Source organism: Vibrio sp. LB10LO1 (genome assembly GCF_010092875.1).
Lineage (GTDB): Bacteria > Pseudomonadota > Gammaproteobacteria > Enterobacterales > Vibrionaceae > Vibrio > Vibrio campbellii.
Window position 1 is genome coordinate 1 of the sequence record NZ_JAADJW010000014.1, and the last position, 115343, is coordinate 115343.

Genomic DNA, 115343 nt, shown 5'->3' on the forward strand with positions numbered 1-115343 from the left:
AGGACGGGTAGAGCTTCAATAAAGGTGCTTTGGGAAGGATGGTTTAAACTACAAACCATCCTTGAGGGCTACGAACTCGCAATGTCTCTTGATCACTAGACTTGTGATCAAGAGACAGGCGGGGTGCAGGCTTGTATTAGGAGAGTCCAATTTAACTTACTTGTGAGAGGCTAACGACTTTCTGTTGCAGCTTCTCTTGTAGATATTCTGCCAGTGCGATTTTCTCCTCTTCGTTCATGTATAAACCAAGTTTTGTACGACGCCATAAGATGTCTTCATCGGTTAGCGCCATTTCGTGATTCATCAAGTAATCAATTTCACGTTGATATACGCCGCTTGCTTGCTCTGAGAAGCAATGACCAAGACCTTCTATGCTGTTAGTGCCTTCCATCAGGTCCCAAGTTTGGGTACCAAACTGAGTCACATAGCGCAGCAACATCGCTTCTGCCGCCCATGAGTATTTCGCATGAATCATCTTCACTAGCTGCTCACGGCTACAACTAAAGTTACCGCCAGGAAGCGTTTGGTTTGCCGTCCAGTCTTTACCCATTTCAGGTAGGAAAGGAGCAAGTTTATTGAGGGCTGCCTCACCAAGCTTACGGTAAGTCGTGAGTTTACCGCCAAATACAGAAAGTAACGGTGCTTGATCGTATTCTGCGTCCAGTTCAAGTGTGTAATCGCGTGTGATGGCTTGTGGTGAGTCAGACTCATCATCACACAGCGGACGCACACCGCTGAACGACCACACAACATCATCCTTGTTTAATTGCTGGACGAAATGCTGATTGACGACATCGATTAGATAATCGACTTCTTCCTCTGAAATAGATACTTTGCGAGGATCGCCTTTGTACTCCACATCCGTTGTACCAATGATCGAGAACTTATCTAAGTAAGGAATCATAAATACGATGCGGTTATCTTTGTTTTGTAGGATGTAGGCTTGCGGCTCGTTGTGGATACGAGGAACAACGATGTGCGAGCCTTTGATCAAACGAATGTTACGAGGAGAAGTTTGATCCAATCCTTCATCAAAGAATTGCTTCACCCATGGACCAGCGGCGTTCACTAGGGCCTTCGCTCTGCGTTCGAAACGTTGGTCTGTGGTGACGTCATGAATAGTGACATGCCAAATACCGCCTTCACGGTATGCTTTTTCTACGCGGCAGTAGTTGCGAACTTCTGCGTTATTCTCTTTAGCCGCTAGAACGTTCAACAACACTAAGCGTGCGTCATCTACCCAACAATCTGAGTATTCGAAACCGGTTTTCATTTCAGGTTTCAAAAGGCCTGATTTTGCAAGGTTGACAGTTTTACTGCCTGGAAGAGTGGTTCGTTTACCCAAGTTATCGTAAAGGAACAAACCACAGCGGATCATCCAAGCTGGGCGTAAAAATGGGCGATGAGGTAAACGGAAACGCATAGGCCATGCGATATGTGGTGCTTTACGTAAGATCACTTCACGTTCAGCGAGCGCTTCCGAAACCAAACGAAATTCATAGTGTTCAAGGTAACGTAATCCACCGTGGATCAGTTTTGAACTTGCAGAAGAGGTTGCCGATGCGAAGTCGTTAGCTTCGTACAAACCGACGCTTAAACCACGGCCAGCAGCATCAGCAGCAATACCAGCCCCGTTAATGCCGCCGCCGATCACGATCATATCTAGAGTAGGGGATGAATTCGTCGTGGAAGCATTTTGTTGGATACTCATAAATTTGACCTCTTGGTGAGCGAACGAGCATTTTGGAACATAAGTTTATCCTAGCTTAGGTTTCGTTTTTGGTCATTATTTATTTTCGTTTATGAGCGTTTTGTGTGATTTGGGCACAAAAAAACCTCTGCCTAATTAAGACAGAGGTCATTTATGCGCGTAAATAGTGAGTGAAAACGCTATTCGGCTGCGACTCTTTCTATTTGTGTATCAACTACTTCGAGCGGAACTGCGGCTTCTTTTAGAATCGCGAGAATCTCTTCTGGTGGTTGTTTGTTTGTGAATACCATGTTCAATTGCGCGATATTGCCCAGTTTCACCATCGCATTACGACCAAACTTCGAATGGTCAACGGCAAGGAATACACTACGACTGTTATCAATAATGGCTTGTTTTACGCGAACTTCGTGGTAATCAAAGTCCAGCAGTGAGCCATCAAAATCGATCCCACTGATGCCCAAAATACCGAAATCGAGACGGAATTGTTTGACGAAATCGAGCGTCGCTTCACCGACAATGCCGCCGTCACGGTTGCGAACTTCGCCGCCCGCCAAAATCACTTTGATTTCTGGGTTCGGTAAAAGAATGGTGGCAACATTAATGTTATTGGTCACCACGCGAAGCTGTTTGTGGTTTTTATTCAGTGCTCGAGCGACGGCTTCTGGGGTCGTGCCAATATCAATAAACAAGGTGGCGCCATCTGGAATGTGTTTTACGAGTTCTTCCGCAATGACATCTTTTTCATTGAAGTTAAGCGCTTTACGCGTGTTGTATGAGGTGTTCTCTGAACTGAGAGGAATGGTTGCACCACCGTGGTAGCGACGAATTTTGTTTTCATCTGCGAGGTCATTTAGGTCGCGGCGAATAGTCTGAGGACTAACATTAAATTTTTCTACCAGCTCATCCGTGCTGACATAGCCTTGTTTTTTCACCAACTCAACAATCTGTTGGTGTCTTGGTATTTGCTTCACTTAGCACTCCCCTGTGCACTGGTAATCGCCAATGCTTCAAAATCGAAAATAGAAACTTGCTCTATTGTGCTCGAATTAGCGCATTGTGAGAAGCTGTGGGAGTGTGGAATCCGCGATCGAACGCAAAAAAAGAGCGCCAACTCGGCGCTCTTTACGATTAATCAGGGGGAAACTAATCGTTTATCAGAAATTAATCGTCTTCGTCGTGAAGCTCAGACCAGGTTTGAGCACACTTAACTGCGCGCTTCCAACCTTTGTAACGACGGTTACGTTTTTCTTCATCATCGTGTGGTTCGAATGTGCGATCGAGCACCGCTTTGTCTTGCAGCTCATCAATGCTATTCCAGAAACCAACCGCTAGACCAGCTAGGTATGCTGCACCCAAAGCGGTCACTTCGGTCACTTGAGGACGATGAACTTCGGTATTAAGAACATCAGATTGGAACTGCATCAGGAAGTTGTTCGCCACTGCGCCGCCATCCACACGAAGATTCGCGAGTTTAATGCCCGAGTCTGCTTGCATTGCATCTAGCACATCACGAGTTTGGTAAGCGATGCCTTCCAAAGTTGCACGGATAATGTGGTTAGAGTTTACGCCACGAGTTAGACCGACAATCGTACCGCGAGCGTAAGCATCCCAATATGGTGCGCCCAGACCAGTAAATGCAGGAACAACGTAAACACCATTTGAAGTATCTACTTTGGTCGCAAAGTATTCTGAATCTTCAGCGCCAGCCAGTATCTTCATTTCATCACGTAGCCATTGAATTGAAGCGCCACCCATGAATACCGCACCTTCAAGAGCGTAAGCTGGCTCGCCTTTTGGACCACATGCTAGGGTAGTCAGTAGACCATTTTTCGAGGTTACTTTCTCTTTACCCGTGTTCATCAACAAGAAACAACCTGTGCCGTAGGTGTTCTTCGCTTGACCTGCTTCTACACACATCTGACCGTAAAGCGCTGCTTGTTGGTCACCTGCAATACCAGCGATTGGGATACGAGTACCGCCTTTACCACCAATGTTGGTTTGACCGTAGATTTCTGATGAGCGTTTTACTTCAGGCATCATCGACGCTGGGATACCCATTTCATCCAGCATTTTCTGATCCCAGCATAGGTCGTTGATGTTGAACAGCATGGTACGCGAAGCGTTAGTGTAATCCGTTACGTGAACACGACCTTGTGTCATCTTCCAAACCAACCAAGTATCAACGGTACCGAATAACAGTTTGCCTGCTTCAGCATCTTCACGCGCACCTTCAACGTTATCTAGAATCCATTTCACCTTTGTGCCAGAGAAGTAAGGGTCTAGAACCAGACCTGTATTGTCGCGAACGTAATCTTCTAGTCCGCGTGCTTTTAATTCTTCACAAATATCGGCAGTACGGCGACATTGCCACACGATCGCGTTGTAAACCGGCTTGCCTGTTTCCTTGTTCCATACAATTGTGGTTTCACGTTGGTTGGTAATACCGATACCAACAAGTTGGTCGCTACGGATACCGGTTTTTGCAAGTGCTTCAACCAAAGTAGAGCTTTGAGTTGCCCAGATTTCCATTGGGTCATGTTCAACCCAACCAGCCTCTGGATAAATCTGAGTAAATTCTCGCTGAGCGACGCTTACGATATTCGCGTCATGATCCAGAATGACAGCACGAGAGCTTGTCGTGCCTTGGTCTAGGGCAACAATGTATTTTTGCTCAGTCATGGTAAGAATCCTTTTGTTTCGTTATTTATATTTTAGTAAATGTTCGAATGAGTTGGTTTTAAGCTTGAGCTTGTTCTGCTTCTTCGGTCTCGCACTGGTTAGGGATAGTACAGCCATGACCTTGTTGTGGCAGATATGCAGCAATCGCTTTCGGGTACAACCAACCACCGAAGCAAGCACCTGCGATAGGAGCAAGAATTGGAACAATAAAGTATGGGATCTCACGAGCACCAGTCAGTGCGTAATCCCAGCCTGCAAAGTAAGCAAACAGTTTAGGGCCGAAGTCACGAGCAGGGTTCATCGCAAAGCCAGTCAATGGACCTAAAGAACCACCGATAACCGCAATGAGAATACCGATAAGTAATGGGTTCATCGCGCCGCGAGGTGCGCCGTTGTTCTCATCACCAAGAGCAAGAATGGCAAACATCAGCACTGCAGTAATCACGAATTCCACAGCAAAAGCGCCAAAGAAAGAGAGAGAAGCGTGTGGGTAAGTCGAGAAAATGCCTGCTGTGGCGAGAGCCTCTTTGCTGCTACGAACGAAATTGTGTGCGATTTCGTAATCCGTAAACAGGTTACTGTACAAACTGTAAACCAAAGCGGCAGAGCAAAATGCACCGAGCATTTGCGCAATGATATAAGGCACTACTTTCGCCTTATCAAATCCATGGAACATCGCCAGTGCGATAGTTACGGCAGGGTTGATGTGTGCACCGGATACGCCCGCAGTACAGTAAATAGCGATAGCGACGCCAAAGCCCCATACAATACTGATTTCCCATTGACCAAATTGAGCTCCGGTCAACACAAGTGCAGCAACACAGCCTACGCCAAAAAAGATAAGTAATCCTGTACCGATAAACTCGGCCAAACATTCTCCGAGCAGTGAGGGGTGTTTGTTCGTTGTCATGTTAAGAGTCCTTTAATATTTATGCTTATCTAGCACGGTTCTATTGTGCATATATAAACGTTTGCGAAAACAAACGAGCGTTAAAAATGAGCGTTTGAGCATAAATTTGTTAATCAAACTCTTCGTTTTTGTTAATTGACGCATCTTTTGCTCAAAAAGGAAACTCGATAAAACGATTTAGAAGCTTCGACTTCGACTTTTCGGCTTAAAACTACCGATGTGAAAATCAATGCACAAACTGGTAAGAGGAGTTTTGTGAAGCTGCTTCGTGAATGGTGGTAAATTGCTCAGATTATTGGTTGAAAACTAACCCTAAAGAGCTAGCTAACACTAATAATGATAAGGGATTGCTGATATTTATTGACTCGATACTCTGCTTTCATACACGGCTAAGAGAAGGGAGCCTTCCTTAGGGCTGGTGAGTGAGCTTTTACTTCGAAAACATGTCTCATGAGCTTTAGTGAGTGGGAGAGCGATATCAACCTCAGTTGTTAATGGAATGACATTGTGGCAACACCACGTATTTAGCCTTGATGACTGGTGGTTAGCGTGTCCAAGTTGTTCAAACTCAATCTTTTATCCTAATTCTGTGGTTGTTTGAGTGCTTGGTTTGCCTAAAACTGCGGTTAATTTGTTCGTTTGCGCATTTAATGTTGTATGTGAACAGTAACGAAATTTGGGGAAAGTGGAAGCGCAGTCTAATTTAAAGTCTCTAATTTTCTGTATTTACTGAAATTTAATTCTTATGCAACATTTATCACAGAAATAAAAATCGAATTTCATAAAATGCATCCACTTTCGAACGAAACTCCTTTTTGCTCGTTCGCGATTTAAGACTCCTTACCATCGCTCAATATAATTATGAGGTTCCTATGTTTGGAATATTCAAACCCAAGGCGCACATTGATCGCTTGTCGTCCGACAAGATCGATAGCACCTATTCTCGCTTACGTTGGCAACTCTTTATCGGCATTTTTGTTGGTTATGCAGGCTACTATCTGGTCCGCAAAAACTTCAGCTTGGCGATGCCTTACCTTATTGAACAAGGTTTTAGCCGTGGTGACCTAGGTGTTGCTTTAGCCGCCGTTTCTATTGCTTACGGTTTATCAAAATTCTTAATGGGCAGTGTTTCTGACCGCTCAAACCCTCGTTACTTCTTAAGTGGCGGTCTGTTAATGTCTGCGCTTGTGATGTTCTGCTTCGGCTTCATGCCTTGGGCTACGGGCAGCATTACCGCGATGTTTATTCTATTGTTCCTAAACGGTTGGTTCCAAGGTATGGGGTGGCCTGCCTGTGGTAGAACCATGGTTCACTGGTGGTCGCGCAAAGAACGCGGCGAGATAGTGTCGGTTTGGAACGTGGCACATAACGTAGGTGGCGGTTTGATCGGCCCTATGTTCATTCTTGGCCTTTGGGCATTTAACGACGATTGGCGCACCGCTTTCTATGTTCCTGCATTTTTTGCCACGCTCGTTGCTGTCTTTATTTGGTTCACGGTAAGAGATACACCGCAGTCTTGTGGTCTTCCACCAATTGAAGAGTACAAAGACGATTACCCTGACGATTACGACAAGTCACACGAAAAAGAAATGACGGCGAAGGAAATCTTCTTCAAGTATGTCTTTTCTAATAAGTTGTTGTGGTCAATCGCGATTGCGAACGCGTTTGTTTACCTGATCCGCTACGGTGTGTTGGACTGGGCGCCGGTATACCTAAAAGAAGCGAAGGATTTCTCGGTTGATAAATCTTCTTGGGCTTACTTCCTATACGAGTGGGCGGGTATCCCAGGTACGCTATTGTGTGGTTGGATTTCAGACAAACTGTTTAAAGGTCGTCGTGCTCCAGCCGGTATTCTATTTATGGCGTTAGTCACCGTCGCTGTGTTGGTTTACTGGTTCAACCCTGCAGGTAATCCAGCAGTCGATATGATGGCGCTGGTTGCAATCGGCTTCTTGATTTACGGTCCGGTAATGTTGATTGGTCTATACGCATTGGAGCTTGCTCCGAAGAAAGCGGCAGGTACGGCTGCGGGTCTAACGGGTCTATTTGGTTACTTAGGCGGTGCAGTTGCGGCAAACGCGATTCTTGGCTATACCGTAGACCACTTTGGTTGGGATGGCGGCTTTATCATCCTTATCGGTTCATGCATCACGTCCATCGTTTGTTTGACTTACGCATTTCTTGGCGAGCGTGCTCACCACGAACAAAAAGCGCGTGAGAAAGAAGCATTGGCGTCATAAAACCTTAAAGGGGCAGTGGAATACTGCCCCTTCAAATAAGTTAAGGAAATAACAATGAAAATAAAGTCAGTATGCATTACTTTTTTGGCGTGTAGCCTATCTGCCGGAGCTATTGCCCAGCCCCTTGTTATCGCTCACCGTGGCGCATCCGGTTACTTACCCGAACATACATTGGAAGCCAAAGCCCTTGCGTACGCAATGAAACCAGATTACATCGAGCAAGATGTGGTGATGACTAAAGACGAACAATTGGTCGTGCTGCATGATCATTACCTCGACCGCGTGACCGATGTAGCTGAGCGATTCCCGGATCGTGCTCGTAAAGATGGCCGTTACTACGCGATTGATTTCACGTTGGCAGAAATCAAATCATTGCGAGTCACAGAAGGCTTTAACATCGACGAGAAAGGGAACAAGGTAGCTGGTTACCCGACTCGATTCCCAATGTGGAAATCAGACTTCACCGTCCCTACCTTTGCTGAAGAGATTGAGCTGATCCAAGGCTTAAACAAAACACTGGGCTATGACATCGGTATTTATCCTGAGATCAAGGCGCCGTGGTTCCATCGCCATGAAGGTAAAGACATCTCAAAAGCAGTACTTAAAGTTTTAAAGCAGTACGGCTACGACTCACAAGACGACAAAGTGTACCTTCAGTGTTTTGATGCCAATGAACTTCAGCGCATCAACAGTGAGCTCATGCCTGCAATGGACATGGATTTAAAGCTCGTTCAGCTCATGGCTTACACCGACTGGAACGAGACCATGGAGTACAAAGGCGACAAGGCAACACCATACAGTTATGACTGGATGTTTGAAGCCAATGGAATGAAGAAGGTTGCACAATACGCGGAAGGGATCGGTCCTTGGAAGCCAATGTTGGTGGATGACAAATCCACCAAGGATAACATCATCATCAAACCTTTGATGAAAGCGGCAAAAGACGCGGGCTTGCAAGTGCACCCTTATACTTTCCGAGCGGACCCTGGACGTATTCCTGCTTACACCGACAGCTTCGATGGCATGATGGATATCTTCTACAATCAGGTGAAAGTGGATGGTTTGTTTACTGACTTCCCTGATAAAGCGGTGAACTTTTTGAACAAGTAAAGTTCTAAAAACTGAGTGTTTGAAACGCTCAGTATTACGTCACACGCCATGTCGTAACAATGTGCTCTTTATGGAGCCTATAAAAATCCCCTAGCAATATTTGTTAGGGGATTTTTTGTATCAATACTGATAAGAGTGCGCCATATCATACGACTATGCTTCATTTTGTATGCATATCCATTGTTCTTGATTTGCAGATGCTAAATATTCCTACCACCTACATGGTTACTATATGGACGTATTGTAAAATTGGTGCCCTTTGCTAAAGCCATTGTGGAGAAGACTGTGTTCCAGTGGCTTGGTTTACCCTTTCAGCTTGCCGCTTAAGTTTTGCTTCACACGTCGGTTCGTAGCTCCAAATTCTTAGGCGGCTTTTTCTTTTGAACTTAATGTTATCGACGGCAATCTCTATCGCTGATAGGCCGAGCATCAGTGCGCAATGCGATCATGAATAATAAAATACTAAACAGGAAATGACATGAGATTAGTACTTGCCATTTTAATTCCTTGGCTTCAATTTTTTACGATTGGTCGTTACTGGGCCGGCATTATTTGTTTGATACTACAGGTGACTCTAATTGGTTGGTTACCTGCCGCTATTTGGTCTGTCTATGCACTTATGAATTATGAAACGGATAAGAAAATCGAGAAGCTGGCAGCTGAGAAAGATGGTCCTGAGACGTTCTCAAACTATGCTCGAAAAGCGCCAGCATCGTCTGATCAAGATGGTGGTGGAGACGAGTAAGTGTTTTCGTCGAATATGAGTAAGCCTTACTTCTCTTGGTGCTTACTTTTGAGTTGTTTTGGGTTTGCTTCTGGCGCGCAAGCTGAGCTCACGATTCAAGAGGCGGTGGATTTATGGATATTAGATGGAGCAGAGTTCCGTCAGATGGTGAAATGCTCTCCGCAAGCGCATTTAAATAATGGTGTACAGCAAATTTACTACGATACGTCTTCCTGTATTTTGAGCGAGCTAGCGACTTACGCTTTGGCTAAAGAGTGTTTTGGTGATGCAAAGGCTCAGCGCGTCAATATTCTGGATGCCGCGGATAAATCGAAAGTAATGTCTTTTGATATCAACGCTGCCAGCTGTTCATTATTAGAGAAAAAAGCGGTTCAGAAGAAATCAAAACCAGCGCCTCCGCCAAAACCATCTCAACCATCGACATCAAATTCTAAGGCTTACGTTGTGCAACTTTATTCTGGTGCTAAGCCACCGAACAAGGTATTTGCACAGTGTGCGACTGTACCTTTATACGAGCACCACATTCATGGTTCGTACTATTTGTTCAGTGATGTTTACTTCAATTATTCAGAAGCCAAACAATTGATGGAGCACTTGCAGTCCGAATGCCCTGACTTATCGATGTGGATTCGTCCGATAAAGCGCTAGTTAAGACTGCTAATTAAAAAATCCCCCAACAGTTTCCTGCTGGGGGATTTTTCGTAGGGCTAATTCACGAATGAATTAGTTGTTTTTATGCAGTTCGCTGTTCAGTTCAACCGCGCTCTTGTTTGCAAGACACTCGATTTGACCTGTTACAGAGTTACGACGGAATAGTAGGTCAGAAACACCAGCAAGGTCGCGTGCTTTCACTACTTCTACCTCTTGGCCAGCAGAATCTAGCATGCGTACTTTAGAACCAGCAGTTACGTATAGACCTGATTCGATAGTACAACGGTCACCCATTGGGAAACCAAGACCTGCGTTTGCGCCCAGTAGAGAGTTTTCACCGATAGAAACCACAACTTTACCACCGCCAGATAGCGTACCCATGATAGATGCGCCGCCGCCGATGTCAGAGCCGTTACCAACCACTACGCCAGCAGAGATACGACCTTCAACCATGCTCACGCCAGTTGTACCCGCGTTGAAGTTGATGAAGCCTTCGTGCATTACCGTTGTGCCTTCGCCAACGTGTGCGCCAAGACGTACGCGAGAAGTGTCAGCGATACGAACGCCAGTTGGTACCACGTAGTCCACCATTTTAGGGAACTTGTCTACGCAATCTACGCTTAGTGCACGACCCGCTAGGCGAGCTTCGATTTGACGCTCTGCTAGTTCAGGTAGGTCGATTGGACCTTCGTTAGTCCATGCGATGTTGTGCAGTAGACCGAAGATGCCGTCTAGTACCGTGCCGTGTGGTTGAACTAGGCGGTTAGAGATAAGTTGAAGCTTTAGGAAGCCTTCAGCAACGCTTTGTGGCTGCTCGTCAGTTGCAAGGATAACCAGTACAAGTGGTTGTGCTGATTCTGCTGCTTTTGCTGCGAAAGATGCGTTTGCTGCATCGCCGTTTGCTTCAAATGCTGCTGCCAGTTCTGCGCTTTGTGCTGCAGAGATCTCGATAGCTTGGTTGCCTTGCTCGTAACCTGCTACTGCTGCTAGTGCGTTAACAAGCGCTTCGCTTGGGTTAAGAACTGGGTTTGGGAAAAACGCTTCGATGATTTTGCCGTCGCGGTTTTTAGTTGCCGTACCAAAGGCTAGAGAGAAGAAAGCCATAGTTGATCTCCATGTGTTGAGTCTTGTGTCTCGTCTGTTCACTGACAAGAAATAATTAAGTTGTCAGTCATCATAAAGAGAGTATTGGGGAGTTTAAAGAGGGGAAATGGAGAAAGTCCGTAGATGGATACCTTTTGTCTTTTTAGAGATATGTTTGTCTGATGAGAAATGTGTCGCAAAAGCCTTATCAGACCGATTTTGGACAGAGACACAGTGAAGTTGGAGAAGGGGGCATCGCAAAAAATAAGGGGAGGACCGAAGTCACTCCCCCTACACTGGGTTTGTTGGATTTACTGGCTTTAGATAGTAAAGCGATAAATCGACTTAGAGACTTAGTTCACCGACCTCCACTGCAAGTGCAACAGTTGCACCTACCATTGGATTGTTGCCCATACCGATAAAGCCCATCATCGCTACGTGTGCTGGTACAGAAGAGCTACCCGCGAACTGAGCATCAGCGTGCATGCGACCCATGGTATCGGTCATACCGTAAGAAGCAGGACCAGCCGCCACGTTATCTGGGTGTAGAGTACGACCAGTACCACCACCTGATGCAACTGAGAAGTAAGGCATGCCTTCACGGTTACGTTCTGTTTTGTAGATGCCTGCTACAGGGTGTTGGAAGCGAGTCGGGTTGGTTGAGTTACCAGTGATGCTCACATCCACTTGTTCTTTGTGCATGATAGCTACGCCTTCACGTACATCATCTGCACCGTAACAAAGGATCTCACCACGTGGACCTTGGGAGAATCGGCGACGTTCTACTTCCACTAACTCACCAGTTTGGTAGTTGTATTGAGTGCGTACGTAAGTAAAACCATTGATGCGTGAGATTAGGTAAGCGGCGTCTTTACCCAAGCCATTTAGGATCACTTTCAACGGATTTTTGCGTGATTTGTTCACGTTCAATGCGATTTTGATTGCGCCTTCTGCCGCTGCGAATGACTCATGACCAGCAAGGAAAGCAAAACAGCCACTTTCTTCATTCAGTAGGCGAGCCGCCAATGCGCCGTGACCGATACCCACTTGGCGTTGCTCTGCCACGCTGCCGGGTTTAGTGCACGCCTGAAGACCTTCACCGATGATGTTTGCAGCTTCTTCTGCTGTTTTTGCTCCGCGGAAAATCGCCAAAGCCGTACCCAGTGTGTAGGCATCGGCCGCGCTTTCGAACGCGATAGGTTGAGTGTCCATCACTAGTGCTTTAGGGTCGATACCACGATCCATACAGTATTGGTAAGCCTCTTCCAGAGAAGAAAGTTGCATTTCGTCTAATGTGCGACGTACAGATTCAGTAATTGGAGCGTTCATAATCTCTTTCCTCTTGGTGGCAATTATTGTTGGCGTGGGTTGATTGTCGTTACGGCTTCGTCAAAACGACCGTAAGTCCCTGTTGCTTTGTCTGCCGCTTTTGCAGCAGGAACGCCTTCGTTGATGGCTTTCATCATCTTGCCGAGGTTGAGATATTGGTAACCAATCACTTCTTTGTTTTCGTCTAGCGCGAGTTTTGTTACGTAGCCTTCAGCCAGCTCCATGTAACGCACGCCTTTTGCTTTAGTTGAGTAGCTAGTACCCACTTGGCTGCGTTGAGTTTGACCAAGATCTTCCAGTGCCGCACCAATTTCTAAGCCGCCTTCAGAGAAAGCAGATTGAGTACGACCGTAAACAAATTGAAGGAAGATTTCGCGCATCGCGACGTTGATAGCATCACATACCAAGTCGGTATTCAGTGCCTCAAGAATGGTTTTGCCAGTTAGGATTTCTGCGGCCATTGCGGCTGATTGAGTCATACCTGAACAGCCGATCGTCTCGATCAAAGCTTCTTCGATGATGCCGTTTTTAACGTTGAGGGTCAGTTTTGCTGCACCTTGTTGAGGAGCGCAAGCACCAACGCCGTGGCTAAGACCAGAAATCGCGATAACGTCTTTTGGATTGATCATTGCGCCTTCAACAGGGATCGGTGCTGATGCATGAAGATCGCCGCGTTGAATCGGGCACATTGATTGGATTTCGTGTGAATATTGCATAATGTTTTCCCAGTGTATTTTTATGTCTTGAGAAAACAGGAGCGGGGTTGGAGGAGAGTTGATTTGCTCACTACAGAACTCTTACTTTTACGCTGGAGGCAAAAGCATTTCCAACAGGGCTTACCTGTTCTCGTTTCTGTAGGAGTCATCAGCCGTAAAAGCGGTTTGAATCTTTCGATTCCGGTGGCACCCCATCACCGTGTGCATTTAGAGTAGATCTAAGTCACACTTATCTGCAACATGAAATTTAGAGTAATTTGGGATATTAAATCGGTTCTTTATATTGCTAGAGATATATGGCGATAGATGAATGGCATAAAAAAACGCCGCATAATGCGACGTTTTTTCGAAACAAATGAGAGGCTTATGCAGCGTCTTCTTGTTCGCTATCTTCTTCAACAGCTTCAAGCTTCTTTGCTTTTTTTGGTGCAGGTTTACGTTTTGCACCCAGAGCGTAAAGCACTTCTTCTTTGTTTTGCGCAAGGTACATTGCAAGATCTTCTTGCTTACCTTCGTCTTCTAGAAGTTCACTCTTACCTAGCAGTGAGAATAACTCGTCCGCCATATCCAGCATTTTGTCGTATGCGTCAGCTTCCGCTTTAGAGGTAAAAGTCATTTTCTCTTCTCCATTGCGTTCTACCACGTACTTGACGATTACAGCCATGGTTGGTCCTCTAAGTTAATTTGTTAAATTTTATACTGGCTTTTTATACAGTTTTTGACCAATTAAGTCTAGCGACAAGCCTCAGAATGAGAGCCGTGTACAACTAAGTGACCAGCATTTGAACTATCTGCCTTGAACTATCTCCCGTGAACGACCCATCTCGAACTAGCCATCTTTAAGGTGTGGGTTCTCTGGTCGCTCCCAATCTTGGCAGAATTCAATGAATGTACGCAGGAGCGGGTTTTGATACTTCTCTTTGTGGATCAAAAGCCAGAAGCGACGCTTCATATCCAGTGGCATGTTGAGCATTTTCACCCGACCATCGCGAATTGCAGGTTCAGCAGATAGGCGTGATAAACAACCTAGGCCAAGTCCGGCAGATACCGAATTGATCAGCGCTTCGGTGGTGTTGAGCTGAAAAGCCTCATGCCAGTGTTCTAGACGCGGAGCGATGGCGCGCATAAAGAACTCTCGAGAACCAGAACCCGCCTCACGCAGAATCCACTCTGTGTCTTCGAGCTCGTTTAGGCTGATAGGCCCTTCATCGAAGTTAGGGTAGTCCGGCGGACAAATCACGCACATTTCATCTTCGCTGAATTGCGTTGATCCCAGTTCTGGGTGTATGGTCTTGCCCTCGATGAGCGCGATGTCGAGTTCGTAAGCGATCAACATGTCACAAATCTGGGCAGAGTTGGAGATGAACAAACTCTGCGATTGGTGATTCGTTTCATCACGAAAATCACTTAACAGGTAAGGTGCGACTTGGTTGCCAATGGTGTCGCTGGCACCAATGCGTAGCAAGCCTGATAAAGTTTGGTCGCCATCGAACACACTCTCAATATCCCGAGCTCGGTTGAGAAGTTCATCCGCGAGGGGCAAAAGTTTTTGTCCTTCTTGGTTGAGAATTAAGCGGTTGTTCACCCGGTCAAATAGGTGATGACCAATTTGTTTCTCTAACTCAGACAGCGCCATACTCACGGCCGCCTTAGAAAGAAACAGGCTTTCCGAAGCCGCAGTTAGCGTCTTGTGCTGAGTGATCGTAGTAAAAACTTTCAGTTGTTTAAGAGAGATATGACTAGGCATGATATTCCGTTAAGTTTATCTGAACGTTAGTTTTAAATAATTAGATATATTGGAACGAAGTGCAAGAGTAATATACACCCCATAGAAAGTTAGCCTAGATTTTGAGGTCGTAATGATTCAAAGAACAAAAGCAAAAGTAATGGGAGCACCAACCCCAATGGCGGGTCTGGCTCTTGGTATTGCGAGCTTAGGTTGGAGTTGGGAAAACTTCGCCGAATTACATGGCTATGGACAGTGGATTAGCGCAGGTATTGCAAGCGTACTGCTAGCAATCTTGGCGACTAAATTTCTTTTTCACAATCATTTGTTGAGACAAGATCTTGCGCACCCTGTGGTAGGTAGTGTCGTTCCGACTTTCGCGATGGGAACCATGGTGGTTTCAAACTCATTAGGGCACTTTTTCCCTGTTGCAGGTGACGTGCTTTGGTTAGTGGCGGTAGCTCTACATATCGTGTTCCTAGTGAGCTTCTTATACCACCGCGCGAAAGACTTCGAACTACACCACATGGTGCCAAGCTGGTTCGTACCACCAGTGGGTATTATCGTTGCAGACGTGTCTTTTTCTGGTAACCCAGTGCTTGCACCAATTGCACACGGTGCGTTGGTCTTCGGTATGGTGGCTTACGCGGTGATGTTGCCAATGATGATCTACCGTTTCATGTTCACCCATGAAATCCCAGATGCAGCAAAACCAACTATGGCAATCATGGCGGCACCAGCAAGCCTATCTTTAGCGGGTTACTTAACGGTAACGGCAACACCTTCACCAGTGATTATTGCTCTGTTGTTTGGTATCGCGGTATTGATGACAGCCATCATCTACTTAGCCTTCTTTAAATTGCTAAGACTGCCATTTAGTCCAGGCTACGCAGCGTTTACCTTTCCAATGGTGATTGGTGCAACGGCTCTGTTCAAAACAGCAAATTGGATGGAAGCAAATGGTCTAGCAGCGCACTATGTACAACAAGTTCGCGGTCTAGCTGGTATCGAATTGATTGTGGCAACGATTGTGGTGACTTACGTAGGTTTGCAATACATCAATAACTTACTGATTCAACCGCGTTTAGTGACAACACATCACGCATAAGTCTTACTCGTAAAGCAAAGTCTCTTGGTCTCTCTCGCCAAGAGGCTTTTCTTGTATCGGTAGGGAGGGTTCTAAAGCCTATCTGAAGAAAAAAATGCCACCCAAATAGGGTGGCGGAAAATTAGATACAATTTTAATACATCAAACTTTAGTAACCGCAGACATTGTAACCAGAGTGGCTCCGTAGAAGATGGCAATTCGAAATTTACTCTCCTCTGGTATGCCTACTTGTCTGATAGGCGCGCGTTCTTCTTATCCTTTTTTATAGAAACGTGACATTTCATCGAGAGAATCTTGAATCACGTTCACTGGTACTTGATGTTCCTTATCCACTTTCAGTTGATTATTGACTTGTTGAGAGTGCCCGCCAGGGTTTACCACTAACATGGTTTCTTTCCCTACCAGCGCATAGTTGTAATAGCTGCCCGCAATAAACCAATCACGCGGAACACCATTCTCAAATAGGTCTTGTCCCACGCTATACGGTTGGGTGTCGCCTTTAACGTCGAATAGCTCGTTCATTAGGGTTGGTACAATGTCATAGTGTGTGGTGCGGTAGTTGATCAGTTCTGGCTGATGATCCGGAAGATAAAGGTACAGCGGGACATGCACTTGAGTGTCACTGTAGTTACCCGTGTGACCCCAGTAGTTCATCTTATGATCGTTAAATTCCTCGCCATGGTCGGAAGTGATCACCACAATGGTGTTCTCCAAGTCGACATTTTTGAGCACTTTTGCAATCAAGCTGTCGATGAAATACAACGAGTTTTTATAGCGATTATGGTAAAGCGAGGCGTCAAAATCGTTGTTCAGAAGAATATGATCGACGCGCTCCCAATAAGGTTTGAACTTAGCGAATTCAGGTTCTGGAAAACTAGTGCCATGAGCAGAATCGTAAAACAAGAAGCTAAAGTATGGCTTGTCGCTATCTTGTCTTTGAAACTCGAGAAATTCATCGGTGATTTCTCTGTCTCGCTCTATCTGGCCTTTACCTTCTCGTTTGATGGTTAAATCCTCTACCTTTTTGAACACTGTGCGTGATAGTGGAGGACTCGTTAAGGAAGCCGAACCAAAAATACCCATTCGATAGCCTTGGCTTTGCAAGGTATCCATGAATACAGGGGATTTCTGGCTCGCATAAAAGCTGTCCCAGTAAGTTGCAGGTAAGCTGTAGAACAAGCTAAAAATGCCCGCTTGAGTAGAGTTGCCACCGCTCATGTGTTGAGAGAAGTTGACCGTTTTTTCGGTGAACTTGCTGACATTTGGCATGATCTCTGGTGTTGAATCGCTGTAGCGCCACGCATCAATCAAAATGAATAACACATTCGGTTGCTTGTCTTTCGCTTCTACATTTATAGGGGCGAGTGGGTAGTTCAGTGAACTGCTTTCAATATTCTTTAGCTCCACTCGGTTTTGTGAAGCCATACTTTCATCCACTAAGTGATGGCGATAGATAAACTTACGTGCCGTTAACGGGTAGTAAAGAGGCCAGTTATTAGAGAACTGGCTGACTTCGTCGTCATAGAGCGCGTTCTTATAGGCGTGGATAACCTGAGTACTCAGCAACAAGCCAAACCAAACTGCCACGATCACGAACTTTGCTCGGCTCTGAGCCAGTTTATTGGCTAACCAAACAGTGAATGCCAAACCAATGGCGAGCAGTGCAATGTCGCTAATAAAAACTAGCCAACTCATCCAAGATATTTCAAATACGTCGCGACCGCCTTCGAAGAACATGCGGATCAGTAGACCATTGATGTGCAGTTTGTATTGCTGGAAAACGAGGATATCGACTTTCAGCATGATCAAGATTGCGATTGCAATGGCGATCACAACGACTCTGAACATGTGCGTCGGCAAAAAGGACAGCAATAAACAACCCAACATCAGCGGAAGAGCAATTAAACCCAACCAGCCAAATTGTGTGGCAAGTAAATAATATTCTTGCAGAAAGGTGAGCGGTTCTGCTTGGTTGTTTGACAGCAAAAATGGGTAACAAGCGATCGACAGATAAAGCGCAAAGCAAGCAAAAAATGCAATCAGCCAAGCGCCATTTGAAGAAAATTTGCGCAACATAGTTTTGGTATTCCAGTGCTTTTCTCATCCCTATCAAATCAGAACAAAGTGTGGTTTAGCGTGACATCAAAACGATTTGACCCCCGCAGTTCTTCGCTTTCCACTCAATATTCAATTTGATGGGTATTGTTGTAAATATTTGTGTTAATTATAAAACGGTGTTTTTTATCATGAAATAGTTGTGACTGATGTCACGCTTTGTATTTGCGTGTAAGACGTGACTTACAAATGTTAGTTGCTGGTTATTTGCGCAGAGTTCGGGTGTTCTCTAACCTTTTGTTATTTAAGCTATCGAGATCGCTCTAGGAATATATGCGGCTGTGCTAAGCTTGCTAGCAGTTTCCATTGGCGCTCGGTGCACTTACTTTGTTTACTGTCTATCACTCCAATCAGGTCGATGTTCTCAAATCACTTCTTGTTGAACTGATTCGCATCAATCCATTAGAAAATCCATTCGAAAAAGAGCAAATTCTGGTTCAAAGCCCGGGTATGTCTCAGTGGTTAAAAATGGAATTGGCGAAAGAGTTTGGTGTTGCGGCAAACTTAGAATTTCCGCTGCCAGCGACTTTTATTTGGGACATGTTCACCCAAGTATTGGCTGATGTGCCTAAACGCAGTGCCTTCAACAAAGAAGCCATGACGTGGAAGTTGATGCACTTGCTTCCGGGCTTGCTCAACGAAGCGTCATTCGAACCTTTGGCTCGTTATCTTCAAGATGACACTGACAACTCCAAGCTGTATCAGTTGGCAGAGAAAATTGCTGATATCTTCGATGGCTATTTGGTGTATCGCCCAGAATGGATTGCAAGCTGGGAAGCAGGACAAACGGTGCCTGAACTTGAGGATGAGCATCCATGGCAACCGGTTTTGTGGCAGGCGTTGTACGACCACACAGTTACCCTTGGGCAATCGCCTTATCATCGTGCCAATTTGTACGAACACTTCATTGATACGCTCGAAAACTTCAACGGTAACTTTGACCATCTGCCGAAGCGTCTGTTTGTGTTTGGTATCTCTTCACTGCCGCCACGTTACATGGATGCGCTCAAAGCCATTGGTGAACATATTGATGTGCACTTGATGTTTACCAACCCTTGTCGTTATTACTGGGGTGAGGTACGCGACCGTAAATTCCTAGCTCGCTTGGCAGCAAAACATCGCCAGCACGTGGTTTGGCAAGAAGACCATTCTGAAGTGCAAGGTGAGACTGAGCAGTTAAAAGGTTCACTAGAAGAAAACGTGTTGGATGAGCTGCACACCGATGTGGTGGGTAACAGTTTGTTGGCTTCGATGGGCAAACTTGGACGCGATAACATGTATCTGTTGTCGCAGCTTGAATCCCATGAGATAGAAGCTTTTGTTGATGTCGAGCGCGACAGTCTGCTCCATCAACTTCAAGCAGATATTCTTAATCTAGAAGAGCACCAAGACGACGAGCAAATCGACAGCAGTCAGCACAAACAAGTGGTGAGTTTGGGTGATAAATCTCTGAGCTTGCACTCTTGCCACAGCCCAATGCGAGAAGTGGAAGTGCTACACGATCAGCTTCTGGCGATGTTCGATGCCGATCCGACACTGAAACCGCGCGATATTATTGTCATGGTGGCAGACATCAATGCCTACAGCCCTGCGATTCAGGCGGTATTTGGCAATGCGCCGGGTGAGCGATTTATTCCTTACTCGATTTCAGACCGGACGGCCGATCAAGAGAGTCCAATTTTGGCGGCTTTCATGCAACTTGTTAATTTACCGAATACACGTTGTTTGGCTTCTGAATTACTTGAGTTGTTAGAAACGCCGGCGATTTTGAAGCGATTCGACTTAAGCGAAGATAATTTCCTTCAAGCCAAACTATGGGTGGAAGAATCTGGTATTCGCTGGGGGCTAGATAGCCATACGGGCAGCGAATTTGAACTGCCAGAAACACGCCAAAACACATGGCAATTTGGTATCCAGCGTATGTTATTAGGTTACGCGATGCCAGAGTCTGCTGGTTTGTTTGAAGCGCAAGAGGGTAGCCTCTCGCCATACAATGAAGTGCAAGGTATGGGCGCAGAACTGGCCGGTAAGTTAGCTCACTTTATTCAACAAATTAGCCAATATCGCCGCAAACTTTCCCATGTTCAGTCGATTGATGCATGGCGTGAAACCTTGGTGGCGATGTTGGATGACTTCTTCTCTGTTGAGCTAGAAGGGGAAATGGCGCTTAAGTCGATTCGAGATACCTTAAGCCAGCTGAAAGAGCAGCTAACCGATGCGGCATTTGATGATGCCTTGTCGCCTTCTATTGTTAGCCAGTATCTACAAAACAAGCTGTCAGGAACACGGGTCAGCCAGCGCTTCCTTGCCGGACAAGTGAACTTCTGTACTCTGATGCCGATGCGTTCGATCCCATTTAGAACCGTGTGTCTACTCGGTATGAATGATGGTGTTTACCCGCGCTCAATGCCACCAGAAGGTTTTGACTTAATGACAGGGCGCACTAAACGGGGCGACCGTTCACGTCGAGACGATGACCGTTACCTATTCTTAGAAGCCGTGCTGTCTGCACAGCAAAGTTTGTACATCAGTTACGTTGGACGTTCTATCCAAGACAACACTGAGCGCGTGCCGTCTGTTCTGGTGTCGGAGTTGATGGAATATTGCCATCAGAACTACTGCCTAGATGGCGATCAAGACCTGCCAGTCGATGACTCCGGCGATACGCTACTTAATGAGTTAGTGAATGTGCATGCCATGGTGCCATTCAGCCCAAGCGCATTCCAAGGTTCTCATTCAAGCTATGCCAAAGAGTGGATTCCAGCTGCGTTGACCCAAAGCAATCAATCGCAAGGTCATGCGCGTGGCGAGTTTAACCGTGCGTTGGATGATTACTTACTTGGCGCGACTTTCCCAATCGAGTTGGACTTGGTGGAATTACAACGCTTCTGGCGTTTGCCGGTACAGTATTTCTTTAACCGTCGTTTGAAAGTGATGTTCGAACCACCATTGCCCGTGATGGAAGATGATGAGCCATTCGTTTTAGATGGTTTAGAAAGTTATCAAATGCGCGATGAGTTACTGGAAACCTTGCTCGAAACCGCCATTACTCAACCATCGGCAAAAGCAGACGTGCTCAAGCACTTTATGAGTGAGCAACGCGCGCAAGGCAAATTACCGGTTGGTGCATTTGGTGATATCGAGTTTGAGACCAACCGCGTGCAAGCGGAAGAGTTGGTGGATAAGTTGGCGTTTTTATCTGGTGCTCCGCAAGACGATTTAGAAATCGATCTTACCTTCGATGTGCTTGGTGAAGGAAAAAACATCCGTCTAACTGGTTGGCTAACTCAATGTTATCAGTCTGGGTTGATTCGCTACCGCAGCGGTAAAATTCGTGCGCAAGATTACCTTGCTGCATGGATTGATCATCTTGCTATGTCTGCCTCTGGTCAGGCTAGAAAGACTCACGTTATCGGCTATGACCGCAAGGAAGGCGCGGTACATTTAGTTTACCCAGCAATGGCAGACGCTGCGCAAGCGAAACAGCTGCTTGCTGAATTAGTACGTCTGTTTTTTGAAGGCATGACCAAGCCATTACCATACTTCCCGAAAACAGCATTGGCGTGTGTCGAGGCGGGCTTTAGTCGTGGCCACTGGGCTGATGACGAAGAGAAATCGCTAAAGAAAATGGCGGATGCATTCAATGATGGTTACATGAGCCCAGGAGAAGGAAATAACGCGTATATTTCGCGTATTTGGTCTGCTTGGAATGACGAGCTTGCAGCAGAAGTTCGTATGCTGACCGCATTGGTTCTTCAAGGCGCAAGACTGGCGGCGATGGATGCCGATGATGAAAAGTAAGTTGGATTATTTAGATGAAGAAGAGAGTAGGGTGGCCGCCAGAAAATCATTATTTTTTGTAGGGCGTTCGCTGTACGGCCACAAGGTCAGAGGGACCATGATTCGTTTGAGTGTTTAGCCTGATCATTTATCAATACGTTAAAGTGATTGATCTGTTATCAGTGCTCATCTCGTGACGCGCATACTAGCGGTTGAAGATCAGGATAACCGTGAGTGAGATCCCACTAACCTTTAAATATTCCAACTTGTTAGACATATAAATAGAATTTTTAACGACAGATCACAGTTCGGTCAGTCGATAATCCGGAGAGATTCAGCGTTATGGCGCAAATGTCAGTTCCAACTCCACTGCAAACCATGACTTTTCCACTGCATGGTGCAAGATTAATTGAAGCATCGGCAGGTACGGGTAAAACCTTTACCATCGCGGGTTTGTATCTGCGACTCCTACTAGGGCATGGCACTGCCGATACGAAGCACTGCGTGCCGTTGACTGTGGATCAAATTCTGGTCGTGACCTTTACCGAAGCTGCAACAGCGGAGCTGCGTGATCGTATTCGTGCGCGTATTCACGACGCGAGGATCGCATTCGCTCGCGGACAAAGCTCAGATCCTGTGATTCAACCTTTATTGGAAGAAATTGAGGATCATAAGCAAGCCGCCGAGATCCTTTTGCAAGCGGAACGCCAAATGGATGAAGCCGCGGTGTACACCATTCACGGTTTCTGCCAACGCATGCTGACGCAAAACGCATTCGAATCCGGTAGTCGCTTCAATAATGAGTTTGTGACAGACGAAAGCCACCTAAAAGCGCAAGTGGTTGCCGATTACTGGCGTCGTAACTTCTACCCTCTGCCATTCGCTTTGGCAGGAGAAGTGCGCCAACTATGGGGCTCGCCATCGGATCTACTGTATGACATCAGCAACTACCTCACGGGTGCGCCGTTAAGTCTCTCTGTTCCTGCAATGCAAGGTAGCCTTGCCGATTTGCATGAGCAAAACTTAAAGCAAATTGATGCTTTGAAAGCCCAATGGCGTGATAGCCAAGATGACTTCCTCGCGTTGATTTCTGATTCCGATGTCAACAAACGCAGCTACACCAAAAAGTCTTTGCCCACGTGGTTAGAAGCGGTCAATACATGGGCAGCGACAGAAACCACGGGCTATGACTATCCAGATAAGCTGGAGAAGTTCGCGCAGAATGTGTTATTCGAGAAAACTCCGAAAGGCACTGCGCCACAGCACTCGGTGTTTGAGGCGATAGAAGCCTTCCTTGCCAACCCAATCAGCTTAAAAGCACCATTATTAGCTCATGCGATTGAGCATTGTCGCGTGATGCTGGCAAAAGCAAAAAATCAGAAGCAATGGTTGTCATTTGATGACTTGCTGACTCAGCTTTCTGCTTCGATTGATACCGATGAAACCGCCTTACTGACAGAGCGCATTCGCACGCTTTATCCGGTTGCGATGATCGATGAATTCCAAGATACCGACCCACTGCAATACAGCATTTTCAGTCGCATTTATTTAGATAATCCAGAGTGCGGTTTGTTTATGATCGGTGACCCGAAACAGGCGATTTACGGTTTCCGTGGAGCGGACATCTTCACCTACATCAAGGCTCGTAACCAAGTTAGTGCTCACTACACGCTTGGCACCAACTGGCGCTCAAGTGCCGATATGGTATTGGCAGTGAACCAGATTTTTGCTCTGCCAGATAGCCCGTTTATTTATGACTCCGACATTCCATTCCACCCTGTGGATTACAGCCCAAGCGCTGACAAACGCGTTTGGACCATGGGTGGTCAAAAGCAACCTGCACTGACTTATTGGCTGCAAGAAGCGGAAGATAAACCATTGCCAAAAGGTGAATACCTCACCGCCATGGCAGAGGCGGCAGCGAGCCAAATTCAAACCATTTTGACCGCAGCGCAACAAGGCCAAGCGTGTTTGGTTAATGGCGAAAAGCAGAAGCCAGTTAAAGCGGGCGACATTGCAGTATTGGTGCGAACGGGTAGCGAAGGTCGCATGGTCAAACAGGCGTTAGCAGACCAAGGCATTGCCAGCGTATACCTTTCTAACCGCGATAGCGTGTTTACCAGTTCTGTCGCACAAGACTTACAGCGTTTGCTGCAAGCGGTGTTAACGCCAGAAAATGACAGAGCACTGCGTGCCAGCCTAGCATCAGAATTATTTGCTCTAGATGCAGCCAGCTTAGACGCCCTCAACAACGATGAAACCGTGTGGGAAAACGCGGTTAACGAGTTCAAAGAATACCGTAAGCTTTGGGTGCAACGTGGTGTGCTTCCTATGCTGCGAGCAGTGATCAGTAAGCGTCATATTGCTGAGCGTTTGCTAGAAGAAGGGGCGAGCTTGCAAAGTGAGAACGGTGAGCGAGTACTTACCGATTTGATGCACATTGGTGAGCTATTGCAGCAAGCGAGTAACGAATTAGACAGCGATCACGGCTTGCTGCGTTGGTTAGCACAATCTATCAGCGATGCAGAGCACGGGTTGGGTGGAAGCGATGACCAAATTCAACGTCTGGAATCAGAGCGTAACTTGGTGCAAATCGTCACCATTCACAAATCCAAAGGTCTGGAATATGACTTAGTCTTCTTGCCATTTGTGTTTGGTTACCGAGAAGCAAGTGAAGCCAAATACTACGACGCTGAGAACGATCGCACCGTGCTTGATATCACGGGTAACGATGCGTCGTTAAAACAGGCAGATAAAGAGCGCCTTGCTGAAGACTTGCGCCTTATCTATGTAGCGCTAACGCGTGCCGTGTATGCCTGCTTTATTGGTGCTTCACCACTACGCAATGGCCGCTCAACCAAAGAGCCAACTGGCGTGCATCACAGTGCGATTGGTTATTTGGTGCAAAATGGTCAAGAGGGCGGCATTAACGATTTGTTTGTTGGGTTGAAGAAGCAGCAAGAGAATCTCGATAACGTGGTGATTTGTGACCCTCCAAAGCAGCACGATGGGATGTATGTTGTGGAGCAAACTGAGTTAGAAGCGTTGACAGCTAAAGAGCTACAAAACCCAATTGATAGAAACTGGCGAATCACCAGTTACTCGGGCTTAGTTAAACAAGGTTCTCATCATGCTGAACATGACGCGACGATTGAAATCACCGGCTTTGATATCGACTCTTCAGAAGAGCAAGATGAAGCGGAATTGGTTGAGCCAGAACGCTCTATCTTCAACTTCCCACGTGGCGCACGCCCGGGTACCTTCCTGCACAGCTTATTTGAGGAAATTGAGTTTACTCAACCTGCGACGACGGAAGAGAACACCCAAATCATCCTCGGTTTAATGGAAAGTGAGCAGCTTGATGAAGAGTGGTTGCCAATCCTGCAACAGTTGATTGATACCGTGCTGGCAACGCCTTTGGATAGCAAAGCACTACTGCTCAATCAAAAAGGTCCGGCGCAACGTTTGGTTGAGATGGAATTCTTACTGCCGATTGAAGTGCTATCTGCACCAGCATTGAACCGTGTGATTCAACGTCATGATCCGCTGTCTGCTAAAGCTGGCGATCTGGGTTTCCAAACCGTGCAAGGCATGTTGAAAGGCTTTATTGACTTGGTATTTGAGCACCAAGGCAAATACTACGTCCTCGACTGGAAATCGAACCACTTAGGTGATGATGTATTCCATTACCATGGCGATGCGTTGAAGTCGGCGATGGCGGATCATCGCTACGATCTGCAATACCAAATCTACGCTTTGGCGCTGCATCGTTTCTTGCGTAGCAGATTGCCAAATTATGATTATGGACAGCACTTTGGCGGCGTTTATTACCTGTTCTTGCGTGGGATGGATGGGCAAAGTGATCACGGTATTTTTTCTGCCAAGCCAACCTTTGAATTTTTACAAGAGATGGATCATTTGATTGATGGTCAAGCACCTGACACACGATCCAGTGAATCGGGTCAGATGGAGTTAATTTGATGAAAACCAATGATCTTCTTTCTGAGCAAAACAGCCTTGTGGCAACACGAGATCTATTGGCAACTTTAGAATCGTTGGCAAACAAAGGAGCGATTCGCCAATTGGATTTCCAGTTCGCGCGCTTTATCTATTCGCAAGTTGAGCAACAAGCGAACAGCCAAGAACTGGCATTTATTGCTGGCGTGATCAGTAGTGAATTAGGCAAAGGACACATCTGCTTGCCTCTGTTTGACAGCCAAGGGCAGCCAACAGACCTTGCCAGTAAGCTCGGTCTGTTTGGGGAGTCTGCGTTAGCGCTTAATACTCAGCTGCAAGGCGTTAATTGGGTTGAGCTTCTACAAGCGTCGCCTTTGGTTGGCACTCAAGGTGAAGCTTTGCCAATGATGTTTGATGGCGAGCGTCTCTACTTGCATCGTTACTGGCACTATGAAGTGACGTTGGCGGACAAGCTCAATCAACTCAGTGCGGCTGTAAACCTTCAGCCTCAAGAGTTCACACGTTTGTCTGAGTTGCTCCATCATTTATTTGCTCGTCAGTATCACTTTCTGTTCAATGCACTAGCCAAAGCGGCAGATGCAGGAATCAGCAATCAAGTGTTACGCCAGCAGCTAGTCTGTGACCATTTGGATGTGGTTACCGTAGACAGTCTCGATTGGGCAGCCATTGATGCGGCAGTCTGCCAAGCGAAACAAGTTCACGATCTGCAAGTGCTGGACAAGCTTGTGCCGTTGTCAGCTTGTGTTAACTGGCAGAAGGTCGCCGCTGCTGTGGCACTGACGCGTCGTTTTGCGGTGATTTCAGGTGGTCCGGGTACGGGTAAAACCACCACGGTAACCAAACTGCTTGCCGCATTGATTGAGCAAGCAGGACAAGAGAAAAACCTCACCATCAAGCTGGTGGCGCCAACAGGTAAAGCGGCAGCGCGTTTGACGGAGTCTATTGGTAAAGCGATTCAAGAGTTGCCAGTGGAGCCTCAGCTTAAAGCGAAAATTCCAACCGAATCGAGCACTTTGCATCGCCTATTGGGCGCGATCCCAAACAGTGCAGAGTTTCGTCACAACAAACAAAATCCGCTGCACCTCGATATTTTAGTGGTGGATGAAGCCTCCATGGTCGATCTGCCGATGATGTACAAAGTTGTGGATGCACTGCCAAAGCATGCGCGTTTGATTCTTCTCGGAGATAAAGACCAGTTGGCATCGGTAGAAGCTGGTGCGGTGCTAGGTGATATCTGTTCGTTCCATGCATTTGGCTTTGGCAAAGAGCAGGCGTCTGCAGTCGCGAAGCTAACAGGTTTTGACACTTTGGCGTACAGCACCAACAGTAATGCTTCGATTGCCGATAGCCTATGCATGCTGCAAAAGAGTTACCGATTCGACGCCCGCTCTGGTATCGGCCAGCTAGCAAAAGCGGTCAACGCTGGCTCAGCTGCAAAAGTAGATGACGTTTGGAGTCGTGATTTTGCTGATATCGAGCATTTCGCACTGAGTAGCCAAAACTACAATCAGATGATGCAGACTTTGGTCTCTGAATATGGTCGTTACCTGAAACGCATCGGACAGCAAGAGATTGACCAAAAGACAGGGGAACCAGAAACGCTGACCCGCAAAGCCAAAGCCGTGTTGGATACCTTTAATCAATGCCGATTATTGTGTGCCATCCGTGAAGGTGACTTTGGTGTGACCGGTTTAAACCAACGCATTGAAAAAGCACTAGCGGCACGTAAGTTGATTCAAACCCAAGACGAGCTTTGGTATCACGGCAGACCTGTAATGGTCACGCGTAACGATCATGGCTTGGGGTTGTATAACGGTGATATCGGCATTTGCATGCGAGACGACAGCGAAGGCGAACCGCGTCTTAAAGTGTTCTTTGAACTGCCGGATGGCAGCGTAAAGTCGGTACTGCCAAGCCGAGTGCCTGAGCATGAAACCGCATATGCGATGACCATTCATAAATCACAGGGCAGTGAGTTTGAATACACGCTGATGATTTTGCCGCCAGATTTCAGTCCAATCCTCACTCGCGAGCTGATCTACACTGGCATTACTCGCGCCAAGAAACGCCTTGCGATGTACGCTGAGATGAATGTTCTCAAACGCGGTATTAAGGTGAAAACTACTCGAGCGAGTGGGTTGGTTGAGCGACTTAGAAATTGAGTCTACTCATTCAAAAGTGAGAAGTTTTCATGAACTGAATATGTTTTTATGTGGCGGGTCGTAATCCCGCCATTTTTATGTCTGCAATTCTTTTTCAAAATTGAAGTGTTGGAATTCTTGGCGATATTATCTTATGCACTTTAGTGCACTTAAGGCTTTCCATGAACACAACTCACTTCAATAGCGTTAATCGATATACTTCGATCTATAGCGTAAAACCAGGCGATACCTTATCAAAAATAATACTCAAGTTTTATCAAGTCAGATATGGAAGTAATGAATATAAAGCTGCACTTCAGCAAATTACCTCAGATAACCCTCAAGTCAATGACCCCGATAAGATAAAGATTGGACAATCGCTCATTCTTAGAAAGTTAAACACTCCGACTGGTGTTGAAAGTCGACCAATTAGTGCAAATGCCCAAACTATCTCTGAAGCAGACCAAAAACAGTTTGATTCTACAGTTAAAGCATTATCTATACCTGAGCGAGAAGCTTTTTGGGCGCTGTCTTGGTTAGATGATAACTGGGGACCTGCAAGTGCTGGAATAGGTGCTAGTTTTGCTTCAATGGGATTTTTGTTAGGGAGTGAATCCAAAGGGAACATATCAGAACTCAAAAAGCTCGATGGACTTTATCAAGACTATAAAGCCGGTAGATTAACAAAAGGTCAGTATGACTATCGCAGAAGAAAGCTGTTGGAGACGGTCGCAAAAAATCTAGGTCCCACAGAAAAGCTCTTCTTTAACGGTCAGAAAGCGCGTGAATCAATGAGGATTTCAAGGAAGGGTGGAGTTCCAGCAACATCTGCTATAAAGAAAAATACAGACAAACTTGCTAAGTTGTCAAAAGCGGTAGCAAAAGGAGGAACGGTTCTAACCGCTGTGAATCTTGGGTTGGCTTGTGACCAAATTGCACGTGCTAAAACTGATGTAGAGAGGAGTTCGATTATCGTAGAAACCGCGGCGAGTACAGCCGTTGGCACTCTCGCAGGCGCAGCGATAGCTCTAGTTGTTCTTGCAACGCCTGTTGGCTGGGTCAGTGCACTAGTGCTGGGTACAGTGTCTTCTTTTGGGAGTTACACTATAGGTAAAATGGCCGCAAGAACTTATAAGGAACATTATTCGGATATTAATATTGCTGCAAATACAGGAATTGGTGACGTATGCAGTTATTAGATATTGCGTTTGTTACCTTTTTTGTCTCGGGGGGGGCGTTATTTGCCTGGTTTGTGGTGTTAGGTGCTTTTCTCGTCTTTTTTACACCCAAAAATATAAAGCAATACGCTTTCAATGAGCGACATTTTTCTGAAGTTGAGCTAGCCATCAGTTCCGGTTTTCATTTTGGCTCTCTTATCTATGGAGTTGGTTTGATCGCTAGCGTATGTTTCCCCCTGTTGGGAAGAAAGCGAGGACTGGCAGATATTCGGAGTGTGTGCGGACGAGGATTTATTTATGTGTGTGTGTTTTATACAACGGTAATGTTGCTTCTGATGTTTACAGTCATTATTTCAATGATTACATGGCTATCCATCTCTTAATTATCAAAGGTAGTTGGACTTAACATGTCTTTGGTAGATCTATCGTTTGTCGTATTTTTTATAGCTGGTGGTCTGCTCATTTTTTGGTATCTGATTGTCGGTATAATTCTGACATGTGCCACTCCTGAAGAGATTAAGCAATACGCTTATACACGGGAGCATTATACTGAGGTTGAGCTGGCTTTGGTTTCTGGCTTCCATTTTGGAGCCTTGATACATGGCCTTGCATTGTTGGCTGCCATCGCGTTTCCTCGACTTGGTCGAAAAAGAGGACTGAGCGATGTACGCAGCATAAGTCCTCAATGGCTGATTAAGGTTAGCTTGGTTGATACTGCTAATCATTCTATTCGTTATATTCTCGACGTTATTAATTATGGTCTTTCACTGAGCATACGTACAAAAAGACCGAGCGCGATGCTCGGTCTTTTTTAATTTTGTGTAAACGCATTGGTAAATGACACGCTGCGAATTTTGTACTGCTGTTGGTAAGCCAAGATAAAATCTTTAATGGCGTCATTGACGGGAAATACGCAGTGGACGTCTAGCCCTTCCAGAAAATGGTTATCCGCCATATCCCAGAAGCTTTGAAGTGAGTTACAAATAATGGTTTTCATAACAGTGCTCATCTTATTCATTGTAAGAGTAACAACTGTCCTTGATGCGTCATGCAGAGCAGCTAAGCTTGCTCCGCACTTTAGGGTGATAGTTATTCACCTAGATCCATTTGTCGATTGTTTGAAATACGACCGTTTGTTGCGCAGAGTATAACCAACAGTATGTATATTGAAAAGGTTAAATTGCGACCAATATCAATGTAAAGCTTTGCATAATTATTTAGTCGTAGAACGTACTGAGTTTCGTTCCTCCTCATAGGTCTAACGCGAGGATTTTCGACTTACGCTGGAAGTTGTACAGCCCTTGCTTTGCCCCTGGTAGATAATCGACGCTCACCTCATAGAAACCTTGTTCTCTAAACCAATGCAGACTGTGTGTTGTCAGGACAAAAATCTGATTGATACTGTCTGACTTAGAGCGGTGCTTCATGTAATTGAGTAGCAATAATCCACGATTACCGTCGCGATAGTCTGGGTGGATCGCCACGCAAGCCATCTCCGCTTTTTGCTCCTCAATATATGGGTACAAAGCCGCGCAACCGATGATCAGACCATCTTTCTCGATGATGGTGAATTTATTAATTTCTTGCTCAAGTTGTTCGCGAGAACGCCTTACTAGTACGCCCTGCTCTTCTAATGGGCGAATTAGATCTAAAATACCGCCAATATCGTCGATGTCCGCTTCACGTACCTGTTCGGCACTGGCCATCACGACTTGTGTACCGATACCATCGAAAGAGAACAATTCTTGGATGAGTGCGCCATCCACTTTGTAGCTGATAAGGTGGCTTCGTGGCACTCCTGCACGGCAAGCTGCAATAGAGCCTTTAAGAAAACGTAATGTACCGGAGTTATAGTCGGTGTCTGGTGCGGTGTTCTCAGTAAGCTTCTTAATGACATGCTCTGCTTCGATAGGAAACAGTTCAGCGACGGCGTTACCGTTATCGTCAATCACCCCTTGCTCTGAGCAGAAGCCAATCAGTTTGTCGGCTCCAAGCTTTATCGCCAACTGGGTGGCCACTTCTTCTGAAAGCAGATTGAAGCATTCGCCTGTGACGGAGCTGGCAATTGGACCAAGTAACACAATGGAACCTTGATCGAGTGTGCGATGGATAGCATCAGTATCGATTCGACGAATGCGGCCGCTGTGACAATAGTCGACGCCATCATCAACACCGAGTGGTTGAGCAATGACAAAGTTGCCGCTCACGACGTTCAGTTGAGTACCTGCCATTGGCGTATTATTTAGACTCATAGATAAGCGTGCAGTAATGGCCAGTTGAAGCTGCCCTGCGGCTTGCATAACTACTGAAAGGGCTGCTTCATCTGTGATACGAACGTTTTTGTGGTATGGCGTGGTAAGGTCCTGTTTCTCCAGTAGTTGATTGATCTGAGGTCTAGCTCCATACACCACAACCACTTTAATGCCCAAGCTATGCATTAAAGCAATGTCGTTGATAATGTTGCCAAAGTTTTTATCAGCAACCGCTTCGCCTCCAAGCATCAATACCATGGTTTTTCCACGGTGTGCATTCACATAGGGTGTGGATTGACGGAATCCTTTAACCAGAGCAGTACTACGAATTTTCACTACAGCCATTCCTTGTGTTTATTTATGCTTTAATATTGTCTTTTTATTCAATTGTTGGCAAGCCAATTTTTTGGAATAAAGCACAAACATCGTGAGCGTGGTGCTTGGTTGTGTTTGGTCGATGGGGGTACAATGCATGGGTCTAGTTCAAACACGTGAGCCTCATGTCTTCAGTTGTAAATAAGAATGCTGCGATCGCTGCTCAAACCGAGCAAAACTCCTCAACCAAATCGACATTTCGAAAGTGGGTCGAACGTTCACTTATGCTGACGGCGCTCATCGGTACTTTTGCCGTTTTGATGATGTACGGCGATTTGATTACGCGCTATGTAAATCCGCCGATCCCTAAATCGACCATCTATGGAAAATGGGTCGAGCAAGATGTTGCTCCCTATACTCGAGAAGAGTTTGTTCTGAGTGAAAGAGGAGTGACGGTACGCGGATCAACTGTTGCGACGGACTTTGAGTTTGATGGTGATACTTTGTCATATAAAGTGGGCTCTACGGTACGCACATTTGAGTTTACAGATCAGCACTACGCTGAGATAAAACTGGACTCAAATGCTCATTACCTTCCCGTGTTTCGTTTGGAAGGTCATTCTAATTTAGCGGTTCGCTAATCCCCCGTTTCTCAAAGCGTGATTCGTTGTGTGTGGCAGGGAATCGCGTTTTGTCACATCTTTATGTTCTTGCGACTTTTCACAAACATTTTCCGGACAATCGTTTGATTCCATTGCTGTTATTATCCTCAACCCAGTTTAAATGGATAAATTGGCAGCAAACCAAGTCTTTGCCTTAACGCTGATACACTTTGTCGCAGCTTTTCAATTGCGTCGTTTGCATTTGTTTGCCATCCTTTTGCTATCTTCTTTTACGGAAAAAACACGTGTTTAAAAAACTCCTTCCTATTGTCTCTTTAAGTCTGCTATTTGGTTGTGCGGCTGAGCCAGAACAAAACCTACTTGCTAAGCAAGATTACGATGGCGAGTTTTCGCATATTTTGAATAAAGCCAATGTTGTTGAATCGAACAAGCCACAAGATTTCACTGAGTTCAACAAACAAGCAGAACAGGTTGTGATTAAGTCGCCTTCAATGGCAAAAATGTACCAGCCACTTTATGAGAAGTTGAGTGAATGGGCATTGCAGAGTGGTGACACGACTGCGCTCAGTGCTTACGGCATCCAAGCCGCGCAACTGGGTGGTGGTGACAAGAAGGGCAACGTGTTGTTCACGGGTTACTTCTCACCAGTGATGGAATTGCGTCACGAACCAAACGAAACGTTTAAATACCCGGTGTATGGCAAGCCGGTTTGCAGCTCAAACTGTCCGACACGTGCCGAGATCTATAATGGGGCGCTAGAGGGGCAAGGTCTAGAGCTTGGCTATGCACCCAATATGATTGACCCGTTTATGATGGAAGTGCAGGGCAGCGGCTTTGTTCATTTTGAAGATGACGATACGTTGGAATACTTCGCTTACGCAGGCAAGAACAACAAAGCGTACGTGAGTATCGGCCGAATTCTAATTGAGCGTGGTGAAGTGCCACGTGAAGAGATGTCACTTAAAGCTATCAAAGATTGGGTAATGAAGAATGATGAAGCAACGGTTCGCGAGTTGTTAGAGCAGAACCCTTCTTATGTGTTCTTTGCGCCACAAGCGGATGCGCCAGTAACGGGCTCTGCGGGCATTCCTTTACTGCCAATGGCATCGGTAGCAGGCGATCGTTCGATTCTACCTATGGGTACGCCAATTTTGGCGGAAGTGCCGCTACTTAATAAAGACGGTACATGGAGTGGGGCACACCAGCTTCGTCTTCTTATTGTGTTAGACACTGGCGGTGCGGTGAAACAAAATCATCTCGACCTATACCATGGTATGGGACCACGCGCGGGTACAGAAGCGGGTCACTACAAGCACTTTGGTCGAGTATGGAAGTTGGGCTTGGAAAACACGCCAACGCAAGCACCTTGGGCTTTGCCGCCAGAGAAGTTACAATAAGCGCCTAGCGAGAGGAATCGCCTCTCATCATCTAGACATTTCCTCAAAGAGTGCGTATAAATCGCACTCTTTGTTTTTCTATCGATCATCTGGAACTTCAATATGCGTGAACTCGATACTCCGGCATCTGACAGCTACAACCAACGTTTTGGTGGCACTCGTCGTCTCTACGGCAACAGCGAAGTAGAAATTCTTCGTGCTGCACACGTGTGTGTGATTGGTATTGGTGGTGTAGGTTCTTGGGCGGTAGAAGCGCTGGCACGTACTGGTATTGGTGAGCTGACGCTGATTGATATGGATGACGTGTGTGTGACTAACATTAACCGTCAAATCCACGCGATGACTGGCACGGTTGGTCAAAGCAAAATTGAAGTAATGGCAGAGCGCGTTAAGCTGATTAACCCAGAGTGTAAGGTGAATCTGATTGACGATTTCATCACGCCAGATAACCAGCACGAGTACTTGAGCAAAGAGTTCGATTACGTGTTGGATGCGATCGATAGCGTAAAAGCAAAAGCGTCTCTACTGGCTTACTGTCGTAGCAACAAGATCAAAGTGATCACGACAGGCGGTGCTGGTGGTCAAATCGATCCAACCCAAATCATGGTGGCGGATCTGACCAAGACTATCCAAGATCCACTGGCGAAGAAGATCAAAGATACATTGCGTCGTCATCATAACTTCCCGAAAAATCCAGCGCGTAAGTTTGGTATTGATTGTGTTTTCTCTACGGAGCAATTGAAGTACCCACAAGCCGATGGTTCAGTATGTGGCGTGAAATCGACAGCAGAAGGTCCAAAACGTATGGATTGTGCGAGTGGTTTTGGCGCGGCGACGGTCGTAACCGCAACTTTCGGTTTTGTTGCGGTATCTCGCATCGTTGAAAAGCTGATTCAAAAGCATAAGAAGTAATTCAAAGAAGAGAGCGCATCATGACTGATTTCCCTGTTTCGCCGTTTGGCACTGACATCACCAGTGAAGACATCGCCGCAACCATGCAGCAATTTAAAGGTTGGGAAGACCGTTACCGTCAGGTGATTCAATGGGGTAAAAAATTGCCTCAAATGCCTGAAGAGCTTAAATCAGAACAAGTTACGGTATCTGGTTGTGAAAGCCTAGTGTGGTTGGTGAGCAAAGAGCAAGAAGGCGTATGGCACTTCTGCGCTGATTCTGACGCGCGTATCGTTCGTGGCCTGATTGCCTTGGTGATGGCGGCTTACGACGGCAAAACAGCAGAGCAAATTCAAGCGTTTGATATTGATGCTTACTTTGAAAAGCTGGGTTTAATTGCTCATCTAAGCCCATCGCGTGGCAACGGTTTGAAAGCGATTGTTGAGCAGATCAAAACACAGGCTCTGTAATAGCGATTAGTTAACACTGCGCAAAGAACAGAATAAAGAAAAGGGTTGAAGCCAAACGGTTTCAACCCTTTTTCTATATATCTACAGTGGTATTTTTATTGTTAAAGCATATCGACCGCTTTCTCTACTGCTGCAATCAGCTTCTCAACATCTTCTAACGTATTGTAGATACCAAAAGAAACGCGCACCGTGCCTTTGACGTTGAGCGCATCCATCAGAGGGTGAGCACAGTGATGCCCTGCACGAACAGCGATACCTTGTTGATCAAGCAGTGTAGCAATGTCTTGGTGGTGAACGCCGTCCATCACAAAAGTAAGCACTGAAGCGTTCGGCTGATAACCGAGGATTTGAATGTCGTCCAGATGAGTCAGTGCTTGGTAAGCTTTGTCTTGCAGAGAATGCAGATGTGCCTCTACTTCGGTTTGGTTAAAGCCTTGGTACCAATCGATAGCTTTTGCTAGCGCAATTGCGCCGGCGACGTTTGGTGTTCCCGCTTCAAACTTACCCGGCAAGGCAGAGAAAGTGGTTTTCTCAAACGAGACTCTTTCGACCATTTTGCCGCCGCCGTGCCATGGTGGCATTGCTTCTAAAAGTTCAAGCTTGCCATACAGCACGCCAATCCCAGCGGGTGCATACAACTTGTGGCCAGAGAAGACATAAAAGTCGACATCGAGCTCTGCTAAGTTCAACTGCTCATGAACAATACCTTGTGCACCATCAACAACAATAACCGCGCCTACCGCATGTGCCATGGCGATGATTTTCTCAATAGGCTGACGAGAGCCCGTCACATTGGTGATTTGGGCACACGCTACGATTTTACAGCGCTCCGATAACAGTGCTTCAAATGCATCGATATTGAACTGGCAATTGGAGGTCATCGGAACTTTAACGATTTTCGCGCCCGTTTGCTCTGCGACAATTTGCCAAGGCACGATGTTGGCGTGATGTTCCATTTCACTGATCAGGATTTCATCACCCGCTTGGAGTGTGCTTCGAGCATAAGTTTGCGCGATTAGGTTTAGTGCTTCAGTTGCGCCTCGAGTCCAAATGATTTCTTTTGAACTGCTCGCCCCAATGAACTTCGCAACGGTGTCACGAGCCGCTTCAAATTGGCTGGTCGCGTTGGCTGTTAAGCTGTGACTGCCACGGTGCACGTTAGCATTTTGTGCGCTGTAGTAACGACTAATCACATCGATCACGCACTGTGGCTTCTGTGTTGTAGCTGCGCTATCAAGGTAAACCAAAGGCGATTGGTTTACGTCTTGATTCAGGGCAGGGAACTGTTCGCGTACAGCGTTTACGTCAAACATTATTCGTCACCGAGCTCGTGGTAATGCAGTGTTGGGATAGTGACTAACGGCTCAGCAACCATCCATCCATGTTCTTTACCGGAAAGTTTGATAATGATTTCCATCGCGAACTCAAGTGCAGTTCCTGGTCCCTGACTTGTCAGTAGGTTGTGATTCACATCCATGGTGACACGTTTAGCTCGCCATTTGTCTTCAGGAATATGAGATTGGAAGCTTGGATGACATGTCATCAGGGCTTCAGGGTAAAGATTGTGATGTTGCAAAACCAAAGCTGGCGCTGCACAAATCGCTGCAACCAGTTTTCCTTCGTACATATGCTGTTTCAGAATCTCAATCATGATGGTGCTATCACGGAAGGTTTCTGCGCCGCCAACACCACCAGACAGAACAATTGCATCAAACTCATCGTCAGCAATATCAACCAGCTTGCAATCCGCGGTTAGTGTCACGCCACGAGACGCTTTCATAGTCAGTGCACCATCGAAATCTGCGCTTGCGACCGTTACGTCATAGCCCGCACGAACCATCAAGTCGATAACGGTTACCGCTTCCATTTCTTCTGTGCCCGGCGCGATAGGTACTAAGATCTTTTTATTCATTGTTCTGTCCAGCTTTGTTCAATCTGTTTGATGCGTTGATAGAGTTTGGCATTCTCTGGCGTGCTAATGTGATGCTTTTCGGCGGCGTGCAGTAGATAACCAGTAATAAAGTCTATCTCGGTAAGACGTTGGTGAAAAACATCTTGCCTCATAGAAGAGTAGTTGGCTGCTGTAGCGTTAACCACTTGCATAATAGTGGTGTGAAGAGAGTCAAAATCGACCTTTATCTCTTCTTTATTCATAACCTCCACCAACTCGCGGGTGATGTTAGCCAACTCGGTGGCAAATTCCGGAGCGGCAAGCTCCCCATTCTTACATTGATGGATTGCGGTCAGTGGATTGATAGCACAGTTGATCGCAAGTTTGGTCCACAACGCAGTGTTGATGTTTGGGTTCCAATTTACCTCGGGCAAAGCGTGGTTCATCACATCTGCAAGAAATTCACACTGAGCACCTTTAGCATTAAAACCACCCAGTTGAGTATTCCCCTGGCCAGTGTGAAGAACCTGCTCTTTACTTGGTTTGTAAGCACCGTGTGTTGTTGTGGCAACTATCAATGGGTTATCAGGCAGTTTTGCTTCAAGTAGCGGTGCAGTGCCCATACCGTTGTGCAGTAACATCACGATTGTGTCTTCGCTGATGTAGGGAAGAAGAGGCTCAATGGCTCCCTCTACTTGCCATGCTTTTACTGTCACAACAATCAGATCTGCATTTTGAACAGAAGGGATGTGCTGATTAGAAAAATTGATTGCTGGATTGTCATCGAGTTGGAGCAACTGCTCGCTGTTTGAGCTTTTTCCCCATAAGGAGACATTGTGTCCAGCAAGTTTGAATTTAGTCGCCCAGAGTGAACCAACGGCTCCCGGACCTAAGATGAGAATATTCACCAAACGCTCTCATTAAAAAGGTTTGCTGCAAGGATAATGAGGGAAAAAAGGAAAGCAAATAAAAATGGCGCCAAGAGGCGCCATTTTTGGGGAACTTATCGGTTCAATTAGAACTTGTAAGTTACAGCTACGTAGTGACCAGCACCAGATGATTCTGGTTTGTGACCCCATGGTAGTGGCTCACCGTCTTTGAAGCCGTATACGTCATGGTATAGTTTCAGGCCGTAACCCACTGCGAAGCGGTCAGAGTGCCAGTAGATACCGTTAAACATTGCACCGCCGTTAGACGCTGTAGTGTTGAACTTGTTACCTTCAGCATCATCCATACCGAATTGGTAATCGATGTAACCTTGGTAAGAAATGAATGAACCGTTCTCGAAGAAGTAGAATGGCTTGAACCAGTTAGTAGAAACTTGGAAACCGTTCCAGTCTTTTTTGTTGCCATCGTAAGTACCGTATAGGTTTAGGCCGATTTTGCCTAACCAAGGAACCATTACGTCAGAACCTAGACCGATTTTCTGAGAGTTAACGTCTGAGTTACCACCCCATTCCATAAGAGTCGCAACGTAAAGCTCTTGAACTGGACCGAAAGATAGGTCTTTACCAGTTACAGCATCTAGAGACATACGAGGAGCAAACTTCATGAAGATCTTCTCGCCGCCATCTTTGTCGCTGCCTGGATCTGAAGCTAGGTTAAATACATCTACGTAACCGTATAGGTCGAAGATGCCAGAGCGGCCGCCAAATTCCATTTCTAGGTAATCGTGAGAAGACTCAGAGTAGCCTTTCTCGTTGAATGCACCCATTAGGTTGAATTGCATCCACTTGTAATCGTTCTTGTGGATATCGCCATCTGAGTAGTCAGCAGCCATAACTGGAGCTGAAGTAGCCGCTAGAAGGCTAAGAGCTAAAAGTGATTTACGCATAAGGGGACTCTCTATGTTTGTAATGATTCAGAACACGCAATCTGTGCTGCGCTTTCCAATTGGCGGGAATAATAGCGATAAAAATCTCAAATGAAAGTGATAAAGGATGCAAAAATGAAGGTTTTTAGTGAGGTTCGTCACGAAATAAGTTTATTTCACGGAACTTTTTGTTTGTTGCATTGATTTGCAATAAATATGTGACGCATGTCGTTTGCGTAATCGTTTTTATGACTTTTTAAGCCAGTCGATTAACCAACATAAATCGTTAGTGATCTCTCCAATACATGGCTCGTATGAGTTTTTGAATCAAAGAGGACGATTTAATGAACGAAGTCATGTTATTCCCTTTAACCTCAGTTGTATTGCCGGAAGGAAAGATGAATCTGCGTATTTTTGAGCCACGTTATCAACGCATGGTGAAGGAATGCAGCATCAGAAACGTCGGGTTTGGCGTTTGTCTTGTCGGCAGTGGGGAAGATCCAAAAGCAGTAGGGAATGTGTCGTCTATCGGTACTTTGGTCACCATCGTTGATTTTGAAAGACTGAGTGATGGACTTCTTGGCATTACCGTTGTCGGTGAGAAGCGCTTCACTGTCAGACGAGTAAGGGCCGATTCTGACGGTCTCCGTCATGCTGAGGTAGATTGGATTGAAAATTGGTGTGAACCAATGACCCCTCCAAATTTTCTTTACCTAAGCGAGCAGCTTGCACACGTGTACGAGCAGTTCCCTCAGCTGGGAAAACTCTATCAACATCGTTTTTATGACGATGCGTCTTGGGTTACCCAACGGTGGCTAGAGCTTTTACCTCTCGACAGTGTTTTGTTTGAAAAGCTGGTTGGTGCGACAGATTGCCTTCCCGCATTGGAATTTCTCAACCAAGCGATAGAAGTCCCACCGAAAAGAGAGACTAGATTATGAAAGGATTAACCAAAACCGCAGTAACTTTGCTTGCTGTGTTTGGGATCGCTGCGTGTGGTTCTGACAGTGATTCAATTAAATTTACCAACCTACAAGCCGTGCACGCCTCTGCAGATGCGCCCCTAGCTAATGTCTGGATTAATGACGAAGCTACGTTAACAGGGGTTGATTATGGTGTCGGCTCAGGATATTTGATGCTGCCAGAGGGAACCAACTCGGTCCAAGTGGACGTCCAGCTTCCTGGAGGTGATGTCGCGACCGTTGTTGACAAGACATCTTTAGACCTAGATTCTGACACCAATTACACCGTCTTTGTTGTAGGCGATGCTTCTGGTACACCAAACCCTGTTGAACCTTTAATCGTTACCCGAAGCGCCGAATCAATGGCAAATGATGACAGCTTGGATGTTCAAGTTGTGCACGTTGCATCTGGTGTTCCTGCTGTAGATTTGTATGTGACAGCACCAGGTGCTGACCTAGCTTCTTCAACACCATTAACGAACTTGGCATACAAAGCGTCGACCGACGTGTTGAATATTCCTGCTGGGGATTACCAAGTTCGTTTAGCGGTTGGTGATACAGTCGCGTTTGACTCCGGTACAATCGCTCTGCCAGCCAACGCTAATCTTACGATTGCAGCAATAGGCACAGCGGACTCAAACAGTGCCTCTCCTGCGAAGCTACTAGTATTGGATGGTTCAGGCTCTTCTATAATTGAAGATATGGGCAGTCAAGCTGAGGTGCGTGTCGGCCATCTCGTTGATGGTGCACCATTAGTGGACGTATATGTGGATGGCGCGGCTTTTGCTCCATTGGCAGACCTCGCATTCAAAGAAATTCGCGGCTACTTAGACCTTGCACCTAAAGCTTACGATATTGACGTATATGTAGACGGCACTACGACCGACCCGATCATCGACGTTGACGGCTTAGAGGTTAAAGGCGGTATGGATTACAGTATCTACGCAGTAGGTGTAGTGAGTCCTGAAATTGCTATCGAGCCCCTCGTTGTAGAGGACATGCGTAGAGCGGTAGCGACCAGTGCCACATTAAACGTGACGCACGCAGCTGCTAATCCGGTCGCAGAAATGGTTGATATTTACCTAACAACGAGTGCGGGCATTGATGGAAGTGATCCAGCGATAGCGGACTTTGCGTATAAAGATAGTGTGCAAGGCGTTTACGTTGCGGAAGGTTCTTATTTCGTGACAGTTACCGTGGCTGGAGACCCATCTACAGTAGCGATTGATTCTGCGCCTGTAACTGTAATGAATGGCGTTGTGTACCAAGTGGTTGCCATTGACGACGGTAACAACGGTGGCTTCAACCTTATTGTTGATGACATCACCGATTAGGATTAAGGGGGAGGAGGAAACTCCTCCCAATGATTAAGGCTGATTATGATGAGTGAAAGCCCGCAAAAATTAGGGCGAAGCGAATGGAACGAGTATATGAACAAGGTGAAAGCGAGAGACAAAGACGCTTTTGCTTTTGTATTTCGTTTTTATGCACCGAAGCTTAAACAGTTCGCCTACAAACATGTCGGCAACGAGCAAGTGGCAATGGAAATGGTGCAGGAAACCATGGCAACAGTGTGGCAAAAAGCGCACCTTTACGATGGAACGAAAAGCGCCTTGTCGACATGGATATACACGATAATTCGTAACCTTTGTTTCGACCTTTTGAGAAAGCAGAAAGGTAAAGACCTACATATTCATTCTGATGACATTTGGCCATCAGATTACTATCCGCCTGATTTGGTCGACCATTATTCACCAGAGCAAGACATGCTCAAAGAACAGGTTGTCAAATTCTTAGACATACTGCCAAAAAACCAAAGGGATGTGTTACAGGCAGTGTACTTGGAAGAGCTACCACATCAGCAAGTCGCTGAACTGTTTGACATACCTCTGGGAACCGTGAAATCCCGGTTAAGGCTAGCGGTAGAAAAACTAAGGCATTCAATGCATACGGAGCAATTATGAACAAACACCCAGACAACAACTTGTTAGAGGCATACGCCTCGGGCAATATTGATGCAGTTTCTGGTCTGGTGGTTGCCACGCACTTAGAGACTTGTCCGAAATGCCGAGCGTATGTAAATGAAATGGAAGCCGAGCAAGCAACGTTCGAAGTTAGTGACGTATCTTGGGATTACAACGCTGAATTTGACACTATGCTTAACGACATCGTCACTGCAGAAACGAAGCCAGATACTGTCATTATCAATGACGTTGTCAGTGTCGCCGTTGCGGGTAAAGATTTTAAATTACCTAAAACGTTAAGTCGCTTCTCTGATCTTGTCGGAGAATGGAAGAGCTACGGTGGTAAGGTTTTCAGTGCACAAATCGAACTAGGGGAAGATGCGCGAGTAAATCTGATGTACATTAGCGAAGACGTGCGCATACCTCAGCATACACACAAAGGGTCAGAGTCGACACTTGTTCTGCATGGCGGTTTTAGTGATGAAGACGGTCATTATGAAGCTGGAGACTTATTGGTGAGGGATTCCTCTGTCAAGCACAGTCCATTCACCAAGCCTGGTGAAGATTGTTTATGTTTAACGGTACTCACCGAGCCGATGATGTTTACTCAAGGTGTGGCGAGAATCTTCAATATGTTTGGTAAAGGTATGTACCCTTAACGAGCATCCAGGATCTGAAACAAAAAAACCACCGCATCGCGGTGGTTTTTGTTTTTCATTTCTTTTCTTAGTTTCTCTGTCTCGCTTTTTCTAGCAACTCAGTGAAGTAATGTCGCAATGAATAAAGCATGATCAAACTCGGAACGACCATTACCGCAGTAATCACAAAGAAAGTCGTCCAGTCATTCAGATAATCAACTAATTCGCCACTGAACGAAGCTAGGGTAGTCCGTCCAAAGTTGCCCAGCGAGGCTAACAAAGCGTACTGAGTTGCAGAGAATGCTTGTCCAGTCAGGATCGTCAAGAACGAAACAAAAGCGACGGTCGAGAAAGCGGTTGTGAAGTTATCGACAATGATCGTCGCTAAGAACAGATGCTCATTCGGGCCGACTTTCGCAATCCAAGCAAACATCAAGTTGCTCGCTGCCATAGCGATACCACCAATCATCAGGCCGCGCACAATACCAAACTTAACGTTAAACATGCTGCCAACAAAGGTGAACAGCATGGTTGCGCCCCAGCCAATCAGTTTCGAGTAGTAGCCAATTTGTTCATTGCTAAAACCTATCTCCTTATAGAAGGCAATCGACATGCGTCCCAAGAACGCCTCGCCAATTTTGAATAGGAAAACAAATAACAAAAGCGTGATGGCAACACGAACGCCATTACGATTGAAGAAGTCCAAGAAAGGTTCCACAACGGTAACGGTAAACCAAGCCACCAGTTTGGAGCCCACGACTTCTTTATGACGTTGCTCTGCTTCCAACTGCAGTTGTTCACGTTGTGTTTTTGGTTCACCCACTAAAAGAGTGAAAATCATCAAGAGCACAACGATAAAAGCCATGCCGTAATAGACACCATTCCAGCCTATGCCATCGGCATTAATGAACGCTAAATAGCCTGGTAGTGAATAACCCGTCCACCAACCAATCACCGCCATAGCAGAAGCTTGCGGAAGTTTCGATTCTTCCGTCTTAGGAAAGGTATCAATACGGAACGCATCAATCGCAATATCCTGTGTCGCTGAGGCTGTGGCAATACACAATGCGAGAAGTGATGTGAAAATCAGGTTTTCAGCGGGGTTCACACCGGCAATAAACAGAGTAGCAACAAGCACGATACTCTGGCATAGGAAAATCCAGCTACGACGTTGTCCAAGTAAGCGGTGCAACACAGGCAGTTTGACGCGATCGACCAATGGCGCCCATAAAAAGTTGATCGCATAAACAGCAAATACGCTACCAAAATAGCCGATTGCCGATAACGTCAAACCAGCATCTTTTAGCCAGCCTGACATGTTTGAACCAATAAGCACCCAGGGGAAGCCACTTGAGCAGCCAAGCATGAAAACCCAAAGTAAGCGTTTATCGAGGTAACTTTTTACCGTTTCCAACCAAGTGATGGAAGGTAATGAAGACATAAATCAATCCGTTAAAATAGAGCCACTAAAAGAGAAAGCCCTTCGAATATTCAAAGGGCTTATGATTTGGGCTACTTGAGTAGTGTTGCTTTGGTGATGACGATTTGTGTCTCTGGGACATCGCGCATGCGACCGATGGATTTGGTTGGCTGAGCCGCCATTTTTTGAATGACATCGAAGCCTTCGGTGACTTCACCAAATACTGCATAACCCGGTGGGCGAGAACCGTAGTTTAAGAAGTCATTGTCGACCAAGTTTACGAAGAACTGACGTGTTGCCGAATCAGGAGCATTGGTACGCGCCATTGCAATAGTGGCACGGTCATTGTTCAAACCGTTATTCCCTTCGTTTTTGATTGGTGCGTAGGTCTTAACCATTTGCATGTCTTGGTTAAAGCCACCACCTTGCGCCATAAAGCCAGGAATCACGCGATGGAAAATCGTACCTTCGTAGCTACCATCTTCCACATATTTAAGGAAGTTCGCGACCGTAACGGGTGCTTTTTCTTCATTTAACTCTACGGTGAAGTTACCTAACGTAGTTTCAAACGCCACTTTAGGACCAGCAAAAACGCTGCAGCTCAGAAGTGCGAGAGAAAGAATAGCTTTACGTAGCATTAGAATCGCTCCTGCATGTATTGGCGAAGTTCAGGGTCATTCGCGATCTCTTTTAGAGTTAGAGCAACAACATCATTAAGAGTTTGCTCAATATCAGAGTCTGAAGCGCTTAGTGTGCCTGAACGTTTAGCAGTACCAGTATAGGTCTTAACAAGCTTGCCTTGCGGAGTTTCTGCGGTAATTTCTAGAACGACTTTTGCATCCATCTCGTTTTCCATTACAGAGTGCTTCACGTTTACCAACGCTTCTTGCACTTCAAGCTCAATCGAGTTGTCGCTGTTCAGATCTGAATGGAAACCTTGAGAAGAGAATTGCTTCTCTAATGCTTCTTCAAGAGAAATACGTAGGTTTTGTTTCGCGTGAAGAGGCAAAATATTTGAACGACCGTTATCGACAAGAGCAACATACTGAGCCGCACGTACGTCTTTACTGGTTAGACTGTAGCTCTTGCCTTGTACGATCGGGTTCGTGCTTAGCGTCGTCTCAGGCATCAGGTTCAGTTGAGGTTGTTGTGGCGCCGAACATGCAGCAAGCAAGGCAACCGAAGCCGCGAGTACCAGTTTTTTCATCTTATTATTCCTTTTAAACATATTGCTAAAGTCAGGACTTTATTGCTTGGCGCCTAATTTAGCAGGATTTTTCGTTGCCTGTAAAATCACGAACTTATTGTTAGAAGTGACTAATTTCACATTTTTGTCGCCAAACAGACGTTTCAGCTTCGCATCGTAACCAAGGTGACGGTTACCTATGACCAATAACTTACCGCCTTGGTTCAGTATTTGTTTCGCATCGCAGAACATTTGCCACGCAATGTGGTCAGTGATCGCTTGCTGCTGATGGAACGGTGGGTTGCACATCACCATGTCTGCACAGTCTGGGGTGAAACCATCTAAGCAGTTGTTCGCAATGCATTGAATATCGCGGGCGTCGCCTAGGTTATCGAGCAAGTTTTGTTTTGCTGACTCGATAGCCATAAAGCTTTCATCCACGCTGGTTAAACGAGCTTGAGGATTTAATTGCCCCATTTTTACTGACAGCACACCATTACCACAGCCAAGGTCGATGACGTGTTTCAACGTTGGATCTTGAGGAAGGTGTTGCAGCATAAAACGTGCGCCGAGATCCAAGCTTTCGCCTGAGTATACATTTGGCAGATTTTTCAGTTGAATACTCTCACCTTCAATGCCCCAAATCGTCATTGGGTCGACATCTATGACTGGTTGAGCATTGGCAGTTGAGAATACTAAACGATGCTTTTTCCACGCTAGAGAGGTTTTAGTCTCGCCTAAGTACTTCTCAAACAGTTTGAGTGTCGACGTATGGATCTCTTTCGCTTTGTTGACCGCAACAATAGGGCAGGATGCTGGCAACGCTTTACGCAGTTGACTGAGTAACCAAACTAGATGGCGGTTACTTTTTGGCAGTTGCATCAAAACTAAGTCTGTATTCTCTGGAATGTCATCCATCGTCGAGAGAAAAGACACTTGATTGCATTGGTTGTCTGCAAGGTTTTGTTGCGCACCCTTGTGTGAGATGAAAGAGTCACTCATCAACGTCACATTGTGCTTGTCTGAAAACCAGCATGCCAACGCACCGAAGTTATCATTAATAACTACGATATTTTGATTATCTGGCAACGCCATTTCTTCTACGTGATTGATAAGGTACTCATCACCCGCATCCCATGCTTGAAGAGTTTCGTTGGATCGCTTTGGGAAACGATGCAGCGTGAGGCTACGATCGTGAAGGTCTAATTCGGTTTTCATAACTAAACGTAAGTCGATTTGGAAATTAGTGATTATTGTCGCAAATGATGAAGGCTCAAGATACAAAAAGCTGTCAAATTTACTGATTTTCACAGGCTTTTAGCGAACAGTGTGGATTGTGAAAGAGGGAGCAGGGACGTTTCGTTGATTTCATTTGCTGAACTAGAGTATATACTTACCTGATTAGTATTGATGAGGACTGAATATGATCCAAGAAATCATAGAAAAGAAACTGCATAGTGAGCTGCAACCTAACTATTTGAAAGTGATCAATGAGAGCTATATGCACAATGTTCCGCCGGGTTCTGAGAGCCACTTCAAAGTGATTGTGGTCAGTGATGCATTTGCTGGTCAGCGCCTCATTGGACGTCACCGTCAGGTACACACTGTACTGGCCGACGAGCTTGATAATCACATCCATGCCTTGGCGATTCACACTTATACCAATGAAGAGTGGAAACAAGAACAAGATGGTGCTCCAGATAGCCCTATGTGTATGGGTGGTGGTCGCTAGAAAGCGATTAAAACACTGATTTAAAAAGATGGTTTCGGCCATCTTTTTTTGTTTTACATCTTTTCGGGACAACAATGTGGCACAAATAAAGGTTAAAAAATGTGTTAACAGTGTTTCAACAAATGAATGAAAATTAATGCATGTTTCAAAGCATGAATGTTTTATTTCCATAACGAATATATGGGATTTGGCATTTGTGCGTTCGGTCAAACTTATGACTATTCTTTAACCTTTTAGAGCTCGTTCTACCGAAATAAACCCTCCTTTCCTAAGATTGGTCATGGCATCAAGTTCCCAAAAAATGCTAGACTACGGCACCTGATAAATCTCGCCTAATATTTGTGACGAGATAATTAATAGGATGTTGCGATTTTGATGTTTTAAACAGCATCAAAACCGGACACTGATGTCGTGTCTAAAAGTTACGCAATCAAAAGAATCTTTTTCCCGATAAAAGTAGTGCAAGTGCGTATGATTACAATAAAGAAGGGCTTGGATCTTCCTATCGCAGGAGCTCCATCCCAGGTGATTAATGATGGTAAGACCATCAAAAAAGTCGCCTTGCTTGGCGAAGAGTACGTTGGCATGCGTCCTACCATGCATGTCCGCGTTGGCGATGAAGTGAAAAAAGCGCAAGTTCTTTTTGAAGACAAAAAGAACCCTGGCGTGAAGTTCACTGCTCCAGCAGCCGGTAAAGTGATCGAAATTAACCGTGGCGCTAAGCGTGTACTTCAATCAGTAGTGATTGAAGTGGCAGGCGAAGAGCAGGTTACGTTTGATAAGTTCGAAGCAGCTCAACTAGCAGGTCTAGATCGCGAAGTGATCAAGACTCAATTGGTTGAATCTGGCCTTTGGACCGCTTTACGTACTCGTCCGTTCAGCAAGGTTCCAGCAATCGAGTCTGCTACTAAGGCTATTTTCGTAACTGCGATGGATACTAATCCACTAGCAGCACAGCCTGAGTTGATCATCAATGAACAACAAGAAGCATTCGTTGCAGGTCTAGACATTCTTTCAGCCCTGACAGAAGGCAAGGTTTACGTATGTAAGTCTGGCACTAGCTTGCCACGCTCTTCTCAGTCAAACGTAGAAGAACACGTCTTCGATGGCCCTCACCCAGCAGGTCTTGCTGGCACCCACATGCATTTCCTATACCCAGTGAATGCAGAAAATGTGGCATGGAGCATCAACTACCAAGACGTTATCGCGTTCGGTCAGCTTTTCCTAACGGGTGAGCTTTACACTGATCGTGTTGTGTCTCTAGCTGGTCCTGTTGTGAACAACCCACGTCTTCTTCGTACAGTTGTAGGTGCTTCTCTTGAAGACCTAACTGACAGTGAGTTGATGCCTGGTGAAGTTCGTGTGATTTCAGGCTCGGTACTTTCTGGTACTCAAGCGTCTGGTCCACATGCCTACCTAGGTCGTTACCACCAACAAGTTTCTGTGTTACGCGAAGGTCGTGACAAAGAACTGTTTGGCTGGGCTACACCCGGTAAAAACAAGTTCTCAATCACGAAATCTTTCCTTGGTCACATCTTCAAAGGTCAGTTGTTCAACATGACAACAACGACTAACGGTAGTGACCGTGCAATGGTTCCAATCGGCAACTACGAGCGCGTAATGCCGCTTGATATGGAACCGACTTTGCTACTTCGTGATCTATGTGCAGGCGATACAGACAGTGCTCAAACACTGGGTGCGCTTGAACTGGATGAAGAAGATCTAGCATTGTGTACCTTTGTATGTCCTGGTAAATACGAGTACGGTCAGCTACTTCGTGAATGCCTAGATACCATCGTGAAGGAAGGGTAATCCATGCTTAAGAAATTCATTGAGGATATCGAGCATCATTTTGAACCAGGCGGTAAGCACGAAAAGTGGTTTGCTCTGTACGAAGCAGCAGCAACACTATTCTACACGCCAGGTCTAGTAACAAAACGTAGCTCGCACGTTCGTGATAGCGTTGACCTAAAACGTATCATGATCATGGTTTGGTTCGCAGTATTCCCAGCAATGTTCTGGGGTATGTACAACGCGGGTGGCCAAGCTATTGCAGCACTTAACCACATGTACGCTGGTGATCAACTAGCGACAGTTATCGCAGGTAACTGGCACTACTGGCTAACAGAAATGCTTGGCGGCACCATCGGTGCAGAAGCGGGCGTTGGCAGTAAGATGCTACTGGGTGCGACTTACTTCCTACCAATCTACGCAACAGTATTTATTGTTGGTGGTTTCTGGGAAGTACTTTTCTGTATGGTGCGTAAGCACGAAGTTAACGAAGGTTTCTTTGTAACTTCTATTCTATTCGCACTTATCGTTCCACCAACGCTACCTCTATGGCAAGCGGCACTAGGTATCACATTTGGTGTTGTTGTAGCTAAAGAGATCTTCGGTGGTACAGGTCGTAACTTCCTGAACCCTGCTCTTGCAGGTCGTGCTTTCCTATTCTTCGCTTACCCAGCGCAAATCTCGGGTGACGTAGTATGGACTGCGGCTGACGGCTTCTCTGGTGCAACTGCTCTTAGCCAATGGGCTCACGGCGGTAGCGGCGCGTTGATCAACAACATCACTGGCGCTCCTATCACTTGGATGGATGCATTCATCGGTAACATCCCTGGCTCAATTGGTGAAGTATCAACGCTTGCTCTAATGATCGGTGCAGCGATGATCGTTTACATGCGAATCGCTTCATGGCGCATCATCGCAGGTGTAATGATCGGTATGATTGCAGTATCGACACTATTCAACGTGATCGGTTCTGACACCAACCCAATGTTCAACATGCCATGGCACTGGCACCTAGTACTAGGTGGTTTTGCATTCGGTATGTTCTTCATGGCAACAGACCCAGTATCAGCTTCATTTACCAATGGCGGTAAATGGTGGTACGGCATCCTAATCGGTGCAATGTGTGTGATGATCCGTGTAGTTAACCCAGCTTACCCAGAAGGTATGATGCTGGCGATTCTATTCGCGAACCTATTCGCACCTCTGTTCGACCATGTAGTTATCGAGAAGAACATCAAGCGGAGACTAGCACGCTATGGCAAGTAATAACGACAGCATTAAAAAGACGCTGGGTGTTGTTGTCGGGTTGAGCCTTGTTTGTTCAATCATCGTTTCAACAGCAGCAGTAGGTCTGCGTGACCAGCAAAAAGCTAACGCTGTACTAGATAAGCAATCAAAGATTGTAGAAGTTGCGGGTATCGACGCTGAAGGTAAGAAAGTTCCTGAGCTTTTTGCTGAGTACATCGAACCTCGTCTAGTTGACTTCAAAACTGGTGATTTTGTAGAGAAGGCTGAAGACGGCTCTACAGCAGCTAACTACGACCAACGTAAAGCAGCGAAAGATCCAGCAGAGTCTATCAAGCTAACGGCTGATGAAGACAAAGCTAAGATCCTACGTCGTGCTAACACAGGTATTGTTTACCTAGTGAAAAACGGTGATGACATTTCTAAAGTTATCATCCCAGTTCACGGTAACGGCCTATGGTCAATGATGTACGCATTCGTTGCGGTTGAAACTGACGGTAACACTGTGTCTGGTATTACTTACTACGAGCAAGGTGAAACTCCTGGACTTGGTGGTGAAGTAGAAAACCCAGCATGGCGTGCTCAATTCGTTGGTAAGAAACTATTCGACGAGAACCACAAACCAGCAATCAAGATTGTTAAAGGTGGTGCTCCAGAAGGTTCTGAACACGGCGTTGACGGCCTATCTGGTGCGACACTAACTGGTAACGGTGTTCAAGGTACATTTGACTTCTGGTTAGGTGACATGGGCTTTGGTCCTTTCCTAGCAAAAGTTCGTGACGGAGGTCTGAACTAATGTCTAGCGCACAAAACATTAAAAAGAGCATTATGGCGCCGGTGTTGGACAACAACCCGATCGCGCTGCAGGTTCTTGGTGTATGTTCTGCTCTTGCAGTAACAACTAAACTAGAAACAGCATTTGTAATGACGCTAGCGGTAACTTTCGTAACTGCACTGTCTAACTTCTCTGTTTCTCTGATCCGTAACCACATTCCTAACAGTGTGCGTATCATCGTTCAGATGGCAATCATCGCATCGCTAGTAATCGTGGTAGACCAAGTGCTTAAAGCTTACCTATACGATATCTCTAAACAGCTATCTGTATTCGTAGGTCTTATCATCACGAACTGTATCGTAATGGGTCGTGCTGAAGCATTCGCAATGAAATCTGCACCAGTACCATCGCTAATCGACGGTATCGGTAACGGTCTAGGTTACGGCTTCGTTCTTATCACTGTAGGCTTCTTCCGTGAACTATTTGGTTCAGGCAAGCTATTCGGTATGGAAGTTCTACCACTAGTGAGCAACGGTGGTTGGTACCAGCCAAACGGTCTAATGCTACTAGCACCATCTGCATTCTTCCTAATCGGCTTCCTGATCTGGGTAATCCGTATTCTGAAGCCAGAACAAGTAGAAGCGAAGGAGTAAGGGCGTCATGGAACATTACATCAGTCTGCTAGTTAAATCGATTTTCATCGAAAACATGGCACTGTCTTTCTTCCTAGGTATGTGTACTTTCCTTGCCGTATCTAAGAAAGTTAAGACCTCTTTCGGTCTGGGTGTTGCAGTTGTGGTAGTACTAACTATCGCGGTTCCTGTGAACAACCTAGTTTACAACCTAGTTCTGAAAGAGAACGCGTTAGTTGAGGGCGTAGACCTTAGCTTCCTAAACTTCATCACCTTTATCGGTGTAATTGCGGCACTTGTACAGATTCTAGAGATGGTTCTTGACCGTTTCTTCCCACCTTTGTACAACGCGCTTGGCATCTTCCTACCGCTGATCACAGTAAACTGTGCGATCTTCGGTGGTGTATCTTTCATGGTACAACGTGACTACAACTTTGCTGAATCTATCGTTTACGGTTTCGGTTCTGGTGTGGGCTGGATGCTAGCGATCGTCGCTCTTGCAGGTATCCGTGAGAAGATGAAGTACTCAGATGTACCTCCTGGTCTACGTGGTCTTGGTATCACGTTCATCACTGTAGGTCTAATGGCGTTAGGCTTTATGTCTTTCTCTGGTGTTCAACTGTAAGTCGGGTAAACCGCAACAATTAAGGAATAGTCAATGGACATTATTCTTGGTGTAGTGATGTTTACTCTGATCGTACTTGCGCTAGTACTAGTGATTCTTTTCGCTAAGTCTAAGCTTGTACCAACAGGTGACATTACAATTTCTGTGAACGATGACCCATCACTGGCGATCGTTACACAACCAGGTGGTAAGCTACTATCTGCGCTAGCGGGCGCTGGCGTATTCGTATCTTCTGCTTGTGGTGGCGGTGGCTCTTGTGGTCAGTGTCGCGTAAAAGTTAAATCAGGTGGTGGTGACATCCTACCTACCGAGCTTGACCACATTACTAAAGGTGAAGCGCGTGAAGGTGAGCGTCTAGCGTGTCAGGTTGCAATGAAAACTGACATGGACATCGAACTTCCTGAAGAAATCTTCGGCGTTAAGAAGTGGGAATGTACAGTTATCTCAAACGATAACAAAGCAACATTCATCAAAGAGCTTAAGCTACAAATCCCAGATGGCGAATCAGTACCTTTCCGTGCTGGTGGTTACATCCAGATTGAAGCGCCAGCTCACCACGTTAAATACGCTGATTTCGATGTACCTGAAGAATACCGTGAAGATTGGGACAAGTTTAACCTGTTCCGCTACGAGTCTAAGGTAAACGAAGAAACGATCCGCGCATACTCTATGGCTAACTACCCAGAGGAGCACGGTATCATCATGCTTAACGTGCGTATCGCTACGCCGCCGCCTAACAACCCAGACGTACCACCTGGCATCATGTCATCGTTCATCTGGTCTCTAAAAGAAGGCGACAAGTGTACGATTTCTGGTCCATTTGGTGAGTTCTTCGCGAAAGACACTGACGCTGAAATGGTATTCGTTGGTGGTGGTGCAGGTATGGCTCCAATGCGTTCTCATATCTTCGACCAGCTAAAACGTCTGCACTCTAAGCGTAAGATGTCATTCTGGTACGGTGCGCGTTCTAAGCGCGAAATGTTCTACGTAGAAGACTTTGATGGCCTAGCGGCTGACAACGACAACTTCGTATGGCACTGTGCACTGTCTGACCCTATGCCAGAAGATAACTGGGATGGTTACACTGGCTTCATTCACAATGTTCTTTACGAGAACTACCTACGTGATCACGAAGCGCCAGAAGACTGTGAATACTACATGTGTGGTCCACCTATGATGAACGCTGCTGTAATCGGCATGCTGAAAGATCTAGGTGTAGAGGATGAAAACATCCTTCTAGATGACTTCGGTGGTTAATCCCCCAAGTGATTGAATCTATGGCTAGCTCTCTAAGAGCTAGCCATTATTTTTTGTAGAAATAAAAACCATATTCAACAGTTGCTATAGGAAATCGGTTTGTCTTGAGAGAACCCATTTTCCATATCAATTTAACGACAATAGGAGTAAACAAGTGAAAAAGTGGCTTGTTGCATTCGCTTCTCTATTGGTTCTAGCTGGTTGTGAACAGCCTGCAGATCAAGTTCATTTAAGTGGCCCAACAATGGGTACCACATACAACATTAAATACATCGAGCAAGATGGCCTGCCATCGCCTGAAGTTTTGCAAACAGAAATCGATCGCCTACTTGAAGAAGTGAACGATCAGATGTCGACTTACCGTGAAGATTCAGAGCTTAGCCGTTTTAACCAACACCAGACCAGTGAGCCATTTGAAGTATCACCGCAAACGGCAACGGTAGTGAAAGAAGCGATTCGCTTGAACGGTCTTACTCTAGGCGCACTAGACGTAACCGTTGGTCCACTAGTGAATCTTTGGGGCTTTGGTCCAGAAGCGCGTCCAGATGTGGTTCCGACAGATGAAGAGTTAGCAGCTCGTAAAGCAAACACTGGTATTCACCACCTTTCGGTTGAAGGCAATAAAATGTCGAAAGACATTCCAAACTTGTACGTTGACCTATCGACTATCGCAAAAGGTTGGGGTGTTGATGTGGTTGCGGATTACCTACAATCACAAGGCATTCACAACTACATGGTAGAAGTTGGCGGTGAAATGCGTTTGAAAGGCATTAACCGTGAAGGTGTGCCATGGCGTATTGCCATTGAAAAGCCGACTGTTGATGAGCGCTCAATTCAAGAAATTATTGAGCCTGGCGACATGGCAATTGCAACAAGTGGTGACTATCGTAATTACTTTGAGAGCAATGGTGTGCGATACTCTCACATCATCAATCCGCAAACAGGCAAACCAATCCATCATAAAGTGGTGTCTGTAACGGTACTGGATAAATCGTCGATGACGGCTGATGGTCTTGCAACTGGCCTTATGGTTCTAGGTGAAGACAAAGGCATGGAAATCGCGAATGAAAATAACATTCCTGTTTTCATGGTTGTGAAAACGGATGATGGTTTTAAAGAGCTGGCTTCGGAAGCATACAAGCCGTTCATGAAGAAATAACAACAGAAGTGAGCATGTCCTTATGAGTACATTTCTAATTACTTTTGCTGTCTTTGTTGCGGTGATTGCAGCGATGGCAGTAGGTTACATCTTCCAAAAGAAGGTTGTAAAAGGTAGCTGTGGTGGTCTTGGTGCAGTAGGTATCGAGAAGGTATGTAACTGCCCAGAACCATGTGATGCACGTAAGAAGCGTGAAGCACGTGAAGCACTGCGCGCTGAAAAGCTAGCTGCGTGGGAAAAAGACCGTATTGCTTAATTGATCTATAGTCAGAATGAAAAAACCCAGCCAGCGACTGGGTTTTGTTTTTTGTAATCGAGAAACAGGGCGCTATTGGTAGACAGTCTGGTTTCGACCACTTTCTTTCGCTTGATATAAACGGTCATCAGCCACTTTAATCTGTTGATCAAGGTTTCCTTCAACACTCGATACACCAATACTTATGGTTACTTGGATGCTATCGTTCTGGTAAGGGACTGGTGTTTTTTCAACACGTTGGCGCATCTGCTCTAATCGAATGACGAAGTCGTCATAACTGCCACAGGCTTGAATACAGAACTCTTCCCCGCCAAAGCGAGCAATTACATCGTCTGGGAAATAGATCTTCAAGATATTCGCCACCATCACAAGTGCAGCATCACCCCCATCATGCCCGTAGTTATCGTTGACCTTCTTGAAAAAGTCGATATCTAACATCGCGATGTTGCGCTTTTCGCAGCCGCTACACGCTTGCCCAAACAAGAAACGTCGATTCCACAAGCCCGTGAGAGCATCTTGGTTCGCCATTCTAAACAGTTCTGTTGTAGCTTCCTTCATGTCCAAGATTTGATGAACTCGGCAGAAGAACTCTTCTTGATTGAAAGGCTTATATAGAAAGTCATTCGCACCTGCTTTAAGAAAGCGAGCAGTCATTGTGTGATCGTCACTGCCTGAGATACCAAGAATAGCAAGTTGGTTCTTATCTAGTTTCTGGCGTAGCTCGCGAATCATGGTAATGCCGTCTTTTACTGGCATATCGTGATCAGTCAGCACCAATGTGATATCTGGATTCTGCTCGATAAGCTCAATGGCTTGCTGGCCATTTTCAGCTTGTAGTGTTTGTATGTATTGGTGCTCTAGTAGTTGCACCACATGGCGACGAACCGTCATTGAATCATCGACCACCAAACACTTATGGTGCTGATTATTCGTTAATCGTTTGAGGAGTGGAAGCAGGTAGGATACCGATGCCATGCTGTCCTTTAAGATGTAATCGAGTACACCTTTGGCCAACATTTTTTCGCGAGCATCATCTTGAAACATAGCCGTCAGCACAATGACTTTTTGCTGATGAGAAAGTACCAAGTCGATGATTTCGCCATCTTGTGCGTCGGGCAGGCAATAGTCGAGAACGGCACAAAGCAATTCTGGTTGAGTTGCTAAAATCGATTGGGCTTCAGCATAGTTTTCTGCCGTGAGTACCTCATAACCTGCTTGGTTTAACAGCTGTTGTAAGTAGTTTTTAAAGGCACGGCTGTCTTCGACGACCAGTATTTTGTTACTCAAAAAGTTTCCCTACTTTTGTGTATAAATCAACTTTAGTGTTATAGGTATCAATAATAATGATCTGCAATTTGAATGCCATGAAAAATTCTTGATCTCTGACTCCAGATAACACTATTTCCAATGTGTCTATTTATCGCTATACTGTTTTTTTAAACAGTGCTTTTGTGTGCAAAACGTGATTGAGCGAGTCAGAAAAATTATTCACGTGGATATGGATTGCTTTTATGCCGCGGTAGAGATGCGTGATAACCCGAGCTATCGTGGTGTTGCGCTTGCTGTAGGTGGCCATGAGAAGCAGCGAGGCGTGATCAGTACGTGCAACTATGAAGCGCGTAAGTTTGGTGTGCGCAGTGCAATGCCAACAGCGCGTGCGCTCCAGCTTTGCCCTAACTTACTTGTCGTTCCAGGGCGAATGCATGTGTACAAGCAAGTTTCTCAACAGATCCGAGCTATCTTCGAACGATACACTCAGCTCATTGAGCCGCTGTCCCTTGATGAGGCATACCTTGATGTAACGGACTCCACTGCCTGTCGAGGCTCTGCCACCCTAATCGCAGAATCGATTCGTCGCGACATACATACGGAGTTGGGGCTAACGGCATCGGCAGGTATTGCGCCAATTAAGTTTCTTGCCAAAGTTGCTTCAGACATGAACAAGCCCAATGGCCAGTTTGTGATTCCACCCGATAAAGTCCAAGAGGTAGTCGATAAATTGCCTTTGGAAAAGATCCCAGGTGTTGGCAAAGTGAGTTTGGAGAAGCTGCACCAAGCTGGCTTCTACCTGTGTGAAGATATCAAAAACAGTGATTACCGTGAGTTGTTGCGCCAATTTGGGCGCCAAGGCGCTTCATTGTGGAAGCGCAGCCATGGTATTGATGACCGCGAAGTGGTGGTGGAACGCGAACGTAAATCGGTTGGGGTAGAGCGTACGTTTAGCGAAAACATTGCTACTTATGATGAGTGCTGGCAGGTGATTGAAGATAAGCTCTTCCCTGAACTAGAGAGACGTTTAGAGAAAGCCAGTCCGGATAAATCGATCATTAAGCAGGGTATCAAGCTCAAGTTTGCTGACTTTCAACTTACAACGATTGAGCACATTCACCCTCAGCTGGAGCTTGAAGATTTCAAAGTGCTGCTGAGAGATATTCTTAAGCGCCAAAACGGCCGAGAAATAAGGCTGTTAGGTTTGAGTGTGATGCTCAAGCCTGAACAACAAGCACGCCAATTGAGCTTCTTCTAAGCTCGTGCTAACTCAACCTGCTTTAGAACCTGTTCAAAAGAGACATTCGCCATTGAGCCATAGCCTCGCAGTTTGCTAGCTTTAAGCTGAGCAATGATTGGCGTGCTGATCCCACACAGGAAGCGAGCTACGGCGGCATTGCTAATCGCCGTTGGTGAAAGCTGAACAAACTCATCAACCCAAGCGGATAGGTGAGTCAACTCAGGTTGCTCTTGTTGTGGCTGAGGGAACGATGCGACTTGTCCACGACAAACTGAGCAGTGACCACATTGCGCTGGTGCATTGTGATCAGCAAAGTAATGCGCTAATTGATGGCTCAAGCAGTCCGATGATTGGAACAGATCCAACATAGTATGAATTCGTTCAATGTCTTTCTGTTCTTTGGATTGGAACAGCTCAACCAAATGCTGAGAAATCACTTCTTGATTTTGAGTCGCAGGGAGAACCGAATACACATCCGTGAGTTGCTTGCTTTCTAATTCAATCCAACCGTTTTGGTGGAAGTAATCAAGCGCCGCAACCACGCGGCTACGCTCAGATTGATAGTTCATCCACAAGGCTTCTAAATCCACTTGGCACCAAACTTTCGCTTTGGTTGAACAAGCAAAAATAGCTTCAACAAACTGACGTCGTTCACCTTGGAACTGATTGAGGATGAAAGACTGGTCTTGTAAGAACTTGAAGCGATATTCCGCGAAATAGCTGTATTTGGCTTCAATCACTTTTGCCAGCTCTAAGTAAACCAATAAGGTCTTCAGTGGCAGTTGGCGAATATTGCTATCGCGAGATAAGCGCAGCGCCATCACTTCCCACTGAGGCATGTTCTCGCGAATTTGTTCTAATACATAATTGATTGAGCTTGGCTCTGGTGTGTCACCGTAAACAAAGTTCTCTAATACTGTTAAGCCAGAGGTATTCCCCAGAAGAATACACTCCGAACGCTGCCCATCTCGTCCAGCGCGCCCGATTTCTTGTGCGTAATTTTCGATAGATTTCGGTAAATCGAAGTGAATAACACGACGAATATCGGATTTATCTACCCCCATACCAAACGCGATTGTGGCGACAATACAGTCGATTTGCGAGTCCATAAACTGCTGTTGGATTTTCTCTCGAATATCGCTCTTCATACCCGCATGATAAGCGTGAGCATTGATGCCTAAACGAATTAATGAGCTGGCTACTTGCTCCGCGGTTTGCTGCTGAGTTACGTACACGATACTCGGCAGTTTAGGGGCCGCAGCAATGATGTCATTCAGCTGTGTTTGCTTATTTTCTTCCTCGCAAGGCACCACCGAAATATCGAGATTAGAGCGATAGAAACCAGTAACCGTAATGTTCTCGCCAGCGATATCAAACTTACTTTGCATATCTTTGATAACCGCAGGCGTAGCGGTTGCGGTCAGCAAGAGGGTTTGAGGGATATTCAGTTCACGCTGGTATTGCGGCAGTTTAAGGTAGTCAGGACGGAAGTTGTGACCCCATTCCGAAATACAGTGCGCCTCGTCGACTACCATGAGAGAAAGCGGAATTTGACGAATAAATTCGCGAAAACGTTCGTTCTTGAGTCGCTCTACCGAGATCATTAAAATCTTGATATGTCCATTCTTCACGCCAGCCATCACCTGCTGTGTTTCTTCACGGCTTTGGCTGCTGTCGATAGATGCCGCAGCAATGCCTTTGCTTTGTAAAAAGCTAAGCTGGTCTTTCATCAACGCAAGAAGCGGTGAAATCACTAATGTCAGATGTGGTAACTGAGTAGCAGGAAGTTGGTAGCAAAGCGATTTCCCTGAGCCAGTTGGGAAGATGGCTGCGGCTGAGTGTCCGTTCATTACTGCTTCAATCACCGGTTGTTGGCCGGATCTTAATGAGTCAAACCCGAACACGGATTGAAGCGTTTGCTGAAGCGAGTCACTTTGCATAATAGGGAAACCTTGGTTTGATGATAAACTGGATTACATTAACACACCCTGAGTGCCTAACGCGCGTCCTAAAAGTATGAACAAAGCCGATTTAGTCCAAATAATCATTCAACAACTCGAAGACAAACTGCACGTTGCTCACGCCTCGACGCAAAGAGCCATTGACGCTGCGACGGATGAAGAGACCGTACCTGAGCACAAGTACGACACATTAGCACTTGAGGCATCGTATCTGGCACACGGGCAAGCAATGCGTGTACAAGAGAGTGAAGAAGAGCTTCGCCAGTACCGCACTCTTGTGTTGCGTGATTTTGTCGATGCACGTATCGCGGTTGGTGCTTATGTGGAATTAGTCGACGAGAACGATGTTGAAAAAGCCTTCTTTATTGGCCCTTGCTCCGGTGGACTGACCGTTGAATGGCAAGGCAAAGAAGTGTTTGTTCTCACGCCGAAATCCCCCCTTGGTTGTGCTTTGGTCGGCAAAGAAGAAGGGGAAGACATTGATGTGAAAATTGGCGATAAAACAACTTGTTATGAAGTCGTGACGGTTTGCTGACATCTTATCCATAGTTGCTTGTTATAGTTAAACAGAATAACCATGAAAAAAGAGAAAGTAATGAAGAAACTGCTCACACTCTCATTGTTGACCATCAGCGCCAGTGGCTATGCAGCCCAGTGTCGCGTCGATATTAACAACGAAGTTCGTATGGATGGTCAGAACTTAGAAATCGTGCATACCAATGGTGAAAAAGCGGTTGTCGACGAAGACAATAACCTGTTTATCAAAGGCGAGCTGATCGAGCTTGATGATGATCAGAAAGCGGCAATCGAGAATTACCGCGAGAAGATGAATGCTTACATTCCGCAAGCAAAACAGTTGGCAAGTGATGGCTTAGCATTGGCAAACGACATTATAGATGACATCGCGGTTAGCCTTGATGCACCAGATTCATTTGATAACGTGAAAGTCGCAGTAAAAGACTTCTTTGCCGATGTAGAAGCCCGTTACTACAAAGACGGTGATTTTATTCTACCTGCTGATAGCTTTGATTCGATGACTGAATCATGGTCACAAGACTTCGAAAAAGCACAAGAAATCTTTAACAAAGAATTCCTAACCAGCGCATTTGATGCGTTGTCTGCCAAGATGAAAGAAGACGGCGGCTTGAACTTAACCGCACTGTCTGAAAGCATGACCGAACTGCAAGCTAAGGTTCAAGAACGCTTAGCGGAACACTCGGAAGATGTAGAAAAACAAGCGGAAGACTTGTGTGAATCTCTGGATGATATGGCGGTTGAAGAACAAGATCTGCTGAAGAAGATCCCCGAGCTAAAAGATTACCAAGTCTTCACGATTTAATTTGTGAAGCACAAACAACAAAGAGCGCCTATCAAGGCGCTCTTTTTACTTCGGTGCTATTCAGAATCTACGCGAATTATTGCGCATTCATCTGAGTCAATTTGTCACCCACTGGCTTCGAGAAGTTAAAGCCATCATGTTCATCCCAGTTGATTGACCATGTCATCACACCTGCGTAATTCGGGTAGTTGAATGCTGGTTTCACTGTGCCACATGAGGTGCCTTTGGTCAGACAGTCTAGCGCGTCTAGAATGTTCTGAGTTGGAGCCTGGCCTGAGTTAGCGGAGCTCGGACCGGATGGCAAACCAATCGCCACTTGGTCATCACGCAGTGGTTCAAACATGGTGCCGTCTGCCAATTCAAAACCCTCAATCAGCATCTTAGACTGTGCCACCATCATATCCACAGACCCTTCTGGAGCCGAGCCAGGCATGTATGGGTTTGGCAGGCCGCCGTTGTTGTATAGCTGAACGTGTAGAAGGTCGAGTGTACTGCGTGTTTCGTTAATCACAGGAATGTACGCTCCCCAAATACCGCTATAAGCAATGTAGCCACCTTGTACGTAAGGGTGCTCTGGCGCCATGGTGAGATACATATCGCCGCCCATGTTCTGCTCGATTTGCAGCAGAGCACCACCCAAACGTGCTTGGATTTGCGAACCATGCAGCAGGTTAGAGCCACTTTCTAAATCCACATCTAAGCCATCGAAGCCCCATTCGGCAATCAATGCGGTTAGGCTCGATACAAAGTTTGCTTCATCTTGGTCTGTGTTGAGCGTGATTGTGCCTTCTGCGCCACCAAGAGACAGAACGAACTTCTTACCTTTAGCTTGCAGTGCGGCCATGTCTTGTTTGAATTGAGTTGGGTCTAGCGCAGGACAATCACTGTAGATATCGCCAGAGTACAAGTTGAAATGCACGGTACCATCGCTGTTGCGGTCGTTTTCGGCAAAGGCAATATCAATCACATCCCATGCATCAGACATGTCGGCGAGGCGGATAGGACAGCCTGCACCGTTCACGAAGTTGTGCCAGTAGCCAATCAACTTATGACGTTTCTCCGTTTGTTCAACAACGGTAATCGATGCTGCATCAGAAAGCGCGGTTGTACCTGCAAGGTCGGTGGCTTGAGCGCTTACCGTAAAGCTACCAATTGCGGCCGGTGTCCAGTTCGCCGAGTAAGGTGCCGTCGTGTCGGTTGCGACAATTGCACCGTTCACCATAAAGTCGACGTGTTTCACGCTAGAGGTTAGTGAGGTTGCATCTGCGCTTAGAACGAGATTCTTACCTAAACCGACGGTTTGACCTGCACTCGGTGACGTCAATGAAATCACCAAATCTTGGTCACTCACCGTCACGTTGACGATAGACTCGGACGTATTGTTATCGTTGTCTGTTGCAACGGCTTTTAGTTGATTCGCGCCAACTAGCGTTGCATTCCATAGAACGGAATATGGTGCTTGAGCAACCACACCTAAACTGGTGCCATTGGCGAAGAACTCCACTTGAGTCACGTTACCGTCTGCATCGTTGGCATCCGCCGAGACTTCAAGGCTGTCACCTGCGAGCAAGACTTGTCCTTCGCTTGGTGCGGTGATAGCGATTTGAGGCGGTGTAGAACATGCACCTAGCCCAGTCCACGCATCTTGCCAGTACAAACCTTCACCCGGTTCATAAGCCCAGGCTGCATCAGAAGAACACCAACCTGCAACATCACAGCGGTATTTCTGGTTGAGATTAGAAACGAGTGCGCCTGCTTCATAGCGGTTACCAGCTACATAAGGCACTGCATCTGCACAGCCTCCAGAGCTTGAATTGCTGACGACGAGCGAGACTTCTTGGCTCATGGTCGATAGGTTCGAATCATCGGTTGCTTGCGCTTTGAAGGTATGAGTACCGACTGCCGCCGTCCAGACGTATTCATATGGAGCCGCAGTATCGACAGCAACGGATTGGTTGTTTACGAAGAACTCAACTTGGGTGACTAAACCATCGCTGTCTGCTGCATCGGCCGTTACCGAAATAGTGTCACCCACACTTGGTGTTTCTGTGCCTGTTGGGCTCGTTAGAGAAACGGTTGGAGGTGGTAGTTCGGTTTGCGGTTGAACGAAGATAGAGACATTGGTTGTAGTTACCGCACCTTCGTTGTCGGTGGCGATAGCTGTTAACTGAGAGACACCTTCTACCGCTGTCCATTCTGCTTGGAAAGGGGATTGGGTAACAACAGCAACGGTCTGGTTACCAGCAAAGAATTCTACTTGAGCGACCTGACCATCTTCGTCAGCTGCGTTCGCCAATAAAGTGATCACGCTGCCTTCTGGAATTTGCGCATTATCTGCAGGAGAAGAGAAGGACACCGTCGGAGGTAGGTTTGTACCACTACCATCACATTGTCCAAGACCTTTCCATGCTTCCCATGGCCCCGAGTTATTGACCGGATCATTGCCTTGCGTCCAATAAGCTGCCTCATACGCAGCGCCTTTAGTTTGTACTTGATCGCCAGAATTATAAACGGTGGAACTATCCCAGACCGATAAATCTTGGCAATTGTAGGCTTGAGCTTGGTAGCTGACACTGAGTGCTGCAACGACCGCACCATGCAGTAGCGTGACCTTCATTTTTCTCTCCTTGAGTTACTCGATGTTCGAAAGAACATGAACAAATACATCCCCAAGTATCATCAAGATGACTTGGGTATAGTTAGATAACTAGTTGATAAATAGACCTGATGAGGAAAAATCGAAGCAATTTGTTTTACTTTTCAACACGAAATCACGCTGAACTATTCGTGCTTTACAACGCGGCTCATTATTTTTCGGCTCACTTCACGCTGATTTATAAATCCATCAAAAGGGGCGAATGGGAGACTTGGTGAATATGAGATGTACGTGGAAATTTACAAACTGAATGTCTGCTAATTGATCTGATTGTCGAGTAATTAACCTAATCACTCTTGTTGAGTAGAAGATATTGCTATAGTGTACTAGTCAGCTAGTTCATTGATATTTTGTGTGAGTGGTATGACACAACAAACTTCTTCTCAGCCTCGTGAGCATTTTGGCTCACGCCTTGGATTCATCTTAGCGGCAGCAGGTGCTGCAGTGGGTCTAGGTAACATTTGGGGCTTTCCTACCCAAGCAGCAAGCAACGGCGGCGGTGCCTTCTTGTTGGTGTACTTGGTGATGATTCTTATCGTTGCATTCCCAATGCTGGTGGTAGAAATGGCGATCGGTCGTCATGGTCAAGCCAACCCAGTAGACAGTATGCGTTCTCTAACAGACAACCCTGTGGGCAAGAAGCTTGGCGGCCTAGTTGGTTGGATTGGCCTGAGTGTACCAAGTGCGGTTTTGGCGTTTTACTCGATTGTAGGCGGCTGGTTGATCTGCTTTATGTTGGGTGCGGTTACCGACATCATGGGCATGGAAGCGGCGACACAATGGTTGAAAGGCTTCAGCGTTGAACGCAACTTGTTTGGTACGATTACATTTTATGTATTAACCATTTTGATCGTACAAGGCGGCGTAAAACAGGGCATTGAAAAGTGGTCTACACGTCTAATGCCAGCACTGTTTGTTCTGTTCGGTTTGCTGTTCATTTACATCATGACGCAAAATGGTGCGATGGAAGGTTTGAAGCACTACCTAGTGCCTGATTTCGAGAAAGTATGGGATCGCAAACTTATTCTTGCCGCAATGGGCCAAGGCTTCTTCTCTCTGACCATCGGTGGCTGTTCGATACTTATTTATGGCTCTTACCTAAGTAAGAAAGAGAACTTGCCTAAGATGGCGATGAACGTGACCATGGTAGACACTGCCGTTGCCTTTATTGCAGGCCTAGTAGTGATGCCGGCAATGTTCGTTGCGATGCAAAAAGGCGTTCAAATCTATGCAGAAGATGGTTCGCTATTAAGTTCAGATACATTGGTATTTACTGTTCTACCGCTGATGTTTGATAGCTTAGGTTTGCTTGGCCAACTGTTCTCAATCGTGTTCTTCTTACTACTGACGATTGCAGCATTGACGTCTTCTATCTCGATGCTTGAATGTCCGGTTGCTCTAGTAAGTGAACGATTCAATACTAAACGCAGCGCGACAAGCTGGGTATTGGGTGGCCTGATTGCGCTGTTCAGTGTGGTTATCGTATTTAACTTCGGTGCACTGTTTGGCATGGTTGCAACCATCGCAACGCAATACCTACAGCCTATGGCGGCGTTATTGTTCTGTCTATTTGGTGGTTGGGTATGGAATCGTCACTCGAAAATAAAAGAGCTTGAACAAGGTTGTCCGGAGTTCACTCAAGGTTGGTTCGGTAAGTTGTGGCCGGCATACGTGAAGTTTGTCTGTCCGATTCTGGTCGCGACAGTTATCTGGGCTTCATTTGGCTAATCGGCTTGCGCAAAGCACAAAAGAAAAGGGCTTGATGAATGCATCAAGCCCTTTTTTCTATTCGTTGTTTACGTTGTCCGTCGCGATGAGCGATTAACGGAACTGACCTGCGTCAGGCAGAAAGTCAAAGCCCGCCGTCGCCAGTTTTGCTTCAAGTGCTGCGCGGTCGATATCAAAGAATGCAACCAGCTTATCCAGATCACCACCGAAGTCGTCACGCAGCTTCATGTTGACGATGCTCATCAGCATGATTGGATCCATGGATTCAAAGTTCGCCAAGTTCATTACTTATCCTCGAAATCAGAAATCAGTAGGTTTGCCGCAGCAAATGCGGCTTTTTCACGAACGTCTTTTGGTAAAGACTCGTCTGCCGCAACGTCATTCAATGCTCTTACGGCACACGAGATTGCTTGAGGCACGTAAGCTTGATCGCCACTACCGATTTGAGCGTAAAGCTCACGAACTAATTCACAACAGCCGTATACTTGCATGGCTAAATCCTTAAGAAATGATAACTGCTCTCAAATATACACACAGCCGTTTTGAAACTCAAAGCAGAGAATTGTTTTGGCTCAAGTTAACGAGCAACTTGAGCAAACATTCATCACTGCAACTGTGCTTCCAATTGATGCGTCACTTCTGGCGCAAGGTTTAGCTGCTTAGCAAGTTCCTGCAAATACGCTTTTTCCATAAAGTTTTGCTCATCGGCCACAATCAGCGACGCCAGATAAATTTCTGATGCTTGTTGTGGCGACGTTGCTATGCGGGCTATTTCTGCTGGATCGAGAGGTTTATGCAGCTCTTGATGAACCAACTGTCTTACATGATCATCTGCGCCCATTTCTGTCAGTGCCTGCTCGATGCGAGCCATTTCCTCTTCATCGACATGGCCATCGGCTTTCGCTGCACCAATCATGGCTTTAAGGATCAACTTCGCGTGCTTATTGTCATCTGGGTCAAAGGTTTCGCTAACGCCTTGTGTATCCTGCTTCGCTTGCCAATCGTTATAGACTTTGTAAGCCAAAGCACCTAATGCTGCCGCGTCACCGACTTTAAGTGCGCCAGAGCCCATCTTCTTTGCCATTTTTTTGCTTTTCTTCGAACCCATTAGCATGCCGATAAGGCCGCCGCCGATCGCACCTGCTCCAAGGGTTTTTAGTTGGCTAGAGTTAGATGAAGATTTGATATTGCTCGATTGTTTACCAAGCGCATCGGCACCTTGCTTGATCAGGTCTGATTTGAGAGCTTGGTTAAGAAGACTTTTTAGATCCATGAGTGACCTCCTTACTAGATTGAATCCAGTGTAAGGTGATGAATCTGAACCAAAGATTAACAACGCAAATATTAGAGAGGGTCTACACACTTAGAAAAGCAGACGTAAAAAGGGCTGACCGAAGCCAACCCTTTTCATCGCTATATATTCAGCACAGTGTGCTTAGTGCAGCTTATTGTAGCTGAGCTTTAACGTGCTCAACGATGTCTGCCATTGCAACGGCTGTCTTCTCACCAGAGCGGCGGTTCTTGTACTCGAAGTTACCTTCTTTCATTGAACGATCACCGATCACGATAGTGTGAGGAATACCGATAAGTTCCATATCAGAGAACATCACGCCTGGGCGCTCTTTACGGTCATCGAATAGTACTTCGATACCCATAGCCGTCAGTTCAGCGTACAGCTTCTCAGCCGCTTCTTTCACTTCTTCAGACTTGTGCATGTTCATAGGAACGATAGCCACTTGGAAAGGTGCTAGTGCGTCAGGCCAGATGATGCCGTATTTGTCGTGGTTCTGCTCGATTGCAGAAGCAACGACACGTGATACACCGATACCGTAACAACCCATCTCTAGGATTACGTTCTTACCGTCAGGACCAAGAACACCACAGTTCATCGCTTGAGAGTAAACATTACCTAGTTGGAAGATGTGACCAACTTCGATACCACGCTTAAGCATTAGCGTGCCTTGACCACATGGGCTTGGATCGCCTTCAACTACGTTACGTAGATCTTCAACTTGGCCTAGTTCAACGTCACGACCCCAGTTGATACCGAAGTAGTGTTTACCGTCGATGTTTGCACCCGCGCCGAAGTCGCTCATTGCAGCAACAGAGCGGTCAACGATGAATGGTAGTTCAAGGCCTACAGGGCCAAGAGAACCAGCGCCAGCACCGATAAGTGCACGCATTTCCTCTTCTGTTGCCATCTCCAGTGGAGAAGCAACTTGAGGTAGGTTTTCTGCTTTCACTTCGTTTAGCTCGTGGTCACCACGAACGATAAGAGCGATGATGTCAGCATCTACTTCATCAGACGCTTTCACGAATAGAGTTTTTACTGTCTTCTCGATTGCTAGACCGTGTTGCTCTACAAGCTCCGCGATTGTTTTCGCGTTTGGCGTATCAACCAGCGTCATCTCTTGAGTTGGTTCTGCGCGCTCACCTGCAGGTGCTGCTGCCTCTGCTTTTTCGATGTTCGCTGCGTAATCAGACTCAGTAGAGAATGCGATTAGGTCTTCGCCGCTTTCAGCAAGTACGTGGAACTCTTGAGAACCACTACCACCGATAGCGCCAGAGTCAGCAAGTACTGGACGGTACTCAAGACCCATACGATCGAATGCTTTACAGTAAGCATCGTGCATCGCTTGGTAAGATTTCTCTAGACCTTCTTTGTCGATGTCGAAGCTGTATGCATCCATCATGCAGAATTCACGTGCACGCATTACGCCGAAACGTGGGCGACGCTCATCACGGAATTTAGTCTGGATTTGGTACAGGTTTAGCGGAAGCTGTTTGTAAGAGCTCACTTCGTTACGCACAAGGCTAGTGATCACTTCTTCAGCTGTAGGGCTAAGAACAAACGGACGAGTATGACGGTCAGTAAAGCGAAGTAGCTCAGGACCCATCTTCTCAGAACGACCTGTCTCTTCCCATAGTTCAAACGGCTGAACAACGGGCATCAAAGTTTCGACTGCACCTGCATTGTCGATTTCTTGACGAACGATGTTTTCGACTTTACGCAGCACACGTAGACCAGTAGGCAGCCAGGTGTATAGACCTGAAGCCAGCTTACGGATCATACCCGCGCGTAGCATGAGCTGGTGGCTCACTACTTCTGCGTCGTTTGGAGTCTCCTTCAGAGTAGAAAGAAGATAATTACTGGTACGCATTAAATTTATCCGTTTATTAAAGTTAGATACTCAAGCCGGAATGGACAAGAGTATGGAGGTCCCACGAAGGGAAAATTATTAGCCGCTTATAATATCAGCCAAATGCCTTTGTCAAAAGCTTTCAATCGCAGTAACTGTTATTAAGTTATCGCTTACTGTGAACTTGACGTTCAGATCGAACAAATTTACCGCATATTCCTTACTATCAGGCTTGTTTTTCTTGTAAGCCGGACGTGGATCTTGCGCCAGAACTTGTTCGATTACCGCTTTAACATACTCAGTATCGCTACGCTTTTTGAGTGTTGCCAGTGCAATATCAGAGAAGTCTACCTGCGAAGTTTCAGGCTCGCCTTCGGCATAACCACCTTGCGCTTCTACAATCGAATCCGAGTAGGGGATATATGGTTTGATATCGACAATCGGCGTGCCATCGACCAAGTCTACGTTACCCAGCTCCAAATAGATCTGATCGCCTTTCTTGCTGATGCCTTTGACCTCTACTGCGGACATGCCGATACCGTTGGGTCTGAAGGTAGAACGTGAAGCAAATACGCCAATACGTTCGTTGCCGCCCAGGCGGGGTGGGCGCACGGTTGGCTTCCATCCCGCTTCTAAGTTCTGATCAAACAAAAACAGTAACCACACATGAGAAAACTGCTCCAATCCGCGCACGGCTTCAGGGCTATTTGCTGCGCCTTGAAGTTTGACGCGAGATCGCGCTGCGGGCACTAAACGTGGCTGGCGAGGAACAGCGAACTTCTCTTTATACGGGCTTTCAATAATGCCAATTGGCTCTATGGAATACATGGTTTGTGTCTTGATGAAAGGTTTGAGAAGAAAAGTATCACAAATTTCGCTTGCTTTTCTTTTTGAGAATGATTATTAATTATAATGTTATAACATAACAATTAATCAAAAGGACAATTTTTATGAAGTCAGGTATCCACCCCGAATACCGACCTGTGGTATTTCACGACACCAGCGTAGACGAATATTTTGTGGTTGGTTCAACGCTGCAAACCGACCGAACTATCGAGTGGAAAGACGGAAAAACTTACCCGTACTTCACTTTAGACGTTTCGTCTGAGTCCCATCCGTTCTACACAGGTAAGCAACGTGTCGTTCAAGCAGAAGGCCGTATCGCGAACTTTAATCGCCGTTTTGGGCAATTTAGCAAAGATAAGGATTAAGACATGAAAGTGGTTAAATCATTGAAGAGCGCAAAAAGCCGTCACCCAGATTGCCAAATCGTTAAGCGAAGAGGGCGTTTGTACGTTATCTGCAAGACAAACCCGCGTTTTAAGGCCGTTCAGAAATAACCTTAAACATCCCAAGAATTTATGGAATATAGTTACCTATAATTCTGATTTATGATCTATATGTGGGTGATATAACTATATATTTATCGATTATAGGTCATAAGTTCGACTATTGTTTACATTCTGTAACGTTTTGAACTTTCACTTAACCCTTGTGTCGAGTACCCTGCGCATGCTTAGTGACATTTTTGTTACATATGCGCAGGAATACATACAAGGAGGGAACAGATGAGTTCATCTGCTTCAATGAAACAAAACTCGCCAAAGAAGCCAATGTTCACGCGCTTCTTAGATACAGTTGAATATTTGGGGAACCTATTACCCCACCCAATCACACTTTTCGCTATTTTCTGTCTTGCAATCCTAGTCATGTCCGGCATTGCTGGTTACTTCGAAGTTTCCGTTGTTGACCCTCGCCCTGAAGGTGCACCTGGTCGCGCTGCCGACGGCATGATTCAAGTCGTTAGCCTGTTAAACGCTGAAGGCTTACAACTGATTGTTACTAACCTAGTGAAAAACTTCGTAGGCTTCGCACCGTTAGGTACTGTACTGGTTGCGATGCTTGGTGTTGCCATTGCAGAACATTCTGGACTACTTTCTGCTGCAATGCGTGGCCTAGTAATGGGCGCTTCTCAGCGCATGGTTACGGTAACGGTAGTTTTCGCTGGTATCATTTCAAACACTGCTTCTGAGCTTGGCTATGTGGTGTTGATCCCACTGGCGGCAATGCTGTTCCACTCTCTAGGTCGTCACCCACTTGCTGGTCTAGCAGCAGCGTTTGCTGGTGTATCTGGTGGTTACTCTGCAAACCTACTGATTGGTACGGTTGACCCACTGCTTTCAGGTATCACTGAAACAGCTGCACAGATGATTGACCCAACTTACACAGTAGGCCCAGAAGTAAACTGGTACTTCATGTTTGTTTCTACTTTCTTCATCGCGATTACCGGTGCATTTGTTACTGAGAAGATCGTTGAGCCAAAACTTGGCAAATACAATGATGAAGAAGCGGCAGAAGACCTATCTCAAGATAAGATGGGTGGTTTGACTGACGTTGAGAAGAAAGGTCTAAAACTAGCAGGTATTGCGGTACTGGCGGTTTCTGCGCTATTGGCTTGGACTATCGTTCCAGCTGATGGTGTTCTGCGCTCTGATGCAGGCACGGTTGCAGGCTCTCCATTCCTGAAGAGTATTGTTGCGTTTATCTTTGTTTTCTTCGCAGTACCGGGCTTTGTTTACGGTCGCGTTGTTGGTACGATGAAAAATGATCGCGATGTGATTGATGCAATGTCGAAGTCAATGTCTTCAATGGGCATGTACATTGTTTTGGTATTCTTCGCGGCTCAATTTGTTGCCTTCTTCAAGTGGACAAACTTTGGTCAAGTATTCGCGGTAGCGGGGGCAAGCTTCCTGCAAGAAATCGGTCTAACTGGTCCAATGCTGTTCTTCGCCTTCATCCTAATGTGTGGCTTCATCAACTTGATGATTGGCTCGGCATCGGCGCAGTGGGCTGTGACAGCACCAATCTTCGTTCCTATGCTAATGCTTGTTGGTTACGCGCCAGAAACGATTCAGGCGGCTTACCGTATCGGTGACTCAACGACGAACATTATCACTCCGATGATGAGCTACTTCGGTCTTATCCTTGCGGTAGCAACACGCTACATGAAGAACTTAGGTATCGGTACGCTGATCGCGACCATGCTGCCTTACTCAATCGTCTTCATTGTTGGTTGGAGCGTACTGTTCTACCTATGGGTATTCGTATTTGGTTTACCAGTAGGTCCTGGTGCGGCGACGTACTACACGCCTTAATTGGCAACCTCACTCAGCTCAATCAAAGCCTGCGTCTATCGCAGGCTTTTTGTTTTATGGTCTAGCCTATTAGTCCGCTGATGTGAGAAAGGAAGGGGGTCATCAACGCTTAGCAAGAATTCTATCGAGGTGGTTAGCGAACTCTCTGCGTTCCGTTTGAGACAACGCCGCAGGCCCGCCAGTCTGAATGCCACTTGAGCGCATGGTATCCATGAAATCACGAATGTTTAAGCGCGCTTTGATGGTGTCTTTGGTATATAACTCGCCTCGCGAGCTTAGTGCTTGAGCACCTTTGCTGATCACTTCGTCTGCCAATGGAATATCAGACGTGATCACTAAGTCATTGGCTTCCACGCGACGGACGATTTCGTTATCGGCAATATCAAAGCCAGCTGGTACTTGCAGAGAGTGAATATTGGCACGCTTGGGTACAGGGACCACATGGTTCGCTACAAATGTGCATTCAACACCAGTTCGCTCAGCAGCACGTACAATCGTCTCTCTGATTACTTTCGGACAAGCATCCGCATCTACCCACAGTTTCATGATGTTTTCTCACTCAGCTTTGCTTCTAGTTCTTCTACTCGAGCAACCAACTTCGCCACAGTATTCTCCAGCGCAACAATGCGATCTTCTTCTTTCGGAGTTTGAACCGCAACCTCTACTTTAGGAATGCGGTTGGCGCTCTTCCAACTTTTGATGGTTGCGATTAATGCAGGCATCGGCACTGGTGTTTTCATTCGAGCTTTAACGAGAGCAACGGTCGGCTCTTTACCTTGCTGTTGCAACTGTTCCATCACGGCTTCCAGCTCTTTAGTGACGTCTTGAGTTAACATAATTTGTCCCTACTAAAATGACTTATATCATCATACTTTGCGCTACACATTTTAGCGAATAGCAATTTCGGCAGTGCCTTGTGCGAGATCTCTCACACGGGTTGTGAGAGAAAACGATTTCGTCATCAGCCAAACAGAAGTTTTCATCTTTAAGTCTATGAAAAATATCATTTTAACATGCTGTTAACTAAGTTTTTCAGCAAAAGATTTCCTAGGGTAGATTGTGATTTAAAGGGAAAAGCGTAAATTAAACCTTGTCGGCAGGAAGCAGACATGGAACAGGAAAGCACCAAGGATTTGGTCATCGTCAGGACGACGATTTGATTATTCAGGATGAGTGATCAAGCAAGGAGCGTAGGACATTGTAAGGACACAATCATCAATAGGATGTTGATGACTAAGGAAAGACAATGGACCCCTCATAGGATTGAGGTAAGGACAGCATCAGGATGATGCAAAGGACACCGCTCAAGGAACAAGTGATGCGCGCTAACGAGGAATGTTAGCTATCAGGATGATAAGGACACCGCTAGGACGGCGACGTAAGGACTAAGCTGACGGAATCAGCCACTATTATGGATGATGCATGGAGCACTAATTAGTAGCCGGACTGCTGCGAGTAAGACTATGACCCCGATACGCTAGTATCGGGGTCTTTCTTATTTTGTACTTGCACAACTTACAATAATTAAAAGTGTCAGTATCACAAAGTTTATAAATTCCTCATAACACTGAATAAAAAACAATCCAGATCAATATCCTTTCCAATCAGTTGGTTTAACTTTCGGCTTCTCAAAAGGCGTTATGTGCCGCATAACAATGTCATAGCGTAACAAAACTATCGTTATTGAATTTTGCTATGTGGATAAATTAAGTTTGCTGTAATCAAGGAACAGATGTGACCATAGTAACCAGAAGAATGCTTCTTCTACCCTACAATGAGTCGTTGCAACTAGAGTTCGTGATGTTAAATTGCTGCGCTAAAAACCGCGCAGAGATGAATGGACCTCATACCGTATCTTCTGCTAAACAGTTGTTTGAGAGGATCTTGGATGATGAGAATGTCCACAGTATGGCGGTGCTTGAGAGTACAAGCCGTGATTACATGGGACACGTGTTCATTTCAAACCTAGATCATGAACCAGAGCTAGGTTTTATCTTTGATAAGGCTTATTGGGGCAAAGGGTTAGCGACAGAAGCGCTAAAGGCGTTTTTCCCGAAAGCGTGCCGTGAGCTTGGGCTGCACAAAGTCAAAGCAAGTGTGAATAGCCACCACGAAGCATCCATGGCAGTACTGGAAAAACTGGGATTTACGAAGAAAAGAGAAAGCAAGGACCTTTACGGCCCTTACTTTGAAATGGAATTCACAAGCGATGTGGCGGTAGGTGAAAGTTCAGCGGCCTAAACCCGATCATCGTTAACTCACCTTGGTAGCAATCATCACCAAGGGATGAAAACTCAAATTGATACACTGTATGCCAACGCCAGATTCCGTCTGGCGTTTTCAATTTATGCGCACCAAATGCAATGCTCACCAATTGCAGATCTAACTGCTCACATTTACGTGTAATGGCCGCTTTTGCCAACTCTGATTGACGTCGTTGCTGCCAAAACAAAAAACAGAAGAAGCACAGTCCTAAAATGGCTAATAGGTCACCGATCATCCCTAATCCTTTATTATCCTTTTGTTGCTTGCTGCAGTTTTACCAATGCCGTCGCTAGCTCTTCCGATGGGCTAGAGTGCAACAAAGGCAGCAATACCATTCTTAGCTCTGGCAGCATAACTAAATCGGCAAACAACTGATTAAATAGGGCTTGGTTCCCCGTTTGTGCGAGGCGCAGCAAAAATTGTTCAGCGATATCTGCGTCGGCTAATAAGTGCCATGTACGGCCAGCAATACCGATCAACACTTCTTGGTGGCTCAAGCGCGGGCTTTGCAAAATCGTTTTCAAGATAGGCTGTGACACTTCGATTGGTGCGCCCGCCAGAGCTCGAATCAGAGCAGAAAGTAAGAATAGGTCTGGCTCGTTACTTTCGATTTCTTGCTGCGCTTTCTCGGCAATGCGCTCTGCTAAACGTTCTTGCAGATCAACATGTTCAAGCGCACCAAGTAGAGCGTAAAGCGGTTCATTAGGTAAATGGTTCAGGGCTTTACGTAAGGTGACGGCATTTTGTTCTTTGCCTAGGCGAGCAGCCATATCTGTGATGCCTTGTAGGCCTACAGTTTGCCAGTTTTCCCAACCTAAACCACCGGTAAAGTAATGCTGGGTGTGCTCGTAATATTGGCTGGTGGGTAAGTCCAAGTTAGCGCGAACTTGGCTGTGGAAGACGGCCATCTTTTCTTCCGCAGGTTTGAAAGTGTATGGGTTGTTAGAAAGCTTTTGTTGTTGCTCTTCCGACATTTCCTCGCTTAAACGAGTACCCATGGCTTCGACGACGTATTTAATGAAGTTACCAATATCCGCTTGCTTGAGCAGGCCACGTTCATCCAACTCGAACTTCAAGAACCAAATCCAAGGCTGCTTTTGCTCATTCCAGTAGGCAATAGCCAAATGCGCTTTGCGTTGCATCGGGAATGGGTAAGGGCATTGACCTTTTTCCACATCCGCAAAGACTTGTGGCTCGATGGTCTTGATACGACGACCAAGGTCGAAGATTTGATACTCACACTGACTGTTGTTTAACAGCTGAGTGAGGGTTTGAATGTTTTCCATTAAATACGACATCCTAATGTTCTTTTCACAAGAAATGGTATCATTCTCGGCTAATTCAAGGTTCGAGACGGAATTAATGGCAACAAACATCCAATTGGTCGACTTACTTCAACAACTTGAAGCGCAATTGCAGCACCATGAGCTGTGGCAACAAACCATGCCCTCGGCAGAAGCGCTACAGAGCACGGAACCTTTCGCGATTGATACGCTGCATCCTCATGAGTGGTTACAGTGGATTTTTATTGCACGTATGCGTGCGTTAGTGGAAAGTAACCAACCTTTGCCACGTGGCTTTTCTATTGAGCCGTATTTCGCAGAAGCGTGGAAGCAAGAGCTGCATTATGCCGAGCTATTAGTGACTATCCGAACCATCGACGAACTATGTAAGTAACCTCAATGTCAGAACAAGAAACATCACCATCTGTTGAACCCGTTGTATTAGAGATCGTTTATCAGGACGAGTATTTTGTTGCGGTGAACAAACCTGCAGGTATGTTAGTCCATCGCAGTTGGTTGGATAAGCATGAGACTCAATTCGTGATGCAAACGCTACGCGATCAAATTGGTCAACATGTTTTCCCATTGCACCGTTTAGATCGCCCTACTTCGGGTGTGCTTGTGTTTGCTTTATCCAGTGAAGTGGCATCGCAAGTCATGCCAATGTTTGCAGAGCACAAGATGGAGAAGACCTATCACGCGATCGTTCGTGGCTGGATCGAAGAAGAGGGTGTGCTAGATTACGCTCTGAAAGTTGAACTCGATAAGATTGCCGATAAGTTTGCTTCGCAAGAGAAAGAAGCACAAGAAGCAGTAACGGCATACAAACCGCTAGCAAAAGTGGAAGTACCTTATTCAACAGGTAAGTTCCCAACCACGCGCTACTGTTTGATGGAAATGAAGCCGAAGACAGGACGTAAGCACCAGCTGCGTCGTCACATGGCTCACCTGCGTCATCCTATTGTTGGTGATACAACACATGGTGATGGTAAGCACAACAAGTTGTATCGCACGGAATTCGACTCTCACCGACTGTTGTTGCATGCATCAGAGCTACGTTTTGTACATCCATTTACCGATGAAGAAATCGTGATGAAAGCCAATATCGATGAGGCTTGGCAGCAGTTGTTCACTCGATTTGAGTGGGATGAATCGTTGGTAAAATAATGCGCTTAGATTGAGCTGTGCCGGCGAAAGATAAGACGAGAAAGGGGTTGGTATGTATACCAACCCCTTTTTTAATTATTTAGGAATGAAGCGGACTATTTTAGTTTTTCCAGATCCGCCTCGATCTCGGCGATCTTGCTGGAAACGACTTTCTCCAAGTGACGAAGATCAGAGAGAATCTTTTCTTTTACATCCACTTCAGCCACTTTCACAGGCTTGGTGATCTTGTTTAGCTCATCGATCACAAGCGTCAGGTTACGGTTGATTTCGGTTACTTCTTTGTATTTATGACTGCCGCTATCTACTAATACATTTTTAACTTGGCGTGGGTATTTGAACTTCACGCTCTTAGCGAAAAACTCGCCTTTCTGTTTGTGAAAGTAGATCTTTAGGACGTCTTTGTGTGCTTCTTGGCGCAGGGAGTAACGTTCAATCTGTTTCGGGTCATGGATGCCCAAACCAGTGAGGTGTGGATACATAGGCTACCTCTGTGTATTGAATTGGAGTCCATACAACTGTAGCAGCCCATTTATGAGCTAGATAGCTGATATTTAGTCAAATTGCTCAACTTGTGGGCAAGATCGCTATCGTTCTTGCCCACCTTAGTTGTTGATCAAGCGCCGGTTTTCTCTCAAGCCGAAACTGGGTCAGAGAGTTTTTCAATCAGCTTTTCACGCAACTCGTCTTGCTGCTCTTCACTGAGCCTGCCGCCGGCTTCACTCGTCAGAATAAACAAGTCTTCAGCGCGCTCACCAATGGTGGTAATTTTTGCTGCATGAAGGTTAATGCCCAAGTCTGCGAAGGTACGTCCAACTTTTGCCAGCAGTCCCGGCGTATCGAGAGCGACAAACTCCATTAAAGTACGCTTTTTGCTCTTAGTAGGTAGGAAGTCAACTTTGGTTTTTACATTAAAGTGCTGGAGCTTATTTGGTGTACGACGCGTTTTAATTTTTGTCGGACGACCATCTTCCAATACGTGAGTCATGTGCTTAGTCACGGCACTATGGCGGCCCTCTTCAATCGCTTTACCGTGTTGATCCAGTACCATAAAAGTATCGAGCACATAGCCATCTTTGCTTGTCATGATCTGCGCGTCGTGTACGTTGAAGTTGCGGCGGTCAAGCTCCGCTACAACGGTAGCAAACAATGCGGGTTGGTCTGGGCTATAGACGAACACTTCAGTACCACCACGCGTGGCTTTTTTGCTGATAAGCACCAGTGGTTTGCTAGTGTCTTCCATGCGCAGTAGATTCTCGCAGTGCCAAGCGATTTGCTTATGGGTGTGACGCAAAAAGTAATCGGCTTTAAAGCGCTGCCACAGAACTTCAATTTCGCGCGCAGAGAAGCCCTCTTTGCGCAGCAGGGCAGAGGCCATTTGCTGGTTGTGGCGAATACGTTCGCGTACATCCACTGGGTTCTCTAAGCCACGACGAAGCGCACGTTGGGTGGAATAGAATAATTCGGCGAGCAGGGTACGTTTCCAGCTGTTCCAAAGCTCTGGGTTGGTCGCGCAGATATCTGCAACGGTCAGACACACAAGGTACTCAAGGTATTCTTCATCACGAACTTGCTTAGCGAACTCGGTAATCACGTCTGGATCGTAAATATCGCGACGTTGTGCCGTCACAGACATCAACAGATGGTGCCTGACCAGCCAGCTAACCAGTTTCGCTTCTGGCTTAGACAAGCCGTGTTCGATACAAAAGTCATACGCTTCGCCTTCGCCAATCACCGAATGGTCACCGCCGCGGCCTTTACCTATGTCGTGGAAAATCGCCGCCAGAATCAGTAGTTCTTTTTTCTGGATTCGAGGATAAACTTCGCAGCAAATTGGATGTTTGCTGTGGTTCTCTGCGTAGCTGAAAGTATTGATGTGCTTGAGTAGGCGAATACTGTGCTCATCTACTGTGTACACATGGAAGAGGTCAAACTGCATCTGACCGACAATTTGGCTCCATTGCGGTAGATACGCTGCGAGTACACCAAGTTTGTGCATTAGACTAAACGCTTTATGCAGCGCATTTGGATGACGACACAGCGCCATAAACTTTTCACGTGCTTCTGGAATAGTGTGCAAGAACTTGTTCAAACGACGACGTGCGGTACGTAACTGACGCAAAGTCGGTGGGCTGACGCCTTCAATGCTTGAATCGTTGGCGATATGCAGGAACATATCTAAAATCGTTTCTGGGCGCGCTTGGAATAGTGCTGGTTTACGTGCTTCGATCAGTGAGCCACGACGTTGGAAATCTTCATCGATGATTTCTGCGTTTTCGGAAGCGCCACCATTGATGATCGCTTGATCGAACAGCTTGAGTAGCATCTTATTCAACTCAGCCACACGACGAAGGGTACGGTAGAACTCCTTCATCATCATCTCGACGCCGCGATTACCCTCTCCAACATAGCCAAGGTGCTCTGCGACTTGTGCCTGATGAGCAAAAGTTAATCGGTTGTCGTAACGACGCAGCTCAATATGCAGGGCAAAACGTACACGCCATAGGAAATCCTGACATTCAACCAACTCTCGGTATTCCGCATCGGTTAAGAATCCGTAGCGACTCATCTCCAACAATGAGGTCGCACCGAAGTGGCGGCGTGCCACCCAGCTTAAAGTGTGAATATCACGTAAGCCACCCGGCGTGGATTTGATGTCAGGTTCAAGATTGTAGGTGGTGTCATGATATCGAGCATGGCGTTCACGCTGCTCTTGAATCTTCGCGCGGTAGAAGGTTTCGCTCGGCCAGAAAGAGTCGGATAGCACCACTTTCTTCAACGCTTGGAAAGTATCTTCACTGCCACATAACAAACGCGCTTCTTGTAGGTTTGTTGCAACGGTTAAATCTGCTCGGCCTATTTCTGCACATTCATCCACAGTACGCACAGCGTGGCCCACTTCGAGGCGTAAATCCCACAACAGGGTAATGAACTCACTGATTTTGGCTTCTAGCGCGTTTGGCAGCTTGTTATTCGACAGAATCAAAATGTCGATATCAGACAGAGGGTGTAACTCACCACGCCCGTAACCACCTACGGCAACTAATGAAATATTATGGATGTCTTTGAATCCAAAGTGTTGCCATAAACGATTGAGGAGTAAATCCATGTACTCAGCACGTGACAAAACGAGGTTCGTCACTGGGTGATGTTGAAGAAATTCTTCTTTTTGGTATGAACTGAATTTTTCGAGTTCTTGCTTAAGTTCGCCGATGTTGATCTGTTCATCGGTAAACGTAAGAGGAGACTGAAGGGTCATATTTGCTATCCGTGCAAGCTAAAACTATTAGCAATCTAACAAATTTGCTGCAGATAAAAAATATCCCCGCATGGGCGGGGATATGGAAAGTGATGGGCGATTAAACGTTTTTCATCATTCGTGGAATGGTATCGTCGCTACGAAGCGTTAGTACTTCACAACCTTCTTTGGTTACCACGATAGTGTGTTCCCACTGTGCTGAGTTTTTACCGTCGCCAGTGTAAACCGTCCAATCGTCTTGAGCGTCAACAGTACAACCGAACTTACCTGCGTTGATCATTGGCTCGATAGTAAAGCACATGCCTTCTTTCAGTACGCGGCGGTCTTTGTTCTTGTAGTGAACCACTTGTGGCTCTTCGTGGAACTCATCGCCGATACCGTGACCACAGAAGTCTTTCACAATAGAGAACTTGTTACGAGGGTTGTTCTTATTGTTTTCTTTGATGTACTTCTCGATAGCGGTACCGATGTCACCAACCGTTGCACCAGGCTTCACTTGACGCATACCGATGTATAGAGACTCTTGAGCCACCATGCACAGACGTTTGTTTGCAGGTGATACATCACCAACTAGGAACATCTTAGAAGTGTCACCGTGGTAGCCTTGTGGACGAACGCTTAGATCTGCGTTTTCATCGTTAGGAACGATAACCGTGATATCAACGTTGATGATGTCGCCATCTTTAAGTACAGCTGGCTTCATTTGGCCGTTTGCACCTTTTTCGTCTTGCGCCGCAGGAATACCGTGACAAACGATGTGGTTGATTGACGTACAGATTGATTTAGGGAATCCATGGTAATCAAGCGGTGCAGAGTAAGCGCCTCGCTCTAGAGCGTAATCGTGACAGATTTGGTTTAATTCGTCTGTCGTCACACCCGCTTTAATATGGGGTTCGATCATTTCTAGAGTATCTGCGGCTAGCTTGCCCGCAATACGCATGCGTTCGATTTCTTCAGCAGTTTTAATCTTGATTGACATTGGCTTTCTCTATTTATTCGTAAGCACGCAAACGTGCGAATGCGCGCATTCTATCAGACATCTTGCAGTTAACCCAAGCCAGTTAAGAATATGAGTCATTCTTACTTGTAGTCTAGTCATGGAATTTAAGAGAGAGTAGGGGTGAGTGTGATAGGTAAATTAGAATTGTAAGAAACAATTTTTACTAGCCATGTTGGGCTAAAATATGGTATAAAGCGCGCCGGAATCGAGGACTGTTCTCTTTACTTTTCGTTAGAGAAGTGGCGAAGCAGGCTTCTTCCGATTAACTTTTATCTTTAAATCACACACATTCCGTCACATGTTCCGGGGTGCTGAGCAGAAGCTTGGTCGGAATTATGGGGGATGTGGAGGCCTAACCCCATAGAGGATTTTAAAATGGCAACTGTATCAATGCGCGATATGCTGAAAGCTGGTGTTCACTTCGGTCACCAAACTCGTTACTGGAACCCAAAAATGAAGCCATTCATCTTTGGTGCTCGTAACCGCGTTCACATCATCAACCTAGAAAAAACTGTACCAATGTTCAACGAAGCTCTAGCTGAACTAGCTAAAGTTGGCGAGAAGAAAGGTAAAGTTCTATTCGTAGGTACTAAGCGCGCTGCATCTGAAGCTGTTAAAGAAGCTGCAATCGCAAGCAACCAATACTACGTTAACAACCGTTGGTTGGGCGGCATGCTAACGAACTACAAAACAGTTCGTCAGTCTATCAAGCGTCTAAAAGATTTCGAAGCACAAGCACAAGACGGTACTTTCGAAAAACTAACTAAGAAAGAAGCTCTAATGCGTACTCGTGAAATGGAGAAGCTAGAGAAATCTCTTGGTGGTATCAAAGATATGGGCGGCCTACCAGACGCTCTATTCGTAATCGACGCTGATCACGAGCACATTGCAATTAAAGAAGCTAACAACCTAGGTATTCCTGTATACGCTGTGGTAGATACTAACTCTAACCCAGACGGCGTTGACTACATCATCCCAGGTAACGACGACGCGATCCGCGCAGTTCAACTATACCTAAACGCTGCAGCATCTGCAGTGTCTGAAGGTCGCAACAAAGACGTTGCAGCAGTTGCTGAAAAAGACGGTTTCGTAGAAGCTGAATAATAACGGCTCTGTGTCACACTTAGTCTATGTGAAACCTTGTTGTAGCACAGACTGAGTTATAGTTAGCAATGGGGGCCGACAATGTAGGCCCCTGTTTTTTACCTTATTTCGAATCAAACGAGGAATAGAGAATGGCAACTGTAACTGCTGCTCTAGTTAAAGAACTTCGCGAGCGCACTGGCGCTGGCATGATGGAATGTAAGAAAGCGCTTGTAGAAGCAAACGCTGACATCGAACTAGCAATTGAAAACATGCGTAAATCAGGCGCAGCGAAAGCAGCTAAAAAAGCTGGTAACGTTGCAGCTGAAGGCGCAATCATCATCAAAGAAGAAAACGGCGTTGCTGTTCTTCTTGAAGTTAACTGCCAAACTGACTTCGTTGCTAAAGACGGTAACTTCACTGCATTCGCAGACAAAGTAGCACTTGACGCTCTAGCGACTAAAGCTACTGCTGAAGAGCTAGTTGCTAAGTTCGAAGAAGAGCGCGTAGCTCTAGTTGCTAAAATCGGCGAAAACATCAACATCCGTCGCGTTGCTTACGTTGAAGGTACTGCAATCGCTTCTTACCGTCACGGTGAGAAAATCGGTGTTGTTGTTGCTGGTGAAGGCGACGCAGAAACTCTTAAGCACGTTGCTATGCACGTTGCTGCTTCTAAGCCTGAGTTCGTTAACCCAGAAGACGTACCAGCTGACGTAGTTGCTAAAGAGAAAGAAGTTCAAGTTGAAATCGCTATGAACGAAGGCAAGCCACAAGAGATCGCTGAGAAGATGGTTATCGGCCGCATGAAGAAATTCACTGGCGAAATCTCTCTAACTGGTCAAGCTTTCATCATGGAGCCTAAGAAATCTGTTGGCGAAATGCTAAAAGAGAAAGGTGCTTCTGTTGCTACATTCGTTCGCCTAGAAGTAGGTGAAGGTATCGAGAAAGCAGCTGAAATGAGCTTCGCAGAAGAAGTAGCACTAGCTCAAAAAGGTTAATCCTTAGAGACTTGTGTAAATATTAGACCGTAGCCAAGGCTGCGGTCTTTTTACGAAAAGAGCGGCAAAAACTTAGCCGTGATGAATAGCTATAAGTAACCTTGTGTCTATTCATGACTGTTAATCGACAACTCTCTTTTGGAAGGTAAACTCCATGACTACGAACCCTAAACCAGCGTATCAACGTATTCTATTAAAACTGAGTGGTGAAGCTCTTCAAGGCGAAGAAGGTTTTGGTATTGACCCAGCGGTTCTTGACCGTATGGCTCAAGAAGTGAAAGAGCTGGTTGAACTGGGTGTTCAAGTTGGTGTGGTAATCGGCGGTGGTAACCTGTTCCGTGGTGCTGGTCTTGCGGAAGCGGGTATGAACCGTGTAGTAGGCGACCACATGGGTATGCTTGCAACGGTAATGAACGGTCTAGCAATGCGTGATGCACTTCACCGTGCTTACGTAAACGCTCGTGTAATGTCTGCAATTCCTCTAAAAGGCGTGTGTGACGACTACAATTGGGCAGACGCTATCCGCGAACTTCGCCAAGGCCGTGTAGTAATCTTCTCTGCAGGTACTGGTAACCCATTCTTCACTACAGATTCAGCAGCGTGTCTACGCGGTATCGAAATCGAAGCTGACGTAGTGCTAAAAGCAACGAAAGTTGATGGCGTATTTACTGCTGACCCAGTAGCAAACCCAGACGCAGAGCTGTATGATAAGCTATCTTACAATGAAGTTCTGGATAAAGAACTGAAAGTAATGGACTTGGCTGCGTTCACACTTGCTCGTGACCACAAAATGCCAATCCGTGTATTTAACATGAACAAACCAGGCGCACTACGTCGCGTGGTTATGGGTGAAGCTGAAGGCACGCTGATCAACGCTGACGCATAATCCTAAACGCCATCCACGCTAGGTTGGATGGCGTTTCGCTTTGCTCAACCCTTTTAGGCTTTCTTCAGGAAAGATGACATTTTTAAGGTGAAACCGTGATTAACGAAATCAATAAAGACGCGCAAGAGCGCATGGACAAAAGCGTTGAAGCGCTAAAGAACAACCTTTCTAAAGTTCGTACTGGCCGCGCGCACCCAAGCCTACTATCTGGTATCTCTGTAGAGTACTACGGTGCTCCTACTCCTCTTAACCAAGTAGCAAACGTTGTTGCAGAAGACGCTCGTACTCTAGCAATCACAGTTTTCGACAAAGAACTAACTCAAAAAGTTGAAAAAGCGATCATGATGTCTGACCTTGGCCTAAACCCAATGTCTGCTGGCACAATCATCCGCGTTCCACTTCCACCGCTAACAGAAGAGCGTCGTAAAGACCTAGTTAAGATTGTTCGTGGTGAAGCTGAAGGCGCACGTGTTGCTGTTCGTAACATCCGTCGTGACGCAAACAGCGACCTAAAAGGTCTTCTAAAAGATAAAGAAATCTCTGAAGACGAAGATCGTAAAGCACAAGACGAAATTCAAAAACTGACTGACGTAGCAGTTAAGAAGATCGACGAAGTTCTTGCTGCTAAAGAAAAAGAGTTGATGGAAGTTTAATACTCCCACCCACATCACTGTTGGAAAACGCTGTGCTCACAGTGCAGCGTTTTTTTGTGTTAGTCTATCCAACTGATGGAACTCAATTAACTCCCTATGCAAAATTCTCAAGCCTTCTCTGATTCCCTCCCTAAGCATATTGCCATCATTATGGACGGTAATGGCCGTTGGGCTAAGTCCAAAGGAAAACCTCGCGTATTCGGTCATAAAAAAGGCGTTAACGCCGTTCGCAAGACCGTTGCTGCAGCTTCTAAACTCGGTATTAAAGCCATGACGTTGTTCGCTTTTAGTAGTGAAAACTGGCGTCGTCCTGAGGAAGAAGTGGGTCTGTTGATGGAGCTGTTCATTTCGGTACTTTCTAGCGAAGTGAAAAAGCTGCATAAAAACAACTTACGCCTGCGTGTCATTGGTGATACCAGCCGCTTTAGTGAGCGACTGCAAGGTAAAATTGCGGAAGCAGAAGCACTGACGGCAAATAACACGGGTATGGTGATTAACATTGCGGCTAACTATGGCGGCAAATGGGATATCACAGAGGCGGCAAAAACGTTGGCGTTAAAAGCGCGTAACGGTGAGATCCGTGTAGAGGATATCAATGAGCAGCTGATTACCCAGCATCTAACAATGGCAGACCTTCCAGAAGTGGATCTTTTGATCCGTACAAGTGGAGAGTGTCGCATTAGTAACTTCATGCTGTGGCAAATGGCGTATGCTGAAATGTACTTTACTCCGGAGTACTGGCCAGAGTTTGGCGAAGACAGCTTAGTAGAAGCTGTAACTTGGTTTATTAACCGAGAGCGTCGCTTTGGTTGTACTGGCGAGCAAGTAAAGGCATTGATGGCTGCTCAATAAGGACTAGTTAGTTTGAAACAGAGAATAATAACAGCACTAATTTTAGCTCCCCTTGTAATTTTAGGTATTTTTAAATTACCCCTAATCGGCTTCATCATCGCTTTGACGGCGATTACGCTATTAGGTTTTTGGGAGTGGACCCAGTTTACAGAAAGCAAATCACGCATCGCTGCCCTCGTACCAGCCGTTGTCGTAACCGGACTCAGTTTTCTATTCATTTCGCCTGATGTAGTAAGCCTTAACCAACTGGCAACACCGCATTACACAGTTTTAGCGCTCGGTTTTGTTTGGTGGATTATCGCCAGCACAATGGCCATTACTTACCCTAAAACCACCAACCTATGGCAAGGCAGCAAAGCGCTTCGTCATGTGTTTGGTTTTCTGACTTTGATCCCTTTCCTTTGGAGCGTGATCATTCTTAGAGCTTCCGATATTTCAGTAGATCCATACCACGGCGCAAAACTTGTGCTGTATGTTTGCTTCTTGGTATGGGCTGCAGACAGTGGCGCTTACTTTGCTGGTAAAAGCATGGGTAAACGTAAAATGGCGCCGCATGTGAGTCCAAACAAGACTATCGAAGGTTTGATTGGCGGCATCATCGCAGCATTGATTGTTGGCTGGTTGTTCGCAGGTTGGTTTGATATCCAATTCACCAGCCCAGTTCACATGGTGATCATTACATTGATTACGGTTGTGATTTCCGTACTTGGTGACCTAGTAGAAAGCATGTTCAAACGTGTTTCAGGCATCAAAGACAGCAGCAATATTATTCCAGGACACGGCGGTATTCTTGATCGTATCGACAGCCTGACCGCTGCCTTCCCAGTATTTGCTCTTCTTTACTACGTATTCTAATTTATCGGGAGCGGCTTCGTCGCTCCTGAATTTTTCTAACGGTCTTACATCATGCAAAAGTTAACGATTCTTGGTGCAACAGGCTCAATCGGTGCAAGCACACTTAAAGTGGCTGAACAAAACCCTGAGCTGTTTTCTATCGTCGCATTAGCGGCAAGCACTAACGTTGAAAAGATGGTCGCGCTCTGCCGTAAATGGCAACCAAAATACGCTGTGATGGCGGATAAAGCGGCGGCATTGGCTCTGCAATCAGAACTGGCTTCTGTCTCGCCAAGCACTGAGGTGCTAGGTGGTGTTGATGCGCTTTGTCATGTGTCAGCCTTAGAAGAAGTCGACAGCGTGATGGCGGCTATCGTTGGTGCGGCTGGTTTGCTACCAACGATGGCTGCAGTGAAAGCCGGCAAGCGTGTGCTATTGGCAAACAAAGAAGCACTGGTGATGTCCGGTCAACTGTTCATTGACGCAGTGGAAGAACATGGCGCAGAGCTACTTCCTGTAGACAGCGAGCACAACGCTATCTTCCAGTGTTTACCTCAGCAAGTTCAAACCAGCCTAGGTCGTTGTAACTTAGAAGAGCATGGTATTTCGTCAATTCTGCTAACCGGCTCTGGCGGTCCATTCCGTTATACCGACATCGCAGAGCTAGAGAAAGTAACCCCAGCACAAGCGATTGCTCACCCGAACTGGTCAATGGGCCCTAAGATCTCGGTTGATTCAGCAACCATGATGAACAAAGGTCTTGAGTACATTGAAGCGAAATGGCTGTTTAATGCGGCTCGCGAACAGTTGAAGGTGATTATTCACCCTCAGTCGGTGATTCACTCAATGGTGCAATACCGAGACGGTTCAGTCTTGGCGCAAATGGGCGAACCCGATATGGCAACTCCGATTGCACTGACCATGTCTTACCCATCTCGTGTGGATGCTGGTGTGAAACCACTCGACTTTACTCAAGTGGGCGAGTTGACGTTCCTTCAACCCGATTTTGCTCGCTACCCATGTTTGAAGTTGGCGATTGATGCGTGTTACGAAGGCCAACATGCTACGACCGCTCTGAATGCAGCGAACGAAGTCGCAGTGGATGCTTTCTTAAATAACCGCTTAGGTTTCACTGATATCGCTCGCATCAATGAATCAGTTTTGAACAAAATCACTGCAAGCCATAAAAGTGAGAATGTGAATAGCTTGGAAAGCTTGATAGAGCTAGATAGAATGTCACGAACTATCGCCTTAGAATTTTTACGCGAGCGTAGCTAATGACTGGTATTTTGTGGAATTTGGTTTCTTTTATCGTTGCACTGGGCATCTTGGTTGCCGTGCACGAGTATGGTCACTTTTGGGTTGCGCGTCGTTGCGGTGTAAAAGTTGAAAAATTTTCTATCGGTTTCGGTAAGTCTATTTGGAGTAAAGTAGGCAAAGACGGAACTGAGTACAGCATCTCGATGATTCCGCTGGGCGGCTACGTCAAAATGGTGGACAGCCGTGTTGATGAAGTGCCTGAGCACGAAAAGCATTTGGCGTTTGACCAAAAGCCACTTTGGAAGCGCACATCGATTGTGGCGGCGGGTCCGATTTTCAATTTTCTCTTTGCCATTGTGGCGTACTGGCTGGTCTTTTTGATTGGTGTACCAGCAGTGAAGCCAGTAATTGGTGAAGTTACGCCCAATTCAATCATTGCAGAAGCAGGAATTGAATCAGGGATGGAACTAAAATCCATCTCAGGTATCAAAACTCCGGACTGGGAATCAGTCAACATGGGATTAGTTTCTCATATCGGTGATGATTCGATGACAGTGACGCTATCTTCAGCAAACGAAGTTGGCTCAGAAGTCACGAAGACACTCGATATCCGTGATTGGAAATTTGATCCTGAAACACAATCTGCGATGCAGTCACTAGGCTTCAAACCGTACACTCCTGAGATTTACACGGAGCTAGCACAGGTGAGTGAAGGTGGTGCCGCTGAGAAAGCAGGCCTACAAGCTGGTGACAAAATCATCGAGATTGATGGTGAAAAGATTTCTAAATGGGATGACGTGGTTCAAGCCATTCGTTCTAACCCAGAAACACCAATTGATGTGATCGTGTTGCGTCAAGGTGATGAGCAGTCATTTACCTTGATTCCAGGTAGTCGTGAGCTAGCTAACAAAGAAACCGTTGGCTTCGCGGGTATCGCACCTGAAGTCGCAGAATGGCCAGAAAGTTATCGCTTCGAACTACAGTTTGGTGTATTCGAGTCTATTGGCAAAGCGATTGACAAGACTGGTCAAGTTATTGGACTTACAATCAGTATGCTTAAGAAACTGATTGTAGGTGACGTTGGTCTGAACAATTTGAGCGGACCAATATCTATTGCCAAAGGAGCAGGGGCGACCGCAGACTACGGTCTGGTCTACTTTTTAGGTTTTCTGGCACTAATTAGTGTTAACCTAGGTATTATTAACCTCGTTCCTTTACCAATGTTGGATGGTGGGCATCTACTGTTTTTCGCAATCGAAGCAGTCATCCGACGCCCAGTGCCTGAGAAAGTACAGGAAATGGGCTATCGAATTGGTGGTGCGATTATCTTCTCGCTCATGGCGTTAGCGCTATTTAATGATTTTACTCGTCTGTGATAGTTCAGAGACAAAAGCAGTAGCAAGGAATAATTAGAACAAGTATGGCGATTAAGCGAATTCTGTTTGCAAGTTTACTGGCGACCAGTGTATCTGCAAACGGAGCAGAGAACTTTGTAGTTCAAGATATTGAAATCGATGGATTGCAGCGTGTGGCACTGGGTGCAGCGTTGCTGAAAATGCCTGTACGTGTCGGTGATACCGTTGACCAAGGCGATGTTGCAGAGATCATTCGCGCATTGTACGCATCGGGTAACTTCGAAGATGTAAAAGTACTGCGTAATGGTGATGTTCTGGTTGTTCAAGTAAAAGAACGTCCAACTATTGCCAGCATCTCTTTCTCAGGCAACAAAGCAATCAAGGACGAGCAGCTACAAGAAAACCTGAATGCTTCTGGCGTTCGTGAAGGTGAAGCGCTTGACCGTACAACGCTGAGCAACATCGAAAAAGGTTTGGAAGACTTTTACTACAGTGTTGGTAAATACAACGCGACCGTAAAAGCGGTTGTTACTCCATTGCCTCGTAACCGTTCTGACTTGAAATTCGTCTTCACCGAAGGTGTATCGGCGAAAATTCAGCAAATCAACTTTATCGGCAATGAAGTCTTTTCTGATGAAGACCTTCTTTCTCGTTTTAACCTGAACGTTGACGTGCCTTGGTGGAACTTCCTAGCGGACGAAAAATATCAGAAGCAAGTGCTTGCTGGTGATATCGAAGCGCTGAAGTCTTACTACCTAGACCGTGGTTACCTGAAATTTAACGTTGATTCGACACAAGTGGCGATTTCTCCTGACAAAAAAGGCGTATACATTACCCTTGGTCTTGAAGAAGGCGACGTGTACACCGTTAAAGACGTGAAATTCCGCGGTAACTTGATCGGTGAAGAAGCAACGTTCGAAAAGCTAGTTCCTTTCGAAGACAACGAGACGTATAACGGATCTCGTGTTACTTCGATGGAAGAAGGCATCAAGCGTGTGCTTGGTGAATCTGGTTACGCTTACCCACAAGTAAACACCATCCCTGAGTTCGACGATGAAAACAAACAAGTATCGCTTGTTGTAAACGTTGAGCCGGGTAACCGTATTTACGTACGTGACATTCGCTTTACGGGTAACAACTCGACCAAAGACGAAGTACTACGTCGTGAAATGCGTCAGATGGAAGGCAGCTGGCTAAACTCGAAATCAATCGAAACTGGTAAAACGCGTCTAAACCGTCTTGGTTACTTCGAGAACGTAGAAGTACAAACGGTACGTGTTCCTGGCAGCGATGACCAAGTAGACCTAGTTTACTCTGTGAAAGAGGCAAACTCAGGCAGCGTGAACTTTGGTGTCGGCTATGGTACTGAATCGGGCGTGAGCTTCCAGGTTGGCCTACAACAAGACAACTTTATTGGTAGTGGTAACCGCGTTGGTATTAACGCGATGATGAACGACTACCAGAAAAACGTGAGCTTGGACTACCGTGACCCTTACTGGAACCTAGATGGTGTAAGTTTGGGTGGTAAGATCTTCTACGACGAGTTCGAAGCATCTGAAGCGGGTATCGTTGACTATACCAACCAAAGTTACGGCGCAAGTTTGACATGGGGTTTCCCATTCGACGAACTGAACCGCTTTGAGTTTGGTGTTGGCTACACTCACAACAAGATCGGTAACTTGTCACCTTACCTACAGGTAGAACAGTTCCTACAGGCGCAAGAAGACAACATTGATTCTAGCGGCGCGTTGAACACAAATGACTTTGACTTCAACATCTCATGGACACGTAATAACCTAAACCGTGGCTACTTCCCAACGGCGGGTAACCACCAACGTGCATTCTACAAGATGACCGTACCTGGCTCTGACGTTCAATACTTCAAGATGCAGTATGATGTTCGTCAATACGTGCCATTGACTAAGAAACACGAGTTCACGCTCTTGTTCCGTGGTCGTCTAGGTTATGGTAACGGTTATGGTCAAACGGATGGCAACGATAACTTGTTCCCATTCTACGAAAACTACTACGCGGGTGGTTTTACAACACTACGTGGTTTCGGCTCGAACACAGTAGGTCCGAAAGCGGTTTATCGTGATTACTCTGGCTCGAACAACGGTGCAGATACAGCAACAGATGATGCTGTTGGTGGTAACGCTGTTGCACTTGCAAGCCTTGAGTTAATTGTTCCAACACCATTTGCTTCGGACGAAGTTCGTAACCAAATCCGTACCAGTATCTTCTTTGATATGGCAAGTGTTTGGGATACAGAGTTCGACTACCGTAGCTCAGGCGCGGAATACGGTGACCGTTACTACTACGATTACTCAGATCCAACCAACTACCGCTCATCTTACGGTGCGGCGTTGCAATGGATGTCTCCAATGGGGCCTCTAGTATTCTCGCTAGCGAAACCAATTAAGAAATATGATGGCGACGATGAAGAGTTCTTCACGTTCACTATCGGTAGAACCTTCTAAAGAGGAAAATATTTTGAATAAAATGATCAAAGCAGCTGGCCTAGGCCTTCTAGTACTTAGCTCTTCAATGTTTGCTAACGCGGCTGAAGCTGCTCAGAAAATTGCTTATGTAAATACTGCTCAAGTTTTCCAAGCGCTTCCTCAACGCGAAGTAGTTCTACAAAAAATGCAGAAAGACTTTAAGAGCAAAGCAGACGAGCTGAAATCTATCCAAGCACGTGCTAAGACTAAAATTGAAAAGCTACAGCGTGATGGCGAGCTTCTAGGTCAAGACGAAGTTGAAAAACTACGTATCGACATCGCTAAACTAGACAGCGAATACAAAGTGAAAGCACAAGCTCTAGAGAAAGCAAGTGCACGTCGCGAAGCTGAAGAGAAAGCGAAGCTATTCAAGACTATCCAAGACGCAGTGAAGAAAGTAGCAACGAAGAAAGGTTACGACATGGTAATCGACATTTCTTCTCTTCAGTACGGTAAGCCAGAATACAACATCTCTGAAGACGTAATTAAAGCTCTAAAATAAGAAGTTATGAAGACATTGACATTAGCCGAGTTGGCGACAATTACCGGGGGTGAGCTATTTGGTGACGAGTCTCTCGTTGTAAGCCGCGTAGCTCCAATGGATAAAGCACAAGAAGGTGATGTGACCTTCTTGTCTAACCCAAAATACGCAAAACACCTTTCTGAGTGCAAAGCGACAGTTGTAATGGTGAAAGCCGATCACAAAGATCAATGTGTGGGTAACGCATTGGTTGTGGCTGACCCTTACATCGCTTTTGCTCGAGTAGTACAAGCAATGGACACCACACCGAAGCCAGCTGACGAGATCGCACCAAGTGCCGTTATCGCAGCAGACGTGAAGATGGGTACTAACGTAACTATCGGTGCAAACGCAGTGATTGAAACGGGTGTAGAGCTGGGCGACAACGTAAGTATTGGCGCAGGTTGCTTTATCGGTAAAAACGCAAAGCTAGGTAACAACACCAAGCTTTGGGCTAATGTGACTATCTATCATGAAGTATCAATGGGTGATGACTGTCTAGTACAATCTGGCACAGTCATTGGCTCTGATGGTTTCGGATACGCAAATGACAAAGGCGAGTGGATTAAGATCCCTCAACTTGGTTCAGTGCGTATTGGTAACCGCGTTGAGATTGGTGCGTGTACGACGATTGACCGTGGTGCACTTGAAGACACCATCATTGAAGACAACGTAATTCTTGATAACCAACTTCAAATCGCTCATAACGTGCAGATCGGATATGGTACTGTGATGCCAGGTGGTACTATTGTTGCGGGCAGTACGAAAATTGGTAAGTACTGTCAGATCGGCGGCGCGTCGGTTCTGAATGGCCACATCACGATTGCAGATGGCGTAGCTATCACCGGTATGGGCATGGTTATGCGCAGTATCGAAGAGAAAGGTCTGTACTCATCAGGCATTCCACTGCAAACCAACCGAGAGTGGCGCAAGACGGCGACTCGAGTTCACCGCATTGACGAGATGAACAAACGTCTGAAAGCTGTTGAGAAACAGCTGGAAACGAAAGAAGAATCTTAGTTCCACATTCTGAACAAAGACTCGCGAAATGCGGGTCTTTTTCTTCTATAATGACGCGCTATAAGTAGATTTATCACCAAGCTGGTATACACTTTGCAGGCGATTACTGCATAAGTGGCATTTGCCGCTGCCTTGCCATCTTGGTTGTTGAGAATTGATATAGGAAGACGACTTTGACTACTGAAAAGAAAACGATGAACATCTCTGAAATTCAAGAGCTACTACCTCATCGCTACCCATTCTTATTGATCGACCGTGTGATTGACTTCCAAGAAGAGAAGTACCTTCACGCAATTAAAAATGTGTCGGTTAACGAACCTCAGTTCACAGGTCACTTTCCACAGCTACCAGTATTCCCAGGCGTATTGATCCTGGAAGCGATGGCTCAGGCGACAGGCCTACTTGCATTTAAATCATTTGGTGCACCGACGGAAAACGAACTGTACTACTTCGCAAGTGTTGACGGTGCTAAGTTCCGTAAACCAGTAGTACCAGGCGATCAAATGATTATTGAAGTAGAATTTCTGAAAGAGCGTCGTGGCATTGCTGCATTCAGCGGTGTGGCAAAAGTTGACGGCGAAGTGGTATGTTCAGCTGAGCTGAAGTGTGCTCGTCGAGAGTTTTAATATGATTCATGAAACCGCTAAAATCCACCCAGCTGCGGTGGTAGAAGAAGGCGCGAAAATTGGCGCTAACGTGACCGTTGGTCCTTTCACTTACATCACCTCTGCGGTGGAGATTGGTGAAGGCACAGAAGTGATGTCTCACGTAGTGATCAAAGGCCACACCAAAATTGGTAAAGATAACCGCATTTTCCCACATGCTGTGATTGGTGAAGAAAACCAAGACAAGAAGTACGGTGGCGAAGATACAACTGTGGTTATCGGTGACCGTAACGTGATTCGTGAAGCGGTTCAGGTTCACCGTGGTACGGTTCAAGATAAAGCAACAACAGTGATTGGTGACGACAACCTGCTTTGTGTAAACGCACACATCGCACATGACGTAGTCGTTGGTAACCATACTCACATTGGTAACAATGCGATCCTTGGTGGTCACGTAACGGTAGATGATCACGCAGGTGTAATGGCGCTTTCTGCGATTCATCCATTCTGTACGGTTGGTGCTTATGCTTACGTTGGCGGCTGTTCTGCGGTTGTTCAAGACGTACCAGCTTACGTATTGGCTCAAGGTAACCACGCAACCCCATTTGGTTTGAACTTGGTTGGCTTGAAGCGTAACGGTTTCGAAAAACCAGAAATTCGTGCGTTGCAAAAAGCGTACAAAGAAATCTACCGTTCAGGTAAGACTCTGGAAGAAGTGAAACCAATCCTAGCTGAAATGGCACAAGAGTGGCCGGCAGTGAAACGTTTCTCAGATATTCTGGAAACAACGGAACGTGGCATTATTCGTTAATCAACGAATGAGCGGTTAAATTGAAAAGATCGCGCCCAAATTGGGCTGCGGTCTTTTTGTGTTTTATGGATAACGGTTTGTACGCTGCAGATTGTGCGGTTTATGTGTCTACATAGTTTAAAACGTTACCCATAGCGCACAGGAAAAATAGCGAAGTAGATATGGAAAGACCATTACGTATCGGCATCATTGCCGGAGAACTGTCTGGCGACACGCTAGGTGAAGGCTTTATCAAAGCGGTAAAACAGCAATACCCAGACGCAGAGTTTGTTGGTATTAGTGGCCCTAAAATGATCGCGCAAGGCTGCGAGTCTCTGTTCGACATGGAAGAGCTCGCCGTAATGGGCTTGGTTGAAGTGCTGGGCCGCTTGCCAAGACTGCTGAAAGTCAAAGCTGAGCTCGTGAAATACTTCACTGATAACCCGCCGGATGTCTTTGTTGGTATCGATGCGCCAGATTTTAACTTACGTGTTGAGCTAGACCTGAAAAATGCTGGCATCAAAACCGTACATTACGTAAGCCCGTCGGTTTGGGCGTGGCGTCAAAAGCGCATCTTTAAAATTGAAGCAGCGACTAACCTAGTACTGGCATTCTTACCGTTTGAAAAAGCGTTCTACGATAAATTCAACGTGCCTTGTGAATTCATTGGTCACACATTGGCTGATGCCATTCCGCTGCAATCAGACAAAGTGCCTGCACGCGAGCTACTCGGTTTAGAGCAAGATAAGCAATGGTTAGCGGTACTTCCGGGTAGCCGTGGCAGCGAGTTGAAAATGCTCTCTCAGCCATTTATCGAAACGTGTAAGAAATTGCACCAGAAATTCCCCGATCTTGGCTTCGTCGTAGCGCTAGTAAACCAGAAACGTCGCGAACAATTCGAGCAAGCGTGGAAAGAGCATGCGCCAGAGCTTGATTTCAAACTGGTGGACGATACTGCGCGCAACGTAATTACCGCTTCAGATGCCGTGATGTTGGCGTCTGGCACCGTGGCGTTAGAGTGTATGTTGCTCAAACGCCCAATGGTGGTAGGTTACCGTGTGAACGCGGTGACGGCTTTCCTTGCTAAGCGCCTGCTGAAAACGAAATATGTTTCGCTGCCAAACATTCTGGCTGATACCGAGCTGGTTAAAGAATATCTGCAAGATGATTGCACGCCAGACAATTTATTCGACGAAGTGTCTCGCTTACTAGAGAGCGATAACCGAGAAATGTTGGATAAGTTCACTGAAATGCATCATTGGATTCGTAAAGATGCGGATCAACAAGCCGCAAACGCGGTTCTAAAACTGATTGAAAAATAGAGATTGACCATGGCTGTAAAACCAAAAACGACCAAAGCAAAAGTAGAACTACCACCGTTTGAATACCCGCAAGGCTACCAGTTGGTTGCGGGTGTTGATGAGGTAGGGCGTGGTCCTTTGGTGGGTGATGTTGTTACCGCAGCGGTTATTTTAGATCCAAATAACCCAATTGAAGGTTTAAACGATTCGAAAAAACTGAGTGAGAAAAAACGCCTTGCACTGCTGCCAGAAATCAAAGAGAAAGCATTGGCATGGGCGGTAGGCCGTTGTTCTCCTGAAGAGATTGATGAGCTCAACATCCTGCAAGCGACCATGGTTGCCATGCAACGTGCGATTGAGGGTTTGAAAGTACAGCCAGACCTTGCGCTTATCGATGGTAATCGTTGTCCTGAACTGCCAATGGATTCCCAAGCAGTAGTGAAAGGCGACTTGCGCGTGGCGGAAATCAGCGCGGCGTCAATCATTGCTAAAGTGGTTCGTGACCAAGAAATGGAAGAGTTGGATAAACAATACCCACAGTTTGGCTTTGCTAAGCACAAAGGTTACCCAACCAAAGCGCACTTCGAAGCGATTGAGCAACACGGTGTGATCAGTGAACACCGTAAGAGCTTCAAGCCCGTGAAGAAAGCGCTCGGCATCGAAGAATAAAGCAAAGTCATAGAATAGGCGTATCGGTGTTATAAACCACGCCTGCTTTAGGTTAGAATCCCAAATAAGATATAGTTTTACGGTACCTGTTAATGTCAGATCCCAAGTTCATTCACCTAAGAGTTCACAGTGATTTCTCGATGGTGGATGGTATCAACAAAGTTCCACCGCTCGTTAAGAAAGTCGCCGAACTCGGCATGCCTGCAATGGCATTGACCGATTTCACTAACCTATGTGGTTTGGTGAAATACTATGGCACTGCGCACGGCAGTGGTGTGAAGCCAATCATCGGTGCTGATTTCAAAATGCAATCGGATGAGTTTGGCGAGGAGCTGACGCAATTAACGTTACTTGCGGCAAACAACGAAGGTTATAAAAACCTCACGTTGCTGATCTCAAAAGCTTACCTTCGTGGTCATGTACAACACCAACCGGTGCTCGACAAAGCTTGGTTGGCTGAACTATCAGAAGGTTTGATCGTTCTATCAGGCGCGAAAAACGGTGAAATCGGTAAAGCATTGCTAAAAGGCAACCGTAAAGTTGTCGACAGTTGTGTCGAGTTCTACAACCAATATTTCCCAGATCGCTTCTATCTAGAATTGGTTCGTACTGGTCGTCCGGATGAAGAAACTTACCTGCACTTTGCGATTGAATTGGCAGAAGAGGTTGAGCTGCCAGTTGTCGCAACCAACGAAGTTGTTTTCATCAGTGAAGACTTATTTGACGCCCATGAAATCCGCGTTGCGATCCATGATGGTTACACCCTAGAAGATCCGCGTCGTCCAAAGAACTACAGCCCAGAACAATACCTGCGTACTGAAGAGGAAATGTGCGAGCTGTTTGCCGACATTCCGGAAGCGTTAGAAAACAGTGTTGAAATTGCCAAGCGTTGTAACGTGACAGTACGTTTGGGTGAATACTTCCTTCCAGCCTTCCCAACTGAAGGTATGGAAGAGACCGACTTCTTGGTCATGAAATCTCGCGAAGGTCTGGAAGAGCGTCTAGAGTTCCTGTTCCCAGATGAGGAAGAGCGCAAACAGCGTCGTCCTGAATACGATGATCGTCTGCAAATCGAACTCGACGTAATCAACCAAATGGGCTTCCCCGGTTACTTCTTGATCGTAATGGAGTTCATCCAGTGGTCGAAAGACAACGCGATTCCGGTAGGGCCGGGTCGTGGTTCGGGTGCTGGTTCTTTGGTGGCATACGCACTGAAGATCACCGACCTTGACCCATTGGAATACGACCTTCTATTCGAACGTTTCTTGAACCCAGAACGTGTATCCATGCCCGATTTCGACGTCGACTTCTGTATGGATAAGCGTGACCAAGTAATTGACCACGTTGCAGAAATGTATGGCCGTGATGCGGTATCTCAGATTATCACCTTTGGTACCATGGCGGCGAAAGCGGTAATCCGTGACGTAGGCCGTGTACTTGGCCACCCGTTTGGCTTTGTTGATCGTATTTCAAAATTGGTTCCGCCTGATCCGGGCATGACGCTAGAGAAAGCGTTCAAAGCTGAGCCTGCACTTCCTGAGTTGTATGACGCAGATGAAGAAGTGAAAGAGCTTATCGACATGTGTCGCCTCCTTGAAGGTTGTACACGTAATGCCGGTAAGCACGCGGGTGGTGTTGTAATCTCACCAACCACCATTACTGACTTCGCGCCGATTTATGCTGACTCGGAAGGCCACTTCCCGGTTACTCAGTTCGATAAGAACGACGTTGAAACGGCCGGTCTGGTTAAGTTTGACTTCTTGGGCCTGCGTACCCTAACCATCATCGACTGGGCGTTGGGTCTGATTAACCCGCGTTTAGAACGCGAAGGTAAAGAAGCTGTTCGCATCGAATCGATTCCACTGGATGATGCGGCGTCATTCCGTTTGCTGCAAAACTCAGAAACCACTGCGGTATTCCAGCTTGAATCGCGCGGTATGAAAGAGCTGATCAAGCGTCTGCAACCGGACTGTTTCGAAGACATCATCGCATTGGTAGCACTGTTCCGTCCGGGTCCGTTGCAGTCGGGCATGGTAGATAACTTTATCGACCGTAAGCACGGCCGTGAGGCGATCTCATACCCAGATGAAAAGTGGCAACACGAATCGCTTCAAGAAATTCTCGATCCGACTTACGGCATCATCCTGTATCAAGAACAGGTAATGCAGATCGCACAGGTGCTGTCTGGCTACACCCTTGGTGGTGCGGACATGCTTCGTCGTGCGATGGGTAAGAAGAAACCGGAAGAGATGGCGAAACAGCGTGCAACCTTCGAAGAGGGAGCAATTGCCAACGGCGTCGATGGCGAGTTGGCGATGAAGATCTTCGACTTGGTAGAGAAGTTCGCGGGTTACGGCTTTAACAAATCTCACTCGGCTGCCTACGCTTTGGTTTCGTACCAAACTCTATGGCTGAAGATGCACTATCCAGCGGAATTCATGGCAGCGGTAATGACCGCCGATATGGATAACACTGAGAAAGTGGTTGGCCTAGTTGACGAATGTTTCCGCATGAAGCTCACCGTGCTTCCTCCAGACATCAATGCCGGCTTGTACCGCTTTAACGTCGATGAGAATGGCGCGATTGTTTACGGCATCGGCGCGATTAAAGGTGTGGGTGAAGGTCCAATCGATGCGATCTTAGAAGCGCGCAACAAAGGTGGTCACTTCATTGACCTATTTGACTTCTGTGCGCGAATCGACCTGAAAAAGGTCAACAAGCGTGTTATCGAAAAACTGATTTACGCGGGCGCACTCGACAGGCTCGGTCCACACCGTGCGGCATTGATGGCATCGCTCAATGATGCGGTGAAAGCAGCAAGCCAACACCACCAAGCGGAAGCCTTTGGTCAAACCGATATGTTCGGTGTTTTGACTGATGCGCCAGAAGAAGTGGAACACAAATATACTCAAGTGCCAGCATGGCCAGAGAAAGTATGGTTAGAGGGTGAGCGTGAGACGCTCGGTTTATATTTGACCGGCCACCCAGTTAACGCATACATAAAGGAACTAAATAAGTACGTTAGTTGTCGACTAAAAGACGCGACCCCAACTCGTCGCGATCAATCCGTGACAGTCGCGGGTTTGGTGATTGCAGCTCGTGTGATGACAACTAAGCGCGGTACACGAATTGGCATCATGACTCTGGACGATCGAAGTGGTCGAATGGAGGTGATGTTGTTCTCGGATGCGCTTGATAGGTATGCAGAACTTCTCGAAAAAGATAAAATTCTGGTGGTTTCTGGACAGGTCAGCTTTGATGACTTCAACGGTGGCCTTAAAATGTCGGCGCGTGAAGTTATGGATCTGGGTACTGCACGTGAAAAATACGCACGTGGTTTGTCGGTATCTATTGATGCTAACCAGATCAACGATAAATTCTTTGAACAATTTACGCGTATTTTAGAACCGCACAAAGCCGGAACCGTACCTGTCAATGTATACTACCAGCGTGCCGACGCCAGAGCGCGGTTAACATTGGGCACCGAATGGCGAGTAACGCCAACTGATACATTGCTAGACGATTTAAAACAGTTACTTGGTAAAGGCCAAGTAGAACTCGAATTTAACTAAAAAATTCAGCGCAATACGTAAGACGCTGAGTCAAAAAGGATTCATAGATGAGCCTAAACTTTCTTGAATTTGAAAAGCCAATTGCAGAACTAGAAGCAAAAATTGAAGCGCTACGCGACGTATCTCGTCACGGTGGTGATTCTGCGGTTGACCTTGATAAAGAAATCGAACAGCTTGAGAAAAAGAGCCTAGAACTTAAGAAGAAAACCTTCAGCAATCTAGGTGCATGGGAAACAGCTCAACTGGCTCGTCACCCTTTACGTCCATACACACTGGATTACATCAAGCACGCTTTTGATGAATTTGACGAACTAGCGGGTGACCGCGCGTTTGCTGACGACAAAGCGATCGTTGGTGGTATCGCACGTCTTGAAGGTCGCCCAGTGATGATCATTGGTCACCAAAAAGGTCGTGAGACCAAAGAAAAAGTAAAACGTAACTTTGGTATGCCCAAACCAGAAGGTTACCGTAAAGCGCTACGTTTGATGGAAATGGCAGAGCGTTTCAACATGCCTATCATCACTTTCATCGACACGGCAGGTGCATACCCAGGTGTTGGCGCGGAAGAGCGTGGCCAATCTGAAGCTATCGCGACTAACCTTAAAGTGATGTCTGGTCTTAAAGTGCCAGTCATCTGTAACGTTGTTGGTGAAGGCGGTTCAGGCGGTGCACTTGCAATCGGTGTAGGTGACTACGTGAACATGCTTCAGTACTCAACGTACTCAGTAATCTCTCCAGAAGGTTGTGCTTCAATCCTATGGCGTGATTCAGACAAAGCACCACAAGCAGCAGACGCGATGGGTCTAACCGCTCCACGTCTGAAAGAGCTTGAGCTTATCGATGAAATCATCGAAGAGCCATTAGGTGGTGCGCACCGCGACCACGCTCAAATGGCTGCAAACATGAAAGCAAACCTGCTTCGCCAGCTAGAAGACCTTGAGCAACTAGACCACGAAACGCTACTAGAGCGTCGTTACCAGCGTCTAATGAACTACGGTTACTGCTAATTACAGCTGCCGCTAGGCACTAGCTGAATTCTCGCAAGATAACAGATAAAATAGAAAGGGTTGGGCGTGCGTCCAACCCTTTTTTGTTTCTATCGGATGATTTATGGAATCGCTTTACGCGCAATTTGCTCAAGTTCTTGATCGTTATTACCAATCAGGCACCAAGATTGTCTTGGCGTTTAGTGGTGGGGTAGATTCGCGTTTATTACTCGAACTGCTTAGTCGTTATCAGCAAGCGTATTCGGTAGACAATCAATCAACAGATTCTCACTCATTCAAGTGTCACGCCGTATACGTGCATCATGGTTTAAGCTCCAACGCGGACGAATGGGCGGATAAATGTTTAGTGTGGGCTGAGCAAGCGGGAATTACCTGTTCTGTTGAGCGTGTGAGTCTAGACACTAACAGCGGCGAAAGTATAGAGCTGTTGGCTCGAGAAGCGCGTTATCAAGCGTTGGCGAAGCACATCCAGTCCGGTGATTTATTGCTGACAGGTCAACATGCCGATGACCAGGTGGAAACCTTCTTGTTAGCGTTGAAGCGCGGCAGCGGCCCGAAAGGTCTATCTTCAATGGCAGAAAGCATGCCGTTTGCTGGTGGCACTTTGGTCCGTCCGCTATTAGCTATCAAGCGCGAGCAGATTGAGGCCGTAGCGAAGGAGCAAGGGCTAGATTGGGTAGAAGACGAAAGTAATCAAGATACGCGTTACGATCGTAATTTCCTCCGTCATCGTATTGTGCCAGAACTTTCTGAACGTTGGCCGAGCATCCATCAAGCGGTGCAGCGCAGTGCGAGTTTGTGCGCGCAGCAAGAAGCTTTGCTGGACGAGTTGCTTAGCGCAGTGTTTGAACGCGCACTACAAAGTGATTTGAGCCTGAGTATTGAAGAGTTAGCGACGCACAGTGAATTGGCTCGTGCGCGATTGGTTCGTATGTGGCTGGCTAAGCTAAATGCCAATATGCCAACGCAAGTTCAGCTCAATTTGATTTGGAATGAGGTCGCGCTGGCGCAGCAAGATGCCAATCCAAAGCTTCAGCTCAAGCAGGGTGAAGTTCGCCGTTTTCAGAATCGCCTGTATTGGGTAACCGAAACGGTTGATGTCACGACGTGGCAAAGTGCCATTCAAACCGATACTGCTTTGCTGTTGCCCGAGCCGTTGGGAGAGCTCACCTTGAGTACCAACTCAGAGCAAGCCACCATTGCTATGCCGCCTCATCCAGAGCTATTGCGAGTGACGTTTAATCCAGAAGGGCTCTCTGCGCACCCAACCACGCGTAACCATAGCCGTAAGCTGAAGAAGTTATTCCAAGAGTACAATGTGCCAAGTTGGCTGCGTCGCCAAATACCGATTCTGATGTACCAAGATCAGGTGGTGGCGGTCGGCGATTTGTTTGTTGATCAAGCCTTCAGTGGTCAAGATTGTGAACTTATCTGGCGCAAGTCGTTGTAATTCATGCCACAATGTCGATTATAAAATATAAAAATCCTTAAATAAGAATCGATTAGGTGAAGCAATGAAGAAAACAATCATGGGCGCAATGGTGGCGCTAACCATGTTAAGTGGGCAAGCTCTGGCGGCAGGTGATGTAGCCGCAGGGCAAGCAAAAGCAGGCGTATGTGCTGCTTGTCATGGCGCGGATGGTATCGCGGTGATTCCTGGTTACCCAAACCTGAAAGGTCAGAACGAGCAATACATCGCTAGTTCAATCAAGGCTTACAAAGCGGGCCAACGCACGGGAGGTCTAGCGCCAGTGATGCAAGCACAAGCTAATCTGCTGTCTGACGAAGATATCGCAAACTTGGCAGCGTATTACGCAAGCTTGAAGTAATAAGCACGGGTGCAAGCCAGATAAAGATTCAAATCAAGCCAGAGCCAAACGCTCTGGCTTTTTCGTTTGGTGCACATGGGATTGCTGACTTCGCGACTTTGTTACATTCATCCGCAAATAAATTCCACCAGTGTCAGGATTTTCAAGTGCTTGATGATAACAAGGATTGAATGTTGTGAGGTGCTAACCGATAATATGCGCAAACGATTGAAGCTTAAGGGATGAACATGAAAAAGATTGAAGCGATTATCAAGCCATTCAAATTGGATGATGTTCGAGAAGCGTTGGCTGAAGTAGGCATTACAGGGATGACAGTCTCTGAAGTGAAAGGCTTCGGTCGTCAGAAAGGTCACACAGAATTGTACCGTGGTGCAGAGTACATGGTGGATTTCCTGCCTAAAGTGAAGCTAGAAATTGTAGTGACGGAAGACGTTGCAGACAAGTGTGTTGAAACCATCATTGAAACGGCACAAACCGGTAAGATTGGTGACGGTAAGATCTTTGTTACGGATATCGAGCGCGTAGTACGTATCCGTACTGGCGAAGAAGACGAAGACGCGATTTAAGATTTCACTTCATTATGTGGTGAAAATTTGAGTAAGCTAAAAGGGAGCCGAAAATGGCTCCTTTTTTATTATGAGCATTTTATGCGTGCCATTTTTGTCGTTAGGTAGGCCTATGTATCAGCGTTTAGCTTTTGCGGTAGTTTTTCTTATTATCGCCGGACTTGTCAGCTTTCAGGTGATCTTCACGGTGCCAGAGCAACCACAAATCATTACTCAAACAGGAACGAACATTACTCAAGATATTCGCTGTATGGAGTTTAAACAGCCACAGGTGCTCGACAAGGATGGTGAGTTAAATGTCTTGGTGTGGAACATCTACAAACAAAACCGAGACAACTGGCAGCAAGCTCTCGATGCATTCTCTGCCAATAAACAACTGCTTTTACTACAAGAAGCAAGCTTAACCGATGAATTCAAAAACTGGCTGGTGGATGGGCACTGGGTCAGTAACCAAGTCAGTGCGTTCAAAGCGCTTGGCAGTGGGGCGGGGGTGATCAGCATTGCGCAGAAAGAACCCATTCGAGCTTGCGCGTATACGTCTAAAGAACCGTGGCTGCGTTTGCCTAAATCCGCGCTGTACAGTAAGTATCAGCTCAGTAACGGTGAAACCTTGGCGGTGGTGAACATTCATGCAATCAACTTTACCGTGGGCACCGAGGAATACACGTCACAGTTGTCTGTATTAGAGAAGGTGCTGAAGGAGCATACAGGCCCGATTCTGTTTGCAGGGGATTTTAATAGCTGGAGCGAAGAACGCTTAACGGCGATGAAGAAAGCACTGCAAAAAGCCAATTTGCAGGAAGTGACGTTTAGCCAAGACAACCGCACTCAGTTCATTACCGGCTTGCCACTCGATCACGTTTTTTATCGAGGTCTGACCCTCAAAAACGCGAAAGCGCCGCAGAGCGACGCTTCCGATCATAATCCATTATTGGTGTCGTTTACGCTTAACGACCAGTAAGGGCTCTTATGAGTTCGCTTAAATGGCTCAAGCAATAACGATGTACAACGCCCAAATTACGTAGAACGCAATCCAAGGCAGGCTCGAAATCACAAGAGCCTGTCCGCGTTCAAACTCTGTCCAAGTCAGAACCACACCATAGCCCAATACAATGTACCAAGGCAGCAGTAGCGGTAGTGAGCTAGCAAAGTGCGACCACTCGTTGGTTAAAGGCAGTTTCAACAAACCATTTAGGCTGTTTAAATCCGCCGCGTACGTCATTACCTGACCGTGTTTCAGTAACAGGCTCGCATAGCTTGCGATGTCGCCTAAAACCGCAGGGAACAGGATTGCAGAAGCCGCTGCAAACCATTTCCAATAGCCGTATTGTTGTTTGCTTGCTTTAGTCGCTAGGAAGAACCACAACGCCAAAAGCAGCAGAGTCGCAAAGCGGTTGAACACGTCATTAATGATCGCACTTGCCATCAGCGTGTTTGGTTCCAACAGTTCAATCTGCTTAGGATCGACCTGTTGGAATTGAGCCGTTAATTGTTCACTTAGCCAAGTGAAATCCACATTCGAGAAATAGGCACCCCAGAATAGGAATGGGCTGAGCATCAAAAAGATGAACGGTTGCCACCCCCAGCCTCCACGCTGATACAGCGCTAGGAAGCACGATGTTGGAGAACGGAAAATATCCAACAACATTACAAGCGGGTTACTCGATGGGTTCATACACTTACCTTAGTTACGTCAACATACAACTTAAGCTTCTGACCTGGTTTCAGGTACTTCTGCTTTTGAAGAGAATTCCATTTCACGATGTCGTTGCTCTTCACCTTAAACTTGCTCGCAATGCCACTGATGGTATCGCCAGAACGCACGTTATAGAAAACGGTGCGAATGACGGCGCCCTTGTCTGAGTTCTTCCAAATCACCAGCTTTTGGCCAACGCGCAAGGTGTCTTTTGGTCCCATGCCGTTCCATTTCGCCAGAGACTTATGAGAAACCTTGTTCTCTTTTGCGATAGACCACAAGCTCTCGCCAGATTGCACAACGTGAGTCAGTTTGAATTGACCGCGAGCTTGAGATTGCGTTTTGTTCAGGCGATTTTCGGCGGTTAACGCGTACTTAGCATCGTCTTTTGTTGACGTTGGGATCATTAGGTACTGACCAACGCGAATATTGTTGTTTTTTAGGCCGTTAGCACGTTGGATAACTTTCGTTGTCGTACCGTACTTTTGAGCCAATACGCTGAGTGAGTCACCAGACTTCACTTTGTAGCGTGCGACCTTCATGCCTTTACCACGGTTCTTCTTCACCTGAGCAAGGAACTGATCCTTTTTCTCGATAGGAATAAGAAGCTGGTGTGGGCCATTAGGTGCTGTCGACCATTGGTTGTAAGCTGGGTTGTAACCTTGCAACTCTTTCACACCAATGCCTGCGTAGTCTGCCGCAATTGCGAGATCCAATTGTTCTTTTGGATCGACTTGCGTAAGCACAGGTTTGTTCGGGATCGGTGGAATGTCGATGCCGTACTTATCTTGGTTCGCAATGATGTCTGCAAGCGCAAGTAGCTTAGGAACGTAACTGCTGGTCTCTTTTGGAAGGTCCAAAGAGAAGAAGTCCGTAGGTTTACCTAGCTTTTTGTTCTTACGAATCGCGCTTGATACACGACCGCCACCACTGTTGTAAGCGGCAATCGCTTGGTCCCAGTTACCGTCAAAGCGCTCGCTTTGTTGCTCTAGGTAATCAAGAGCAGCATCTGTCGCTGCGTACACATCACGACGACCGTCGTACCAGTAGTTTTGCTCTAGGCCCATCATCTTGCCGGTACCAGGAACGAACTGCCAAAGACCTGCCGCACTGCCGTGTGAGTACGCGAATGGGTCAAATGAGCTCTCTACGATAGGTAGAAGCGCCAACTCCATTGGAAGACCACGTTCTTCAATGCGTTTTGTAATCATGTACAAAAACGGCTGTGCACGCTCAGAAACGGTGCGCAGGTGGTTAGGGTGCTTCAGATACCATGTACGGTAGTATGCCACTTTCTTGTTATCTGGGATGTCCATCTCAAGCTGCATGCCGATACGACGCCATACATCTTCTTGTTCCTGAGGAGAAAGGGTTTTCGGCGTCTCTTTAGCAGGTTTCTTTGCTATCGATTGCTTTTTCTTGGAGTCCGCTTGAGCCGCGTCTTGTTTTACCGCTTGCTCGGACTTATTGGTTTCTGGTGTTGGGGTGTTTGTTGAATCTGACTGTGTCAATTGACAGCCAGAAAGTAGTAACGCCAACGCCCAACTGTACTTTAAACGCATGGATTCAGCCTATCTAGGGCCTGTTTATCTTCTCCTGCCTGTCGCGCAACAATGTGCGTGGCAGTCGCAAGATAATAGACATCTTGTAACACTAACTAAGGGTAGAGGCGGGTTTGCCGCTACTTTATGCGTTTGGGTGAAATTCAAACAGATTTATATCAGCCCCAAACGCAATAGAAGCGCCAGAGGCGCTTCTATGAAAATCAGCTCACGATAATACTTGCGTCGTGCAAGTTTACAAGCAGAAATTGGTTAAAATTCGTTCTTCCACTCACGTAGAGCTGTAAAAACCGAGCACGGATCGCTATTTTCAATACGGTTCGTGACAGATTGAATCACTTCTGCGTTGGTTGCACGCAAGAATGGGTTGATTAACTTTTCTTTGCGTAGTGTGGTAGGAATGGTTGGAATGTTTAATCCGCGCAGGCGGTTTACATCGTAACGGTACTGGCGCAAGTGCTCATTGTCGGGCTCAACCGCTAGGGCAAAGGCTACGTTACTTGCGGTGTATTCATGTGCACAGAACACTTCCGTCTCTTCAGGCAGCTTCATGATTTTGCTCAGTGACTCGAACATCTGCTCTGGTGTGCCTTCAAAAATACGGCCGCAGCCAGCCGAGAACAGTACGTCGCCACAGAACAATTTACCGTCACCTACATAGCCAATGTGGCCCAGTGTGTGACCTGGTAAACCGAGCACCATGAAAATTTCACCGAAAAGCTCAAATTTGTCGCCTTCTTCCATAGCATTGGTTAATGTTGGGATAGGTTCTGCTTTCGGACCTACGACAGAAACATGAGGAAAAGCACGAACTAAATCTGAAACGCCGCCAATGTGATCGTTGTGGTGGTGTGTAATTAAGATCGCTTCTAAAGTTAACTCGTTAGCCTGCAAATATTCTAACACTGGCTTAGCATCGCCCGGATCGACCACGGCACATCGCTTATCGCTATTTTGTATCAGCCAGATGTAATTATCATTAAATGCGGGTATGCTTTTGATCTCTAACACGATTCGTTCTCCGTCACCCTTTTAATAGTCAGGTGGTTAATGAAACCAGCACTCAGCAACAAAACTTTACAGCACCCGTCGACCTGGTCAGAGATGAACAATGGGCCGTGGGTACTTGAGTCAATCCAAACCCGACTCGATGAATGGTGTCCGAAGTTGTTCGGTTACCACATGCTGAAATTGGGCGGCTTGAGCTGTGAGCTAACCAGCTGTAGTTGTAACATTCAACACCAAGTCAACGTAGATATCCAGAACCCGTTGCATAATGTCATCGCAGATGGTTACGAATTACCCTTTTTAGAAAAAAGCTTTGATGTTGTCGTGCTTGCTCATCAGCTTGACTATGCAAGTGATCCCCATCGACTGCTGCGCGAAGTTGATCGCGTCATGATGGATGATGGTTATCTTATTATTACGGGCTTTAACCCGATTAGTTTCACTGGCTTAGCAAGTTTATTACCTTGGCGTAGAAACAATTTGCCTTGGAGTGGGCGCATGTTCACCGCCAACCGCATCAAAGATTGGCTGGGCGTACTCAACTATCAGGTGATTCACTGCGATCGTTACGCGTTGTTTCCGATGACGCGTTACAAAACTATGTGGACGTGGTTAGAGAACAGTTTGGGTGATTGGGCATCACCAGCGGGGAGTTTGTATTATATCGTTGCCCGTAAACGAACGTACCCTCTCAAACCTATCAAGCCACATTGGCGCTTGAAGAGAAAGTTAACACCACTGGGTGTGATGAACAGAGAGGGTAGTGCGGTGAAAAAGGTCTCAAGCAGTAAAAACTAAGATGCTTGGTAACCCGTATCTTCTTCGGTTGGGTTCTCAGCGGCTGTGCGCGCTAGCTCATCACAGATTTCATTCTCACGATGGCCTGCGTGGCCCTTAACCCAATGCCAATCTACTTTATGGCGAGCGGTTTCTTTATCCAATGCTTGCCATAAATCGGCATTTTTCACTGGCTTCTTATCTGCCGTTTTCCAGCCACGTTTTTTCCAGTTATGAATCCATTGCGTAATGCCTTGGCGCACGTACTGGCTATCCGTTGTTAACGTCACTTGGCATGGCTCTTTTAGCGTTTGAAGTGCAACCACTGCAGCCAACATTTCCATGCGGTTATTGGTCGTCAGCGTGTAGCCTTTCGCTAGGGTCTTTTCCGTTTGCTTGTAACGCAGCACAATGCCGTAACCACCTGGGCCCGGATTGCCTAAACAAGATCCGTCAGTGAAAATCTCAACGTGTTTGGTCATATTTTTGGTACTATTAGCCGAAACATTTAATAAAGCATAGTCTGACACACATAACCTTATGAATACCAGCAGCAATTCTGAACATAATCGTATTGTCGTTCTCGATACCGAAACCACGGGTATGAACCTAGAAGGCGGCCCGCACTACATGGGTCACCGCATCATCGAAATTGGTGCCGTGGAGATCATCAACCGTAAGCTGACTGGTCGTCACTTTCACGTTTACTTAAAGCCTGACCGTGAAATCCAACCAGACGCGATTGGAGTCCACGGTATTACGGATGAATTCTTGGTCGACAAGCCAGAATACTCTGCCGTACACCAAGAGTTTCTAGATTTCATTAAAGGCGCCGAGCTGGTTGCCCACAACGCGCCCTTCGATACCGGCTTCATGGATTACGAGTTTGAAATGCTCAATCCAGGCATCGGTAAGACGGATGATTACTGTAAGGTGACCGATACCCTTGCCATGGCGAAGAAAATCTTCCCGGGCAAGCGAAACAACCTCGACGTATTGTGTGAACGCTATGGCATTGATAACTCACACCGTACTCTCCACGGGGCATTGCTCGATGCGGAGATTCTAGCCGACGTTTACCTCCTAATGACGGGTGGTCAAACAAGCCTAGAATTTAATGCCAATAAAAAAGATGGCGAAGCCGAAGGCATTCGTCGTGTTGAAGGAAGAAAAGCGCTAAAGGTTTTGCGTGCAACTGCCGATGAAGTAGAAGCACACCAGAAAAGACTCGAACTGGTGAACGACAGTATTTGGTAGTAAATAGGAGAGACTATGTTGAGGGCTTTGTCAGTCGCTATTTTAGCGTTCTGGAGTTGTTTCGCGTTTTCCGCGAGCGAGTCCGCCATGTCTTTGTTAGATAACCGCTTTCGTGTCGATCCTACCATCGAACAGATTACTTTTTTGGTTTATCGTGAACAAAGTTCTCAACCTGTCGTCCTTGTCCGCCCTGATGGTAAAAAATATTACGCATGGGGTACTTACGACAACGTGCGTTGGTATCAAGAACCTTCCCTCGACATTATCTCTGTAGACAAGCCTATGGCGGGCCCTTGGCAAGCCGTAGGTAAAGTGACCCCGAAAAACAACATCCGTCTGATCTCGCACCTCAAACTTAGCACTGATGTGTTCCCGAATCGCCTTTACCACAACGAAGCACTCAAGTTTACTGCGCGTTTAACCTCAGACGATAAGCCGCTTGTACTGCGTGACTTCCTAGACCGCGTCAATTTGCGCGTTACCTTCACTAAGTTTGTGGAGAATGAGGGCGAACTGATTAAAGAAGCTCGCCCAGTACCTATGGTGATTGGTGAGTTTGCCGATGATGGCCGTGGTTTGGATGAAAAAGCTGGAGATGGTGTCTTCACTGTCCAATTACCGATTGACGTTGAGCCGGGCAAATACCGCGCGCGCATTACCTCTGGCAACGGCGTATTCCTTCGAGCACAAGAGCAAGTGGTACTGGTTTACCCATCGCCAATCACGCGCACCTTTATTCAATCACGTCATGCAGACCAGCCACACCAGCTGGTGGTCAGTGGTGAGCAAGGCATGATTACTCCGGGCTCTATCGCGGTGAATGTAGAGCAAGAAGCGCCAGACGGCTTTATCAGTTATAGCCAAGGCCAAGTCTCTGCTGACGGCACCAAAACCACACTTAAGATGGATAATGATCCAGAGTTAGGTAAGTACTCATGGCATGGTGAAGTCTTTGCCACAGACCTGGCGACTAAGCGCTCATTAGTCTTCCCAATCAAAGAGCAGTCATTCAGCGTCGTTGATGAGGTGGATCTTGAAGCTGCACGTTTAGCGAAAGAAGCTGAGATCGCCGAGCAGCGTCGCATAGAAATGGAAAAACGCATCATCGCCGAGCGCGAAGCCGAACGTAAGCGCAGCATGATCATTATTGCTATCGGCAACGTCATTGCATTGATTCTGGTGATTCTATTCTGGATCATCTGGAGCAAGCTCAAAGCCAAGCGCCAGGCCATGCCAGAGATGCAGTTGGAAGTGCCTAAGAAGTAGGGCGGAAGAATTTATATATAGAACGGAGCCGATTGGCTCCGTTTTTTTATTCAAAAAGCGTATTTTTAATATTCAGTTGATACAAATTCAACGCATAGCATTTGATTTCTTATTTGTGATTGATCTTTTTCAAGTTGGGCCATCAATGGTGGTGATATAACTCCTTAACTAACAGAGGTTTGCTTAGTTTTTAAACCATTCTGGTTTTGCAAGGAGAACATATGCCTCAATCTGTAATCGTGGTACTGGCCAATTCTATAAAGCATCGTCAACATTGTGTTGCGGGAAAATGTGTTAATACGGGTAGATGGATTAGACCAGTCTCAAATCTACAAGGGGGTGAGCTTAGTCATCAACAAGCTAGAGTCCGAAATCCACATGGAACTTTCAATGTTAAGCCTCTTCAAAAAGCTCGTGTAGGACTAGCACAGCATGCCCCGCTCCCTCATCAACCAGAGAACTATTTAATTGATAATACAGCTTGGATACAAAATTACTCAATTGATATTGGGCAACTGAATACTTTAGTGGAAGTACCCGCAGATCTGTGGGGTATTGGTAATCGAGTGGAATATGCTTCAATCGTAGATCGAACTTATCATGTCTCTCAGTCTCTTTATCTAGTGCGAGTTGAAGAACTCAGGCTCTATCACAATGCTGATGGTAAAAGAAGAGCTTCATTTACATATGAGAACATTGAGTACGACCTTGCTGCTACAGATCCTCGCTTTGATGATATTGTAGAGAATCACTTACCAACATCTGGAATCCTATGCATTAGTTTAGGAGAGCCATATCAAGGCTACTGCTATAAGCTTGTAGCTACAATCTTTTGAGAGGTATTATGAACATTTACACAATTGGGTTTACTCAGAAAAAAGCAGAAACGTTTTTTCAATTCCTCAAGCAATCCGAGGTAAAAACACTTATTGATGTACGTCTAAATAATGTTTCTCAGTTGGCTGGTTTTGCGAAGCGTGATGATTTGAAGTTCTTCGTACGTGAGCTGTGTAGCGCAGAGTACGTTCATATGCCGGAGTTGGCTCCGACTAAAGAAATCCTTAACCCTTATAAGAAAGGTGACATGAGTTGGGAGAAGTATGAAGATCAGTTCATGAACTTGATGGCAAAACGTAATATTGAGCGCTTGGTAAATCCGTCAGTATTAGATCACGGTTGCTTACTTTGTAGTGAACATGAGCCACATTTATGCCATAGGCGTTTAGTGGTAGAGTATTTAAATGACAATGCTGACTTTGACTTAAAGGTTAAACACTTATTCTGATGGCAAAGATATTAGTTTTATACCCTCTGCTCTTTAACTGCTATTCAAAATTTGCGAGGAAGGTGAGTAAGATAACGTCAAGTTTGAATGACGTAGAGTTGGTCTTTCCTGAGGATCCGAATCAGCTTATAGAAAAATTTTGTACTGAAAATATATCTTCAGTGAAGTCTACAATTTTTTCTAATTGGTCACCTGAGGACATCACACATGCGATTATTTTTGATGATGGTGAAGAATTTGACACTGAACTCGAGTCATTAAAGCATGCCAAAGTTCCTTTCAGATTAATACGCATTAGTATCACGAGAGTTATCAATATAAAATCTGACCAAAGCTATCAAGCTGAAAAAGACTCTCCTCATTATGAATACATTGGTCGGGGCTCCTACTGGGGAAATCCATACTCAATGTTTGAGGATGGTGATCGAGACGAAGTCATCAGGAAATTTAAGTATGACTTTGATTATGAAAAATTTTTAAATGTCGATAAGTCAAAGGTTTATGCTTTGTCTGGTAAGCGATTGGGCTGTTTTTGCAAACCGCAAGCTTGTCATGGTGATGTTTTGGCGGATTTCTTAAACTCTTGGGATGATGGTAAATAAGTTTTAAGCTTCTTTGTCAATTATCTATCTTGTTAGAAAGGAAGGCTCCTGAGTTCTTCCTTTTTTAATTTCGATTTTAACTTTCCGTAATGGTGTATTTGTTTATAGCACTATTTGATTGTGTTTAATGGCTGAGTCATGACAACAATATGTTGGAAAAAACTACCTAAAGAAACTCGCAGACAAGATTTATGTTAAGTGCCTCAAAGAGGCTAGGTGACTAGGAGGTCTCTGGTGAAGTACAAAAAACGTCAGGCATACAAATACAACCTTCATTCCGAAGAAAAGATTGAAACCGGTATCACCCTCGCGCAGCCTTTCGATAGTCCGTTTCTGAGTCTATCTGAGCAAGGGTTGCTGACGATTAAGAAAGGCTATTCATGGGATGGGGCGAGTGGTCCAGCGATTGATACTAAAAACATCCTTAAGGCTTCTCTGGTGCATGATGCGTTGTATCAGCTCATGAGGGAGGAAGTATTGCCGCAAAGCAGTCGAGAACAAGCGGATAGGCTTCTTCGTCAAATATGCCTTGAACATGGCATGTCGAATTTTAGAGCGACGTACATCTATTACGGAGTTAAAGTATTTGGCGGATGTTTTTCCAAGCCGGATCTTTTATCTGCCTGACACGTGTTTTTATAAATTAACTGTTCATTTATACAGCGTTGTTTTGTATGCTTCGAGTGTTTCGAAAGGAGTAGTACATAATGACAATAAGATACGAAGAACATGTCCCAAGCCCACAAGAATACTGTGAGATGCGTGTAAAAGCAGGCTTATCTCCAAAGTCTTTAAAAGCCGCAGAGATTGGGTTGCCGAACTCGCTTTATGGTGTATCTATCCGAGACGACGAATTGTTGATCGCGATGGGTAGAGTGGTTGGTGATGGCGCATGTAACTTTGAAATTGTAGACGTCGCGGTCGATCCTACCTATCAAGGAAAAGGCTTAGGAAGGAAAGTGATGGAATACATAGATGGCTACCTGTCGTCAGCAGCGCTAGAAGGTTCTTATGTTTCTATGATTGCGGATGAGCCAGTCTTCTATGAAAAACTTGGGTACCGCTTAGTGGCACCAAAAAGTCAGGGCATGACAAAGAAGTTTAAACCCCACAAATAGAAGCCGCGCGATACCTAAAAGTAAACTGTCATTCTAGCGAGCCCCAGCGAGACTAAGAATCTATTGTTAGCGCGCTGGGGCGTTTGTTCCTTCACCCTCCACAGAGTGCTCGGCAGTAGGTTCTAGTGCGCACACACAATCACTTCGCTGTTCCTTTACGTATCTATGTTAGACTCTCGCCATCAGCTATATGAATGACTTCTCATTTGTTTACCTGAGGGCAGCAATTGGGCTGCTGTATTCTTATTAAAGGCACAAAAATGAGCAAATTAACTTCAGCTGAACGTAAAGCACGTGACAACGAACGTTTCTCACAACGCGTGAGTGAACGCCGTGAAAAAGGTGAAGATGTCGTTGCGTACGCATTAGCGAACAAAAAGGCTGTGAAGTTCCTGACCAAGTCAGAGAAGAAAGCTTTGAACGAACGTAAAGCGACGCTTCAAGAAGAACTTAAGCTGAAAGAGCAGGAAGAACTGCGCAGAATTGAACAGTCGTTTATCGTTGAAGACAATAACGAACAATAAACGCTTCTTTGCTAACACCGTGTTGTGCTTAGCAGAGATTCAATAAAAAACGGGAGCACCGGCTCCCGTTTTGCTTTCCTACTTATCGTCTAAGCGATCATTCACTCAAGCGACGTTTTCCATCTGAGGGTAAAGCGGCTTTGCGGCCAATAGCTCTGGCTCAAAATCGTCTACGTTGATTGTGTCTAGGCGGTGTTGCTCCGCTTCTCTCAGCAAATCAGCTTCTTCTTGAGTAATCACGCCTTGCTCTAGACCTTCTTGAGCAATCATATCCAAACGCATGAATGGACGGCGTTTACCTTGCGCTTTGCATACCTTATCAAACACAGGCTCAGCTTGAAGAATCACAGACAGTGCCAACTCAATCTTACCTGCTGCGTTGTGTTCTGTTGGCTCTAGGTACTGACCTCGACCAACACGTGAACGTGTTGCACTTGGCGTTTGTAGAATACGAGCAACTTTACTGTCTAGCTTATCACTTGGCGCTTTGCGTACACGACCGAATGGCATGATTAGCACGCGCAGTGCACGACCAATCACTTTGTTCGGGAAGTTCGCTAGGAACTCATCAATCGCCGCTTCAGTTTGCTTCAAGCTGTCTTGCAAGCCCCAATGCACGAGTGGTAAATCTTCAACAGGACGACCATCTTGCTCGAAGCGTTTTAGCGTAGCAGAGCCAAGGTATAGTTGGCTTAGAATATCGCCAAGACGTGCTGACAAACGCTCTTTACGTTTCAACGAACCACCCAGTACCGCCATTGAGATATCCGATAGCAGAGCAAGGTTTGCACTGTAGCGGTTCAATTGTTGGTAGTAACGCTTGGTCGCGTCTTTGGTTGGTGATGAAGAACCTAGACCGTCACTTAGACCAAACCAAATACTGCGCACTAGGTTACTCATGGTGAAGCTCACGTGACCCGCTAACGCTTTGTCGAACTTCTCAACCGCATCGCCAGCGTCAGAATATGCTGCGTTCATCTCTTCAAGAACGTAAGGGTGACAACGAATCGCGCCCTGACCGAAGATGATCATTGAACGAGTTAGGATGTTCGCACCTTCTACCGTTACCGCGATTGGTGCACCTTGGTAACCACGCGCTAGGAAGTTAGAAGGACCCATACAGATACCTTTACCGCCTACGATGTCCATCGCGTCGATGATGCTCTGTTGACCACGGTGCGTACAGTGGTACTTCACGATAGCCGAGATAACTGAAGGTTTTTCACCTAGGTCGATACCCGCTACGGTTAAGTTGCTCGCTGCATCCATCACGTAGGCGTTACCACCTAGGCGCGCTAATGGCTCTTCCACGCCTTCCATGTGACCGATAGGCTGTTTGAACTGACGACGAATGCGTGAGTAAGCGCCCGTTGCCATCGCTGCAGTTTTGATGCCGCCTGTTGAGTTAGAAGGTAGCGTGATACCACGACCAACCGATAGACACTCAACCAGCATACGCCAGCCTTGGCCTGCCATTTTTTCACCACCGATGATGAAGTCCATCGGTACGAAGATGTCTTTACCGCGAGTTGGGCCATTTTGGAATGGTACGTTAAGCGGGAAGTGACGGTTACCAATCTCAACGCCTTTAAGGTCAGTTGGGATTAGAGCACAAGTGATACCAAGATCTTCTTGATCACCAAGCAGGCCTTCTGGGTCGCGCAGTTTGAATGCAAGACCAAGTACCGTTGCGACAGGTGCTAGAGTGATGTAACGCTTGTTCCAAGTAAGACGCATACCAAGGACTTCTTCACCTTGCCATTCGCCTTTACATACCACGCCGTAATCTGGAATAGAACCCGCATCTGAACCTGCTTCTGGGCTAGTCAGTGCGAAACATGGGATCTCTTTACCTTCTGCTAGGCGAGGAAGGTAGTAATCTTTTTGTTCTTCAGTACCGTAGTGTTGCAGTAGCTCACCTGGGCCTAATGAGTTAGGTACACCAACGGTTGACGACAGTACGCCAGAAACACCAGTCAGTTTTTGCAGTACCA

The 115343-nt window shown here is 46.2% G+C and carries 108 protein-coding genes and 1 riboswitch (1 of these 109 running past the window's edge); of the genes, 68 read left to right on the top strand and 40 right to left on the bottom strand.

Annotated elements, in window-relative coordinates; translation table 11 throughout:
- Positions 1–151: 151 nt before the first annotated feature.
- The 4 genes from glpD to GXP65_RS12040 all read right to left on the bottom strand — a co-directional run bounded on the left by glpD (position 152) and on the right by GXP65_RS12040 (position 5300).
- Entirely contained in the window at positions 152–1711 is a 1560-nt protein-coding gene (gene glpD, locus GXP65_RS12025) for a glycerol-3-phosphate dehydrogenase (protein ID WP_162092916.1), read from the bottom strand.
- Between the two features lie 179 nt (positions 1712–1890).
- Positions 1891–2682, bottom strand: a complete 792-nt coding sequence (locus GXP65_RS12030; protein ID WP_038892196.1) for a DeoR/GlpR family transcriptional regulator — start codon at positions 2680–2682, stop codon at positions 1891–1893.
- 190 nt (positions 2683–2872) lie between these two features.
- Positions 2873–4390, bottom strand: a complete 1518-nt coding sequence (glpK, locus tag GXP65_RS12035; RefSeq protein WP_162092917.1) for a glycerol kinase GlpK — start codon at positions 4388–4390, stop codon at positions 2873–2875.
- A 58-nt stretch (positions 4391–4448) separates the two neighbouring features.
- Positions 4449–5300, bottom strand: coding sequence for an MIP/aquaporin family protein (locus tag GXP65_RS12040; RefSeq protein WP_162092918.1), 852 nt, complete (start codon positions 5298–5300; stop codon positions 4449–4451).
- An 872-nt stretch (positions 5301–6172) separates the two neighbouring features.
- On the opposite strand from GXP65_RS12040, the gene glpT reads away from it, so the two are divergent.
- The 4 genes from glpT to GXP65_RS12060 all read left to right on the top strand — a co-directional run bounded on the left by glpT (position 6173) and on the right by GXP65_RS12060 (position 10043).
- Positions 6173–7540, top strand: a complete 1368-nt coding sequence (gene glpT / locus GXP65_RS12045) for a glycerol-3-phosphate transporter (protein WP_005427324.1) — start codon at positions 6173–6175, stop codon at positions 7538–7540.
- Positions 7541–7594: 54 nt separating this feature from the next.
- Positions 7595–8650 (top strand): glycerophosphodiester phosphodiesterase, encoded by a 1056-nt coding sequence (glpQ, locus tag GXP65_RS12050; RefSeq protein WP_162092919.1) that lies wholly within the window; start codon positions 7595–7597, stop codon positions 8648–8650.
- Between the two features lie 478 nt (positions 8651–9128).
- Positions 9129–9395 carry a YqaE/Pmp3 family membrane protein gene (locus tag GXP65_RS12055; protein WP_045381517.1) on the top strand — a complete coding sequence of 89 codons (267 nt, stop codon included), beginning with the start codon at positions 9129–9131 and terminating at the stop codon, positions 9393–9395.
- Complete coding sequence (locus GXP65_RS12060; protein ID WP_045421785.1) at positions 9396–10043, top strand: hypothetical protein; 648 nt, start codon at positions 9396–9398, stop codon at positions 10041–10043.
- Positions 10044–10118: 75 nt separating this feature from the next.
- Here the strand turns inward: GXP65_RS12060 and dapD are convergent, their stop codons facing one another.
- From dapD to GXP65_RS12085, 5 genes are all read right to left on the bottom strand, one after another.
- Positions 10119–11150 (bottom strand): 2,3,4,5-tetrahydropyridine-2,6-dicarboxylate N-succinyltransferase, encoded by a 1032-nt coding sequence (gene dapD / locus GXP65_RS12065; protein ID WP_005391708.1) that lies wholly within the window; start codon positions 11148–11150, stop codon positions 10119–10121.
- A 324-nt stretch (positions 11151–11474) separates the two neighbouring features.
- On the bottom strand, positions 11475–12458 hold the full coding sequence (locus tag GXP65_RS12070; protein WP_162092920.1) for a GGGtGRT protein: 984 nt from the start codon (positions 12456–12458) through the stop codon (positions 11475–11477).
- 23 nt (positions 12459–12481) lie between these two features.
- The gene (locus GXP65_RS12075; RefSeq protein ID WP_162092921.1) at positions 12482–13174 is read right to left on the bottom strand and encodes an iron-sulfur cluster assembly scaffold protein; all 693 of its coding nucleotides are present in this window, start codon (positions 13172–13174) and stop codon (positions 12482–12484) included.
- A gap of 132 nt (positions 13175–13306) precedes the next feature.
- Positions 13307–13382: riboswitch (Fluoride riboswitch) on the bottom strand.
- A gap of 156 nt (positions 13383–13538) precedes the next feature.
- Entirely contained in the window at positions 13539–13838 is a 300-nt protein-coding gene (locus GXP65_RS12080; RefSeq protein WP_005386503.1) for a YebG family protein, read from the bottom strand.
- Positions 13839–14003: 165 nt separating this feature from the next.
- Positions 14004–14921 carry a LysR substrate-binding domain-containing protein gene (locus GXP65_RS12085; RefSeq protein ID WP_162092922.1) on the bottom strand — a complete coding sequence of 306 codons (918 nt, stop codon included), beginning with the start codon at positions 14919–14921 and terminating at the stop codon, positions 14004–14006.
- A gap of 112 nt (positions 14922–15033) precedes the next feature.
- Here GXP65_RS12085 and GXP65_RS12090 point away from each other — a divergent pair, with 112 nt between their 5' ends.
- Positions 15034–16008, top strand: a complete 975-nt coding sequence (locus GXP65_RS12090) for a TDT family transporter (RefSeq protein ID WP_051118206.1) — start codon at positions 15034–15036, stop codon at positions 16006–16008.
- 252 nt (positions 16009–16260) lie between these two features.
- Here GXP65_RS12090 and GXP65_RS12095 read toward each other — a convergent pair whose 3' ends face one another.
- A complete protein-coding gene (locus GXP65_RS12095; RefSeq protein ID WP_162092923.1) occupies positions 16261–18084 on the bottom strand; it encodes a DUF3413 domain-containing protein in 1824 nt (607 codons plus the stop codon).
- Between the two features lie 366 nt (positions 18085–18450).
- On the opposite strand from GXP65_RS12095, the gene recC reads away from it, so the two are divergent.
- The 6 genes from recC (at position 18451) to GXP65_RS12125 (ending at position 30015) form a co-directional block, all read left to right on the top strand.
- Positions 18451–21924 (top strand): exodeoxyribonuclease V subunit gamma, encoded by a 3474-nt coding sequence (gene recC, locus GXP65_RS12100; protein WP_162092968.1) that lies wholly within the window; start codon positions 18451–18453, stop codon positions 21922–21924.
- Positions 21925–22245: 321 nt separating this feature from the next.
- A complete protein-coding gene (gene recB, locus GXP65_RS12105) occupies positions 22246–25884 on the top strand; it encodes an exodeoxyribonuclease V subunit beta (RefSeq protein WP_162092924.1) in 3639 nt (1212 codons plus the stop codon).
- Positions 25884–28043: an exodeoxyribonuclease V subunit alpha gene (recD, locus tag GXP65_RS12110; RefSeq protein WP_162092925.1), complete on the top strand. Its 2160-nt coding sequence runs from the start codon at positions 25884–25886 to the stop codon at positions 28041–28043. The genes recB and recD overlap by 1 nt, the downstream gene beginning before the upstream one ends.
- A gap of 161 nt (positions 28044–28204) precedes the next feature.
- Positions 28205–29221 carry a LysM domain-containing protein gene (locus GXP65_RS12115; RefSeq protein WP_162092926.1) on the top strand — a complete coding sequence of 339 codons (1017 nt, stop codon included), beginning with the start codon at positions 28205–28207 and terminating at the stop codon, positions 29219–29221.
- Complete coding sequence (locus tag GXP65_RS12120; protein ID WP_038864613.1) at positions 29209–29583, top strand: hypothetical protein; 375 nt, start codon at positions 29209–29211, stop codon at positions 29581–29583. Before GXP65_RS12115 ends, GXP65_RS12120 begins: the two co-directional genes overlap by 13 nt.
- 24 nt (positions 29584–29607) lie before the next feature.
- Complete coding sequence (locus GXP65_RS12125) at positions 29608–30015, top strand: hypothetical protein (protein ID WP_240334995.1); 408 nt, start codon at positions 29608–29610, stop codon at positions 30013–30015.
- On the opposite strand, the gene GXP65_RS12130 is transcribed toward GXP65_RS12125, so the two are convergent.
- Positions 30012–30197 (bottom strand): hypothetical protein, encoded by a 186-nt coding sequence (locus tag GXP65_RS12130; protein WP_005427310.1) that lies wholly within the window; start codon positions 30195–30197, stop codon positions 30012–30014. The two genes, GXP65_RS12125 and GXP65_RS12130, sit on opposite strands and share 4 nt — an antisense overlap.
- A 253-nt stretch (positions 30198–30450) precedes the next feature.
- Positions 30451–31788 (bottom strand): amino-acid N-acetyltransferase, encoded by a 1338-nt coding sequence (gene argA, locus GXP65_RS12135; protein ID WP_038891899.1) that lies wholly within the window; start codon positions 31786–31788, stop codon positions 30451–30453.
- Between the two features lie 164 nt (positions 31789–31952).
- On the opposite strand from argA, the gene GXP65_RS12140 reads away from it, so the two are divergent.
- The 4 genes from GXP65_RS12140 to csdE all read left to right on the top strand — a co-directional run bounded on the left by GXP65_RS12140 (position 31953) and on the right by csdE (position 35148).
- Positions 31953–32408, top strand: a complete 456-nt coding sequence (locus tag GXP65_RS12140; RefSeq protein ID WP_162092927.1) for a DUF2850 domain-containing protein — start codon at positions 31953–31955, stop codon at positions 32406–32408.
- A 266-nt stretch (positions 32409–32674) separates the two neighbouring features.
- Positions 32675–33787 carry a murein transglycosylase A gene (mltA, locus tag GXP65_RS12145; RefSeq protein WP_162092928.1) on the top strand — a complete coding sequence of 371 codons (1113 nt, stop codon included), beginning with the start codon at positions 32675–32677 and terminating at the stop codon, positions 33785–33787.
- Positions 33788–33889: 102 nt separating this feature from the next.
- Positions 33890–34699 (top strand): tRNA cyclic N6-threonylcarbamoyladenosine(37) synthase TcdA, encoded by an 810-nt coding sequence (gene tcdA / locus GXP65_RS12150; RefSeq protein WP_005427322.1) that lies wholly within the window; start codon positions 33890–33892, stop codon positions 34697–34699.
- A gap of 20 nt (positions 34700–34719) precedes the next feature.
- Complete coding sequence (csdE, locus tag GXP65_RS12155; protein ID WP_134976471.1) at positions 34720–35148, top strand: cysteine desulfurase sulfur acceptor subunit CsdE; 429 nt, start codon at positions 34720–34722, stop codon at positions 35146–35148.
- Positions 35149–35249: 101 nt separating this feature from the next.
- Here the strand turns inward: csdE and csdA are convergent, their stop codons facing one another.
- From csdA to GXP65_RS12175, 4 genes are all read right to left on the bottom strand, one after another.
- Positions 35250–36461 carry a cysteine desulfurase CsdA gene (csdA, locus tag GXP65_RS12160; RefSeq protein ID WP_162092929.1) on the bottom strand — a complete coding sequence of 404 codons (1212 nt, stop codon included), beginning with the start codon at positions 36459–36461 and terminating at the stop codon, positions 35250–35252.
- The gene (locus GXP65_RS12165) at positions 36461–37060 is read right to left on the bottom strand and encodes a DJ-1 family glyoxalase III (protein WP_038885195.1); all 600 of its coding nucleotides are present in this window, start codon (positions 37058–37060) and stop codon (positions 36461–36463) included. Before GXP65_RS12165 ends, csdA begins: the two co-directional genes overlap by 1 nt.
- Positions 37057–37947, bottom strand: a complete 891-nt coding sequence (gene panE, locus GXP65_RS12170; protein WP_162092930.1) for a 2-dehydropantoate 2-reductase — start codon at positions 37945–37947, stop codon at positions 37057–37059. Before panE ends, GXP65_RS12165 begins: the two co-directional genes overlap by 4 nt.
- Before the next feature lie 107 nt (positions 37948–38054).
- Positions 38055–38873: an outer membrane protein OmpK gene (locus tag GXP65_RS12175; protein ID WP_005436622.1), complete on the bottom strand. Its 819-nt coding sequence runs from the start codon at positions 38871–38873 to the stop codon at positions 38055–38057.
- 323 nt (positions 38874–39196) lie between these two features.
- Here GXP65_RS12175 and GXP65_RS12180 point away from each other — a divergent pair, with 323 nt between their 5' ends.
- From GXP65_RS12180 to GXP65_RS12195, 4 genes are read left to right on the top strand one after another with little or no spacing between them, the layout of a single operon-like run.
- Positions 39197–39793: an LON peptidase substrate-binding domain-containing protein gene (locus GXP65_RS12180; protein WP_162092931.1), complete on the top strand. Its 597-nt coding sequence runs from the start codon at positions 39197–39199 to the stop codon at positions 39791–39793.
- Positions 39790–41148, top strand: coding sequence for a DUF4397 domain-containing protein (locus tag GXP65_RS12185; protein ID WP_162092932.1), 1359 nt, complete (start codon positions 39790–39792; stop codon positions 41146–41148). The genes GXP65_RS12180 and GXP65_RS12185 overlap by 4 nt, the downstream gene beginning before the upstream one ends.
- 45 nt (positions 41149–41193) lie before the next feature.
- Positions 41194–41778, top strand: coding sequence for an RNA polymerase sigma factor (locus tag GXP65_RS12190; protein WP_005427300.1), 585 nt, complete (start codon positions 41194–41196; stop codon positions 41776–41778).
- Positions 41775–42437: a ChrR family anti-sigma-E factor gene (locus tag GXP65_RS12195; RefSeq protein ID WP_038891892.1), complete on the top strand. Its 663-nt coding sequence runs from the start codon at positions 41775–41777 to the stop codon at positions 42435–42437. Before GXP65_RS12190 ends, GXP65_RS12195 begins: the two co-directional genes overlap by 4 nt.
- 67 nt (positions 42438–42504) lie before the next feature.
- Here GXP65_RS12195 and GXP65_RS12200 read toward each other — a convergent pair whose 3' ends face one another.
- The 4 genes from GXP65_RS12200 to GXP65_RS12215 all read right to left on the bottom strand — a co-directional run bounded on the left by GXP65_RS12200 (position 42505) and on the right by GXP65_RS12215 (position 46240).
- Positions 42505–43857 carry an MFS transporter gene (locus GXP65_RS12200; RefSeq protein WP_038891891.1) on the bottom strand — a complete coding sequence of 451 codons (1353 nt, stop codon included), beginning with the start codon at positions 43855–43857 and terminating at the stop codon, positions 42505–42507.
- A 71-nt stretch (positions 43858–43928) separates the two neighbouring features.
- Positions 43929–44474 carry a peptidylprolyl isomerase gene (locus tag GXP65_RS12205; protein ID WP_005427297.1) on the bottom strand — a complete coding sequence of 182 codons (546 nt, stop codon included), beginning with the start codon at positions 44472–44474 and terminating at the stop codon, positions 43929–43931.
- Positions 44474–45043 (bottom strand): YajG family lipoprotein, encoded by a 570-nt coding sequence (locus GXP65_RS12210; RefSeq protein WP_010649970.1) that lies wholly within the window; start codon positions 45041–45043, stop codon positions 44474–44476. The genes GXP65_RS12205 and GXP65_RS12210 overlap by 1 nt, the downstream gene beginning before the upstream one ends.
- A gap of 39 nt (positions 45044–45082) precedes the next feature.
- Entirely contained in the window at positions 45083–46240 is a 1158-nt protein-coding gene (locus GXP65_RS12215) for a methyltransferase (protein ID WP_162092933.1), read from the bottom strand.
- A 205-nt stretch (positions 46241–46445) separates the two neighbouring features.
- Here GXP65_RS12215 and bolA point away from each other — a divergent pair, with 205 nt between their 5' ends.
- The 9 genes from bolA (at position 46446) to nqrM (ending at position 54494) form a co-directional block, all read left to right on the top strand.
- Positions 46446–46754: a transcriptional regulator BolA gene (bolA, locus tag GXP65_RS12220; protein ID WP_005427328.1), complete on the top strand. Its 309-nt coding sequence runs from the start codon at positions 46446–46448 to the stop codon at positions 46752–46754.
- Positions 46755–47225: 471 nt separating this feature from the next.
- Positions 47226–48566: a Na(+)-translocating NADH-quinone reductase subunit A gene (locus tag GXP65_RS12225; RefSeq protein ID WP_038891887.1), complete on the top strand. Its 1341-nt coding sequence runs from the start codon at positions 47226–47228 to the stop codon at positions 48564–48566.
- 3 nt (positions 48567–48569) lie between these two features.
- A complete protein-coding gene (locus GXP65_RS12230) occupies positions 48570–49811 on the top strand; it encodes an NADH:ubiquinone reductase (Na(+)-transporting) subunit B (RefSeq protein WP_005427308.1) in 1242 nt (413 codons plus the stop codon).
- Complete coding sequence (locus GXP65_RS12235) at positions 49801–50586, top strand: Na(+)-translocating NADH-quinone reductase subunit C (RefSeq protein WP_005427293.1); 786 nt, start codon at positions 49801–49803, stop codon at positions 50584–50586. The genes GXP65_RS12230 and GXP65_RS12235 overlap by 11 nt, the downstream gene beginning before the upstream one ends.
- A complete protein-coding gene (locus GXP65_RS12240) occupies positions 50586–51218 on the top strand; it encodes an NADH:ubiquinone reductase (Na(+)-transporting) subunit D (protein ID WP_012128720.1) in 633 nt (210 codons plus the stop codon). Before GXP65_RS12235 ends, GXP65_RS12240 begins: the two co-directional genes overlap by 1 nt.
- A gap of 7 nt (positions 51219–51225) precedes the next feature.
- Positions 51226–51822: an NADH:ubiquinone reductase (Na(+)-transporting) subunit E gene (nqrE, locus tag GXP65_RS12245; protein ID WP_005427385.1), complete on the top strand. Its 597-nt coding sequence runs from the start codon at positions 51226–51228 to the stop codon at positions 51820–51822.
- Positions 51823–51855: 33 nt separating this feature from the next.
- The gene (gene nqrF, locus GXP65_RS12250; RefSeq protein WP_005436653.1) at positions 51856–53079 is read left to right on the top strand and encodes an NADH:ubiquinone reductase (Na(+)-transporting) subunit F; all 1224 of its coding nucleotides are present in this window, start codon (positions 51856–51858) and stop codon (positions 53077–53079) included.
- A gap of 154 nt (positions 53080–53233) precedes the next feature.
- The gene (locus tag GXP65_RS12255; RefSeq protein ID WP_162092934.1) at positions 53234–54238 is read left to right on the top strand and encodes an FAD:protein FMN transferase; all 1005 of its coding nucleotides are present in this window, start codon (positions 53234–53236) and stop codon (positions 54236–54238) included.
- 22 nt (positions 54239–54260) lie between these two features.
- Complete coding sequence (nqrM, locus tag GXP65_RS12260; RefSeq protein ID WP_005427386.1) at positions 54261–54494, top strand: (Na+)-NQR maturation NqrM; 234 nt, start codon at positions 54261–54263, stop codon at positions 54492–54494.
- Between the two features lie 72 nt (positions 54495–54566).
- Here nqrM and GXP65_RS12265 read toward each other — a convergent pair whose 3' ends face one another.
- Positions 54567–55781, bottom strand: coding sequence for a diguanylate cyclase (locus GXP65_RS12265; RefSeq protein WP_162092935.1), 1215 nt, complete (start codon positions 55779–55781; stop codon positions 54567–54569).
- Between the two features lie 211 nt (positions 55782–55992).
- Here GXP65_RS12265 and dinB point away from each other — a divergent pair, with 211 nt between their 5' ends.
- The gene (gene dinB, locus GXP65_RS12270; protein WP_045369612.1) at positions 55993–57021 is read left to right on the top strand and encodes a DNA polymerase IV; all 1029 of its coding nucleotides are present in this window, start codon (positions 55993–55995) and stop codon (positions 57019–57021) included.
- Here the strand turns inward: dinB and GXP65_RS12275 are convergent.
- On the bottom strand, positions 57018–58943 hold the full coding sequence (locus GXP65_RS12275) for a RecQ family ATP-dependent DNA helicase (RefSeq protein ID WP_162092936.1): 1926 nt from the start codon (positions 58941–58943) through the stop codon (positions 57018–57020). The two genes, dinB and GXP65_RS12275, sit on opposite strands and share 4 nt — an antisense overlap.
- A gap of 76 nt (positions 58944–59019) precedes the next feature.
- Between GXP65_RS12275 and GXP65_RS12280 the strand changes: the two genes are divergently transcribed.
- Entirely contained in the window at positions 59020–59499 is a 480-nt protein-coding gene (locus GXP65_RS12280; RefSeq protein WP_012128713.1) for a GreA/GreB family elongation factor, read from the top strand.
- A 60-nt stretch (positions 59500–59559) separates the two neighbouring features.
- Entirely contained in the window at positions 59560–60303 is a 744-nt protein-coding gene (locus GXP65_RS12285; protein ID WP_050904966.1) for a YggN family protein, read from the top strand.
- 76 nt (positions 60304–60379) lie between these two features.
- Here the strand turns inward: GXP65_RS12285 and GXP65_RS12290 are convergent, their stop codons facing one another.
- Complete coding sequence (locus GXP65_RS12290; RefSeq protein WP_162092937.1) at positions 60380–62920, bottom strand: Ig-like domain-containing protein; 2541 nt, start codon at positions 62918–62920, stop codon at positions 60380–60382.
- Between the two features lie 402 nt (positions 62921–63322).
- On the opposite strand from GXP65_RS12290, the gene GXP65_RS12295 reads away from it, so the two are divergent.
- On the top strand, positions 63323–64687 hold the full coding sequence (locus GXP65_RS12295) for a sodium-dependent transporter (RefSeq protein ID WP_162092938.1): 1365 nt from the start codon (positions 63323–63325) through the stop codon (positions 64685–64687).
- A gap of 93 nt (positions 64688–64780) precedes the next feature.
- Here the strand turns inward: GXP65_RS12295 and GXP65_RS12300 are convergent, their stop codons facing one another.
- The 5 genes from GXP65_RS12300 to tsaA form a co-directional block, all read right to left on the bottom strand.
- The gene (locus tag GXP65_RS12300; RefSeq protein WP_010449802.1) at positions 64781–64972 is read right to left on the bottom strand and encodes a DUF4250 domain-containing protein; all 192 of its coding nucleotides are present in this window, start codon (positions 64970–64972) and stop codon (positions 64781–64783) included.
- Positions 64972–65178: a YaeP family protein gene (locus GXP65_RS12305; protein ID WP_005529380.1), complete on the bottom strand. Its 207-nt coding sequence runs from the start codon at positions 65176–65178 to the stop codon at positions 64972–64974. Before GXP65_RS12305 ends, GXP65_RS12300 begins: the two co-directional genes overlap by 1 nt.
- Positions 65179–65291: 113 nt before the next feature.
- Positions 65292–65960, bottom strand: a complete 669-nt coding sequence (locus GXP65_RS12310; protein WP_162092939.1) for a tellurite resistance TerB family protein — start codon at positions 65958–65960, stop codon at positions 65292–65294.
- Positions 65961–66132: 172 nt separating this feature from the next.
- The gene (locus tag GXP65_RS12315) at positions 66133–67848 is read right to left on the bottom strand and encodes a proline--tRNA ligase (protein ID WP_045405583.1); all 1716 of its coding nucleotides are present in this window, start codon (positions 67846–67848) and stop codon (positions 66133–66135) included.
- A 111-nt stretch (positions 67849–67959) separates the two neighbouring features.
- A complete protein-coding gene (gene tsaA / locus GXP65_RS12320) occupies positions 67960–68655 on the bottom strand; it encodes a tRNA (N6-threonylcarbamoyladenosine(37)-N6)-methyltransferase TrmO (RefSeq protein WP_162092940.1) in 696 nt (231 codons plus the stop codon).
- Positions 68656–68777: 122 nt separating this feature from the next.
- Between tsaA and GXP65_RS12325 the strand changes: the two genes are divergently transcribed.
- From GXP65_RS12325 to GXP65_RS12335, 3 genes are all read left to right on the top strand, one after another.
- Positions 68778–69038, top strand: a complete 261-nt coding sequence (locus GXP65_RS12325) for a type B 50S ribosomal protein L31 (protein ID WP_162092941.1) — start codon at positions 68778–68780, stop codon at positions 69036–69038.
- A gap of 3 nt (positions 69039–69041) precedes the next feature.
- Positions 69042–69167, top strand: a complete 126-nt coding sequence (gene ykgO / locus GXP65_RS12330; protein ID WP_005380299.1) for a type B 50S ribosomal protein L36 — start codon at positions 69042–69044, stop codon at positions 69165–69167.
- 228 nt (positions 69168–69395) lie between these two features.
- Positions 69396–70982, top strand: a complete 1587-nt coding sequence (locus GXP65_RS12335; protein WP_010449785.1) for an AbgT family transporter — start codon at positions 69396–69398, stop codon at positions 70980–70982.
- A 102-nt stretch (positions 70983–71084) separates the two neighbouring features.
- On the opposite strand, the gene GXP65_RS12340 is transcribed toward GXP65_RS12335, so the two are convergent.
- Both GXP65_RS12340 and GXP65_RS12345 read right to left on the bottom strand, forming a co-directional pair.
- Positions 71085–71528, bottom strand: coding sequence for a YaiI/YqxD family protein (locus GXP65_RS12340; protein WP_005436748.1), 444 nt, complete (start codon positions 71526–71528; stop codon positions 71085–71087).
- A complete protein-coding gene (locus GXP65_RS12345; protein WP_010650004.1) occupies positions 71525–71818 on the bottom strand; it encodes a hypothetical protein in 294 nt (97 codons plus the stop codon). Before GXP65_RS12345 ends, GXP65_RS12340 begins: the two co-directional genes overlap by 4 nt.
- A gap of 919 nt (positions 71819–72737) precedes the next feature.
- Between GXP65_RS12345 and GXP65_RS12350 the strand changes: the two genes are divergently transcribed.
- On the top strand, positions 72738–73223 hold the full coding sequence (locus tag GXP65_RS12350; RefSeq protein WP_162092969.1) for a GNAT family N-acetyltransferase: 486 nt from the start codon (positions 72738–72740) through the stop codon (positions 73221–73223).
- Here GXP65_RS12350 and GXP65_RS12355 read toward each other — a convergent pair.
- Positions 73183–73482, bottom strand: a complete 300-nt coding sequence (locus GXP65_RS12355; protein WP_005446190.1) for a DUF3301 domain-containing protein — start codon at positions 73480–73482, stop codon at positions 73183–73185. The two genes, GXP65_RS12350 and GXP65_RS12355, sit on opposite strands and share 41 nt — an antisense overlap.
- Before the next feature lie 13 nt (positions 73483–73495).
- A complete protein-coding gene (locus GXP65_RS12360) occupies positions 73496–74533 on the bottom strand; it encodes a DUF3549 family protein (RefSeq protein WP_012128702.1) in 1038 nt (345 codons plus the stop codon).
- A 76-nt stretch (positions 74534–74609) separates the two neighbouring features.
- Between GXP65_RS12360 and GXP65_RS12365 the strand changes: the two genes are divergently transcribed.
- A complete protein-coding gene (locus GXP65_RS12365) occupies positions 74610–74924 on the top strand; it encodes a YqcC family protein (RefSeq protein WP_162092970.1) in 315 nt (104 codons plus the stop codon).
- Between the two features lie 5 nt (positions 74925–74929).
- Positions 74930–75697 carry a tRNA pseudouridine(65) synthase TruC gene (gene truC / locus GXP65_RS12370; protein WP_162092942.1) on the top strand — a complete coding sequence of 256 codons (768 nt, stop codon included), beginning with the start codon at positions 74930–74932 and terminating at the stop codon, positions 75695–75697.
- Between the two features lie 95 nt (positions 75698–75792).
- On the opposite strand, the gene GXP65_RS12375 is transcribed toward truC, so the two are convergent.
- The 3 genes from GXP65_RS12375 to map all read right to left on the bottom strand — a co-directional run bounded on the left by GXP65_RS12375 (position 75793) and on the right by map (position 79932).
- The gene (locus tag GXP65_RS12375; RefSeq protein WP_005436760.1) at positions 75793–76176 is read right to left on the bottom strand and encodes a DUF3461 family protein; all 384 of its coding nucleotides are present in this window, start codon (positions 76174–76176) and stop codon (positions 75793–75795) included.
- 152 nt (positions 76177–76328) lie between these two features.
- Positions 76329–78953: a bifunctional uridylyltransferase/uridylyl-removing protein GlnD gene (gene glnD, locus GXP65_RS12380; protein WP_162092943.1), complete on the bottom strand. Its 2625-nt coding sequence runs from the start codon at positions 78951–78953 to the stop codon at positions 76329–76331.
- A gap of 100 nt (positions 78954–79053) precedes the next feature.
- Positions 79054–79932, bottom strand: a complete 879-nt coding sequence (gene map / locus GXP65_RS12385) for a type I methionyl aminopeptidase (protein WP_005431715.1) — start codon at positions 79930–79932, stop codon at positions 79054–79056.
- 396 nt (positions 79933–80328) lie between these two features.
- On the opposite strand from map, the gene rpsB reads away from it, so the two are divergent.
- The 21 genes from rpsB (at position 80329) to GXP65_RS12490 (ending at position 103215) form a co-directional block, all read left to right on the top strand.
- Complete coding sequence (rpsB, locus tag GXP65_RS12390; RefSeq protein ID WP_005529366.1) at positions 80329–81057, top strand: 30S ribosomal protein S2; 729 nt, start codon at positions 80329–80331, stop codon at positions 81055–81057.
- Between the two features lie 131 nt (positions 81058–81188).
- Entirely contained in the window at positions 81189–82034 is an 846-nt protein-coding gene (tsf, locus tag GXP65_RS12395) for a translation elongation factor Ts (protein ID WP_005436775.1), read from the top strand.
- Between the two features lie 154 nt (positions 82035–82188).
- The gene (gene pyrH / locus GXP65_RS12400) at positions 82189–82920 is read left to right on the top strand and encodes a UMP kinase (RefSeq protein WP_038891875.1); all 732 of its coding nucleotides are present in this window, start codon (positions 82189–82191) and stop codon (positions 82918–82920) included.
- Between the two features lie 95 nt (positions 82921–83015).
- Complete coding sequence (gene frr, locus GXP65_RS12405; RefSeq protein WP_005436779.1) at positions 83016–83573, top strand: ribosome recycling factor; 558 nt, start codon at positions 83016–83018, stop codon at positions 83571–83573.
- Between the two features lie 96 nt (positions 83574–83669).
- The gene (locus tag GXP65_RS12410) at positions 83670–84425 is read left to right on the top strand and encodes an isoprenyl transferase (protein ID WP_005529363.1); all 756 of its coding nucleotides are present in this window, start codon (positions 83670–83672) and stop codon (positions 84423–84425) included.
- Positions 84426–84437: 12 nt separating this feature from the next.
- The gene (locus GXP65_RS12415; protein WP_162092944.1) at positions 84438–85280 is read left to right on the top strand and encodes a phosphatidate cytidylyltransferase; all 843 of its coding nucleotides are present in this window, start codon (positions 84438–84440) and stop codon (positions 85278–85280) included.
- Positions 85281–85331: 51 nt separating this feature from the next.
- On the top strand, positions 85332–86537 hold the full coding sequence (gene ispC / locus GXP65_RS12420; RefSeq protein ID WP_162092945.1) for a 1-deoxy-D-xylulose-5-phosphate reductoisomerase: 1206 nt from the start codon (positions 85332–85334) through the stop codon (positions 86535–86537).
- Positions 86537–87895 carry a sigma E protease regulator RseP gene (gene rseP, locus GXP65_RS12425; protein ID WP_005430241.1) on the top strand — a complete coding sequence of 453 codons (1359 nt, stop codon included), beginning with the start codon at positions 86537–86539 and terminating at the stop codon, positions 87893–87895. Before ispC ends, rseP begins: the two co-directional genes overlap by 1 nt.
- A gap of 44 nt (positions 87896–87939) precedes the next feature.
- A complete protein-coding gene (gene bamA, locus GXP65_RS12430; protein WP_038891873.1) occupies positions 87940–90354 on the top strand; it encodes an outer membrane protein assembly factor BamA in 2415 nt (804 codons plus the stop codon).
- Positions 90355–90367: 13 nt separating this feature from the next.
- Complete coding sequence (locus GXP65_RS12435) at positions 90368–90877, top strand: OmpH family outer membrane protein (protein WP_005430239.1); 510 nt, start codon at positions 90368–90370, stop codon at positions 90875–90877.
- 6 nt (positions 90878–90883) lie between these two features.
- On the top strand, positions 90884–91915 hold the full coding sequence (gene lpxD / locus GXP65_RS12440; RefSeq protein WP_005430236.1) for a UDP-3-O-(3-hydroxymyristoyl)glucosamine N-acyltransferase: 1032 nt from the start codon (positions 90884–90886) through the stop codon (positions 91913–91915).
- Positions 91916–92088: 173 nt separating this feature from the next.
- The gene (fabZ, locus tag GXP65_RS12445) at positions 92089–92541 is read left to right on the top strand and encodes a 3-hydroxyacyl-ACP dehydratase FabZ (protein ID WP_005430234.1); all 453 of its coding nucleotides are present in this window, start codon (positions 92089–92091) and stop codon (positions 92539–92541) included.
- 1 nt (position 92542) lies between these two features.
- Entirely contained in the window at positions 92543–93331 is a 789-nt protein-coding gene (gene lpxA / locus GXP65_RS12450) for an acyl-ACP--UDP-N-acetylglucosamine O-acyltransferase (RefSeq protein WP_162092946.1), read from the top strand.
- Positions 93332–93492: 161 nt separating this feature from the next.
- A complete protein-coding gene (gene lpxB, locus GXP65_RS12455) occupies positions 93493–94632 on the top strand; it encodes a lipid-A-disaccharide synthase (protein ID WP_162092947.1) in 1140 nt (379 codons plus the stop codon).
- 9 nt (positions 94633–94641) lie between these two features.
- On the top strand, positions 94642–95280 hold the full coding sequence (rnhB, locus tag GXP65_RS12460; protein ID WP_162092948.1) for a ribonuclease HII: 639 nt from the start codon (positions 94642–94644) through the stop codon (positions 95278–95280).
- Positions 95281–95372: 92 nt separating this feature from the next.
- Positions 95373–98852 carry a DNA polymerase III subunit alpha gene (gene dnaE / locus GXP65_RS12465; RefSeq protein WP_162092949.1) on the top strand — a complete coding sequence of 1160 codons (3480 nt, stop codon included), beginning with the start codon at positions 95373–95375 and terminating at the stop codon, positions 98850–98852.
- A gap of 47 nt (positions 98853–98899) precedes the next feature.
- The gene (gene accA / locus GXP65_RS12470) at positions 98900–99859 is read left to right on the top strand and encodes an acetyl-CoA carboxylase carboxyl transferase subunit alpha (RefSeq protein WP_010650042.1); all 960 of its coding nucleotides are present in this window, start codon (positions 98900–98902) and stop codon (positions 99857–99859) included.
- Positions 99860–99962: 103 nt separating this feature from the next.
- On the top strand, positions 99963–101309 hold the full coding sequence (gene tilS, locus GXP65_RS12475) for a tRNA lysidine(34) synthetase TilS (protein WP_162092950.1): 1347 nt from the start codon (positions 99963–99965) through the stop codon (positions 101307–101309).
- A 64-nt stretch (positions 101310–101373) separates the two neighbouring features.
- On the top strand, positions 101374–101688 hold the full coding sequence (locus tag GXP65_RS12480; protein ID WP_045421728.1) for a cytochrome c: 315 nt from the start codon (positions 101374–101376) through the stop codon (positions 101686–101688).
- A gap of 227 nt (positions 101689–101915) precedes the next feature.
- Positions 101916–102254: a nitrogen regulatory protein P-II gene (glnB, locus tag GXP65_RS12485; protein ID WP_005380372.1), complete on the top strand. Its 339-nt coding sequence runs from the start codon at positions 101916–101918 to the stop codon at positions 102252–102254.
- 112 nt (positions 102255–102366) lie between these two features.
- Positions 102367–103215, top strand: a complete 849-nt coding sequence (locus GXP65_RS12490; RefSeq protein WP_162092951.1) for an endonuclease/exonuclease/phosphatase family protein — start codon at positions 102367–102369, stop codon at positions 103213–103215.
- Positions 103216–103242: 27 nt separating this feature from the next.
- On the opposite strand, the gene GXP65_RS12495 is transcribed toward GXP65_RS12490, so the two are convergent.
- The 3 genes from GXP65_RS12495 to gloB all read right to left on the bottom strand — a co-directional run bounded on the left by GXP65_RS12495 (position 103243) and on the right by gloB (position 106523).
- The gene (locus GXP65_RS12495; protein WP_005430220.1) at positions 103243–103929 is read right to left on the bottom strand and encodes a YIP1 family protein; all 687 of its coding nucleotides are present in this window, start codon (positions 103927–103929) and stop codon (positions 103243–103245) included.
- Complete coding sequence (locus tag GXP65_RS12500) at positions 103926–105512, bottom strand: LysM peptidoglycan-binding domain-containing protein (RefSeq protein ID WP_162092952.1); 1587 nt, start codon at positions 105510–105512, stop codon at positions 103926–103928. The genes GXP65_RS12495 and GXP65_RS12500 overlap by 4 nt, the downstream gene beginning before the upstream one ends.
- 252 nt (positions 105513–105764) lie before the next feature.
- Positions 105765–106523, bottom strand: a complete 759-nt coding sequence (gene gloB / locus GXP65_RS12505) for a hydroxyacylglutathione hydrolase (protein WP_162092953.1) — start codon at positions 106521–106523, stop codon at positions 105765–105767.
- A 39-nt stretch (positions 106524–106562) separates the two neighbouring features.
- On the opposite strand from gloB, the gene GXP65_RS12510 reads away from it, so the two are divergent.
- Positions 106563–107318, top strand: coding sequence for a class I SAM-dependent methyltransferase (locus GXP65_RS12510; RefSeq protein WP_012128679.1), 756 nt, complete (start codon positions 106563–106565; stop codon positions 107316–107318).
- On the opposite strand, the gene rnhA is transcribed toward GXP65_RS12510, so the two are convergent.
- A complete protein-coding gene (gene rnhA / locus GXP65_RS12515) occupies positions 107315–107779 on the bottom strand; it encodes a ribonuclease HI (RefSeq protein ID WP_005533940.1) in 465 nt (154 codons plus the stop codon). The two genes, GXP65_RS12510 and rnhA, sit on opposite strands and share 4 nt — an antisense overlap.
- A gap of 58 nt (positions 107780–107837) precedes the next feature.
- Here rnhA and dnaQ point away from each other — a divergent pair, with 58 nt between their 5' ends.
- The 8 genes from dnaQ (at position 107838) to GXP65_RS12555 (ending at position 113349) form a co-directional block, all read left to right on the top strand.
- Positions 107838–108554: a DNA polymerase III subunit epsilon gene (gene dnaQ, locus GXP65_RS12520; protein WP_045369557.1), complete on the top strand. Its 717-nt coding sequence runs from the start codon at positions 107838–107840 to the stop codon at positions 108552–108554.
- A gap of 15 nt (positions 108555–108569) precedes the next feature.
- A complete protein-coding gene (locus GXP65_RS12525) occupies positions 108570–109820 on the top strand; it encodes a TIGR03503 family protein (protein WP_162092954.1) in 1251 nt (416 codons plus the stop codon).
- 221 nt (positions 109821–110041) lie between these two features.
- Positions 110042–110656, top strand: coding sequence for a hypothetical protein (locus GXP65_RS12530; RefSeq protein ID WP_162092955.1), 615 nt, complete (start codon positions 110042–110044; stop codon positions 110654–110656).
- An 8-nt stretch (positions 110657–110664) separates the two neighbouring features.
- Positions 110665–111105, top strand: a complete 441-nt coding sequence (locus GXP65_RS12535; protein ID WP_162092956.1) for a DUF488 domain-containing protein — start codon at positions 110665–110667, stop codon at positions 111103–111105.
- Between the two features lie 62 nt (positions 111106–111167).
- On the top strand, positions 111168–111707 hold the full coding sequence (locus tag GXP65_RS12540; RefSeq protein ID WP_346265905.1) for a DUF4326 domain-containing protein: 540 nt from the start codon (positions 111168–111170) through the stop codon (positions 111705–111707).
- Between the two features lie 234 nt (positions 111708–111941).
- Positions 111942–112334 (top strand): DUF1353 domain-containing protein, encoded by a 393-nt coding sequence (locus tag GXP65_RS12545; protein WP_012128676.1) that lies wholly within the window; start codon positions 111942–111944, stop codon positions 112332–112334.
- 80 nt (positions 112335–112414) lie between these two features.
- A complete protein-coding gene (locus GXP65_RS12550) occupies positions 112415–112825 on the top strand; it encodes a GNAT family N-acetyltransferase (protein ID WP_162092958.1) in 411 nt (136 codons plus the stop codon).
- Positions 112826–113085: 260 nt separating this feature from the next.
- Complete coding sequence (locus GXP65_RS12555; protein WP_047481390.1) at positions 113086–113349, top strand: hypothetical protein; 264 nt, start codon at positions 113086–113088, stop codon at positions 113347–113349.
- A gap of 105 nt (positions 113350–113454) precedes the next feature.
- On the opposite strand, the gene fadE is transcribed toward GXP65_RS12555, so the two are convergent.
- A protein-coding gene (gene fadE / locus GXP65_RS12560; protein ID WP_162092959.1) for an acyl-CoA dehydrogenase FadE crosses the window boundary here: on the bottom strand, positions 113455–115343 show its 3' portion. It continues 556 nt past the right edge of the window; the window shows 1889 of its 2445 coding nt (coding positions 557–2445); its start codon lies beyond the right edge, outside the window; the stop codon is at positions 113455–113457.

Bases quoted from the DNA above. Each gene is read 5' to 3' on its own strand.
- glpD (WP_162092916.1), bottom strand. From the start codon at position 1,711: ATGAGTATCCAACAAAATGCTTCCACGACGAATTCATCCCCTACTCTA.
- glpK (WP_162092917.1), bottom strand. From the start codon at position 4,390: ATGACTGAGCAAAAATACATTGTTGCCCTAGACCAAGGCACGACAAGC.
- GXP65_RS12040 (WP_162092918.1), bottom strand. From the start codon at position 5,300: ATGACAACGAACAAACACCCCTCACTGCTCGGAGAATGTTTGGCCGAG.
- glpT (WP_005427324.1), top strand. From the start codon at position 6,173: ATGTTTGGAATATTCAAACCCAAGGCGCACATTGATCGCTTGTCGTCC.
- glpQ (WP_162092919.1), top strand. From the start codon at position 7,595: ATGAAAATAAAGTCAGTATGCATTACTTTTTTGGCGTGTAGCCTATCT.
- GXP65_RS12055 (WP_045381517.1), top strand. From the start codon at position 9,129: ATGAGATTAGTACTTGCCATTTTAATTCCTTGGCTTCAATTTTTTACG.
- dapD (WP_005391708.1), bottom strand. From the start codon at position 11,150: ATGGCTTTCTTCTCTCTAGCCTTTGGTACGGCAACTAAAAACCGCGAC.
- GXP65_RS12070 (WP_162092920.1), bottom strand. From the start codon at position 12,458: ATGAACGCTCCAATTACTGAATCTGTACGTCGCACATTAGACGAAATG.
- GXP65_RS12075 (WP_162092921.1), bottom strand. From the start codon at position 13,174: ATGCAATATTCACACGAAATCCAATCAATGTGCCCGATTCAACGCGGC.
- GXP65_RS12080 (WP_005386503.1), bottom strand. From the start codon at position 13,838: ATGGCTGTAATCGTCAAGTACGTGGTAGAACGCAATGGAGAAGAGAAA.
- GXP65_RS12085 (WP_162092922.1), bottom strand. From the start codon at position 14,921: ATGCCTAGTCATATCTCTCTTAAACAACTGAAAGTTTTTACTACGATC.
- GXP65_RS12090 (WP_051118206.1), top strand. From the start codon at position 15,034: ATGATTCAAAGAACAAAAGCAAAAGTAATGGGAGCACCAACCCCAATG.
- GXP65_RS12095 (WP_162092923.1), bottom strand. From the start codon at position 18,084: ATGTTGCGCAAATTTTCTTCAAATGGCGCTTGGCTGATTGCATTTTTT.
- recB (WP_162092924.1), top strand. From the start codon at position 22,246: ATGGCGCAAATGTCAGTTCCAACTCCACTGCAAACCATGACTTTTCCA.
- recD (WP_162092925.1), top strand. From the start codon at position 25,884: ATGAAAACCAATGATCTTCTTTCTGAGCAAAACAGCCTTGTGGCAACA.
- GXP65_RS12115 (WP_162092926.1), top strand. From the start codon at position 28,205: ATGAACACAACTCACTTCAATAGCGTTAATCGATATACTTCGATCTAT.
- GXP65_RS12120 (WP_038864613.1), top strand. From the start codon at position 29,209: ATGCAGTTATTAGATATTGCGTTTGTTACCTTTTTTGTCTCGGGGGGG.
- GXP65_RS12125 (WP_240334995.1), top strand. From the start codon at position 29,608: ATGTCTTTGGTAGATCTATCGTTTGTCGTATTTTTTATAGCTGGTGGT.
- GXP65_RS12130 (WP_005427310.1), bottom strand. From the start codon at position 30,197: ATGAAAACCATTATTTGTAACTCACTTCAAAGCTTCTGGGATATGGCG.
- GXP65_RS12140 (WP_162092927.1), top strand. From the start codon at position 31,953: ATGTCTTCAGTTGTAAATAAGAATGCTGCGATCGCTGCTCAAACCGAG.
- tcdA (WP_005427322.1), top strand. From the start codon at position 33,890: ATGCGTGAACTCGATACTCCGGCATCTGACAGCTACAACCAACGTTTT.
- csdE (WP_134976471.1), top strand. From the start codon at position 34,720: ATGACTGATTTCCCTGTTTCGCCGTTTGGCACTGACATCACCAGTGAA.
- csdA (WP_162092929.1), bottom strand. From the start codon at position 36,461: ATGTTTGACGTAAACGCTGTACGCGAACAGTTCCCTGCCCTGAATCAA.
- GXP65_RS12165 (WP_038885195.1), bottom strand. From the start codon at position 37,060: ATGAATAAAAAGATCTTAGTACCTATCGCGCCGGGCACAGAAGAAATG.
- GXP65_RS12175 (WP_005436622.1), bottom strand. From the start codon at position 38,873: ATGCGTAAATCACTTTTAGCTCTTAGCCTTCTAGCGGCTACTTCAGCT.
- GXP65_RS12180 (WP_162092931.1), top strand. From the start codon at position 39,197: ATGAACGAAGTCATGTTATTCCCTTTAACCTCAGTTGTATTGCCGGAA.
- GXP65_RS12185 (WP_162092932.1), top strand. From the start codon at position 39,790: ATGAAAGGATTAACCAAAACCGCAGTAACTTTGCTTGCTGTGTTTGGG.
- GXP65_RS12190 (WP_005427300.1), top strand. From the start codon at position 41,194: ATGATGAGTGAAAGCCCGCAAAAATTAGGGCGAAGCGAATGGAACGAG.
- GXP65_RS12195 (WP_038891892.1), top strand. From the start codon at position 41,775: ATGAACAAACACCCAGACAACAACTTGTTAGAGGCATACGCCTCGGGC.
- GXP65_RS12200 (WP_038891891.1), bottom strand. From the start codon at position 43,857: ATGTCTTCATTACCTTCCATCACTTGGTTGGAAACGGTAAAAAGTTAC.
- GXP65_RS12205 (WP_005427297.1), bottom strand. From the start codon at position 44,474: ATGCTACGTAAAGCTATTCTTTCTCTCGCACTTCTGAGCTGCAGCGTT.
- GXP65_RS12210 (WP_010649970.1), bottom strand. From the start codon at position 45,043: ATGAAAAAACTGGTACTCGCGGCTTCGGTTGCCTTGCTTGCTGCATGT.
- GXP65_RS12215 (WP_162092933.1), bottom strand. From the start codon at position 46,240: ATGAAAACCGAATTAGACCTTCACGATCGTAGCCTCACGCTGCATCGT.
- bolA (WP_005427328.1), top strand. From the start codon at position 46,446: ATGATCCAAGAAATCATAGAAAAGAAACTGCATAGTGAGCTGCAACCT.
- GXP65_RS12225 (WP_038891887.1), top strand. From the start codon at position 47,226: ATGATTACAATAAAGAAGGGCTTGGATCTTCCTATCGCAGGAGCTCCA.
- GXP65_RS12230 (WP_005427308.1), top strand. From the start codon at position 48,570: ATGCTTAAGAAATTCATTGAGGATATCGAGCATCATTTTGAACCAGGC.
- GXP65_RS12235 (WP_005427293.1), top strand. From the start codon at position 49,801: ATGGCAAGTAATAACGACAGCATTAAAAAGACGCTGGGTGTTGTTGTC.
- GXP65_RS12240 (WP_012128720.1), top strand. From the start codon at position 50,586: ATGTCTAGCGCACAAAACATTAAAAAGAGCATTATGGCGCCGGTGTTG.
- nqrE (WP_005427385.1), top strand. From the start codon at position 51,226: ATGGAACATTACATCAGTCTGCTAGTTAAATCGATTTTCATCGAAAAC.
- nqrF (WP_005436653.1), top strand. From the start codon at position 51,856: ATGGACATTATTCTTGGTGTAGTGATGTTTACTCTGATCGTACTTGCG.
- nqrM (WP_005427386.1), top strand. From the start codon at position 54,261: ATGAGTACATTTCTAATTACTTTTGCTGTCTTTGTTGCGGTGATTGCA.
- dinB (WP_045369612.1), top strand. From the start codon at position 55,993: ATGGATTGCTTTTATGCCGCGGTAGAGATGCGTGATAACCCGAGCTAT.
- GXP65_RS12275 (WP_162092936.1), bottom strand. From the start codon at position 58,943: ATGCAAAGTGACTCGCTTCAGCAAACGCTTCAATCCGTGTTCGGGTTT.
- GXP65_RS12280 (WP_012128713.1), top strand. From the start codon at position 59,020: ATGAACAAAGCCGATTTAGTCCAAATAATCATTCAACAACTCGAAGAC.
- GXP65_RS12285 (WP_050904966.1), top strand. From the start codon at position 59,560: ATGAAGAAACTGCTCACACTCTCATTGTTGACCATCAGCGCCAGTGGC.
- GXP65_RS12290 (WP_162092937.1), bottom strand. From the start codon at position 62,920: ATGAAGGTCACGCTACTGCATGGTGCGGTCGTTGCAGCACTCAGTGTC.
- GXP65_RS12295 (WP_162092938.1), top strand. From the start codon at position 63,323: ATGACACAACAAACTTCTTCTCAGCCTCGTGAGCATTTTGGCTCACGC.
- GXP65_RS12300 (WP_010449802.1), bottom strand. From the start codon at position 64,972: ATGAACTTGGCGAACTTTGAATCCATGGATCCAATCATGCTGATGAGC.
- GXP65_RS12305 (WP_005529380.1), bottom strand. From the start codon at position 65,178: ATGCAAGTATACGGCTGTTGTGAATTAGTTCGTGAGCTTTACGCTCAA.
- GXP65_RS12310 (WP_162092939.1), bottom strand. From the start codon at position 65,960: ATGGATCTAAAAAGTCTTCTTAACCAAGCTCTCAAATCAGACCTGATC.
- GXP65_RS12315 (WP_045405583.1), bottom strand. From the start codon at position 67,848: ATGCGTACCAGTAATTATCTTCTTTCTACTCTGAAGGAGACTCCAAAC.
- tsaA (WP_162092940.1), bottom strand. From the start codon at position 68,655: ATGTATTCCATAGAGCCAATTGGCATTATTGAAAGCCCGTATAAAGAG.
- GXP65_RS12325 (WP_162092941.1), top strand. From the start codon at position 68,778: ATGAAGTCAGGTATCCACCCCGAATACCGACCTGTGGTATTTCACGAC.
- ykgO (WP_005380299.1), top strand. From the start codon at position 69,042: ATGAAAGTGGTTAAATCATTGAAGAGCGCAAAAAGCCGTCACCCAGAT.
- GXP65_RS12335 (WP_010449785.1), top strand. From the start codon at position 69,396: ATGAGTTCATCTGCTTCAATGAAACAAAACTCGCCAAAGAAGCCAATG.
- GXP65_RS12340 (WP_005436748.1), bottom strand. From the start codon at position 71,528: ATGAAACTGTGGGTAGATGCGGATGCTTGTCCGAAAGTAATCAGAGAG.
- GXP65_RS12345 (WP_010650004.1), bottom strand. From the start codon at position 71,818: ATGTTAACTCAAGACGTCACTAAAGAGCTGGAAGCCGTGATGGAACAG.
- GXP65_RS12350 (WP_162092969.1), top strand. From the start codon at position 72,738: ATGCTTCTTCTACCCTACAATGAGTCGTTGCAACTAGAGTTCGTGATG.
- GXP65_RS12355 (WP_005446190.1), bottom strand. From the start codon at position 73,482: ATGATCGGTGACCTATTAGCCATTTTAGGACTGTGCTTCTTCTGTTTT.
- GXP65_RS12360 (WP_012128702.1), bottom strand. From the start codon at position 74,533: ATGGAAAACATTCAAACCCTCACTCAGCTGTTAAACAACAGTCAGTGT.
- GXP65_RS12365 (WP_162092970.1), top strand. From the start codon at position 74,610: ATGGCAACAAACATCCAATTGGTCGACTTACTTCAACAACTTGAAGCG.
- truC (WP_162092942.1), top strand. From the start codon at position 74,930: ATGTCAGAACAAGAAACATCACCATCTGTTGAACCCGTTGTATTAGAG.
- GXP65_RS12375 (WP_005436760.1), bottom strand. From the start codon at position 76,176: ATGTATCCACACCTCACTGGTTTGGGCATCCATGACCCGAAACAGATT.
- glnD (WP_162092943.1), bottom strand. From the start codon at position 78,953: ATGACCCTTCAGTCTCCTCTTACGTTTACCGATGAACAGATCAACATC.
- map (WP_005431715.1), bottom strand. From the start codon at position 79,932: ATGTCAATCAAGATTAAAACTGCTGAAGAAATCGAACGCATGCGTATT.
- rpsB (WP_005529366.1), top strand. From the start codon at position 80,329: ATGGCAACTGTATCAATGCGCGATATGCTGAAAGCTGGTGTTCACTTC.
- tsf (WP_005436775.1), top strand. From the start codon at position 81,189: ATGGCAACTGTAACTGCTGCTCTAGTTAAAGAACTTCGCGAGCGCACT.
- pyrH (WP_038891875.1), top strand. From the start codon at position 82,189: ATGACTACGAACCCTAAACCAGCGTATCAACGTATTCTATTAAAACTG.
- GXP65_RS12410 (WP_005529363.1), top strand. From the start codon at position 83,670: ATGCAAAATTCTCAAGCCTTCTCTGATTCCCTCCCTAAGCATATTGCC.
- ispC (WP_162092945.1), top strand. From the start codon at position 85,332: ATGCAAAAGTTAACGATTCTTGGTGCAACAGGCTCAATCGGTGCAAGC.
- rseP (WP_005430241.1), top strand. From the start codon at position 86,537: ATGACTGGTATTTTGTGGAATTTGGTTTCTTTTATCGTTGCACTGGGC.
- bamA (WP_038891873.1), top strand. From the start codon at position 87,940: ATGGCGATTAAGCGAATTCTGTTTGCAAGTTTACTGGCGACCAGTGTA.
- lpxD (WP_005430236.1), top strand. From the start codon at position 90,884: ATGAAGACATTGACATTAGCCGAGTTGGCGACAATTACCGGGGGTGAG.
- lpxA (WP_162092946.1), top strand. From the start codon at position 92,543: ATGATTCATGAAACCGCTAAAATCCACCCAGCTGCGGTGGTAGAAGAA.
- lpxB (WP_162092947.1), top strand. From the start codon at position 93,493: ATGGAAAGACCATTACGTATCGGCATCATTGCCGGAGAACTGTCTGGC.
- rnhB (WP_162092948.1), top strand. From the start codon at position 94,642: ATGGCTGTAAAACCAAAAACGACCAAAGCAAAAGTAGAACTACCACCG.
- dnaE (WP_162092949.1), top strand. From the start codon at position 95,373: ATGTCAGATCCCAAGTTCATTCACCTAAGAGTTCACAGTGATTTCTCG.
- accA (WP_010650042.1), top strand. From the start codon at position 98,900: ATGAGCCTAAACTTTCTTGAATTTGAAAAGCCAATTGCAGAACTAGAA.
- tilS (WP_162092950.1), top strand. From the start codon at position 99,963: ATGGAATCGCTTTACGCGCAATTTGCTCAAGTTCTTGATCGTTATTAC.
- GXP65_RS12480 (WP_045421728.1), top strand. From the start codon at position 101,374: ATGAAGAAAACAATCATGGGCGCAATGGTGGCGCTAACCATGTTAAGT.
- glnB (WP_005380372.1), top strand. From the start codon at position 101,916: ATGAAAAAGATTGAAGCGATTATCAAGCCATTCAAATTGGATGATGTT.
- GXP65_RS12490 (WP_162092951.1), top strand. From the start codon at position 102,367: ATGTATCAGCGTTTAGCTTTTGCGGTAGTTTTTCTTATTATCGCCGGA.
- GXP65_RS12495 (WP_005430220.1), bottom strand. From the start codon at position 103,929: ATGAACCCATCGAGTAACCCGCTTGTAATGTTGTTGGATATTTTCCGT.
- GXP65_RS12500 (WP_162092952.1), bottom strand. From the start codon at position 105,512: ATGCGTTTAAAGTACAGTTGGGCGTTGGCGTTACTACTTTCTGGCTGT.
- GXP65_RS12510 (WP_012128679.1), top strand. From the start codon at position 106,563: ATGAAACCAGCACTCAGCAACAAAACTTTACAGCACCCGTCGACCTGG.
- rnhA (WP_005533940.1), bottom strand. From the start codon at position 107,779: ATGACCAAACACGTTGAGATTTTCACTGACGGATCTTGTTTAGGCAAT.
- dnaQ (WP_045369557.1), top strand. From the start codon at position 107,838: ATGAATACCAGCAGCAATTCTGAACATAATCGTATTGTCGTTCTCGAT.
- GXP65_RS12525 (WP_162092954.1), top strand. From the start codon at position 108,570: ATGTTGAGGGCTTTGTCAGTCGCTATTTTAGCGTTCTGGAGTTGTTTC.
- GXP65_RS12530 (WP_162092955.1), top strand. From the start codon at position 110,042: ATGCCTCAATCTGTAATCGTGGTACTGGCCAATTCTATAAAGCATCGT.
- GXP65_RS12535 (WP_162092956.1), top strand. From the start codon at position 110,665: ATGAACATTTACACAATTGGGTTTACTCAGAAAAAAGCAGAAACGTTT.
- GXP65_RS12550 (WP_162092958.1), top strand. From the start codon at position 112,415: ATGACAATAAGATACGAAGAACATGTCCCAAGCCCACAAGAATACTGT.
- GXP65_RS12555 (WP_047481390.1), top strand. From the start codon at position 113,086: ATGAGCAAATTAACTTCAGCTGAACGTAAAGCACGTGACAACGAACGT.